The following is a 101027-nucleotide window of genomic DNA, read 5'->3' as shown; positions in this document are numbered from 1 at the left end:
GTCATCCTCAAAAAGAAAGAGCTGAACAAGTTGGTTTTGCTAGATTAATCACGGATTATGCAACATTTGCTTATCTTGCAGATGTATTTATTTTACCTGATTACAGAGGATTGGGCCTAAGTAAACAACTTATGGAGCAGGTCGTGAATTATCCTGGTATCAAAAATATACGTAGAATGGTATTGGCCACCCGTGATGCACATGGCTTATATCGTAAATATGGTTTTAAAGAGGTGGATCCGGAGAGATTTATGGAAAAAAGTAAGCCAAATATTTATGATAAAATTCGAAAATACTAATCTATTTATGGTAAAGAAAAACATCATTCTCCATTATTTGCTAGAATAGAAATAGATAAAGAAAAATTGGGATGGGGAGGCTATTTTGTGCATTTTAGAAAGTTAATGATTGTTGTTGGATTAATTCTTATTTTTCCTATTTTTAATGGGAGTCTACCTTTACAGAATAAGGCTCATGCAGCTACCAAGCTACTCGCCCATGGGACAAGTAGCTTAACAGTTCGAAGTACACCGAATGGAAAGTATGTTGGTAAGTTAGCTAAAAATGAGCCCTTTTATATTTATGGAAATAAGGGATCTTGGTATAAGATCAAGTTTAATAAGAAAGATGCGTATATATATAACACCCATGTGTCCAAAAGCAAGCCGCCTTTGTGGTATAAAGGCTATGCTGGAACAAAGATGAATCTTTACGATATTAGTACAGGAAAGTTAATCGGTACATTTCCAAAAAATGAACCTTTGAACGTCTATGCTAAGCAAGGAAACTGGCTTTCAATCGCTTATAAAACGGGTTATGCTCATGTGAGTTATAAAAGTGTGAAAAAAGGAACACCAAAAGTATGGTATACAGGTTACGCAGCTGATAAATTGTATGCTCGTGACTCATTTAACGATAAAGTGATCGGTACTCAAACATTAGCGTCAAAAGTAAAAGTTTATGCACAGCAAGGAAATTGGTTAACAATCGGGTATAAAGGGAAATATGCTCATACGTATCATACGCACGTCTCTCGGTATGTCAAAAGAGGTATCGATATTGGTCAAACTCAGCACAGATTAAATAGTCCAATTAATTTTAAAAAAGTGAAGGATGCGGGTTTTTGTTTTGTTGTCGTAAAAGCAACAGGTGGACTTAAAGACTATAATTTTTACTTACCTACTGATGTACAACTGGCTAACAATGTAGGACTTAAAACAAGTGTTTATCATATGTTTAATGCCACATCTAAAGGTAAGGCCATTGCCGAAGCCAACAGTTTTGCTGAAAAAACAAAAAGTGTGAGATTTACTGGATATGTCTTTATCGATGTTGAGTATGAAAACTTATTGAAGCAGACAAATAAAGAGAACTTAACCGCCTATGTAAATGCCTTTTACACACGATTAGCGCAATTAGGATATAACAAGATAGGCCTTTATACGAGTAAATCAATCTATGAAAACAAATTGAACGCTGCTAAGTTAAATAAGGGCATGTTACTGTGGCTTGCTCGATATAAAAATGATACACTTGGCCGGTCAGCTAACATGTGGCAATATACGAATACAGGACGTGTACCTGGAATCTATGGAGATGTTGATTTAAATGTTGCTTACACGAGTAAAATTGGTGGATAACCCATTAATTCAAATTAATAATTGTATTCAAAAGACACCTGAACGGATTCAGGTGTCTTTTTACAATATAATTTGGTAAAAGTGAACATCTTGGTAAGCACCATATTTATGACCGACACCTTTAAACATCCAATAAAATTAAAGCCGAATTTTTTATGTAATTGGGTACTTCCTGAAATGACTTTATTGAGCCACTATACAACCATATGATTAAAGGAATTTAGGTCAAAGAAGGACTCCCTTTTACAACAAAGAAAGTCCTGTTTCCAAAAAGATTAATCAAACATATCCCCAAGCATATCCATAACGGATTTTTTCTTTTTTCGTCTTGGGTTTTTTTTATAGTCATGACCATGCTTATATGATTTGGAGTAATGGCGATCATCATCGTCGTCATCATCATCATCATCATCACGATAATTTTTATAGGGTTTACTATTGTATTCATAATCGTCATATCGCTGATTATCAACATAAGAACCTTCAACGTCACTGACTTGTTTAAGGAGCTTGTCTAATTCGCCTCGATCCAGCCAGACACCTTTACAATTAGGGCAGACATCCACGAGAACATGGTTCTTATTGACTTCTTTCATCCGTACGTCATCACATATTGGACAGTAGATAAGAATCACTCCATTCTTTAATTTAGATAGTTTATATACGTTCAAAGTTATAAAACGGTTTCATTATATTTAACTAATGAAGATAAAAATTCGAGTGATAACTTATTTAATGATATTCTAACATTCGCTTTACAGCACCTTTACATCGTTTTGTTAAACTATATGTATAATAAAGTGGAGGTGGATTAAATGATCGATGCTCGTGGTACTTTTGAGGAACTTTCCGAAACGGATATCGTCCAAAAAAAATCATCCCAAGCTAAACAATTGGAAATCATGAACATCAAACTCCGTAAGAAATTATTTATTACCAATGTGGTTCTTGGCATCACCATTACACTTCTCGTCCACTTATGGCTTCAATAGATGCACATCCTCAAAAATGTTAATCCAACAAAATAGAGACAATCTGTAACCGTACGTATGTAGGGTTTTTATTTTTGGTCAAATTTACAAAGTAAAGAATCTAAAATCCCCTGTTTTGGAAATAGACAACGAATGTTATACTATTCACATTGAAAATAAAGTTAGGGAGTTAGTTGCTTATGCGTTTAATTTCAAGTGCCGTTTTATTTATTTTGTTTCTGGCTATTTTTTCAGGATGTTCATTTGGTATCATTCAGTCGTCTCAACCTTCTGAAAAAGCAGTCAAAAAAGTTCAAAAAGAGAATACCCATTCAAACCAAAAATCCGAATCCCAAACTGAAGATACACCAAGCGTTAAAGTGGCATCACAAAAAAATGAGGATGGATTACCTGTTGTTGCTAATCCTGATAGTGTTTCAGTGCTTGTTAATAAACAATATGCCCTGCCAGATAATTATGCGCCTAAAGATTTAGTGTATCCGAATGTTCCGTTTCTATTTCAAAATAAAATAGAGAAAAGACAATTGCGTAAACCAGCTGCTAGAGCACTTGAAAAATTGTTTGCAGGGGCAAAAAAGGATGGCATTAATTTGGCGGGAGTCTCCGGTTACCGCTCACACGTCACACAAACCGTTTTATTTAATAACTATGCAAAAAAAGATGGGAAAGAAAAGGCATTGATGTACTGTGCCTTGCCTGGCACGAGTGAACACGAGACAGGGCTTTCCATTGATGTCTCGGGAAGTGATGGTAAATATGCAGCGACCACCGCTTTTAACCACACAAAAGAAGCAGAATGGCTCAGTAAACATGCGAGTGACTATGGTTTCATTGTTCGTTATCCTGAAGGTAAAGAAAAAATAACGGGTTACGAATTTGAAGCGTGGCATATTCGATATGTTGGTGTAGCTATCTCAAAAGAGTTGGCTAAACATGGTTGGACCCTTGAGGAATATTACCATACCGTGCCAGTATCAAAATAACGGACATCTTCATAATAGAATCATTACCAAAAATTCTCGATCATACTTCCATAAACGAAGGGTAATCTATCTAATGTTCACATGGTGTGAACCAAATAAGATGGCGGTGGTGGTTGTGTTGAATAGAGGAATAGGCTGGTTACCTATTATGGCAAGTATCGGTATTGGCGCTGTTGCTTATAGAATGATGAAGCCAAACAACAAAATGGGTCAAGCTGTAAAAGGTCGTATTAATAAAATGGTGGAACAAAAAGAATTGTTTCCAAATAGCTAATCTAATAAAAAAACGGAACCCTCTTCGGGTTCCGTTTTTTTAAATAAAGGCATTCATTATTTATATCATAAAAAAAAGAAGCTCCTTATAGTTCTTAAATCATGAAATTCTATCTAAATGCATAGGCATGTACTAGGCCTGCCTTTAGGAGGAATAAAGAATGAATGATGATCGGCGCAGAATTATTATATATAATTCCATTGGGCTATTTATTATGTGCATAAATATTATTGTTTTTTTTACGTTTGTCTACATTCTTCTTGATGTTTTTGATTTGGGAATTATTATTGATCATCATGATGCTTATTCTAAAATGCCATTGTGGGCGGACCATGCCTCACGAACGCTTTATTTTAGTGCGATTACCTTGCTTTCGGTGGGCTACGGGGATATCTCGCCATTTGGATTGTCTAGAGGGGTTGCGACAATAGAAGCGATTATCGGGTATATTTTACCTGCCGTCATCACTGTTCAATATATTAGCCTATTTCCTTTTAAAAATAAAAAGTGATTAATCCAATAAAAAATCAGTGGAAATATAACGTAAAATTCGGAATATAAAAGCTTTTAAAGAATGGCTTTACAAGTTGGGACAAACTATATATAATAAGAAAAGTCGATTGGGGAATTAAACGGCCCGTTGGTCAAGCGGTTAAGACACCGCCCTTTCACGGCGGTAACACGGGTTCGAATCCCGTACGGGTCACCAATTATATATGGAGGATTAGCTCAGCTGGGAGAGCATCTGCCTTACAAGCAGAGGGTCGGCGGTTCGAGCCCGTCATCCTCCACCATATGCCGGTCTAGCTCAATTGGTAGAGCAACTGACTTGTAATCAGTAGGTTGGGGGTTCAAGTCCTCTGGCCGGCACCACCACTTTTTATTAGTGGAGGGATAGCGAAGTGGCTAAACGCGGCGGACTGTAAATCCGCTCTCTACGAGTTCGAAGGTTCGAATCCTTCTCCCTCCACCACTTAATTATATATGAGCCATTAGCTCAGTTGGTAGAGCATCTGACTTTTAATCAGAGGGTCGGAGGTTCGAATCCTCCATGGCTCATTTTTTACTTACAAGTGCCTTGGAATGTGGGTGCTATGGAATGACAGACACGTTAAACTTAGGGTTAAGTCTTCATCAACGGATGCGTTAGATTCAAGTCCCTTTACCGTATCACATTTTGATAGGTGCGGAAGTAGTTCAGTGGTAGAACATCACCTTGCCAAGGTGGGGGTCGCGGGTTCGAATCCCGTCTTCCGCTCCAAAATTACATATATAGTATGGGGCCTTAGCTCAGCTGGGAGAGCGCCTGCTTTGCACGCAGGAGGTCAGCGGTTCGATCCCGCTAGGCTCCACCATACATATGAAAAGCCCAAACGTAGACACCAGGTGTTTGCGTTTTTTATTTTGGTTAAATTAATCGTAAATTCTCATCCCCCTTAAGTATAAAGGGTTGAAAAAATGAATGGCAGATGATCGTCATTTATACTGATGAACGGAAAGTATTGACCCCGCCTTAAGGTAGTAAATGAGCATTCCTATGTGGGGGATTCGGCCCACATGAGCCCGATTGTCTCAGGCTATCAATCAGTGGGAGATGAAGAAAACCCCCGACGATTGAAGCGTTACTTTATAAAAGGCTATATCGTAATTTTAGAGGAATGAATCGGTTAAGAATCCTAAAATTGTTTCATTTTTCCCCTTTTATATTAAAAAATTTGATAAAATTATTTTGAAACCTTTTAATAGAGGCATCCGTATACAATATTGTTTCAAAAGAGAGGAACCGATGGAAGAAGATATTAATCGACTTATAAAGAAAATTAAAAAGGGAGACCATTTGGCATTTGCTGAAGTCGTGGATATGTATAAGAATGGTGTATACAACATCTGTTTACGTATGGTAGGAAATAGGCAAGAGGCTGAAGACTTATCCCAAGAAGCCTTTATTCGGGCTTACACTAAAATAGACAAGTATGATGTTGAACGCAAATTTTCAACATGGCTCTATCGCATTGCCACAAACCTCTCTATCGACTATTTACGAAAAAAGAAACCAAACGTTTACCTAGATGCTGATTTGCCCGGTACAGAAGACTTTACATTAAAATCTCAACTAGCAGATGGTGAGCCACTGCCAGAGGAATCGATTGTTAATAGTGAAACTCAAGCACTCATTCAACAAGAGATTAATCAACTTCCTCTAAAATATCGTTCAGCCATCGTTCTAAAATATATTCAAGACATGAATTTAAAAGAGATTAGTGAAATATTAAACATACCTGTGGGAACAGTTAAAACGAGAATACATCGTGGACGAGAAGCACTACGAAAACGTTTGCGTCATGTCAATAAGGGGTGAACATCATTTGGCTTGTTCAAAAATTATCATTCAGCTTATGCATAAGGTCTTGGATGGAGAAGCAACAACCAATGAAGAAGATAAACTGATGAAGCATATTGAGACATGTGAAAGTTGCCGCAAACATTATGAAGAGTTACAAACTTCAACTTCATTGCTAGCCCAATTGCCACATCCGAACCCATCCCTAGGATTTACGGATTCGGTGGGGATGCGTCTTCCTTCAAAACATAAACCATTGGTAGGTGGATGGTTTACCAGGCATCCTATCATTGTGGCTGCTGCCATATTTATGATCTTTATGTCAGGGTATGTTTATTCAACTTGGAATGATAACTCATTTCAAGCGACTGTAGACGGGAAGGGACATATTGCCTATCATGGAAATACGGTCATTGTACCCAAGGATGAAGTGATTAACGGAGATCTTATTGTACAAAATGGCAAAGTGAAAATTGAGGGAAAGGTTAAGGGCGACGTCGTTCTTATCAATAGTCAATCTCTGCAAGCTTCGGCAGGACACGTGACGGGTGATATTGAGAGAATTAACAAACTGGTTTCTTGGGTTTGGTATCATATCAAGCATTTCTTTCAGATTATATTTTAGGTAAAGTAAAACTTCGATCAGTGGTGGGGGCTTTCTCCCCCGTTGAAAGCTGGAATCAATCGAGCACAGTTACCTAGAAACGGTTTGATAACAGAGAATTTATTTGTTCAATATGAATATTGAAGAATTAAATACGTAAAATAAGGGAATATGGGTATAAGCTAAATGGGTTACTCTGAAAGGGTAACTCATTTTTAAGTCATGACCGACATAGTATAATATTAGTCTTTCGAATAATGCTATATAGGTGGTTTTACATAATGGGGAAAAAGGTTTAATTACCATGGTATAAATAAAGTTATATTCAGTATTATGATATAATGGATAGACGAGTTATATGAAACCCCAATTATCCTATTTGCTGCTTTTTAAGAACTCATAAGCAGTTCAAAAAAGTGCCAAATGATAAGCAGCGAATCTCGGATGTTCATAATGATCGATTATCATGATTGATTCATAATGAACATATCCGAAGAGCATGGAAGTCTCCGCATAAGTGGAAACCAGTTCATCGACTGGCGCCATCCCAATCTTCTTGCTCCTCATTCGGCTACTTTCACTTTACATTAGAGAACTAACAGTTTTGAATTTTCGATAGCCTACTTGCATTATGAAAGATATACAAGTAATGAATTTGGAGGACGACAGCCATGTTTTCATGGGCGCATTTTAATATACTTAACTATTTAACTGACATCATTGATATTTTAGTTGTGACTTATGTTGTCTATAAACTGATTATGGTCATACGTGGAACCAAAGCTGTTCAATTAGCAAAGGGGATACTTGTTATCATTGTTGTCTGGTTCTTGAGCAGTTTCTTTGGTCTTAGAACTTTAGAATGGATCACAAACAAAGCCATTACATGGGGATTACTTGCTATTATTATTATTTTCCAACCAGAATTACGCCGCGCACTTGAACAACTTGGCCGTGGGAGATTTTTTTCACGTGGGATCGTTGCTGAGGAAGAAAAGCATCATCATGCGATTGACGGCATTGTTAAAGCCTCATCCTATATGGCGAAGCGTCGTATAGGTGCGCTGATGTCCATTGAAAGAAAAACAGGCTTAAATGATTATATCGAGACAGGCATTCCTTTAAATGCGCATTTAACATCGCAATTATTAATTAATGTTTTTATTCCAAATACGCCGCTTCATGATGGTGCCGTTATCATAAGGGAAGATGAATTGATAGCCGCCGCATGTTATTTACCTCTGTCAGAAAGCCCTTTTATTTCGAAAGAACTAGGGACAAGACACCGCGCCGCTATGGGTGTTAGTGAAGTGACAGATAGTGTAACGGTTGTGGTATCTGAGGAAACTGGAGGAATATCTGTAACAAAAAATGGCGAACTATTTAGAGACATTACGGAAGATCGTCTGAGAGAATTGCTCACACAAGAATTAAGTTTTGGAGTTAATAGTAGTTCCTCACTATGGAATTGGAGAGGTAAGCATAATGGATAAATTATTACGCAGTCCGTGGTTTGTAAGGGCCATTTCGTTATTTACTGCCATCCTATTGTATGCCTTTGTATCATCAACAGAGCAGTCATCTAATGGAAGTCAGGCTAATTTATTAGCAGATAACCAGCAATCCACATCGATGACGGAAAAACTCGATGTAAAATACGATTCCAATCGGTACGTGGTCACAGGTGCTCCGGATTCTGTCAAGCTTGAAATAAAAGGTCCCAGTGATAAAATTTTAAAATCAAAATTACTTAATTCAAAATCAGCTTCAATTAATTTAACAGGCAAAAAAGCGGGAACTTATAACGTTAAAGTGGAGACAGATGGGTTCCCTTCAGGTCTGAAAGTGACCTCTGTACCTGATTCAATAACCGTCACCTTGCAGAAAAAAGTAACCAAATCAATGCCTGCAAGTGTCGATATTCTTAATAAAAACGATGTGGCCAAAGGCTATGACATTGGTGATCCCGTGATTACACCGGATTCTGTTGATGTCACAGGTGGCGAGGACATGATCAATTCCATAGCCTTTATCAAAGGTGTTGTTAGCGTAGAAAATCTAAAACAAACGGTTAACAAAAGTGTGACACTAAATGCCTATGATGCAAATGGCAATCAATTGAATGTGGCGATAGATCCAGCGACCGTCAACGTTCAAATACCTATATTTAGTGTTTCTAAAAGTTTACCTATTAAATTGACAGAACAAGGTCATCCAAAAAGTGGTTACCAAATTGATGGAATGGATCCTGATGTTAATAAAGTCACGATTTTTGCAGATAAAAGTATATTGGATAAGATAGACACCATTACGCCAATAGAAGTCCCTGTTGATGGATTAACGTCAGACAAAACAGTTAAAGTCGATGTTCCTCTACCTGATGGAGCCGAAAGTGTAAGTCCACAAACCATCAGTGTGGATGTTCAAGTTTCAAAAACAGCGGATGATAGTAAAAAGAATTCGAGTAGTACAGAGACAGATTCAAACTCAAAGCCAGACTCAGATTCAAAGGATAAGACCACGTCAACGACAGAAAGTGATTTAAAGTCAGAAAGTGATTTAAATACGAAAGAGTTTGATGCGGTGCCCGTGCAACTAAGTGGAGTCAACTCTGATCAGACAGTGACATTTGAAAAACCTAATAATAAGAAAATAGCTGTAACGGTTACAGGTAAGGAAGACGATTTAAATAAATTAAGTTCATCGGATATTACCGCAAGTATTGATGTTAGTGAGTTAGATAATGGCATTCACGAAGTTCCGATACAATTAACGATGCCAAAAGGATTTGAAGGAAGCGCATCACCAAAATATGCGACCGTCAAGATATCTGATCGTTCGTCTGATACGTCAACGTGATATAGATAGATCATTTTCACATGGATATTTAGGAACATGATATGAAGGAGAGATTGATAATGGTAAAGTATTTTGGAACAGATGGGGTAAGAGGAATAGCGAACAGTGAACTTACCCCTGAGCTTGCCTTTAAATTAGGTCGCTATGGTGGATATATTCTAACAAAAGAAACAGAGCATCCCAAAGTGTTAGTCGGACGTGACACACGTATATCTGGTTATATGCTTGAAGGGGCGTTAGTATCCGGGTTGCTTTCCATCGGAGTGGAGGTCATGCGTCTCGGTGTCATTTCTACACCAGGAGTGGCTTATTTAACAAAGGCGATGGATGCTGATGCCGGTGTCATGATATCGGCTTCACATAATCCTGTTGCCGACAATGGCATTAAATTTTTTGGTAGCGATGGGTTTAAATTAACCGATGAAGAAGAGCATGAAATTGAGACTTTAGTAGATAAAGAAGTCGATGACCTTCCTCGTCCTACCGGAGCTGATTTAGGTACGGTAACAGATTATTTTGAAGGCGGTCAAAAGTACCTTCAATTCTTGAAACAAACGATTCAGGAAGATGACTTTGAGGGCCTTACCATCGCATTGGATTGTGCAAATGGATCTACTTCATCACTTGCTCCGCACCTTTTTGCTGATTTAAATGCAGATATTGTCACGATTGGGGCAGCCCCAAATGGAACAAATATTAATGATGGTGTCGGATCTACACATCCAGAAGGATTAAGTGATTTTGTTAAAGAAAAAGATGCGGATATTGGCTTGGCCTTTGATGGCGATGGAGACCGACTTATTGCCGTGGACGAAGCGGGAAACATCATCGATGGGGATCAAATTATGTTTATTTGTGCCAAATATTTAAAATCACAAGGACAGCTGAATAAAAATACACTTGTGACGACCGTCATGAGTAATATCGGCCTCTATAAAGCTCTTGAGGCAGAAAATATTGAATCAAAACAAACGGCGGTTGGTGATCGTTATGTGATGGAGGAAATGCGTGCAGGCGACTATTCACTTGGTGGGGAGCAATCTGGGCATATTATCTTTCTCGATCATATTACAACAGGTGATGGGATGCTCACAGCCTTGCAAATTGTTAGCATTATGAAAGCCACAGGTAAGAAATTATCTGAACTCGCTTCAATGAAAACTTACCCACAAAAGTTAGTCAATGTACAAGTGAAAGATAAATATCATGTGACGGAAAACGATAAAGTTGCTCATGTCATAAAAGACGTAGAAGAAGAAATGTCAGGGCAAGGACGCATCCTTGTTCGTCCATCTGGAACGGAGCCGTTAGTTCGAATTATGGCTGAAGCACCGAATGAGGAAGACTGCGCTCGCTATGTTGATAAAATTGTGGCCGTTGTTGAAGAGGAACTAGGGATTAAAACAAACTGAATCGATCCATATGACTATGTTATATTAAAATATATGCGTGCAGGTAACGAAACATGCCTTAAGCGCATATATTTTATATTAAGAACAGTCAATAAATGCGTTTAAATAATAAAAATGAATACAAAAAATGTTATATAGCTCATTTTTTATGCCTTTTCAAAACGAATTGTATCGAAAAGGGATAAAGGATGATTTAGAATAGGTCATTTAGGGAAAAAGAAAATAATTGACAAGAATAGCCCCTTTCGAATAGAATTTATCTTGAGTCTAGAATGGAAAGGTAGGGTCGACAAGTTCATATTAAGCGCCAGAACTGTTTCAGATCGGAAAGGAAACAGTTGACGAGGAAGAGGTTTATCGAGCGTTCGGCGGATACCTCTCGGGATACTCACACCCGATAGTCTTATACAAACCAGAAGGGCGACCTTTTGTACAAAGGTAAGACGTGAGATTGATACGAGGATTCAAAAAGGAGAACAATAAGATCAAGTGGATCAATTGTTGACTTTTATTGAATGGCCTTAAAAAACTAAAACAAGTGGGGTAAGAGAATTGCCCCCGGTGGTTTTCTTACCCTACAAGGGGGAAATCCATATGTGCGGAATCGTCGGTTATATTGGAAATAAAGAGGCTAAGCCAATTTTGTTAGAAGGTTTGCGTAAGCTTGAGTACCGCGGGTATGACTCAGCAGGTATTGCGCTTGCCAATGCAGATGGTGTCCATGTCTATAAAGAAAAAGGACGTATTGCGGCTTTAGCTGACCGGATAGATCAAGAAACGTTTGCTACGATGGGTATTGGGCATACTCGTTGGGCAACACATGGTAAACCAAATAGAGAAAATGCGCATCCACATCAAAGTGCATCTGGTCGTTTCTCACTTGTACACAATGGTGTTATTGATAACTACGAAGCGCTCAGAAATGAGTATCTCGCCAATGTGACATTGATAAGTGAAACGGATACTGAAGTGATTGTTCAAATGATTGAACAATTTGTCTATGATGGCATGATGGTCGAGGAAGCCCTTCGCCGCACCCTAAGTCTTGTACATGGATCATATGCCATTGCACTTATTGACAGTAAGGATGCAGAAACCATCTATGTTGGTAAAAACAAGAGTCCTTTGTTAGTGGGGCAAGGTGATGGGTTTAATGTCGTTGCAAGTGACGCTTTGGCCATGCTACAAGTGACGAACCAGTTTTTTGAAATTATGGATGAAGAAATTGTTGTTGTAAAAAAAGAATCCATTACGATCAAAAACTTGCAAGGTGACGTTCAAGTTAGAGCGCCTTTCACAGCAGAACTTGATGCTAGCGACATCGAAAAAGGGACCTACCCACATTATATGTTAAAGGAAATTGATGAACAGCCGGCCGTTATGCGGAACATCATCACAGCTTATCAAGGTGATAGTGGAAAAATCGAACTTGATCAGGACATTCGTGAAGCCGTGAAAAATGCTGATCGATTATATATCATTGCTTGTGGCACAAGTTTTCATGCTGGTCTAGTAGGTAAACAACTGCTTGAGGGAATCGCAAAAGTACCAACGGAAGTTCATATTGCGAGTGAATTCTCATACAATATGCCGCTTCTTTCTGAAAAACCACTTTTCATCTTTATTTCACAAAGTGGTGAAACAGCGGATAGCCGTTCGGTTCTTGTTCAAGTGAAAAAGTTAGGCTACCCAACGATTACGTTGACCAATGTCCAAGGATCGACGCTTTCTCGTGAAGCCGATCATACGCTTCTCTTACATGCAGGTCCTGAAATTGCTGTAGCTTCAACAAAAGCCTACACGGCGCAAATTGCCGTTCTGACGCTACTCGCTGTTGATGTTGCAACAACAAAAGACCTTCATCATGACTTTGATGTCATTCATGAATTAAGTCTCGTAGCCCAAGCAATGGAAGTACTCGTCGATCAAAAAGAGTTAATGGAGCACCTAGCTCATAACTACTTTGAAACCGTACGTAATGCCTTCTATATTGGACGTGGTATCGACTACTATGTATGTATGGAAGCGGCTCTCAAACTTAAAGAAATCTCGTACATCCAAGCAGAAGGCTTCGCCGGCGGAGAACTTAAACATGGTACGATTGCTTTGATCGAAGAAGGAACGCCAGTCATTGCTATAGCTACCCAAAGCCATGTCAATGGTAGCATACGATCAAATCTTAAAGAAGTAGCTGCCCGAGGTGCGAACACATGCATCATCAGCATGGAAAGCACCGCTGAAGACGACGACCAAATCATATTACCAGAGGTACACGAATACCTCACACCACTTGTTGCCGCAGTACCTGTGCAATTGCTTGCCTACTATGCAGCATTGCAAAGAGACTGCGATGTAGATAAACCAAGAAACCTTGCGAAGTCGGTTACGGTTGAGTGAGGGGAAGATTAACGGATTAAATGATCTAGATTTGAAATAAAGTTGTACCGTTTTGAAAAAAGATGTATCTTTTTAAATGAAGTTATACCGTTTCACTCCTTTGGATATGATTATCTAAAGGGGTGTTTTTATGTCGAAAAGAAAAAGAACATGGGTAATTTTGCCCAACACCCGAAAAAGGAAATTAACCGAGAAAGTAATCAGTGTCAAAACATATACAATTATACTTTGTTTTTGTTATAGCAAAAAGAAGTTTTACCCAAGGCAAATAAACTGTTCCCTTGGTTAAATAAGTTGTTCCCTAAAACGAGTGAAAATTGGAGGATAGCCTCCAGTTTTCCTCGTTTTTTTGTGTCCAGAAGCGGAGAAAAAGCCAGTAAAAAGCATGAGAAAGGCATGAATAAAGGCAGGAGGAAACGTCTGATAAAGCCCGATAAATCAACGATTTCAAGATAAAAACCAGAGGAAAAGAGAGAAAAAGGGCAGGAGAAAAAGCAGGAAAAACCCTTAGCCCTGACCCATTTTTATCCCTGTTCCTACGGAACAACTTATTTTCCTAAAAAATCAGGATTCTGACAAAAAATAGGAGAAAAAAGGAGCGAACGGGGGAACAACTCATTTGCCTACAGAAAATGGGAAAATCGGAGAAAGGCAGGAATGACAAGGGTTTGAGAGAAGGGGGGAGAATACACTTTAATTTTGCGACTACATAGAAGGCAGGGATTTTTTGAAATGAAATCTAACGTGATTCTGAACTAAGTAGGAAAAGAGGGTAAAGGGAGGAAATAGCAAAAGATTGGAATTTTGATGAACTTCTATAGTTCTGTGCTATGCTAATTATAAAATCTTAATTTGGAGAGGTTTTATGGGGGAGCAAATTATTTATGACATGACTACACTTCAAGATACAATTGGCTCAATGAGCAAATTATTGGGTGTGGATGAACGACAAATAACGAAATACTGTGCAAGTCATAAGGATGATTATGATATAGAGGGTTTTTTAAGTTTGTTAGGATTAAGTGAACATTCTCTGTTGGATTTTGAGATTTATATAACTTCATTGCACGTAACTACGGATAAGGATAATTGTTCATCCTTAAAGAAGTTTGGACTTTTAAATTTGCAACAAGCCATCATAAAGGATACGCCATTAAGGGCTTATTTAAGGAATTACGGAGTTCGCATTGAAATTGAAAAGAAACAAATTCAATATCAAGATAAGCTCTTTGATATAAGCAAAGATTATAATGGCATAAGTGAACCGATTGATTGGATTATCTACAAATTGTATAAGGACTTCCAACTAAATTCATTCTTTTATTCTGACAATGTGCTTAAATATGGCGGAGGGATTAGAAGGAGACCTGAGTTTCTATATAATTTGGCTGAATTTTTAAGAGTGCCAAATATAGAATATGACTGGATGAATGATATATCTTGTTATGTCATAAAATATAAGGCAACACTCTCACAATTCGCTGATTGGAATTTTGATATTGATAAGAATGAAATCAATTATTTGGATGAAAGTGAAATTAATATAAGGAAAATAAAATGGCTTATAAATCAATCATTAAGAAGAATAAACAATGACCTTTTTTACAATAGTATAGACGATTGTTATTCTTATTTGAAAAATGATGCTTATGTACGAGTTTCTGATATTTTGAGAATTTATACTGAAAATGAGTATTTGGAAGAATACCGAATCAACGAGTGAAAAGCATTTTTAAGAATAGACAATATTAAGTTGAGATAGACACTTTGCCCAGCAGTGGTAAGGTGTCTTTTTGTGTCAACATGCCGAACTATGTGCAACTCCTTTTCTATCAGTTATAAATCAAACTTTCCTATCTATAATATAAGGTTAAGAAAAACAAGGGTTTCTATTTAGAAAACCTATAAAAACAGGATGCTCTAATCAAATGATTAGACAAATTGAATAGAAGGAGAATTGAATATGGGTAAAAATTTGAAAGACAGAGCGGTAAGTAATAATTTAGGGGCTACGCTCAAATACTGGCGTGAGAAAAAAGGTTTGAGTCTACAGGAACTTTTTGAGCGTACAGGAGTATCCAACAGCTACATCTCACGTTTAGAGCGTGGAGATAGGAAAGCTCCTTCCATTCCTATTTTATCTACAATCGCAGATGGTCTGGGTATTCCACTTTCACTACTAATAGACGTGTCAACTGCTGAAATTACGTTGGATGAAACCCCCTTATTAGTAGAGCTAATTCTGTACAATGATTGCAAGAGGGATGCTGACCACATTTTAAGTAAGGGAGAGAAGGAATCTTTAATCCAAATCATCGAGTTTATATTTGAAATGAGCTGGGATGAAGATAGTAAAATTAAGCAGTTATTTGACCTTTCAGAACTGATTGATGACTTTAAAGAGGTAAGTAAATAGAATTCGGAATAAGGGGACTCTCTTGGGTCTCCTATTTTTAATAGAAGGGAATGTGGATAATATGAGCTTCAATGGAAGTGAAAAGGAATTCATGATGACGCTTTTTTTAGGATATCAAAAGAAAATTCTTGAAAAGGAACTTGGTCTTAAATTGGAAGATGTACAGTTCGAGAAACATTATCCAGGTATGAAGATTGATTTATACGCAAGTGACTATCAATTAGGTGTAGAGATATTTGTAGAAAATCTGTTACTTAAGAGCAATAAGACGCATCAGAGAAAAATATTAAATATCATTGATATGATTGGGAATGGAGTTATCGTTTATATTGCTTCTGCCTTTCACGATAAACACGTAAAGGAGCTACAAGATGCAGTCAAGAAGTCTGGAAAACCGATTACTCTTTACTTTGCAGAGTTAAATCCTGAAATATTTGCACCTCTACAAAGATTAAACCATATGCACAAGCTAAAAGTTTACGAAAATCTAAATTTGTTATATATAGAGAATCCTATTCGGCTTTTAAGAAAGGAGAGTATTATTCAACCAATTGTTGCTAAAAGATTGAAACAACCACAAGATGAAAATATTAGCGAATTGGAATTAATAAGGAAAAGGGATAACGAATTTCTACTAAAGGCACTGAGAAGTCGTATTGAATACTTCCTGCCTTTTCATCGAGAGAAGGCACACTTACAGAAATTACGTATTATCAGTTTCGGAGCAGGTCGTAGTGATTGTAATTATTATGTATCGTTGAGTGATAGAAGAAATATCGCTTTTGTAGAGTTAAGATTTAGTGATAACAATAGAAAAATTTACGATTCTATCAAGGAAAAAGAAAATGTTATTCAAGGGAGATTTGATGGAACAGTTCAATTTAAGGATAACTGCATTTCAGTGACGATTAAGCCTTCAGAAAGTATTGAGAAGACAGTTGAAAAATTGGTGGATATTTTTGAGAAAATGATTATTGCTTTCTCGAACTACACTTATTATTTCTATCAGGACAAAAAGGAGATGTGGCAATATCACGAGCAAGGGATATAAAAAAATTGTTAAGGCATTGGGTAATCCAGTGCTTTTTTATATACCCTTAAATTTTTTGATAAATTCCCTGCCAAATTCCCTTGTATTCAACTTAATGCGGTCTTTTGGTTCATATTCAACCCCAAAAGAAAACTCTTCATTTAATCTTTTAAGCTCCCTGTACATGTTTTTCACAAGTGTTTCATTCCCATCGGCTACCTGATAAATGACAAGTTTAGGAAGAGCGTTTCCGTCATTAAAAAGGTAAATTCGATATAATCCATTTACAGATTTGACCTCGATTGTTTCCAGCAACTTGTTCATGCAATAACCCCCGAAAAAACTCCATTAATACCCATATTATATCATGTGTTATCTAATTCTTTCCTCAATTTTTTAGTTTCTAATAGCGTTTGTTACATAAATATATCTGAACATTTACGAAAGAAGTACGAAACAATTTCATAACAGTTCTTATTTCATAACACTTATACCATAACATTTTGGAGGAATTGCAGAAAAAGTATGAAAATGTTCATACCTTTTCTTATCGGGAGGGATTTTTCGGTTTGCCCAAAAATATTATTTTAGTAATTTGTGATGTTATCCGTTCCACAAAACAGGGATACAACAATGTCGGGTGTTATTAAACCATGGCTTTAGAATTGATTACGGTTACAACCATCTATAATATAAGACCAATAACTGAAAGAGAGGGATTCGTAGCATGGACTTAAAGCTAAAAAACAAAGACGTTTTAATTGAAGGCATAGCTCTCCCAATGCCTTTTCAAATCAGTTTAAAAAAGAGAGGAAAGACGGTTGTAAATCATCGCTATGTAGAGGATGTAAAAGAACTCCAAGTGCTTTGTCCTTCATGCAATCAATGGCATCTTGCGTATAAACTTGATAACGATGGGTGGGAAGATATTAACCAAACTTATAAGCTATGTAATAAAGGTAAAACGAATGAGTATTTTGACACCTATTGCCTTCAATGCTATAAAACACAGAACAAAGTGAAAGATGATTCCAGAATAGAAAATAGAGTGGCAGAAAGCAATGAAAAGGATGCTAAATCAAGGGAAGAAGGGCAGTATCTTCCTTGGAGCGAGAAGGCAGGAGGGGTTCAGCAAACGATATTCCTCGCACCAGATTTGGACATGTATTTAAAGCTATACGGTGTCTATCATAGCAAGAAGAAAAACGAACTATTGAACGATATCATTGCAGAATTCAAATCAAAGAACCCTATCAACCTTTAAAAATATCATAAAAGCACCTTTCCAATTTTTGTCCAAAGAACAAAAAACTAATAGTTTCCGTATCAAATTTTACACCAAAACCCTATCATATCCAAAAACAGGAAGGAGGAGAGAACTTTGAAACGAAAAAATGGGGAGCTTCATTACAAGATTAAAGAGGTTGCATTTCTAATCAATCTTTCCCCTGAAAGTTTGTTCAACTATGTAAAGATTGACCGCCAGATGAAAGAGAACGGAGAGGATGGCTTTTTACCCAATCCAACGAAGATAAACAATGTTCAGCATTTTAAGCAATCTGAGGTGAAAGAGATTCGAGCTGGAATTGCCAAGTTAAAAAAGGGAGATTTGAAGCAATATCGAAAAGAAACCACTTATCAAAAGTTAAAGCAGGAAAACGAGAGCCTAAAGAAAAAATTGGCTCAATTAGAAGGGGGAGAGAAAAGGTGAGAATCATTGAAGGGCAAAAATACCTTACCACAGGTGATTTAGGGGTATATGTAAATCGTAGTCCAGCCACAATTGCTCAATGGTGCAAGTATAGCGACAGGTTGGCTGAGAGTGGAAAGGAACGATTGATTCCAGAGCCACTTGTAATTAACGGTCAGCGATTGTTTACAACGGAACAGGCATTATCGGTTAAGGAATTTGCCGAATCAAAAAAATATGGCTTACTTGCTGAATTTAATCGAAAACGTCTTGGCAAACGTGGAAAAGAAATCGAAAAGAGGGTAAAGGCAAGGAAACAAGAGCAGGAGAGAAGACAGGAGGAAAAGAAAGAGAAGGAATTGGAAATGGCTCTGTCTAAGGTTAATCGGAGAGCGGTTGATTATACAAAAAGATTTCAGCATATTAAAAAGAACTTGTAGCAATGATACAGGTTCTTTTGTGATTTTTGCTTGAATAATAGAAGAATTGAGACGAAAATAGGAAAGTGAATTTTTAAGGCGGAAAGGGCAGTTAAACCTTGATACATAAGGGTTTATAGACCTTCATAACTTTCGGAAAACATAAACCTATATACAGCAAAGAAAAAAAGAAAAACTGATTTGAAATGTCGTACTCCTTTATCTAAAGTAGGAATAAAGTTTTTTAGGACTTTACTGTTTTATACATTTTTTCGGCTTTACAGCCTTCTATTCAATTGCATCAATTTTCTCTTGAAAAGTCAAAGTTAATTATAAAAAATCAAGGGCAACTTTTAATCAAAATCTGTTAGAGAGACAAGACACATATATGAAAATTGTCGTAGTTCCCTTTCCATGAATTGATTATATCTGTTGGGATTGCTTCTATTGCAAATAAATCTAAGATGTTTCGACACAATAATAAATAAAAGCCTATACAGGCGATATAATGGATATTACTCATTGACTCCCTACAAACAGCAGTTTTTATCCATAAGTCCCCAGATTACCTATAGAACCATTCTAAGACGTTATAGAACCACTCTAAGCTATTTCTTGATTAAAGCAAAAGATATAATCAAATAGAATTTATTTACGATAAACAAGCAACATGACATCGCTATATTAGATATTTTAAGGAAGGAGTTGAGCCAATTTGTACACTGTAGAAACCATTTTAAACAGAGTTAACGGTACAGGCTATGGAATCAATCCAGCTTACACCCAAGCAATGTTAAAGTATTCGGTAACGGAAAAGGAAAAAATAAAGTTGGACCTTTTCAAATATGCGAATATTGATTTTACAAACAATCGTCATGTAATCGGATTTATTAATAACAGTCTATTAAGAAGAGAAGCTATTCAAGGAAAAACGATATCCAATAAAATCTTGGAAGAACTATTTGAAGAAACAAATAATCCGTTTTTTCAAACACTAATTGCTTTTAGAAAATGTCATGATAGATATAAGAAGGTAGCCTCTCTTATCAAAGCTGTCATTGATTCGGAATTTAACAAAGATAATGATGACAATGTTACCGCATTTTTAAATAGAGAACAATTTGAGGCAGTTTGGATTAGTCCAGAAGCTAAATTAAATTCGATAGGCGGTATCAGTCTCTCCAACCCTTCTTTACCATTTTCCACAGAGGATATTAAGAACATTTTTGTTAGCGACTACATTGCAATTCCTTGTAAAGATATGGATGGAGTTCTGTACATTCTAAATAAGTACGGAGACCTTCTGAATGAGGAGAATTATATTGTAATTGGAACTACCCTTTACTCTGATATAAGGTACAGTGAGTGGAACGGTATCCCATTTCCACCATCAGACGAGGAAGAAATAAAGCATATGGAAGATTTACGTAGGGAAATTGGAATAGATTATTACGGAGATAAGATAGAGGAAGAGCATAAGTAGGGGGAAAAGAGAGGAAAAGCAGGAAGAAAACATATTTGCCAAACAAGTTAATTATGAAAGCATGTAGCAGAAAAATAGAACGCTATGTGTGCAAGAATAAAAGAAAGGAACAACTAAGGGACTGCTTAAGTTGGTCTTTTTTTGTTGGCTTAATCATGCTACCTATTTTTGAATCAGTCACCTAATCACTATAATACAGTGACACTAAATTTAATAAGGGGCCATGGCTACGCTAAAGTCATTTACATGCGATTTGAGCAAGATAAAAGAGAATTATGAGGGTGAAGTCGAGTTTGTAAATTAAAGAGAAAGAGGATAATAATAACGGAAGCCCCTGGGGAGGGGCTTCTATTGCTTTCTTAGAACATTTCTCTTTGCATGTATCGAGCTATTCTACAATGCTTAAACAATAGTAATAATACACATTATTTGAAACAGGTCATTTGGAAAACAGCCTACAATTGCTTAGTATTTCATCTGTACTAAGTAAAGTAGCTTCTCTTATCCCTATATTATTCTCTTTCATAAAGGATTGAACTGCTTGGTATCCTACCGCATAACCTGCAAATGGTGATAAGCCAACAGGTTGATAACCTTGTTCTTTTGCGATGGTATCACCAAACATATAACTGCTGACTTCAGCAAATCCTTTAATATCTAATGAATCCTTTATTACCTCGATTGAGTATTCTAAGTCCTCATTATCGAAAGAAGTAACCCAAGGTCCCAAAACGTCTTCTCCATAAAGTTCTTTTGCAAATGACTCTGCTAAACCCTCTATAATTAAGTAATCACCAACGGTAACGTTCCCATGGTCCCACTCAAAATAAGAAAATCGGATATTATGATGAAATTCATGTGCAATTACCGCAGGAAATCTTGGGATATTATAAGGATTAGGGTAAATAGACACTTGAATAAACCCTGGAATTCCTCCAAAACCGCAATAACCCTTTTGTAATTCCAACTTTTTTGGGTCAGCAATATATAAACCAAATTTCAACTCATTAGCATTAATATTCATATTATTCTCTTGAATAAAATTTAAACAATTACTTAAAGCATTATAAGCTGTTTGAAGGGTTTGATTTTCTTTTAAATTTTCTAACGCTATTTTTCCAGTTTCGGTTTCCATTACATTCAGATAACCAAGCATTTGTGTAGCCATTACTACATCATATCCATTAGGTTGCTTAGCAACTAAGGGGACACTAATTGTATTCCACATTTCTTCAAATTGTTTCATCATTGAGTAACGAAAGTAATTTTCTCTTTCTTCCTCTACCATAGAGAACAATTTGTCATATTGTTCTATTGTATTTTCAATTCTTAATTTCATTGTAACCACCTCTAATATTTTGATATTATCCCTAAGACATAGTAGCAACGCCCAAGAATTTAGATAAACCTTCACTTTTTTATTAGTATTTTATTCTCAATTGCTACTGTAAGGTATTACGCAACGTAAAGGTCAATAGGAATTTTTTTTACTTGAAATACACAAGTCTCTTAAACAGTCTCGATTCAAATGAAATGTAGGTAATCCAGCAAATTTTTAGAATTGATAAATAAGAAACTTTGGAAGAGAAGTATTATGGGTAAATGAATGAAATCGTGTCATATAATGACCTGAAATATTACAGTAAATTGGTCAGTTCAAAGAGAGGAGAAGAAAAAAACCAGAATTTATGGGCTGGTATAGAAAAGAAATGCTCATTAAGCTAAATGGGGAGCTGTATAGGATTACGTTAAAGCCATTTACAGGCGATTTGAGCAAGGTAAAAGAGAAATACGAGTGAAGTGTCGATTTATGTAAATGAAAGAGAAATAGGATAGTAACAGAGGCCCTGTGGAGGGCTTCTATTTCCTTTTTGTTGCATTATCAATGGCGTTTACCGAGCCTTTAACCATGCTTTTGTATCGGCTTGTGTACAGCTCCAACACCTTCAAAATAACTTCTTCTTTTGCTACATAAATGTCATAAGACTTGAGTTGTATAATTTCATCTATTTCCTGTTCTAACTCTTCTGAAAGAATTATCTCCACCTTTTTCATGCTCTGCATCCTTTCCCAATGTAAAATGATTACTCCTGCTGTGTAAAACTATTAGATTATAGATTGGAAGTGGGTATCCTATTACAAAGCCAATAGATTTTGAAAACAATCAACATTTAGGAAAGACGTTGGCAGAACTTATTTCCTTTGATTAAATGGATTTCACATCTTTTTTTTCAGCCATACTTGAATTAGGTAGAAGGCTTCTTTCACACGTTCTGTGTAATTGAAGGGATGATAATAAATGAAAATAGTAAAACGCATGTTGATATCAATAGTTATTATCGTTGCAATATTTATGGGTGGAAAATATGTGTTGGACTTATTATTTGGTAGTATGTGTAGAAATGAAATAATTCAAGGAGTTCCATCGCCAGATGGTGAAATAGTCGCTTATTTATTCAGTCGAGATTGCGGAGCGACTACGAGTGTATCATTCCAATTATCCATTATGGATGAAGGTGACGAACTACCGAATCAATCTGGAAATACGTTTGTGTCAGACGGTAAATTCACAATTGAGTGGGTAAATGAAAAAAATCTGCGGATAAATTATAAGGAGTCATCAAGAACCTTTGAAAAGGATACAAGAGTAAATGGCATTAAGGTAGAATATGTAGGTGAATAAGGCGTTAATCCACTAAGAAAAGGGTTTTTACTTTAAGGCTAAATTTGTAGAGATAATCCTGCAATAATATACTATAAGCCAGTAAAGTTTAGGATGTATAATTGCATGATAATACCTTGAAGGGAGTTTTCATCATGAATATTACATCTTTTTTAATATACTGTTTTATTGTTACGTTTACACCAGGACCTACTAATATCGTCATATTATCCACAGTGCATAATATGGGGACAAAAAAGGCAATGGAATATACGTATGGAGCAACGATTGCTTTTGGTTTATTACTTGTTATTTCTGCTATGTTGAATACGATGCTTATAACGATAATACCTAAAATTTTAATTGTTATGCAGATAATCGGAAGCGTTTATATGTTCTACCTCGCTTTTCAAATTTACAAATCGGATACATCAAAACCAACTGTAAACGAATCTGGCACTTTTATCTCAGGCTTTCTTATGCAGTTTTTAAATCCCAAGGTCGTACTATTTACAATGACTGTAATTCCCAGTTTTGTGATACCCTACTATACCGCAATTCCAGCTTTGACGATAAGTGTTATCGCTGTAACTGTAATTGGATTTTTAGCATTTATTACATGGGTCCTATTCGGTACAATCTTCAAAGAGCTTTTACAAAAACATGATAAGATTGTTAATGTATTAATGGCATTATTTTTAGCTTACTCTGGAATCATGATATGGTTGTAGGAAGCTAAATAAGAGGTGAATTTAATGGATAAATTTATCTATAAAAAGTCGGCAGGGATTACTGCATTATCAGCAAGTATTACTGATTTTTCATATAAAAAGCATTCTCACAAGGAGTATGCAATAGGTGTAACGTTGCGTGGTATTCAACATTACAACTTGGATGGGAGTTTACAATTATCATACCAAAATGGTGTTATGCTTTTTAATCCAGAACAGGCACATGATGGAATGGCACATGACGAAGCAGGACTTGATTATGTGATGCTATATATTGAGCCACAATTGCTTTTAGAGGCTACCCAGAAAAAGGATATAATACGTTTTTCAAACCCAATTGTGTATGATTATAGAATTCAAGAAAAAATATTAAATCTTTCTCATGCAATTCTAAGTGAAAAAGATGAGGCTTTGTGCAACGAATTATTCTTATCCCTAACAGATAGCCTTATTCAAACGAATCTTTCTACAGACAATAAGAAAGATGACATTCTTATTAGAAAAGCAAAGGATATTCTTCATGCCAACTTAGAAACTGTACTTAAACTTGAAGAGATATGTAAGGAGCTTAATTTATCAAAATTTCAGTTTATCCGATTATTCAAGGCTCATACTGGAATTTCACCATATCAATACTTTCTTAACTGCAAGGTAGAACGTGCAAAGCAATTAATAGAAAAAAATAGAGATATTTATACAGCAGTAGCAGAATGTGGTTTTGTTGATTTAACCCATTTAAATAAACACTTTAAAAGCGTATATGGAACAACAGCATTTGAATTTATGTCACATTTAAATTAAGGAGAAGGTGACATAGTAACCAATTATGACTTAAAGAGGGGATAAAGGAATTAAAATAAAGGGGGAATAAAATTGTCTTTAAGAGAAGGCGATATTATTAAATTTGAACGGACTTTCACAATAGAAGATGTTGAAGTGTTTAGGAAGATTTCAAAGGACGAAGCCTCCCATCATACTACGCCTGATGAACAGGGGAGACTTTTCGTACATGGGTTACTAACTGCTACATTACCAACAAAAATAGGAGGCGAACACAACGTACTCGCTCGTACTATGAGTTTGGAGTTTTTAAGACCCGTATTGACTGGTGATACCATAATTTGTGAAGTAGCCATTGACCAATTTGAAAAGCAGGGTAACAGAACATGCATCAAAGCCTCTTTCTTATGTAAAAATCAACACGAGAAAGATGTGCTGATAGGAGATTTTTCAGGAATAATCCTATAGAACCTTCTTATCCTGCGGTACGGATGTCTTCGCATTTTATCACTCGATTAATTAGGCGAAAGAAAGTTTTTATCATAAAAAGAAAGGTGTAGAGTAATCATGGAATTCGATACCAAAATTAAAATTGTTTTAAGGGATGACCTTGAAATGTGGCAAAAATTAAACGTTACAGCTTTCCTTATGAGTGGAATTGCGGGAACTCAAAATATTATTGGACAGCCCTATTTAGATAAGGATAATACTCAATATTTACCCATGTCACAGCAACCAATTATGATTCATTCTTCTACTGGTGAACGTATGAATGAGCTATTACAAAAGGCTCTAACAAAAGAAGTAGTTATTACGATATACACCGAAGAATTGTTTAATACCTATAATGATGAGGATAATCGTGCAATGGTTGGAAAATTCAAAACGCATGAACTAAATCTTGTTGGTATAGGAATACGTGGCAAGAAAAATCATGTAGATAAATTGCTAAAGGGTTTTGATTTGCATAAATAAAGGGGATTATCGGAAATTGTATGTGAATGAGTGTAGTAGCAAGTTATATGGAACATGCGAGTGCTTTTGGAAAGGTAAGTACACTGGCAAGTGAAGTAGCAAAGGGCAGTATGTTAGCAAATGAAGTTGTTAAAAGCGGTCTAATAGCAAGTGAAGTATCTAAAAGTAGTCTAATAAGCAGTTTTTACACAGAGCCATTGTGGTCAAAATTAGGCACGATTAACATTCCACGTCATGATTTTTCTGAATTGACCAGTGCGGTAGCTCGTTTAAGTAATCAGGGAATAGCTTTTTCAAGTGCTTACCAATTTGCTCCCTTATTTAACCATATATCTTCTGCAATCAATAGTTCTTTTGTGGAAAATCTAAGTGAATATATTCATGATACAGATGATGACGTAGAAGAAATAGAAGAACTAAATGAGGAAGATATTCAAGTGAAAATTAAGCGGCCATACTTTTTCGATAGGGCCCTTAAAATCAATATTATCGTTAATGTAACGGATGCCGAAGTTCAAAGTGGAAATTTAAATGAGGAAGAAGTAAGCACTTGGAAAAAGATTCTATTTCCAGTTCTGACGGTTCTTGGTCAACTATTTCTTGCTTGGGCAATGAGTGACACGCCACTACATGAAACAAATGTCTATAAGAGTGTTCGGAGCATCATCGATTACGTTGAAACATTGAATATAGATTTTGATGACCTGGAACAGCCCGATTCAGAAGCTCAATAATCAAAATTGAAGGTATTGGGGCTTTAGCTGTCTATTTCAATTTTGAAAATGAGACGGATGAAGCCTTAAGCCTTTCTAATTTATAAATCTCCTTGAATCAGCTTATTCTCTGAATGGGAATAGCATAATCATAATAACTACACCTTTTTTGTTTCTTAATCAATAAAACCCAACAGCACCACTTTATCTCCTTCCGAATAAAAATCGCTTATATCAATTTTGCTCCATTAATTAAGAAGTATATGGATATTATAGATAGAAAGAGCTTCACAATTGAATGAGTAAGATAAAACGGTATCTTCATTCCGCAAAGGAAAGTAAGAACTCATAATAAATATCAAGTTAATAATAAATTAGAAATTTATTGACTCGGTACAGAAGTTCTTTAAAGGGCTTCTTGTCTCTTATTCATTTTCTCCTCTTGTATATTTGGTTCTAAGCACATACTCTTTTCGTATTATTCGAGGCAGTTTATCATCATGTGGTTTACTTTTTATTCTTTCAACATTGGCTTTTCTCCTTGTTTTTTTGGACATTGATTGGCTTTGTTTTTTACAGATAGAACTCAACAAAATCGGATTAAATTCCTTTAACAAAATGAAAGAAGCCCCATAAGGAGCTTCTGCTAATATCTTATAGCATTTTTTCTTGTAATTATCGAATTCTTTTCTAACGAGGACCGAAAAATCTATCTCCATTTAAATGTATCATGTGGTCTGGATTATCTGCTACCCAAATCTCTGTTTCCCATGCAATTTGGTCAATAAATTTCTTGAATCCATTTTTAGCTGACATATCTAAGAATGTTGTAACATAAACAATTCCGCAATCACAATCATTTAACATAGCTTGGATTTCATTGATTCTCTTCATTGAAATGGGTCCTACAGAAGTGACAGCTTCAACAAAATACAGCCAATTCTTCTCTTCTACGTATAGAACCACATCAGGTAGCTTATCGTGGTCTGTAATGAGAACCCCCAATGATTGCAATTTCTCTCGATTTTTAATCAGGTCTTTCTTCTTTGTATCTCCTACATATAAGACTTCTGCACCTGGGGCAAAGCGTGGTGCAAACTCTTCGATAATGGCTTTTTGAAGCTGGTTATGTTTCCCTGGGCTGAAATGAAGCTCTTGACCATTTGCAACAACAGGAATCATCGCCATTTCCCGAACCTGTGTATATTGTTCAACAAGGGTTTCGTGGTTCTCTAACCATTCCCCTAACTTTTCTTCCCACTCTTCTGTACCGTATGCTTGAATCACTTCTAAGGTTTCATCGGCTAAACGATAGGAATACTTCGGGCTATTAGTAGCCCTTTCGTCATCGTCATCATTGGAAACAGCAATCGCACCGTCTACAAACTGATGGATAGATTCTTTTCTGATTGTTTCTCGGCTATTAGGCTTGTACACTTTATCATAATGTTGAGCCATGAAGTTCATCATATCTACAATTCGTAAGGAATTAATTGAAGCATCAACCCAACTATCCTCTTCTTTTACTCCTGCCAATGCTAATAATACATAGCCACTTCTATCGTTATATTGCTGTTTTGGCATACCTAATTGTTTTAATATGTCTTTTGCATCTTCCAGCTTTCCCATTTCTAAAACTCCCTTTTTATCCTACATTTCGTTCTTGCTTTGAGTTTTGGACTATAAACATCTCTTCAATAATCGTATCACAAGTTTCTGTTGTAATAGAGTTTGTTTCTAATAACCTTTTACCCATTCTTATTATATCGTCTAAGGAAGGGAGGGGAATCGCATTGAATTCCGTAGCGTTGACCTGTGTACTGCCATTCAAGATTCTATAGTAAATATCAATGTAGGAACTATTAAATAGAACAAATAATCCGTACATTTCCTCTTTTGTTATTTCTCCTTTTAGCTTCGTGATATAGTTCAAATGGTTTTCTACTCCGACTTTCTCATTTATAAATTCATCTGCGAAATAGAGGGAACATTGAACCCTTCTTCGCTCTTCTTTGCTTGTAAATCGCTTGACCAATAAATAATTTCTGCTTGGTAATAAGACACTTTTACTATCTTCTGTATCGACTATATATTGTGGATTCTTGGATACAGAAACAGGGAAAGTAATTCTGTTATTTTCAAAGTGATTCGCCCATAGAAGAGGAACGGTATTTTCTTCTGACTCTTCTTTTATCAGGTCTAAGGCTCGAAAATCTACAACAGGACCAGTTTTTAATTTATACCCCAACTCAATCAAGTTATAATCCCATGAGTTCACTATCGTAAGCAATTCTACTTCTTCTACTGATGAAGGAATTAACATAAATAAGTTTTCTGAACTCATATCTACAACAGTGCCATAAGGCACTTCATGGACAAAGCTCTCTCCAGTGTACATATCTTGACTGGCTGAAATAAGAATACTATCAGTTGCTTGTGTGGTTTTAACTGCTCTTAATATAATCGCTTCTTGGAGTACCTTGTCTCCGTCAAACACATCTAATCGTGAATGAAAAAGGTGAATGTTGGTCAATCGAACAGTATTCAAAAAATACTCTCTAAATTTACGAAAATAAAGACCGCTTGTAAAACTACGTGGAGTAATAAAAATCAATTCTCCGTTTGGCTTCAACAATTTTGCGGCCATTGCCATGAATAGAAAATAAATATTCGGTTGCCCATGAACGACACTATCCATTACAACTGATTCAGGTTCAGATTTGGCAATTTTCTTATAAGGGGGATTGCTAATAATTACATCGTATAGTTCGCCCTTTGACTTCTCTTCCCTATCATTCCAAAAGTCGTCATGACTTAGAATAAAATTCTCTTCAAAGACGGTATAGGAGACTATCTTTCCGTTTTGTTCCAATGTAGTACGAACCAATTCCATATTCTCTCTTAGGAGAGAAAGTACATTTTCATCGTTTTCGTATAAGTCGATGTGTACGTGTGTAATGGTGTCATGTTCCAAAAACCTTTCACATAATCCTGCTGTTAGAATTCCTGTTCCTGCCCCTGTATCTAAAATTCGGATAGTTGATTGATTGCATTCCATTAAACTTGCCATATAATTTGCAATGGAAGGTGGAGTAAAGAATTGCCCGATTTTTTTTCGGATGCTTTTTCCTACTCTTTTTCCATATTCAATAGTCGTATCGTAAATCTGATTAACTAACATAATTACACCTCAAAATAAATCATAATGTATCATCTATTCTAACACAGAAGAAAAACACGCAGTAATTAAAATATGTGTGTCCTGATTATACATAAAAAGGAGAATGGTGATGCTATCATTATTGTAATAAGTTAGTAAGACACTATAAAACCATTCGTCTATAGGCAATGATGAAATATGTAGGTAAATTTATATTATAGAAACAATAAATCAAAGAAGGAGGAATTTTGATATGAAATCATTTACTGAAAATGAAAAGAACCTGAGCAATATGGAGAACGGTGAAAAAGATAAAATAAATCGAATGAGAATCGAGCAAATGGCTTCTGCCTACAATCACCAAGAAAGAGTAGCACATGTTGATAAAACAGTTGTACAATTTAATGCTATGTTTGCAAGATTGAAAGCCTCCAAAAATGGTGAGAAGTAATGAAACAAGGAGATTCAAATAAATTAAAACCAAGAATAGTAGATAGTAAGATAAAGAAAGAGCAGTTTAGGAAACAGCAAAGGATTGATAGGCTAAAAGGTAAAATGGAAGCTGAAGGTGCAACTGGAAAAGAAATTAGAGATGCTGTTTTCATGTTAAAACAAAAAGAAGATAAAAAGATAGAAAGTGGGACTCAAACCCACTATATAAAACCTGGAAAAAAAGAAAAAGTCCTTTTGCGAGAAGGACTCTTACAAAATAAAAATTATGAAATTTTAACCACTACCAGTAGTATAACAGAGCATCCTATAAGTATTCCAGCAAGGATTTCCAAGCACAGAGAATTTATGGATTACATGCAAACAATAGATTTTCGCTTATATTTTAAAGGATTTCAGAAATGGAATATCAATGAAACAAGAGCATGTGTATTTATTGAAGGAAATCAAGCGTGGATTAAGCAGGATGGTAAAGGTGTTTACAGGTATTACTCTAAAGATGCAGTAAAGCATACCGTTCATGGATTGAATATCTTTGACTTGATTGAAATACGTGAAGGAGCTGAAATTGGCTCGATATATAGTATTAATAATGCCAGAAGAAGATTGGCTTCCGATTTAGGTATCGTTTATTCAGAGAGACAGTGGGAAATCTTGCGAGAGAAAAAGTATGAAAAAAATATGGATATCATTAAACGTGCAGATATTGAGATACAAAGAGATTTCCCGAATTTGTTTGGTTTCATCAAAAGTTATTTGCCCTTGCTGGAGCATCTCAACGATTGGGGAGTTAAGCATATCTTGGAAAAGGAGCACAGCTTTAAAGGTGAAAGTATCTTTTTTCAGTCCACCACGCATATGGAAAAGATGGTAGGTAAAGACCAAACGATATGTAGCCGAGCGGTCAATATGTTTGCAGTATTAGGATTAATAAAGAAGATTCGGGAAGAAAATGTACCAAGTAGCCTCTTGGGTGTTGCACAAGCAATAAGAGGAAAGAGAAACGAGTTTAAATTGGTCAATTTCTATACTGTTCCTGCTCTTAATCATCAAGTTCTATCGGAAGCAGAAGAACGTGTAAAGCGATTAAATGAAAATGGTATTACAAGTATGTTCCGTATTTCCAAGAAGAAAATTGAACAGTGCTTTGGTGAGGGATTTGCTAAAAAGGTATATGTAAATCCTACGTCTATTCGTGAACAATTATTAGAGAAATCCATAATTGAACATCTGTATTATGATGTTGAACCTGCTGATTGATTGGCAGGTTTTTTGTGTTGGAGGAAAGGGGAATCACTATACTTTTGGTGGAATTTTTAACTGACTGCATAAATAAAACTGCTATTATCGTTTTGAAGAAAATCTCAAAGGTTCTAAAAGAACTACATATTTTACTATAGACAAATATCAAGAAGATATTCAAAAGATTTTATGTCTATGTCATTTGACTTCTTTTCGCCTTTAAGGGCTACTATTCGTCTATTTTAACTTAATCTATGATGATTTAGTATAAGCAAAAGACAAAAGAAAACTTTTAATCAAAACAATTTTATAGGAAAAATCGACCAACTGCTCTATTTCATAGAGCTAAAATAGTTTTACCTCAACTGCTATATTGGCAACAGAGACTATCATAGGGGGATTAGCTCTTTAGAAACATATATTACCATTGAACCCTCAGATAGTTTTATTAGTTTGTTTAAATATTTTTGTAGCTCCTACTAATCCACGTATGTAGACATTTATCAGTGTCTTGTTGGATAACAGTCAAGATGGTTTATAAGTTACAGTTTTTGGTTATAATCTCTTGATTCTTAAGGTTTTGGCAACTACGTTAGATGATTTTGATTAAAGGAGTTCTTTTGTTACCAAAAGAACAATATGTAGCATGAATTGATTAACAAATAGCGGAATTCATTCCAACAAAATAGTAATTAAAACATATTTTTATGAGGGTCAGACCATATAGAACACTTATACTATCGTTTTCGCCTTGTATATTTCTTATAATTAACTTATCAGAAAAAGAATAATAGCAGTAATAATAATTGGGATTTATCATTTTAATGAAAGGAGCTGATGGACTATAGAACAAATTAAAATAGCCATCGACCAACTGGAAAGAACGCTATTTCTCCATTCATTACAACCACTGGAGATAGAAGAGCTGGAGCAAATGCAGGAGAAAGTAAAGGAGTTAAAGGAAGCCTTTTTAGAATTGTGTTTTGAAGACAATAGCGTTGTGGAACTGGAAGAAATCCGATTTAAGTTAGCGGAAATTAGTTACAGCACCATTATCGCTGTAAGAGAGCAGTTTCACCTGAATGTAACGGATGATGTTAGAAATCTTGAAAACTTATACAGAACAGCTTAAAAAACAAAAGGAGGAAGATAATAGTGACAAATAAAATGGATGAAATCAGATATAAAAATCCCAAGAAATTAAAGGTGCTTGAAAAATGTATGGAGTTAAACAAAATGATATATCAGCTTGTAAAGAATTTTCCAGCCGATGAAAGATATAATATAGTGTCGCAAATTAAACGCAGTTGTACCAGTATTGGGGCAAATATTACTGAAGGGAATAGCCAAATGTACAAAAATAGGGAATTTAGCTTCTATAGTATTAGTTTGGGTAGCTTAAATGAGACAATATATTGGCTGGATGTCTCTCTTCAGAATAATTTTCTCAGTATGCAAGAATACGAGAGAATTAATAAACTTATAGAAGAGATAATGAAAATGCTGATAACGATGATGAAAAAGCTACAAAGTGAATCGGCATAGGTATAGTATTATAGTTTCTTAAAAGTGATGACTGCAAGTTTCTTATTAGATTAATTGGTAAGACAATAGCTGATAAAAAAGTTATTGACATATAAAAAATATGGGTGTAAATTATCAGCATAGGCAACGTAAATTAATTTGTTGCTTTAAAAGAAATTTTGAAACTAATTCATACATTTATTTTTAAATGTATTATTATCTGACAACGGTAAGAGGCCGTATTTATTTATTGTATTTCATATAGGTTCTTTGGTTATATCCAGAAAGGTTTTTCCCCTATGGATATTCCCACCTATGTGTTCTTACAATGAATAAATATGGTCTTTTTTGCGTTCCTTGAAAAGTAGAAAGTGGAAACTCTTTTGAAATGTCACTGAAAAACTGAAACAAAACGGGTGGTTTTCCATAATTACCACCAATCAAGTTACGAGAGAATTTGGAAGGAATGAACTAAGAGGAATTAAGGATAGAAAAAGTGCTTTTAACCATAAGAAAACTCTTTGTCAATTGCCAAATAAGAAAATGAAGAAGTAAAGGAGAAATAACAGGTGAATAGTTTGCGAGAAATAAAGAATATGATTGATGATACTGTCAGGGATAGGAACTGGAGATATAACCACACAACACTCAATAGAAATTATAGTATTTGTAAATATTCAGGGTTAGTGTTGGTAAAAAACTGTGATTGTACTGGTTGTAATAATCGTAAACGATGGGAATATATCGTGGGTAATATAATCGGAGGTTTAAATCAAATAAGATTTGACTGGCACTTTGTCCCACAGTTTAAACATCATGAGCTAAGAAGTGGAAAAGGTAGAAATGATTTTCTAAGGTTTGACTTCTCAGGATTTAGAGGAATTAGCTTCTTTGAAAAGAACCCTGAATCACTTATGCAAAATTGTGCAATTGAGGTTAATGAAAAAAATCACTTCATTGAAGAGCAAGATAATCTGATATTCAAAATGAAGACATCTGATTTTTTAAAATGGGAATTTTGCTTAAAAAACAAAATTCCGCTCATCTACATAGATATACCATTATTTACAGATTCCCAAGAAATTAATAAGGAAACATTGGAGGATATATGTTCTTTCATTAAAAATAAATTAATTTTTGTTGAGCAATTTTCCAGAACCACTGATTTTAGTAATGTTTATTTGGAAACTATCGATGATTTTTTCATAGAGCATTTTACTAAGTTACCTGGAGATAAAATTGTATTAGATATGGATGATTTTAAGGAAAATAGTCATCTACAATTAGAGGAAACATGTAGTAATCTAACCGAGTATGTGAATAATGGCAACTTTGAGGATTATGTCAGAAACCACTATTTTAGTGGAATACAAAAAATCACTGGCTCTATTAGATGAAATGGATAAAAACAAGTTTAGTTTATTTGGATGGAAAGGAGAGAAAAAGGTATGAGAGTAAAATCGATATTTACTGGCACATTTAAAATAATTTTGGCATTTGATAATGGAGAGTATCGGCTCTTAGATATCAAGCAATTCTTACAAAATGATAATATGGGGAAGTTAGCAGAGATTCGTGATGAAATAGATATGTTCCGAACAGCATTTATTGATGAAAATTCTGGTACGGTCGCTTGAAAAAATGGTGTAGACTTTGACAATGAAATTTTATTTCAATCCAGTACCTACTTAGGCAAAGTTATAGGGCATGGAGCAGAAGGAACGATTGATAGTGTTGAAAGATATGAAGCGGAAAAGGGTTTACGAGATACTGAAGAATATAAAATGGGCTACTGGGAAGGGCATGAAAATGGCTTATTTCAAGCAATAAAAATTATTGTTGCTGGAGCAAATGATGAAGAGAGAAGGCGATTAGCGGTTAGTTTCATGAGCGATTTACCATTTCCGAAAATTATTGAACATTTTCAACTTAGTTTTACTCAAGCAAAAATTCTGGTACAACAAGTGGACTTTGCTGAATATGAGAAAGATGAATTTGATAGTTACATAGAAGGAGATGGTTTTTTTGACCTCGATGCCATGAAGAGAATGTATCAATATAGATTGAAACATGCAAAGAGAGATATCGAAGACACACCTCCCAAAGAAATAATAAGCAGTTCTAAGATTTTATCAATGGACCTGAAAAAGTTGTTGATTGAATATATAAAGGAACAGGGAGAAGGAAGTAAGGATAGAGGTAAAGGAGAGGGAGAATAATGGGGCAATATCTGCAAATGGGAATTTGTTATAGATTGGAAGTTGATAAAAAAAGATTGGATAAGTTAGAGGTTACATTAGAAGGATTGATAGATGAGTTAAATAAACACTTGGATATTACCTTGTACGAAATAAATGAAACTCATGAAGAAGTCATTTTTGAGATTAAAGAAACGGTAGCCTTAGAACAATTGCAGGAATTTATGCAATATCAATATTCGATGTATCCTCAAGAGCAATGGGACACAGATTGTTTTGAATCGGCTTCGGTAGTGATTGCTGAATTATCATCATTAAAAGAGTTAGTTGAACTGGCAGAAGAGGGGAGATTTCCTTGTTTTCAATCCAATATTATTACTGACGAAGTAAAGGTGTCAGCATGGGATTCGTTAAGAGTGGAATTCTCGATGTTGGTGTTCTTTATTGAGGGCAAAATATATATGGAGGGATATGGTGCATTCTTGAAATATATTGAAAATAACATAAGAGAGTCAAGTATGAAATGGAAAATTGCTGGAGCTTTTAAATGTTTTATTGATTGAGGTGTTGAGAATATATCTGGGTAAATGGTGGTGTTTATAATGTTTGATGATGATTTTGATATTGATGATGGTGTCTATGCTGTTCCATCACATTACAAAGTCAAAGTTCGGGCATTGCTGGAGTATTGTAAATCGAAAAATGTCGATGTAGAAGACTTAACGGAAGAGGAGATAAAGCAATTTGTAGTTTATAAGAAAAATCCCCTATTAGAAGATGATTAATCAGGGCTTAGTAATTCTCCTTCAGTTTCCATTATTTTAGATTATAGATATCTTCGCTAAATCTATAATAAAATACAACGACAAAAAAGGAGGCAGAGAAAGTGCTAAATATGTTACGGTCAGTCCATCGAATAAATAGTAATCTTGAAGATGATAAAAAGAGCATGAGAATATTGAAAAGCCATCGGAGAACAATATTTGCCCTTATCATTCTTATTATGGTAATAAATATTAGCGATTATATTACAAAAGAAATGACATTTTTGATGGGTCTGTTTTCTGGTGTGATTGGTGTGATGTGTATTGGAGGTCTGATTATCAATATAAAACTAAGTAAAAGGATTGGAATAAGAATTAAGAAGAACTTGGGTTAGGACAGTCTTAGAAGAACTGCGAGTTAATTATTGCAGTTCTTTTCTTTTTGCCTGTTATTTGAATAGATTTACTTTCATATTTATTGAGGTATGATGACTTAGGAAGGTGAGGGTCAGTTTAAAGAACAAGGGTCCTGTATAAATGAATCCAGATTTATAAAATATAACATATATAAATAGAAGAAACTCGGAATAAAGGGATTTGGTTTCTTATGGATTTGTATGTTGGAATTTTTCAATCAAATTATGCTTGAGTTTTGTTACCCCTTGAGATAAGATGATGACAAAAGAAAAACATCTAAGGGCGGGGGATAAGATTCAGCCCTTTCGACTTTTATAAAAAAATTAGAATAGCCAGTAGCCTTTCCAAAAAAAACCATTTGGATTGACTACTGGCTATTTTTTATACCCAATGACTATATTCAAGGGGGTGATACCGAAAAGGGCTATGCAACTAACTAATAAATTGACCAATTCATTAACATACGACTTAAAGAGCAACTGGACATTGATAGTCCAATATTTTTTCAGTTTTTAAGTCAGACATTATGAATAATAATTGACTACATATAAGTGGGGGAAGAACAAGTTGGATGTTTTTGGATATATAAGGGTTAGTACAAAAACTCAAATGGATGGGTATGGGTTAAAAACGCAGGAATCAGCAATTATAGACTTTTGCCAAAAGAATGGATACGACTTAATTGAAGTATTTCGAGATGAGGGAATCTCTGGAACGATTGCAAACAGAGACGGATTAAATGATTTAATTAGTTCTTTTGGTGAAGTAAAGAAAGTTGTAGTATTAAACACCTCCCGACTTTGGAGAAGTGATACAGTCAAAGTTTTAGTTCACAGAGAATTTCAGAAGCATTCGGCTGACGTTATCAGCATTGAACAGCCTAATTACAGCGGAATTTACACGAAAAATCCAAATGACTTTTTGGTTAATGGGATGATGGAATTGCTCGACCAATATGAGAGAATGAGTATCGCTATGAAGCTCAACAAAGGCCGTAGAACAAAAATTAAAATGGGCGATAAAGCATGTGGGAATGCTCCTCTTGGCTATAAGTGGAATGATAAAGCAATGATTATTGTTGATGAAGAAACAGCGGCCATTATCGAATTGATTTTCAAAAAGTATTTGGAGTTACGCAGTCTTGGGAAACTTAAAAAGTATTTAGACAACTCTGGGGTAAGAAGCAGTAGGGGGAACAGATTTAGCAAACAGGCCTTGGTTGGGATACTAAAGAATGATTTTTATAAAGGTGTTTTAAGACACAGTGATTTGATTATCGAGGGGAATCATAAACCGTTGATAAATAAGGTCGTATTTGGGAAAGTACAAGCTCTAATTAATAGAAACAGAAAAGCTGGTGTAAGAAATGAGAAGTGAGTGGAACGAGGAAAAATTACAAAGGTATATAAAGGAAGGTAGAGGACAGGGAGAATTTGAATCCTATAAAGGATTTATTCGAGTGCAGGACTTCGGCTCGGTTGGCAGAAGCAGTCGTTTAAGAACTTGGCGATGTAATCGGATTGTCCACCTACTGTCGGATATAGAAACACGATTCTTCTACCTAACTGAGTTTGACGATTCAATTTTACAAGTGAAAGAGCATGTGCCTTTATACGATTTTGAAGAAGTAGTTGGGGAGCAAGAAGATATAGATATAAGGAAATTTAAGGATAAACAATCGGGATTTCCCTACATTTTAACCACGACCTTTCTAATTACAGTTAGGGGAAATGACGGAAATACCTATGATGTTGCAAGGAGTGTTAAAGCAAGTCATGAATTGGAAAGAAAGGCAGTGATTGAACGCTTCGAGTTAATAAGACGTTATTTTTGGAAAAAAGGTATTGATTGGGCGTTATTAACCCAAAAGGAGCTTCCAATAGTTAAGGCGAAAAACATCGAGTGGATACATCCAGCGAGGTTTTTAGAGGAAACAACGGATTTTACTAAAGGTGATATTTCGTATATTTCAGGAATTCTTTTGGAATCACTCTATAAAAATAAAAGACCAGTTCGGGAGATAACAAGTTCAGTTGATTCTCAACTAAATCTTGAAGCTGGTTCAGGGTTGTTGTTATTTAAACATTTATTAACAACAAAACAGATAAAAATAGATATGAATAAGAAGATTGAATTAAACCAATCGGCAGAAGTTTTAGAGATAGTTCCGCAAGAAAGGCAGGGTGAAATAAAAATTGCTATTGACCGTTAATACGTTAATCGGTTATACGGGAGATTCGTTAAAGGATACCGTTGAAAGAATATTGTGGATTAGCAGTGATTATACAGTTGCAGTTTTGATTGATATTTATGCTAACAAGAGCACTCCAATATATAAAAATGTAGAAGACATTGTTAATGATATTGAGATTAAAGGTGCAACCGTTATTAAAGATGACCCTTTCCAAATTTTTAGAAATGATAATGAGATTAATGAAAAAGAGAAGGAGATTCGGAATAAAGCATGGGAGATAATAAAAGCCATTGCGGAGAAAGAAAATGAACCAGAAGTTTTTAATGCAAAGAAACGTGCAGAACTTGTTAAAAAGGCAAGTGGAAAATTTGGAGTAAGTAATAAAACAGTCTACAAGTATTTAAGGCGATATTGGCAAAGGGGAAAACACATGAATGCCCTTTTGCCAGATTACAAGAATATAGGGAGGTCTCAGGAAAAACAAGCAACAGGTAAAAAAAGGGGGAGACCAAAAAAATATAAAGATATTGTGGGTGAAGGTGTAAATGTCAATGAAGAAACGAAACGGATATTTAGGATAGCACTTAATAAATTTTACTATACAAAGTCTGGTAACTCCTTAAACACTGCATACCAGTTAATGAGGAAGGAATTTTATGCAGATGGTTACAGGATAGATGGAGGCATTAGGAAGCCAATATTAAAACCATCCAGTGAAGTTCCAACCTTTGGACAGTTTAAATACTTCTTTTATAAGGAGCGAAACTTGAAGAAGGAAATATACTCAAGGCAGGGGTCGAAAGAGTATTTGCAAAATCATAGAGCATTATTGGGTAACTCTACAGTAGAGGCTTATGGACCAGGTTATTACGAAATTGATGCCACCATTGCTGATGTTTACTTAGTCTCCAGATATAACAGAAATTGGATAATCGGAAGGCCCGTCATCTACCTCTGTGTGGACAAGTTTTCCATGATGATTACAGGACTATATGTGGGCTTAGAAGGACCTTCTTGGAATGGGGCTATGAGTGCTCTTGCTAATTCGGCAAGTAATAAAGTGGATTTTTGCAAAGAGTACGATATTGAGATTATAGAGGAGCAATGGCCATCCCGCCATCTTTGCGATACTTTGATAGCTGACCGAGAGTTGCAGGGTAAGATGGTTGAGACACTTGTTAGTTCCTTACATGTTAAAGTACAGAACACAAGTCCCTATAGAGCCGATATGAAACCTTTTGTAGAAAGAAAATTTCAAATTATTAATGAGAAATCCGTACAACCATTTTTACCTGGAACTGTGAAAACAGATTTCCGTAAGAGAGGAAGCCGAGATTATCGTCTTGATAGCGTTCTCGATTTGTTCCAATTTACCCAAGTTATGATTTATTCGATTCTCGAATATAACCAAAGTTGGCTTTCTAATTATAATCGTGAAGAAATGATGATTAGCGATGATATAGAGCCTATTCCAATAAAGTTATGGAATTGGGGAATGAAAAATCGTGCTGGTTTATTGCGTTCTGTTTCAGAAGATACTGTGAAATTGTGTCTGATGCCAACTGCAAATGCTTATATAACTGGTAAAGGAATTAAATTCAAAGGGTTATTTTACACTTCTTCAAATCTTATTAGAGAAGGTAGTTTTGAACGTGTTCGTATAAGTGGTAGTGGAGAAAAGATTCATATATCCTATGACCCAAGAAATTTAAACTTCATATATATAAAGAAGGAAGACGGAAAAGAATTTGAGAAATGCCACCTTCTGGATTACCAAGAAGTTCACATAAACAAGAGTATTGAAGAGTTTGAATACTTACAGGAATATGAAAAGTTACTGAAAAAGCAAAAAGAGGATGAACAGTTACAATCCAAAATTGATTTAATTTCAGAGATAGAAAATATCGTTCAAGAAGCAGAGAAAATGACGAGGGAACAGCAGGATGAAACTGAGAGCAAGACACAAAAACTAAAGGGAATTCGTAAAAATAGGCAAATAGAAAAGATGATTAACAAAGAAAATGAGGCATTTGAACTTGATAAGAAAGTGACGAACGAAAAGGGAGAAGTTCTTTCATTTAATAGAATGAATAATCAAGAACCTGAAGAGGGACCAGAAGAGTTTGAAAATGAAATGGCCCTATTAAGAAAGAAGCAGAAGGAGAGAACGTATGGAAAAACAGAATAAAGTAATAATTCCAAACGGTGGAGAAGCTGTAATGGCAAAATATAGAGACCAGGAAGTGATGGAATACAGAAACAATCCTTTTATCGAAGCTCTTCCTCCCATTCTTTCAAAGGAGGAGGTAGTTGATAAATTAGCCTATTATCCACCTTTTAATGAAAATGAACGTAACTTGGATAGTCATATAAGACTGCACCTTGTCCAGCGATTATTCCAATATTACCAGCCAATTTTTCAAACGCTTGATTTGGAGTCAAGGGTCTCCAGGATGATTCGTATGGGTTATGTTCATAAAAATCCTTTTAAACCAGAATTCGCTCAAGGATTGCACGAAAACTACAAGTCGATTCTAAACGCAAACATAGATATGTACAATGGCAATTTAAAAAGCACGTCTTCTGCAATGACGATTTTGGGACCATCAGGAATCGGTAAAAGCCGAATGATAAATGTGGTACTATCAGCTCTACCACAACTTATTGTTCATTCTCGCTATAAGAATAATGATTTTAATATGTATCAGTTGGTCTGGCTTAAATTAGATTGTTCATTCGATGGAAATATTAAAGGTGTTTGTATTGATGCATATAGGAGCTTGGATAGTTTATTGGGTACAAGCTATTATAAGCGGTTTGGTTCAGCAAGAATGCCCATAGCCTCCATGCAACCTGCTTTATCTCAAATGCTTAGGGTTCATGGGGTTGGACTACTGGTAATAGACGAGGTGCAGTCGCTGAGCGTTGCCAAATCTGGTGGAGCAGAAAAAATGATGAACTTCTTTCATTACTTATCTAATATGGGAACTCCTATTCTTTTGATAGGAACACCAAAGGCACTTCCTTATTTAAGAGGCGACCTCCGCCAAGCACGAAGAGGCAGTGGTCAGGGGGATATGGTGATAGAACGCATGAAAAAGGATTTTAATTGGGATTTAATTCTCGAAGGAATGTGGGATTATCAGTGGGTGAGAAAGCCAACTGCTCTTACACAAGAGTTTAAAGATATTTTATATGATGAATCTGGCGGAATAACAGATATTGCGATTAAACTTTTTGTCATGGCTCAAGTAAAGGCAATTTCCAGTGGTAAGGAACAAATAACTCCTGCATTAATAAGAAAAGTGGCAAGAGAGAATTTGCAACTAATTCAGCCGATGATTAATGCTATAAGAAGTGGCGACATTAAAGCTATTTCGAGATACGAAGATATCGCACCTATAGATGTAGAAGGGTTTATTAATCAGGAATTTTCTACTGTTTCTATGAACAATAAAATAAAAGAAATTCAAAAAGCGAAGAAAAAGCAGGAGAAAAATTGGAAGGAAAACGTGAGGGAACAGTCTATCTTAAAGTTAATTGAGTTGGATGTTGAACCAGGCAAGGCAAAAAAGTGTATTGATACTGTGATTGAAAAGCAAGGACAAGAATTTGATATAAAGGGGATTGTAAAAGAGGCGTTTAAGCTGTCTATAAATATAGAAGAAAGTAGCCCTATACCGACTAAATTACCAAAGAAAATGGAGTTGCAAAACAAGCAAGATTTAAGATTGATTGTTTCGGAAGGAAAAGCAAATGGTCTATCTGCCCATGAAGCACTTAAAGAAAAAGGAATTATTAAAGTGATAGAAAATGATTTCTTCAGTGTGGGGTGAGAATAATGGTTGGTTTTTTTCCAACACCGTATCCGAATGAGTTGTTATATAGTACATTAGCACGTTTCCATATAAGAAGTGGGAACATCAGCCCCAAGGCAACCATTGAAGAGTTATTTGGCTCTCGTTCTGTCACTACTGTTGTCGATTTACCAGCCAACATAGATAGCTTGATAAGCAATTTACCGATTGGAAGTGCATATACTGTGGAAAATTTGATAATGGAGAACACTTTATATCCATTTTATAGTGCCTTTCTTCCGCCAGAACGTGCCAAAAGCATCTTGCAATCTATGAAGGGTAACAGCGGTGGAAGCATCCATAATCGAATAGGTGTTATGGCAAGTACAATTGCAGAGAATAGATATATTAGGATGTGCAAAGAGTGTGCGACAGAGTCATTAAAGAAATATGGAGAAGTGTATTGGGTGAGAAGTCACCAAATTCCTGGGATTATTATTTGTTCAAAGCATAAGACCTTACTGTACAACAGCAAAGTATTAGTACATCACTTTAACAAAAATGAGTTTGTTCCAGCAACTGTAGACAATTGCAATTTAACCGAAGAACATACAACCTCAAAGAATATAGAAGATGCTATAGAATCTGAATTTATCCCCAATTATATTCAAGTTGTAGATAATGTGGATAAACTATTAAACAATCGTTATTCCAATAAGCCACCTGAATGGTTTTTCTCTCAATATATAGAGAGGTTAAAGTTGATGGGATTAGCAAATATAAATGGAAGTGTAAAGCAAAAAGAACTTCGAGAGCAGTTTCTTGAGTTTTATGGGGAGAATTTATTAACGATAGTCCAATCATCCGTTACTAATAATGAAAGTTGCTGGTTAAGTATGATGGTTAGAAAACCACGTAAAACTGTTCATCCAATTAGACATCTGCTGATGATTCAATTTTTAGGAATTATGTTGGAAGACTTATGGAATGAGGAAAATGAGTATTTACCTTTTGGCAAAAGTCCTTTTCCATGTTTAAATGCGGGAGCAGACCATTATTTACAGCCAGTAATTACTGAAGTGTCTATACGGTATGACAGTAAAATCAAGCGGCCAGTTGGGACATTTAGCTGTTCCTGTGGGTTTGTTTACGCACGAAAGGGACCCGATAGTAGTGAAGATGATAGGTACAAGGTTGGAAGAGTAAAAGAGTTTGGAGAAGTATGGAAATCAAAGCTAAAAGAACTTTTTCAAATGAATTTAAGTATGAGAGAAATCGCAAGAAGATTAAAGGTAGATGTAAATACGGTAAAGAAATATGGTCAGAATTTAGGAGAAACCGAAGTGGAACTCGGTTATAAAAGAAAAGACAATCTTATTAACAAGGATAGTTTTCGTAATGAATGGCTGGATTTGCAGAAGCGATATCCCGAAAAGAGTAAAACGGAACTGCGGAAGGTTAATAGTGGTCTTTATACTTGGCTATATCGCAATGATAGGGAGTGGTTAAATTCAAACTCTCCAAAAAAGAAGCAAATTACTATGGTAAATAATCGGGTGGATTGGGATAAAAGAGATGTGGAAACTCATGAGTCCGTAAAGGAAATTGTAGAAGAAATACTTAATTCCCCTAATAAGCCTGAAAGAGTAACGATAAGCAGAGTTGGGAAGAAAGTAGGCAAATTATCCTTGCTGGAAAAGCATCTATTCAAGTTGCCTCAAACCAATGAATACTTGCTACAACATATTGAATCGGTAAGAGATTTTCAAATTCGCAGAATCAAATGGGCGATTAAAGAATGCCAACGAGAAGGATATGATGTGCAATGGTGGAGAGTAGCGAGGGTAGCTGGTATTCGGGGTGAATGGATAGAGGAATTAGAAGTGGAGTTTGAAAGGATAAGTAGCATTATTTCATAAGATTAGTTTAGCAAGGTTTGGCTTGATATTGGGAAGAGCTGTAGGTATCATAAATTTATAGAAAATAATAATTATTTGAAATGAGGAAACAAAATGGCGACTTTTTATATTAATCGCAAAAGTCCATATTGCATAAATTAACGCTCAGTCATAGGACTGGGCGTTTTTAATTGTGTTTGTTTCCAAACGGTATCGAAAGGAGGAGAGAGAATGTTGTTGGAAAAGTTGAAAGGGTCTTTACAAAATCTTTCTATTGAATTAATTGGAGACGCACTTACTATTGCTGTTTCTTTAGTCATTGGCTACTATGTGAAAGTTTTCTTTCTTATGTAGTTAGCTTTATTAAAGACTGTAATCAAAAGGAGATGACTAATTTGTGAATGAAATGAGTTTCGTGGATGTTATAAACAGGTCAGATTACAACTTAAAGAACGATGATGAATAGGAACAAGGAGGATATAAGAATGAATAAGGGATTTAAGCAGGAAAAGGAAATTGATATTACCGAATTGATGGAGGTGTTATCATTTAATGCTGAATTAGAATTGGATAATGATATTCGAGAATGGTTACAAACACCGCCTGTTAAATTGCAGAATTATGGATATGAGGTGGAAAGGGAAGAGGAGTATTTTGCAACACTAAACGAGATTTCAGAATATCTATTGGAGAGATGATGAAATAAGAATCGCAAATAAAGGAGGGAAGTCTTAATGGAACAAGATTGGATGGAAAAGTTTAGAGCAGAACTTCTGGAGGATATGAAAAAGGAAGCAAGGCAAGAGATAGCGGAAGAAATGGCAAGAATTTATCTGGAGACCACTGATTATGATGATGAACCAATATCTGAAAGGTTTGGAGTGCCTATTTACAAAATAGAGCAATTTAGAGAAGACCATAAAAAGTGGCAGTTCGCAAAACAATTAGAGATAACAGAAGAACCAGCTTTTCTTGAGGACAATGTGATTTCATTGTGCTTACCAAAAGACATGTTTCTAAAGAAGGGAAAACTGGATGGGGCTGAAAATATGCTTTTGCTCGGTTTACATGCCACAGGATTAAAGCGATTTTTAGAACTCATCTCCGATGATACAAGGAAGACATTGCGAAAGATGCTAACTGAACAAGATTTAGACGTTAAAGAGGAGGGGGAAGAGTGAATTACTATCAAATGTTAGAGAATTTGCATGTTGTTTCCAATAATAAAGATAGAGATGATGAGAATTTCTGGTCACAAGAGGTATATAGCCAATCTGATTTTTCCAGTGCGTGTTTAGATGCCCATCTACTGGTAAGGAAAAATATTTGTAAACAAGTTGAGTGGGGAAAAGAACAAAATGAAGAATGAGCAAGAAATACCAAAAGAATATTGTCCGTATTGTGGCAAGAATTTGATAAGAATTCTTTCGGAACAAGAGCAAAAGAAATACAAACTTCGATACGTAAGTGAGAAAATTGGCGTTTCCAATTGGGATTCTATCTTTGCATGGAAATGTCCTTATTGTACTAAAACCTGGAGGAGGTAGTTATGACCTTATGTTAATCCCAAAGATAGAAGCTCAGCTTATTAATTATAAGATTTACGAAGAATATACTCCTACATTAAACAAGTTAGAATTCTTTCAAGGAGTTTTCCTCCCTTTTAACAATGAAAGACAAAAAATGTTGATGTTGTGCTTATTCAATATGGGCATCAGAGAATTTATCAGTATTCTTCCACAGGAATCAAAAGAAGAATTATTGTGTTTGCTTCAACAAGATTTGAAAGAATGATTTAATTTACACAACTTTCCTGCATTTACTTTCTGTTTGTTTAGAGTTTTGGTAAAATATGATAGCGGAGCTTTGGGTTTTCGTGCATCGAAAGGATATTTTTATGAGAACGAGCACCCTTTTTGCTTTACGAAACAACCACCTTTTTTGCGGAGCTTAAAGGTGGTTGTTTTCATTACTGTGTGTATTAATGCAGGAAGGCAAAAATTCCCTTTTTGACATAAAAATAGGGAGAAGTATTTATTTTACCAAATTGAGTAAAGTTGCTAAGGTAACTCTTTTCTTCGATAGTCTTAATTGAAATATGTAAAGAGTACGGTAAATGTCATTGACGAGATTACTAAACCATAATAAGCAGATAAAAGAACTTTTCAAGTCAATTCCAAATATGAAACAGTTTTTTCAGACACTTAATGAAGGTCCTGCCTTTCCTGTGAAAGCACCAATTATTGTGAAATCAGATGGTAGAGCAAACCCCATTGTAGGACACGCATATGATTATTGGTTAAGAGCGTTTATACAACGAATAAATAACCGCTTACAAGAAAATGATAATTTAGTTGCTTATCAGGGTCTATCCTTGCTTTTTACAGAGAAAAAATTTTTCGATAAAGATGCTTACAAATATCACCTTCCATTCATAAAAGAAGAAGAAAAAGAGTTCGGTAATTATTATTATGAGACCTATTTGAAATGAAAGAAGAGAATAAAACAACTGATGAATGGTTTGAAGCAGTCCTTGATTAAATACATGAAAAATACACGGATGAAATCCTTGAAAATATGGAGCTAAAGTTTTTTGGGGACTTTACAATAACTACCCATTATTCTGAAGGGGAAATTATTTATGATAATATTATTGAAAGAAGAAATTCTTACATTTTAGGGGAATCAGTTGATGATACTCAACTGATGGAAGATTGTATGATACTGGGGAATTTGGATGCTTTCTATCGTTCTAATTATATACATGAACAAGGTGTTTTTTATGTGTCAGAAAAGGATATCACAGACTTGTTAAATTTAACAAGAGAGACTCAAAAGTTTTCTTCTCTTTTCATAATGAACCATACTCTTATATGTAATCCTTCATTTGAAAAAGCATCTATTTTAGTAGGAGGAGCAGATGCTGATATTTTAATAGATAGCACGTTGATTGAGATAAAAACTGAGTCCCAGTTTGGATATAAAGCAGACCATATGAGGCAACTTATCGGATATTATATTTTATCTCTCTTTACACCTTCCTTTCCTAAAATAGATAAGTTGGCTATTTATAATTCAAGATTTTGTCGATATGTTTACATCAATATTGATGATATATTTGATTACTTTGATTTGATTGGTTTTGCTAAAGAATTTATTGAGATTCTCCTTGAAAGAAATTCGCTGTTAAACAAAGATAAAGACGTAATTCAGCAGTCTTTTGTAACCAAAACGAAAGATTTCCAGAAGTGAAAATAATATTATTTCATTTAAATATTTTTCAACAGGGATTTCAAAACTTCCTTAAAATAGGAAGTTTCTATAAATATTCAAGTAACTGGGAATGTTAAAAGGTTATTATTCATTAAATTGTTCAAGGGAGTGTTTATATTTGTTTTATACAATCGCATTATTTCTGTTTGCAGGAATTGCTGAGATTGGAGGAGGTTATCTTATTTGGCTGTGGCTAAGGGAAGGTAAGCCGTTTTATTGGGGTATATTTGGAGGTGTTGCATTAGCTTTATACGGTGTTATTGCTACATTTCAAACCTTTCCATCGTTTGGAAGAGTCTATGCGGCCTATGGAGGAGTATTTATAATACTTTCCGTATTATGGGGATGGGGTATTGATAAAAAGACACCAGATTTATATGACTGGGTGGGTGCAGGTATATGTTTAGTTGGTGTTTCAGTGATGTTGTTTGCACCACGCCAATAACAATTCCTTTAATAGAAGGGTATTGCTTTTTTAGTCTTAAGAAAAATGTATAACACTATCCTTGACCGTGTACTATAGTACACGGTTTATACTTTTATATGGGGTGAATAATTTGAGTTATCGTATTAGTGAATTTGCGGATAAGTGTAGGGTTAATAAAGAAACCATTAGATACTACGAACGAAAGAATTTATTACAAGAACCTTCTCGAACAAATTCAGGTTATCGGACATATTCAGAGGATGATGTTAAGCGTGTAGGGTTTATTAAACGAATGCAAGAGCTTGGTTTTTCTTTGAATGAAATTTATAAATTACTTGGGGTTGTAGATAAAGATGAAATTCGATGCCAGGACATGTTTGAATTTGTATCAAAAAAAGAAGAAGAAGTTAAAAAACAAATAGAAGATTTAAAGCGTATTGAACGCATGTTGAAAGATTTAAAGAAAAGATGTCCAGATGAAAAGGAGTTACATGAATGCCCCATTATTGAAGCGTTGATTGAGGACTAATAAGAAGGGAGATTTTTATGAAACATAAAAAGAGCTTTATTGTAGGAATGGTAGGGATATTTGTTGTTCTACTATGTTGTGCTACACCTATATTAGTTATTTTATTAAGTGCTATTGGATTAGGGGCGATAACTGGCTATTTAGATTATATTCTAATTCCAGTTTTAGCAATTTTTCTTGCCTTAACTCTCTACTCTTATAATAAGTTGAATAAATCGAATTCTAAGAATGATTCTTGTTGCTCTTAAGATATAGGTGGTGATAGTGATGAAAGAGAAAGTTTCACAAGTAGCAACACTATTTTCTGGATTTCTGATGGCAGGTTGTTGTTTAGGACCTGTAATTTTGATTCCTCTTGGTTTAACAGGTTTTGCTGGAGGATTAGCAATTTATGCAACGAAATATCAAACGATGCTAATAACGGTTACGTTGGTTTTATTAGCTTACTCATTTTATTTGATTTATGGGCGAAAGTGTAAAAAGAAAAGTTCTATTATTGGATTATGGATTACAACGGTTTTGGTATTTGGGATGTTTGTTTATACGCTAATTTCCAAAGGGTACTTGTAGGAAAGGGGTATTTATTGTGCGGGTTCAACAGGTTTTAGCCATCATTTTATTGTTGTTTTTACTTTTTCTTTCTGCGTGTAGTAATGAAAAAGAGATACAAACTATTACAAGTAATAATAGTAACTCCGTATCGTTTACAGTAACAGATATGTATTGTGCAAGTTGTCCATTTGTCGTAGAAAGTGCGATAAATAAAGTGGATGGGGTAAATAATGTAATTATTGAAACAAAAGGAACAGAGGGAACTGTAACGGTTTCTTATGATGATGTAAAAACAGATATTAAAATCATTCAAGAGTCCGTTTTGGATTTAGGTTACGGTGTAAAATAAAGGAGGATAAAACACATGAAAAAATATCGGATAAAGATTGAGGGAATGACTTGTACAGGGTGTGAAGAGCATGTAGCTGTCGCACTTGAAAATATAGGAGCTAAAAACATAAAAGCTAATTTTAGTCGTGGTGAAGCTGTATTTGAATTACCTGATAATAAAGAGATTGAAACTGCCAAAAGAGCTATCAATGAAGCAAAATATCAACCTGGTGAAATAGAAGATGTGTTATCAAAGGAAGATGTGGATTTAGGTAATGAAGGTGATTATGACCTGCTTATTATCGGTTCTGGTGGAGCGGCCTTTTCGGCCGCCATTAAAGCAATAGAATATGGGGCAAAAGTTGGGATGATTGAGCGTGGAACGGTTGGGGGAACATGCGTAAATATTGGTTGTGTTCCTTCAAAAACCCTTTTACGAGCTGGGGAAATCAATCATTTAGCAAAATCAAATCCATTTATTGGGTTACAAACATCTGCTGGAGAAGTAGAATTAGCACCGTTAGTAAAGCAAAAGAATGAATTGGTTAGTGAACTCCGCAATCAAAAATATGTTAATTTAATTGATAAATATGGATTTGATTTAATTGAGGGTGAAGCTAAATTTGTTGATGAAAGTATAGTTGAGGTAAATGGAAGAAAACTTTCAGCAAAACGCTTTTTAATCGCAACAGGTGCTTCTCCATCTTTACCACCGATTGCAGGACTTGAAGAAGTAGATTATTTAACAAGTACAACGCTACTTGAATTAAAAAAAGTTCCAAAACGCTTAACGGTAATTGGTTCAGGGTATATTGGAATGGAACTTGGGCAACTTTTTCATCATTTAGGTTCGGAAGTTACACTTATGCAAAGAAGTGAGCGTCTATTAAAAGAATATGACCCTGAGATTTCTGAAGCAGTGGAAAGAGCTTTAACAGAACAGGGTATAAACCTAATAAAAGGGGCAACTTTTGAGCGTGTGGAACAAGAAGGAGAAATAAAAAAGGTTTATGTAACGGTTGAAGGAAAACGAAAAATAATTGAATCAGAGCAACTCCTTGTTGCAACAGGTAGAAAACCAAATACAGATTCTCTAAATTTAAGTGTAGCAGGTGTTGAAGTGGGAAACCGCAAAGAAATAAAAATAAATGAATATGCTCAAACAAGTAATGAAAAGATTTATTCTGCTGGGGATGTAACACTTGGACCACAATTTGTGTATGTAGCGGCCTATGAAGGTGGAATTGTCGCTGATAATGCAATTGGTGGGTTAAATAAAAAATTAGATTTATCGGTTGTACCAGGTGTTACATTTACAAATCCTTCGATTGCAACCGTTGGTTTAACAGAAGAACAAGCAAAAGAAAAAGGATATGATGTCAAAACATCTGTATTACCTTTAGAAGCTGTTCCAAGAGCAATTGTGAATCGTGAAACCACAGGTGTATTCAAAATAGTGGCAGATGCGAAAACATTAAAGATATTAGGAGTCCATGTTGTATCTGAAAATGCTGGTGATGTAATTTATGCAGGAACATTAGCTGTGAAATTTGGTCTAACTGTTGAAGACTTAAAGGAAAGCCTTGCACCATACTTAACAATGGCAGAAGGGTTAAAGTTGGCTTCTCTTACGTTTGATAAAGACGTTTCAAAATTATCTTGTTGTGCAGGATAGAAGGTCTGTACATGTTCTTCTTAAACAAATGGTGCTTTACTTCAATAAGGAGTAAAGCATTTTTTATTCAATTAACCTTGAGTATTTAATTCCTTACTTTTTTATCATTTTGGATTTTAATTCCAATAATTTTTCTGTACATACCATTTAGCATAATTGGTGAATCCATTTGTATGGATAATTGCTTAGAAAATGGATTAGCCACTTGTTCAAATCTCAATCCAATATCTGTACCCAACAAGGAGATAAGCGGTCTTATTCCCCTTTTGAAAAGGGATAGTTCTTGGTTCTCAGGAACGAATTTATCAAATATCAATATTCTCCCTTTAGGTTTCGTTACTCTAATCATCTCTTCCATACACTTATGAGGATTTGGGACAACAGAAAGAAGTAAACTTGCTATTACAATGTCAAAAGATTCATCAGGAAATGTTAAATCCTGTGCATCCATTTGCAGGAATGTAATATCTGTATGATGAAACTTTTCTCTTGCTTTATCCAGCATGTCACTGGAAAAATCAATGGCTGTTATGTCGATATCATTATGAGGGACATACTCTAAATCTGCACCTGTACCACAACCTACGAAGAGTACCCTTTCCTCCTGAACCCATTCTATATCCTTAAATACCTCTCTTCTTGCTTTTAAAAAAATTCCTTTATTGAAAAATTGGTCATAAAATGGCGACCATACTTTATAGATAATTTGATTCCATGTGCTATTCATTTTAGAACTCCTCGTTTAAAAACTTTATTGTGTATCTGTATTCTTTGGAATATTAATAAAATCCTTTAATTTGTGGGATTTTCATAAAGATAAGAATAATTTTTCGTTTCATTCAAATATATATTTGAATAACAAAGGGGTTAGAGTTATAATATATTCAAATAAACATTTGAATGAGAAAGGAGAAGTGAATGTGAGTAAAAAAGATACATGTGAAATTTATTGCTACGATGAAGAGAAAGTAAATCGAGTTCAAGAGGAAATCGAGAAGGCAGATATCAGTAATATTTCCAAAGTATTTAAAGTAATAGGTGATGAAAATCGTACTAAGATTGCGTATGCTCTTTGTCAAGAAGATGAACTATGTGTTTGTGATGTTGCCAATATCTTAGGTACATCTGTAGCGACAGCCTCCCATCATCTTCGTACTCTTCATAAACTTTCTATATTAAGGCATCGAAAAGAAGGGAAATTGGCTTTTTATTCATTAGACGATGACCATATTAAACAGTTAATCCTTATTGCATTGGAACATAATCAGGAGGTGAAAGCACATGTCTGAACAACAACAAACGAAAACTTATAGAGTACAAGGTTTTACTTGTGCAAATTGTGCATCAATATTTGAAAACAACGTCAAAGCACTTGAAGGAGTTCAAGATGCGAAAGTAAATTTTGGTGCATCGAAAGTTGATGTTATTGGAAATGCAACTATTGAAGAGTTAGAAAAAGCAGGGGCATTTGAAAATTTAAAGATAAGAAATGAAAGAGAGCAAGTTGTTAAGCAAGAATCTTTTTGGAAACAAAAAGAAAATATAAAAGTATATATATCAGCAGTCTTACTATTGATAAGTTGGATGATGACCAAACAATATGGTGAGGAAAGTCTAATTCCGACTATAGGCTATGCACTTTCTATTTTGATTGGTGGCTATTCCCTATTTATCAAAGGACTTAAAAATTTAGTTCATTTAAAGTTTGATATGAATACCTTGATGACGGTAGCCATATTAGGAGCATCTGCTATTGGAGAATGGGGCGAAGGAGCAACTGTTGTTATCCTGTTTGCAGTTAGCGAAGCATTAGAAAGATACTCAATGGATAAAGCTCGTAATTCTATCCAATCCCTAATGGATATAGCACCAAAAGAAGCTCTTATTCGTAGAGGAAATAAAGAGATTACGGTTCAAGTTGATGACATTCAAATAGACGACATTATGATAGTAAAACCAGGTCAGAAACTTGCAATGGATGGGATTGTTGTAAAAGGAACATCTACTATCAATCAAGCGGCCATTACGGGTGAATCTGTACCAGTAGTAAAAAAAGTCAATGAAGAGGTATATGCTGGTACGTTGAATGAAGAAGGATTATTAGAGGTAAAAGTTACGAAACGTGTTGAGGATACCACTCTTTCCAAAATCATTCATATGGTGGAGGAAGCACAAGCGGAAAAAGCACCATCCCAGGCGTTTGTAGACAAATTTGCAAAGTATTATACACCAGGAATTATTATTATTGCCCTATTACTGGCAGTAGTTCCTCCCCTATTCTTAAACGGAGATTGGCAGGAGTGGATTTATAGAGGTTTGGCAGTTCTTGTTGTAGGTTGTCCTTGTGCGTTGGTCATTTCAACACCAGTATCCATTGTAACTGCCATAGGAAATGGAGCGAAAAATGGTGTTTTGATAAAAGGTGGAATTCACTTAGAAGAAACAGGGGCATTAAAAGTTATTGCATTTGATAAAACTGGAACACTTACAAAAGGTCTTCCTTCTGTTACAGATATTGTCGCTTTTAATGAAGAAGAACAAAAAATAATGACGATTACATCTGCAATTGAAAAGGGGTCACAGCATCCGTTAGCTTCAGCCATTATAAGAAAAGCTGAAGCCGATAATTTACCTTATAAAGATGTGAATATAGAGAACTTCCAGTCGATTACAGGAAAAGGTGTAAAAGCAGATATCGATGGAACGACTTATTATGTAGGTAGTCCAAATTTATTCGAGGAATTATATAGCATAGAAAAGAATATTAAACAACAGATAACTAATATGCAAGAGCAAGGAAAAACAGTGATGGTCTTAGGAACTTCTAAAGAGATTATGTCTCTTATTGCAGTGGCAGATGAAGTAAGGGAGAGTTCTAAAGAGGCAATTCGTAAACTTCATCAAATTGGCATTGAAAAGACGGTCATGCTTACAGGAGATAATGAAGGAACAGCTAAAGCAATCGGTAAAGAAGTTGGTGTCATGGAGATACAAGCTGAACTTTTACCAGAAGATAAGTTAGTCTATATTAAACAGCTTCGTAGTAAATATGATAAAGTAGCAATGGTCGGAGACGGAGTAAACGATGCACCTGCCCTTGCATCTGCAACAGTGGGTATAGCAATGGGCGGAGCTGGAACGGACACAGCATTAGAGACTGCGGATATTGCTTTGATGTCTGATGATTTAAGTAAACTTCCATATACAATCAAACTAAGTCGAAAAGCGTTGGCAATCATTAAGCAAAATATTACTTTTTCATTAGGCATTAAGTTACTTGCCTTGGTACTTATTGTTCCAGGCTGGTTGACATTGTGGTTAGCCATCTTTGCAGATATGGGAGCAACATTGATTGTTACCCTAAACAGTTTAAGATTATTGAAAGTAAAGGAATAATGGAAAAATGTTAGCACTCAATCCCTAATCCCTTTTTTCCTATCACCTGCTTCTATGTTATAGCAAAAAGAAGTTTTACCCAAGGCAAATAAACTGTTCCCTTGGTTAAATAAGTTGTTCCCTAAAACGAGTGAAAATTGGAGGATAGCCTCCAGTTTTCCTCGTTTTTTTGTGTCCAGAAGCGGAGAAAAAGCCAGTAAAAAGCATGAGAAAGGCATGAATAAAGGCAGGAGGAAACGTCTGATAAAGCCCGATAAATCAACGATTTCAAGATAAAAACCAGAGGAAAAGAGAGAAAAAGGGCAGGAGAAAAAGCAGGAAAAACCCTTAGCCCTGACCCATTTTTATCCCTGTTCCTACGGAACAACTTATTTTCCTAAAAAATCAGGATTCTGACAAAAAATAGGAGAAAAAAGGAGCGAACGGGGGAACAACTCATTTGCCTACAGAAAATGGGAAAATCGGAGAAAGGCAGGAATGACAAGGGTTTGAGAGAAGGGGGGAGAATACACTTTAATTTTGCGACTACAGTTTTTAGCATTAAAGTATTAATTTCAGGTAAGTTAATACGTGTCATGTTAAATATCCTCATCAATATATAATACAAGGGAATGATTTCAATGAAAGCACAGGTTATTAAAACATTTGGGGATCCATCTGTTTTTCAAATTGAAGAAATAACAAAGCCAACTGTTAAGCCCGGTTATGTCTTAATTAAAGTTGTAGCTACTAGTATGAATCCTGTAGATGCTTATATTCGTCAAGGAGGAGAAAGTCATGCTGCTCCTGCTTTACCTGCTGTTTTACATGGAGATGTTGCAGGCATTGTTGAAGAAGTAGGAGAAGGTGTAACGGACTTCAAACATGGTGATGAAGTATACGGATGTCCTGGAGGATTTAAAGGAACAGGCGGCGGAGCTTTAGCTGAATATATGCTGGCAGATCAACGTCTCATTGCACATAAACCTAAAAACCTAACAATGGAAGAAGCTGCAGTTTTACCACTTGTTACTCTAACTGCATGGGAAGCTTTATTTGACCGAGGAAATATAAAAAAAGGACAAGATGTTCTTATTCACGCGGCAACCGGTGGTGTGGGTCATGTAGCTATACAATTAGCAAAATGGGCAGGTGCAAACGTTTATACGACAGCTTCTACTGAGAAAAAATTAACTATTGCAACTCAACTAGGTGCTGATGTAGGTATCAACTATAAACAAGAAACTGTTGAAGAATATGTTAAGAAATACACAAATGGAAAAGGATTTGATCTTGTATTTGATACAGTAGGTGGCGATAATTTAGACCTTTCTTTCGAAGCAGCTGCTATAAATGGAACGGTCGTATCTATTCTTACGTATTCAAAACATGATTTATCCAAAATGCATATGAAAGGTTTATCACTTCACGTGACATACATGTTGTTAAAGATTGTAAATGAAGACCAACGTCATCGTCATGGAGAAATGTTAAATGAAATTACAAAAATTGTAGAAGCTGAACAATTAAAACCTTTAATTGATACTAATGTATTTACATTTGATCAAGTAGGGGAAGCTCATAAATTCTTAGAATCAAATAAAGCAATAGGAAAAATCTTAATTAAGAATAACTGGTAATAGGAATTAGTTTAAAAAAAATCTTTACTCTAAGTATAACCATACTTTTTCCAAGGGACGGGGAAAAATTGGATTACAGCGTAAGGGATGTTCCTGTGTCTCTCCGAAGGGGTGCAAACTAAATTGTAACCAATCCAATCATGCCCAAACTCTGTAATGTGTAACACTCACCAAGTAGGTTTCCTCGATAAAAAATAAATATAAAAATAATTAGGCATAGGCCACGTGATAAGTAGGGGAATTGTAGTGTTACAGGCGAAATCGTAAGGTATACTAATGTCTATCTAAAAATTCAGTTTACAACTATCCCATATATTTAATAACTGAACAAAGAAGGGGAGTAGGGAGCCATACTATGTATGAGGCTGATGGATGAGACTATCGAATTGGGAATGTATCTAGGATAATGCGTTTTCTCCCATCATGAAAAATAAATGTTGAGGCTTTCATTAATTTAATTCGTTCTAAATAACCTAATTAGAATGCATTGTTCATAAACATACTTTATGAACCTTTCTAATTAGGAGGAAGTTATGGACCGTTCAAACCACCATAGAGTAAAGCCGTATTTATTGACGCATAGTTTGTTACCGGAAAATCAGGAGACACCCTTTCAATTTATCAAGACTGACATTATGGATAATAAATTATTTTATAGACGGAACCACTTTTCTTATCCAACTCTTTCTTACTCAAACTATTGGCTCCCGATTAATGGGATAGTATCAACACCAATACTGCTTTCCATGCAGGACATTCTTCATTTACCTTCAAAAACAATACAAGTTGTCCTTGAATGTTCAGGAGATAAACGTAACCTTTTCGAGCCTAAAGTATTTGGAGTAAAATGGGGAAAGGGTGCTATTAGCCAAGGCTATTGGAAGGGTGTACCGTTACGGGCTCTACTTGAACTATCTGGAATAAGAGAAGGAGCAAAAGAAATTGTCGTGGAAGGATATGATTTCGGAGAAAGAACCGATCTAAATAAGGTTTTCACCTACGCTAGAAGTTTGCCTATTGAGAAGGCGATCCACCCTGATACCATTATTGCATATGAATACAATAATCAGCCAATTCCGTTTAAACATGGTTATCCACTGAGATTAATTGTTCCACAGTGGTATGCGATGGCATCCGTTAAATGGATTAAGCAGATTAGTGTTATTGATTCTAATTTTACAGGACCCTTTCAGACAATCGATTATGTGTATTACCCAAATGAACAAAATAATAAAGATGCCTTCCCTGTTACTACAATAAATGTAAACTCGACTATTCAAAAGCCCTTAGATATGGAAATTTTAAATACTGGTAAGCATTTGATTAAAGGGATTGCTTGGATAGGTAATGGTTTTATTACAAAGTTAGAAATAAGTGTAGACGGTGGGAGTACTTGGCTAAATGCAAAATTAGAGTCTACTAAAGATTCTAGTTATGGCTGGCAATCTTGGTATTATGAATGGACTATATCAAAGAAAGGTGAATATATGATTATGTCAAAAGCAACAGATTCATATGGCCAAATCCAGCCAACTATACCTTTTTGGAATAAAAAGGGTTATGGGTATAATGCCATTGATAAAATCAAGGTTAAGGTAGAATAGCCGCAAGAGAAGTTCCTATGTCTCTACGAAGGGAGCGTTGGAACCAACCCAATCGAGGGAAGCACACGTCCAGAAACGTGTAACACGTTCAGACGGAAGCACTCGCCAAAGACGCTGTTTATCGTTTTTTGAATCATTCCAAGTTTGCATGACGACGATTTTTACTTTACCTCAGCGCCAGTTCGATAAAAATAGTAAGTGCACTCACGGACCGATGCCGCCCTAAAGTGCTGTAGATGACTCCTCTTTCTATCGCCAGCGTAGTAAAAAGGTTGAACTTCTTGCCTGATGTTTTGATCATGCTTCTCAAAAGATGCGATTTTATAAGGGCTTTCGTATGTTGACTTTGGGCTGGTCGATGGGGCAACATTTATGCCCATCGACTTTTCACTACTCAGTTCAAAGAAAACACAAATTAATGGGATCAGCTCGCATATTGATAAGCAATCTACAGGGTATAAACGACGTGTGGAAGCCCTTCAAACGGCTCCTGAACAAATTCATTCCATGATTGACAGGGCTTTATCCGTTGGTGTAGAAGCAAATGATAAGCTGTGAATCTCGGGCGCTTACTTGTTTTTCCGGTCCTCATGTAGCAAAGACAAGAGGATCTTCAACTAAAATCGCTCACGTCCTGTGGCTGGCGCCTAAAGCTACCACATCCTGTGGAATACCGGTCCTCAGGAACTGCACCGCTCTTATCTTCTTGCTTCTAATTTGTCCCTTTTTGAACACGCACTTATAGCTGACGACAATGCAAATGAATATAGAAAATAATCAGCCTTCAAGCGTTGATGGGAAGTAATTTAAGCAGTTAGTTGTATCTTTTCATTAGAAATATAGTTGACAAAGAGGAATTTATGTAATAAAATTATCTCGAATTAAATATAAATGAATTAGAGATATATTTTTTTAAATAAATATCTCGAATTCGAGATAATTTCTATCGATAGCTAATTTTATACAACAGAATGACAACTTCATGTTAAGGAGGGATTTTTATGAATAAAAAAATGACAGGAATACACCACATTACATCCATTGTTGGAAACCCACAAGAAAATGTTGATTTCTATGCTGGCATATTAGGTTTACGTCTAGTTAAAAAGACGGTAAATTTCGATGATCCAGGGACTTATCATCTTTATTTTGGAAATGAGAGAGGTAAACCAGGTACCATCATAACATTTTTCCCATGGGTAGGTGCCTATCAAGGTAAAGTTGGCGGCGGCCAGGTAGGCGTGACGTCTTATGTTGTTCCTCTTGGCGCATTAAGTTTTTGGGAAAAAAGGCTGTCTAAGTATGATATTTCATTTATTAAAACGGAACGATTTGGTGAGACCTATTTAACATTTGATGATCCACATGGACTTCATTTAGAAATAGTCGAGAGAGAAGGAGGTGAAATAAATAACTGGAGATTCGGAGATGTAACACCAGAAGTCGCCATTAAAGGATTTGGCGGAGCAACATTGTTATCAGTCCAACCAAAAGAAACGGCGTATCTTCTAGAAAACATCTTAGGATTAGAAATAGTAGGAGAAGAAAATGGTATCATGCGTTTTCATTCTAGAAGTAATATTGGAAACATTATCGATTTGAGATTAACCCCAGTAGCAAGCGGGCAAATGGGGGTAGGCACGGTTCATCATATTGCATGGCGAGTTAACGATGACGAAGATCAATTGGCGTGGCAACAATATATAAAAGACGAAGGTTATGGGATTACACCTGTTCAAGATAGAAACTATTTTAATTCGATTTATTTCAGAGAACATGGGGAAATTCTATTTGAGATAGCAACTGATCCACCAGGATTTGCACATGATGAATCACAAGAAACGATGGGAGCAAAATTAATGTTGCCCATGCGTTATGAACAATATAGAGATCAATTAGAGCAAAGATTAATGCCAATCAAAGTCAGGAATCTGGATGGATAGAGGAGGCGAGAACTTTATTTTTAAAGTCTCTCTTTATTTCCGAAAAAAGAAGCAAAATTAAAGTTAGCCATTGCATTGTTAAATTTAGAAGAAGTTATTAATGTATCAAAGCATTAAATAAGAAAGTATAAAATAAAAATTTTGGAGGTATTTTATTATGACAGATTTAGGATTATTTTTGATTCGTATGATTATAGGAATTGTATTTTTATTTTATGGAAGTCAAAAATTGTTCGGATGGTTTGGAGGACATGGGATTAAAGGAACCGGAGGATGGTTTGAATCGATTGGTATTAAACCTGGCATTCTAGTCGCCACACTTAGTGGCTTTGGAGAATTGGTTAGTGGAATATTGTTCATATTAGGCTTCCTTCTACCCCTCGGAGCGATTATAATAACGATAATTATGCTCGGAGCGATCATTAAGGTACATGGATCAAAAGGTTTTTCTAATACTATAGGTGGGTTCGAATATAACTTGGTACTGATTGTTGTTTCAATTGGCTTGGCACTCATTGGTCCTGGGGGCTATTCATTATAGAATGAACAAAAGAAAAGCATTTAAGAGTTGCTGTTGCTTTATGTAAGGGTGACAAAGACTTAAATTTATCAATATACTAATGGTCCCCTTTCTACTCGATAGGGGACTATTTATTATTTAACCTTTATTAGTGGAACTATATATTGCTAATATCGAAGTGCCTGGCACTTCGACATTAAAATCACTGATTTAAATGAAAAGAAAAACATATGCTATCATAGACATAGACCTAACTTTAGATTTAGGTTAGATTTAGATAAATAAGGAGAGTAGAGGATGCGGTATACAATAGGAGAGGTAGCTAAGAAATTTAATTTAAATATCTCAACTCTTAGATATTACGATAAGGAAGGTTTAATTCCTAATCTTGAAAAGAATGAAAGTGGAAATCGAATCTTCGACGAAGAAGCCATTTCAGGATTAATTACAATTGAATGCCTGAAAAAATCAGGAATGTCTATAAAAGACATTAAAACTTTTATTGATTGGTGCCAAGAAGGAAATGAAACATTGAAAGATCGTCTAGAAATGTTTTTAGCCCGTAGAGAGGCACTCCAATCTCAAATCAAAGAATTAGAAAGCACATTAAATTATATTGATTACAAGGTTGAATACTATACTAAAGCCGTGGCGGATGGAACCGAAAAAATTGTTAAAGAGCAAATGTCTAACCCAAGACTCCTTAAAATGCAATAAAATAGTAAAGCCGTCGCCTATCTGATTCATAACGATTCGAATAGGCGACGGTTTTTAAAAAATAAGCGTAAAATTTGTCAAATTTTTTGCATAACATCATTCCTAAAATTTTTTTAAAATCACACTTGACCTAAAGTTAGGTTTAGGGATTATCATAATAGTGCATTCACAAATTAATGTCAAATAGGTAAAAGGAGAGGAGTAAAAGATGAAAGAAGATTTAACTATTACACAAGAATGGGATAAAGTTTTTTCAAAAAGTGAAAAAGTTAATCATCATAAAGTTACTTTCCATAATCGGTATGGAATCACATTGGTTGCTGACTTATATGAACCGAAACAATTTGAAGGAAAACTTCCAGCAATCGCTGTCTGTGGTCCATTTGGAGCAGTTAAGGAACAATCATCAGGTTTATATGCTCAAACGATGGCTGAAAAAGGATTTTTAACAATTGCTTTTGACCCCTCTTTTACAGGTGAAAGTGGAGGAACACCACGCTATGTTGCATCACCAGACATTAATACAGAGGATTTTCAAGCGGCTGTAGACTTCTTGTCTGTTCAAGAGAATGTTAATCCTGACAAAATAGGCATTATTGGCATCTGTGGCTGGGGAGGAATGGCTTTAAATGCTGCGGCGATTGATACAAGAATCAAGGTAACGGTAGCATCTACAATGTACGATATGTCTCGTGTGAACGCTCAAGGATACTTTGATGCAATGGATGAAGATGCACGATATGAAACAAGAAAAAGTTTAAATGCACAAAGAATTATAGATTACAAAAATGGAGAGTATGAAAGAGCAGGTGGCGTAGTAGACCCTCTTCCAGAAGATGCGCCATCTTTCGTAAAAGATTACTTCGATTATTATAAAACAAATCGTGGGTATCATGAGCGCTCATTAAATTCTAATGATGGATGGAACACTACTTCCTCTTTATCATTTATGAATATGCCACTTTTACAATATAGTCATGAAATTCGTAGTGCCGTTCTAATGATACATGGTGAAAAAGCCCATTCCTTATACTTTAGTCAAGACGCATTTAAAAAATTAAAAGGTGATAATAAAAAAATTACGGTGATTCCGAATGCTAGTCATACAGATTTGTATGACAAGACTGATATCATCCCATTTGAGGAAATTACAGATTTCTTTCAAAAAAATATGATTTAATTAGTTATACAAATTGGTCAGAAAGAATTAACCCGTTTTGATCAATCTTTTTTCAAAACGGTTCTTTTAATTTAACTTAAAATATGGGTCTGCGGGTTGTTTTTGACCAAACTTTATTTCAAAGCTACAAATTTGTGACTTTAAAACAAAGTTTGATAATTTGTAAAAAAAGTTTGATTAAAATCCTGTATTGATATAAACAGGATTATTTTTTTGCTTTTGATGATGTAAAACCCCATTCGACTAAAGGGCCATTTAATGGAACAAGAGTTGATAACTTTATTGTAAAATAAACATACAAAAACCATATCTATTTATAGGGAGAAAATGATGGAGATTAGACTTTTAAATTCACTAGATGCTGAGAACTATCTTGATCTAAGGTTAGAGGCTTTACAAAATAGCCCTGAGGCATTTGCTGCTAGCTATGAAGAGGAAAAAGATCAATCCTTTGAAAAATACAAAAGCAGGTTTCAATCTCAAGACTCGTTTACTTTCGGTGCGTTTGAAAATGAAAAACTTATCGGTGTCGTTACTTTGGTTAAAGAAAAGAAGCTTAAACTAAAACATAGAGCGAATATCTTCGCCATGTACGTTTCTCCTGAAAAGCGTGGTATTGGTGCTGGAAAGAGTTTAATGTTAGAAGCAATTAAGAAGGCAAAAGAATTGGAAGGAATTGAGCAGATTTATTTAACTGTGGTGACGACTAATGATCCAGCAAAAAGGCTTTATTCATCTTTGGGGTTTAAGGCTTTCGGAAAAGATAAAAGAGCAATAATGTCGAAGTGCCTGGCACTTCGACATTACAGAAGGATACTTATCTAGACTGATTTCTTCTTTTTTAGCATATACGAAACAACTACATTCAGGTACAATGCAGATTATCTTGTCTATCACTGTTTTTCACCCCTGAAATAATTTCGGGTAGTGACCGTCACCTATTTTTTAAGGACTGATAATTTATAAAAAAATGAATACTTATAATGAAATACACATATTGAATGACATGAAAGAAGGGCGCTCATTAGTGAGGAAAGATCTGCTTCTAATAAACCAATTTAGTAAATTAACGGGTCTTTCAAGAAAGGCTTTATACGTTTACGATCAAAAAAATATCTTGAATCCTTCGTTTATTGATCCCGATAATGACTATCGATACTATAACAAGAATCAATTGTTAACAGCTAAGCGAATAAAGCTATTAAAACAAGCAGGGTTTACCTTAAAAGAAATTGAGCAGATCGTAGATGAAAAATTATCAGCTGCAGAGATAAATAGCTTGATCGAAAGAAAACTTCGATTAGAATCCGATAAAATTATTAAAGCAAACCAAGCAATCCAGCAATTAAATATGCTTACTAGCACAATGACTGAATTCAATGGCGAAGTTAAAATTGGATACTTAGATGCTGTACATGTAGTTGAATCCAGCATATTACCAAATGAAAATATATGCACGGCGCTCAATGACGCAGAAAAATTGTTTAAAAAGAATAACGTCATAAGAACTGAGAAAATGATTAAGTATGAACGAAGTGATAACGATGTTTATCCAGTTGCCATAGCTATTCAAGTGAAAAGTCAGAAACTAGATCCATCCATCTATAAAAAGTATTTTGACTTTGAAGCGCAGCACTTTTTTTGCGAAGTTGATCCTTACCAAGAACAATCAATTTTAAAGATAAAGAACATCATAAAAAACGATAAGATAAAATTATCTGGACCCTATATTTATGAGCGTATATTAAATTCAGATGATTATTTATATTCCTCTAAACGTTTTTCCGAATTTATTTTCCCGCTAAATGTTTAGCGATTGACTTTACCCTAAGGGAAACCTTTATATTCTCTTTTAAGGAGGGTATAACATATGAAAAAATTGAAATATGCTTTGGTAACAGGTGCTTCAAGAGGAATAGGAAAGGCGATTGCCATTCAGCTTGCAAAGGATGGATTTAATTTACTTTTGCATTATAATCAAAATATTGAACAAGCAGTTAAAGTTCAGGAGCAAATTAACTCCATTGGGAAGAAAGCAGAGATCATTCAAGGAGATTTCAATTCCAGTGGGGGCATAGATGTTTTTATTGAACAAGTAAAGAGCCTTCTTATTCAGGACGAGACAATATCCATTCATACAATTGTGCATAATGCTGGCCATGCTACATCTAATGGATTTGGGGATGTAGGCTATGAAGAATTTGATCAATTATTCAATGCTAATGTTAAAGCGCCTTATTTTATAAGTCAGTCTTTAGTTCAGTATATCGAGAACAACGGAAGAATAATAAATATTTCATCAGGAGTGACGCGCATTGCGTTTCCCCATATGATGGTATACAGCATGACTAAAGGGGCTATGAATACAATGACGTTTACGCTGGCAAAAGAATTAGGAAGAACAGGGATCACTGTTAATTCTGTAATGCCAGGAATTATTGATACAGATTCAACGGCTTGCTGGTTACACACCAACGAGGGGCAGGAAAATGCTAAGCAGATGAGTGCTTTAGGAAGAGAAGGACAGCCAGAAGAAATCGCCAATGCTGTCTCCTTCCTTGCTAGTAAAAAAGCGAGTTTTATAACTGGGCATAATATGGATGTTACAGGTGGCAGTCATTTGTAGCGAATAAGTTAAAACAATTCCTCTTGATTGATTATAGTAAAAATATTTCACAGGCGGTAATAACAAATGAACAGGTAGTTATAACGTAAGCATAAAATTGGCCCCTCTGAAAAAACAGGTGGGGTTTTTTATTAAAGTATATGGGCTTGTACGATTTTTCCTTGCTCATATCCCCATGTCGATTTGATGTCGTAGTGCTTGGCACTTCGACATGCGATTTGAAATAAAGTTGTACCGTTTATAAAAAATTTGCAGGTTAGACCTAAAGAGATTGCAGAAAAGGTAACAAACTTGTTTAAGTAAAATATGGAGACAAATTTGCCTTAGAGGAGGATTCTATGAGAACGATTACTCTTTCAAATGGAAAAATGGTGGAAGTAGAATGTTTAAGCTGTGCTTTGACAAGTGGAGTTATCGAACCAGAAGGTGGTGTAGTAATAGAAACAGAATATTTTCATGCACATCAAGATGTTGCATATCCAATAAAAGGTTTAATAATTTTAGCGTCTAAGCGTCATATTAAATGCTTTGATGAATTAACCGAAGAAGAACGAATGGATTACATAAATATCTTGTCTAAGATTAGGAAGGCTCAAAGAAAAGTCTTAGGGATTGAACATGTCTATTATTTTTATAACGAGGATACGACTCACCATTTTCATACTTGGATGGTTCCACGCTATGAATGGATGTACAAGTTTGGAAGGTCAGTAGAATCTGTTAGACCTGTATTACTTCATGCAAGAAATAAACTGAATAATGAAGAAAATATAAAAGAAGTAAAGGAAGCGATTAGAGCATTAGGAGAGGAATTAAATAAATAAGGGATGTGTGTTTAAAATGATTAAAGCTGTTATCTTCGACTTAGATGGTACCTTGCTAAATAGGAATGCCTCTTGGTATACAATGGAATAATGTTGAGGCTGATTTCATTATTGAAGATTTAATAGAATTACCAATAGCAATACTTAATTTACCTTCAGTTACAATTCCAACTAGTTGAACACCACGCCGTTTATTATTTTCGAGCGGATTTGGTAAAAACGCTCCCCCTGTATAAAGAGCGAACGGATCATTTGTCAGTTCAGGGATATCCCTCGGATTGATATTGAAAGTTGCGGTGTTCAAGGTATGATTTGTCAAAAACTTTCCTACATTTGGATTATTAAATACTACAGGTATGCCTGCCTGACGTAAGTCGTCTGAGGGTCCAATTCCAGATAACATTAAAAGTTGTGCACTGTTGATGCCTGCTGAAATAATCACTTTTTTATGCGCAAATATTTTTATTTTTTTGCCCTCTTTTAGTAGTTCCACACCAACCGCTCTTTTTCCGTTAAATAGAATACGAACTACCGTTGATTTATAAAGCACCCTTAACTTTCGTCCGTCCACTCCAATACCTTCGCGATTAATAATATCGGAAGATAAAAAAGCAGTAGAGGAACTTTCTCTTTGTCCATTCCTTTTTTGATATAATTGCCACCTGGTGAACGGACCAAGTGGAGTTCTTGGATTGTTGTAATCTAGAATTCTTTTAATAACTGTAGCACTTTCTATTGCGGAAACCAATTTATTCGTAATTGCAGGAGGGGTGCTGGGGGTTTGTCTGATGCTAAGACGTCCATTATAGCCATGAAATTCAAGACTATTTGTTTTTCCATGAAAACTTTCTAATTGTTTAAAGCTTCTTATCGCTTTCTCAGGCGGCCATAACGAACCTAATAGTTTTTCCCATTCTTTTAAGACTGCCCACGTTGGTCTAACATACTGTTCTCCATTTATGGAAGAACCTCCACCAGATAGGCGTCCTGTTGTCCATTCAAATGACCTGTCATCAACTCCCTCTTGTGGGACGCCTTCTCCTTGCCAAAAATACTCAGGGAAAAAGTGTTCTTCTAGTTCAAGAGCAAATCTTGAATCTCTAATTGGTTGATCACGATCATTATTTTCTCCTGCTTCAATCACTAAAACAGTTGTTTTTTTATCATCTGTTATTGTTTTAGCTATAACTGCACCAGCTGGTCCAGTCCCAACTACAATGTAGTCAAAAAGATTTTTTGACTGGCTATCATGCATTATACATTCCCCTTTCACCATTCTATATATCCTATGAAATAGCAATGGGGGAGAAGTAGGTAAAGACATACTAAAGTTATAATGCAATACCTATTTATTACATAAAAAGTTTAAAAAAGGCTTTGGCCACCTGTTTTTAGTCCATTCTCCTCCAAAATCTCGTAATATACTATTAATAAGATTAGGGACAAGGAGGTGATTTTGATGGAAAGAAGAGATGTTTTTGACAATTGGTTCAGATTTGTTAATCACGATACCAATACAAACTTTTTTGAGAATAATCAGGTAGAAGCAGAATTTAAATCCAGTTCGAAATCAATTAGGCATCATTCAAACAGCACAGGTAATAATGAAATGGACTTTGAATTAGAATCGAGTGGGCATGGTTCAAGGAGAAGAAGGACACATTCTTCTCATGGTGATGTTCGGGATATAAGTACTTCAAAGTGCCAGCGGTTGGCAGATATAATCGGAGGAATGGTTATCTCAGCAACTCCTGTCTGTGTTGTAATGCGTCTTCGAGATATCAATGCAACTATATTAGGACGACGTACGCGCTCTCCGCTTGCTCTCCCCTTTATGTTATCCTTTGAAAACAATGGACTTAATCTAGGTGAAACTGTACTCCTCCAAAAAGAAGTCAATCCGATGATCGATGCCTTACGAAGAAGAGGAATTATCGTGACAGCATTTCACAACCATTGGCTATTTGAAAAACCGCGCTTAATGTATATGCATTGGGAGAATGTGGATATGTCCGCAGAAGAGTTTGCTAGGAATAGTATTGAAGCGGCAAGAGAGGCTGGGCTTTTCTAATCAATTATTAAAGTTTAATGCCTCATTGTAGTGAATAGATTTTAATTTAGACCTTCAATTTGAAGGTCTTTTTTGCTAATACGATTATTTCTCTCTCCTTGTGAACGTTAGCTATTGGAGAAAATTATGTATGGAAAATAAACATGCCGTTAAATTAGAAGCAAAATAAAAAGCCAGGATTATAAGAATCATGGCTTTAAGATTATAACTATTTTAATGTTCTGAGCCTTCGGTAAAGACTGCAATCAAAACTTTGGCAATATCATCTCCAATATTTTTAAAGAAGTGATGGACACTTGCACACCAACTGAACGTATCTCCCTCTTCTAAAATAACGGAGTTTTCTCCTTGTTCTGCGAGAACTTTCCCCTTTAAAACTAATTGTCGAAGTGCCTGGCACTTCGACATTTTTTCGACAAATTTCGGGTGGTTTCGGGTGGTGACAGGCACCAGTAGGAAAACAGGCACCCGTCAAAATATAATATTGTCCTCTAATAGTTCCATGTTAGTAATAAATATTCGATGATCTTTAATAGTTATAATACCATTATTCTTCAATTGTTTTAGAATTCTGCTAACACTACTTGCTGTTGATATACCGCAGAACTTTGCAATTTCTTCATTCGTAACTTGAAAATCAATCATCAACCCGTCAGGTGTTCGAACACCGAAAAGATCATATAAGTCGTAAAGTTGTGTACAAACAGCACCCAATTTACCATTTAACAACATCTGTTGCATTTTCTTCATAACATAAAGCAAACGGTATCTATAGAAATCTTTTACGTAACGTTGGAATTCTGAGCTCTCATTAACATCCTTCCAAAATTCCACACGATTAATTCGATAAAATTCAGCAGTCTCTGATTCAACTCGGATATTGTAAGGAGAATCAATAAATTGTGAATACTCATCCCTTAATATTGAAACAATTTCAAAGTCTGTAATGTATCTAAGATTAAATTCGCGACCATCATTAGAAATGACACTTGCTTTAACAACACCGCTCTTCAAAATATAAGCATAACAATCCTCTACACCTTCAAAGGTTAAATACTTATGATACCCCTTTTGGACAATTGGTGGACGTTTTTTTTTAACATATTCCTTTAACACTCTATTATCCAACAAATGTCCCCCCCAATGAATAGACCTAAAAACATGTCAAAATCAGATCTTTTTTTTAGTTCGTTCATAATTTACAAATGACATTAACATTTGTTATGTACAAAGATATATTACCACTGCGTTTGTAAACATTCTATACATTTATTATACTTCACTAGTAATTTCTCAACTTTCGGCCATAGAAAGACTCAATGAATCCTTGATATAACTCGGCAGAGACTCAAACCATTGCAATTATTGACTATTTATCCCGCCTTAACGGCAAGTAAAGACCCCCACCTCAAGATTCTGAGTACAAAGAAGATAGGTGGGGATCAACTGCCCGTAAAGGTCCGATTGGCTCAGCTAACCATCAGTGGGGGATGAAGAAAACCCCCACTGATGGAAGTTTCACTTTATATTTAATGTTTCTGTGCTCGAGGAAATAGTCCCTTTCGACATTGTTTCAAATAGGTCTAATAACACTTTTGTGAAGCCGTAAACATATCTAAATCTCTAATCATGGAATCATATGATATACCTTTAAATTCTTAAGCTAGCTTAAAAATATTTACTAGTTTTAAAAGTTGATCGTCAAATTGGTAGCGTTTCTTCATTATTTAAACGATTTACAAACAACCTTTTTTTGTTATCGATTCGATCAAAGGTACATGTGTAAACCAAGTATCCATCAAAACATAATCCGCAATCAAGCCTCTATTTAAGATTTTTTGGAAAAGATTAGCTGCAACCACAGGCCTAGATTGGATAGCCTTACGATGTTTAAACTCTGAAGTGTACACAAAAGCTTGATATTAAAGTGGGTTCAATCCAAGTTTCCGTGGGACTCTAGAGTTCAAATTCAACTCCGAAAGTTGAGCAATTTTATATAAAGAAGGCGATCAAACATGAATTACTGGATGAATGCAATTATTGATCGACTAGAAACAGCATACCGAACAAGATTCAATATGAAAGCATCGTTAGTATTTTTGAACGATGCTCACCAAGACTCCATAGAATTGGTAAAACAAATGGGAAGTGAAGCAAATCAAGACTGTAAGGAATTTCTAGACTTATTCATGTCCACACGTGATCTATTTATTCAACAATTAGTAGATCGATACCCCTCAAATTATCATGATGTAGAAGTACAAATCGAAAAATTAAAAACTTATTCAATTTAAGGAGATAAGAAGTTACATGGAAGATAAACTTTTTAACAAACACTTTGTCGGAATTACATTAATTAACTTTTGTGTCTACTTGGTTTATTATCTTTTGATGGTTATCATCGCAGTAATTGCTCAAGATAATTTACACGCTAGTTTAAGTCAGGCCGGATTTGCTTCAGGAATATATATTATTGGAACATTGATAGCTCGCTTATATATGGGTAAACAGTTAGAACTATTGGGGAGAAAATTCGTTTTACGTGGTGGAGCCATTTTTTATCTTATTACAACGATCGCCTATTTATTTGCCCCAAGTATCGGTATTCTATATGTAATTCGGCTTATAAACGGCTTCGGATATGGAACAGTCTCTACGGCAACCAATGCTATCGTAACAGCATATATTCCTAAAAATAAAAAAGGGGAAGGAATAAACTATTATGGATTAAGTACAAGTTTAGCTGCGGCTGCTGGACCTTTCATTGGAATGATTTTGCTTAATTTGACAAACTTCTTATTTATTATTTGGTTTTCCATTATTTTAATTGCTTTAGTGACTATTTCTTGCTTTATATTTCCCGTTAAAAATATTCAGTTATCAGATGCGCAAAAAACTCAATTAAGCTCTTGGAGCATTCATAGCTTTATAGAAAAAAAGGCTCTATTTATAACAGGCATCGCCTTTCTAATGGGACTTGCTTATTCTAGTGTGCTATCATTCTTGTCTTCTTATACTAAAGTGCTTGATCTAGTCGCTGCAGGATCTTTTTTCTTTGTGGTATATGCATTAGTAGTCACATTCACTCGTCCTATGACTGGTCGAATTTTTGATGTAAAGGGTGAACAGTATGTCTTGTACCCTAGTTATATCTTCTTAACAGCGGGTTTATTTTTATTAAGTATAACGACTAATAGTGCGATGTTGTTAATCGCTGGCGCATTAGTCGGATTAGGGTATGGTACCTTTATGTCAAATGGTCAAGCCGTTTGTCTCAAAGTAGTTCCTAACGCAACCAGAATTGGAATTGCCTTATCTACTTACTTTGTTGGTTTAGATTTAGGATTGGGTGTTGGTCCCTATGTTTTGGGTATTTTAAAATCTTTCACTTCTTTTAGGGGTCTATACGTCATCGCGGGAATCATTCCTCTTGTTTGTACGGTTATATACTTTAGTGGCAATAAAATTTCACTGAATAAGACTAAGGAGAAATATGAACGAATTTCTTAATCGGTAAATTTGGCCTATGTCAGTTGAAAAACAATAAATCAATAAATCAAACTTTGTTTTAAACCTCACCAGCTAGATGACTTTTATCAAATGCTGGTGAGTTTTTTTATTTCATTTCTTTAGGAGGAAAAGAAAATGGATAAAAAAATTAACAATTTTTTATTGTCGAAGTGCTTGTCACTTCGAAGTTTTACTTGAATATATAAGTGAATGGCTATATATTTATATGTGCAGAGTAAAAGGAAGGGTTTTATTTTTTGTTCTATATATAAGTACATTCCTATATACTTATTCGATTTGAAAAGGAGAAGTCATATGGAAAAAACTAATATTGAGGTAGAAACTGCGTCTCAGGTATTCAAGCTACTTGGAGATAAAACGAGGCTGACGATTGGTGCTCTTTTGATGAAACGGGAACTTTGCGTTTGTGAGTTGCTTGAAGTTTTTGAGATGAGTCAACCTTCTATTAGTCAACACCTTCGTAAATTAAAGGACGCTGGATTAGTAAAAGAAGCACGAAGAGGCCAGTGGATCTATTATTCTCTCAATACAAACAGCGAATTTTATTCACTGGTTAAGTATGCAACAAGCCTTATTCCAGATCAAGATGAAAAGATTCGTCAAATTGAAATAAGCAATCCAACTCTTCGTTGTGGTTGTTAAAGAAAAAATGGAGGAGAGGAATGCTATGAATCATGCTAAAAAAAAGCGTTTATCATTTCTTGATCGTTACTTAACATTATGGATTTTTCTTGCCATGGCAGTAGGCATCGGGTTAGGCTTTATTTTTCCGGGAATGGTAAATGGCTTAAATAAACTTCAAGTCGGAACAACGTCGATTCCTATAGCCATTGGGTTGATTTTGATGTTGTATCCCCCACTCGCAAAGGTACGTTATGAAGAAATTGGGCGAGTCTTTAAAGATGTGAAAGTGTTAGCACTATCGTTAGTACAAAACTGGGTAATTGGACCAATCCTCATGTTTTTACTCGCTATTATCTTTTTACCGGATAAACCTGAGTATATGGTAGGACTTATCATGATTGGTTTAGCTCGCTGTATCGCCATGGTTATTGTATGGAATGATCTTGCAAAAGGCGATGCAGACTATGCCGCTGGGTTAGTTGCTTTTAATTCCATTTTCCAAGTGCTCTTTTTCTCCGTTTATGCCTATGTTTTTGTAACGGTTATTCCGGAATGGTTTGGATTAGATGGAGTCGCCATCAATATAACCATTGGTGAAGTGGCTAAGTCGGTATTTATCTACCTTGGACTACCGTTTATTGCAGGAATCATTACCCGCTTTATGTTAGTCAAAGTAAAAGGCAGATCTTGGTATGAAAAAGTGTTCATCCCAAAAATAAGCCCACTCACATTAATAGCCCTGCTGTTTACGATCATTGTCATGTTCTCTCTAAAAGGAGACATGATTGTGTCTTTACCACTGGATGTTGTGAGAATTGCTATACCCCTGTTGATTTATTTTATCATCATGTTCTTTGTTTCGTTCTTCCTAGGAAGGAAATTAGGAACAAATTATCCTGTAACCACAACATTAGCATTTACAGCGGGCAGTAATAACTTTGAATTGGCGATTGCCGTAGCTGTAGGTGTTTTCGGTATCCATTCGGGTGTTGCATTTGCAGCGGTAATTGGACCGTTAGTAGAAGTTCCTGTCATGATAGCACTTGTCAATGTCGCATTATGGTTTAAAAAGAAATACTTCAGTGAGCAAACAGTATAAATTCAAAAACAAAGGTGGTAATCAATATGAAAAATAAAAAAACAATCTACTTCTTATGTACAGGGAATTCTTGCAGAAGCCAAATGGCTGAGGGATGGGCTAAAAAGTATTTAAACCAAAACGAATGGAATAGTTGTAGTGCAGGTATTGAGGCACATGGATTGAATCCGAATGCAGTAAAGGCAATGAAGGAAGTTGGAATTGATATTTCGAACCAAACCTCAGATGTTATTGACCTTGAAATTTTAAATAATGCAGATTTAGTGGTCACACTTTGCGGTGACGCTGCTGACAAATGCCCAATGACACCACCACATGTAAAACGAGAACACTGGGGCTTCGATGATCCAGCCAAAGCCGAGGGAACAGATGAAGAAAAATGGGCAGTATTTCAAAAAGTCCGTGATGAAGTAGGGGAAAGGATTAAAAGATTCTCGGAAACAGGCGAGTAAACAGATGATTGGAGGTCGTTTAATGTCGAAGTGCCTGGCACTTCGACATTAACATTTATTATTCAATTTTTCTTTCTCAATTATGTCCTTTACTACATCTTGAATAGTTACATTTTCAAGAGCCTTTTCCAATGCGGTTTGGGCAATTTCAAATATAGGACCAATTGTTTCTTGAATATTTCTACCGACTGGACAATCAGGATTTGGATTTTCATGTATGCTAAATAAATCTTTTTCTTGAACAACATTAACTGCTCTATAAACATCCAGCAATGTAATATCTGCAAAGTCTTTTGCTAATACAGCCCCAGCAATTCCTGGTCTTACTTTTACTAGACCTGCACGTTTAAGCATCCCCATAATCTTCCTTATGACCGCTGGGTTCGTGTTAACACTCCCAGCTAAAAATTCTGAAGTGCTTACTCCACCTTTATTTATTTCAATAAGAGTTAATATATGAATTCCAACAGCAAAACGACTGCTGATAGACATCTTTTTCACCTTCCTTTAATGAATATACATTTATAGTACACCTGTAATTAAAACTATTACAAGGGTATTTTTCTATGATAGATTACAAAAAATGTGAATGTAGACTATTGACAAATATTCTAATTGTAATTAGTATGATTACAGGTAATTGGTTTGGTTACATTAAATTTGTAATAATTACAGGAGGACAGTAAAATGAAAATTGGAATTATTGGTGCAAGCGGTAAAGCAGGAAGTCTTATTCTAAAGGAAGCTGTTGAAAGAGGGCATGAGGTTACTGCAATTGTTAGAGATGCATCTAAAATAGAAAACAAACAAGTTGCTGTAGTGGAAAAAAATATTTTTGATTTGAAATCCCAAGATATTAACAAGTTCGATGTGATTGTAAATGCATTTAATGCTACACCAGGACAAGAAAATCAGCATATTGAAGCTGGTAAAGTCTTAATTGAAGCACTTAAAGGTGCTCCAAGCACAAGATTAGTTGTCGTTGGTGGAGCAGGAAGCCTTTTTGTTGATGAAGCAAAATCAGTGCGAGTAATGGAAACTCCCGATTTTCCTAAAGCATATCTTCCAACTGCTGCAAACATGGCTAAGAATTTGGATGAACTACAAAGTACAAGTGGTATTCAATGGACTTATATAAGTCCAGCCGGGTTCTTTAATCCAGAAGGTAAACGAACTGGTTCATATAAAAAAGGCGGAGATATACTCACTTTAAATTCAAAAGGTGAAAGCTACATCAGCTATGCAGACTATGCAATTGCTGTATTAGACGAAATTGAAATTTCACAGCATAAAAATGAACGATTTTCAGTTGTTGGCGAAGCAGAATAGTTTTTTGCCAAGAGATAATGTCGAAGTGCCTGGCACTTCGACATTTACTATTACTCTAATAGTTGTTTATTATGATAGCTGCCTTTTCGTATTCTCCAAATTACAATTCCTACAGCAATGATCCACAAGGCTCCAAGGATTATATAAGTATATAGGCTTGCTATTTGCGAAACATTTAATGCTCCTAATAAAGTCCTCATATTTGTAATAATAATAATCCCACCAATAAGTGTTCCTAATAGGTTTGTAGGAATAATTTTGACCAACCAAGCTGCAATTGGGGCTGCTATTAGGCCACCAATCATTAATGCAATAACCCATTGTAGATGAATATTTGACCATCCTAATGTTAAAAGAAACCCTAGTGTAGATGAAACAGCTATGGCAAATTCACTTGTATCAACTGATCCAATTACTTTTCTAGGCTCCATTTTATTACCCGTTAATAAAACTGGTGTTGCAATTGGACCCCATCCCCCACCTCCTGTTGCATCAAAAAACCCTGCTATAAATCCAAGTGGGATGAATTGTTTTTTTGACATACTTTTCCTTGTTAGTTTTTTGTATGTGTTAAACTTAAAGAGAAAACGATAAATTACAAAAATACCCAAAATTAATAAGAAAAAGGATACATATGGTTTTATAATATTCCCAGGGATACTACCTAAGAAACAAGCACCTAAAAAAGCACCGATTGATCCTGGTAATATTAATTTATAAACGACTTGTTTATCGACATTTCCAAATCGAATGTGTGATACACCCGAAGCAGCTGTTGTTACAACTTCTGCCATATGGACGGATGCAGATGCAACAGCTGGTGCAATTCCAAACATAAGTAATAATGACGTTGATGTAACTCCATATGCCATCCCCAAAGAACCATCGACTAACTGTGCTGCTAAACCTATAAAGGCAAGAATAATCAATCTTCTCATATTTAATTCTCCTTTTTTTATAAATCCTGAATAGATTAGAAATGGATAGAAATTATTAAATTGTTGACTAATCTAATCAAGTTTCTAACTTAAGATATGATGGACCCTTTGGGTGGGTTCTTTGTCTAATAAAAATGGGCTTAAAAGGAGTGAACGTTGATGAAGGTTTCAAGCAAGGGAGAATATGCATTACGAGCGTTAATCTGCCTGGGTGGAATGCATAGTAAGTTAATAAGTATAGAAAAAATTTCGGAAAAAACACTTGTACCAGTTCACTACCTAGAACAAATTCTCTTGCAATTAAAAAGAAACGGCTACGTTCAAAGTAAAAGAGGTGTCAATGGGGGCTACAAATTAGGCAAAAATCCAAAGGAAATTATTATCGGGGATGTCATTAGAAACTTAGAAGGACCACTTGCACCGATGGGTTGTGTAAGTATTACTTCCTACGAAAGTTGTCCATTAGAAGAAGGTTGTTTGCTAAAACCACTATGGGCACTTGTTAGAGACAAAATTGCAGAATTATTAGATAACACAACACTTTACGATTTGATAGAACGAAAAATATAGTGATAAATTATGATTATTTTCGACAAATTTCGGGTGGTGACAGGCACCCCAAAAAACAGTTATGTTTTGTAAGCGGTTACCATAAACTGAATATAGTATTTTTTTCATTGATTTTACAGCTTAAATCGGAGGAGGGTAATTTCATTATGCATTGGGTTCAAAACTATGATCCATTCGGTAACTTAGCTGTGTCTTTCTTTGTTGCCTGCATACCTATCATCTTTTTTTTCTGGGCGTTAGCTGTGAAAAAGATGAAGGGATATGTTGCAGGGTTGTTAACTGTCCTCGTTGCGGTGTTGGTGGCGATCATCGTCTTTAAGATGCCTGTTTCGCTGGCTGTCAGTGCGACTGTATTCGGCGGATTTCAAGGGTTATGGCCAATTGGGTGGATAATTGTAACCGCTGTCTTTTTATACAAACTTACTGTTGCATCCGGTCATTTTAAGATTATTAGAGATTCTATTGCTTCAATCACAGAAGACAGAAGGTTGCAAGCGCTGTTAATTGCTTTCTCTTTTGGAGCCTTTTTGGAGGGAACAGCCGGTTATGGGACACCTGTTGCGATCGCCGGAGGATTGTTGGTAGGTCTAGGATTTAATCCCTTTTATGCAGCTGGATTGTGCCTGATTGCTAACACGGCACCTGTAGCCTTCGGAGGTGTCGGTATCCCTATTCTGACATCTGCACAAGTTGCTAACATGGATGTTATGGCGATCAGTCAGATGGTTGGCCGTCAAGTGCCTTTATTGTCACTCTTCGTTCCATTCTGGCTGGTTTTTATTATGTCTGGGTGGAAGCGGACAATTGAAGTACTTCCAGCCATTTTGGTTTGCGGTCTTTCCTTTTCGCTGACACAATTTATAACAGCTAACTATCTTGGCCCGGAACTGCCGGATATTACTTCAGCCATTGCCAGCCTGGTTGCTTTGACAATCTTCTTAAAGGTTTGGAAGCCAAAAACAATCTTCCGTTTTAAGAATGAGAAGTCTGAGGATGGTCTGGTTTCTGGATCAGAGGTAACAGAACAAGCAGCCACACAGTCCAGTAATATGCATCATTCACTGAAACAGATTATACAGGCATGGTCACCCTTTATTTTGCTTGTCGGAATCATCTGTATTTGGGGCGGACTGGATAGTGTTAAAAAGGCGTTAAATTCGCTGACCATGATGATATCCGTTCCATTTCTTGATGGTGTAATTGATAAAACACAACCCATTGTTAATGAATCTGTGCCTTATGAAGCGGTGTATAAGTTTGATCTGCTTGCGGCAACAGGAACAGCTATTCTTGTTGCATGCCTCATTAGCAAATATCTTCTTCAACTCAGTTGGAAAAAATGGATTCAAACGTTCCGTAATACGATAAAGGAGCTGACTTTTCCCCTGATTATGGTTGTGTCGGTGCTTGGGTTTGCATACATTGAAAATTACTCGGGCATGAGTGCAACGTTAGGTCTTGGATTGGCTTCCACGGGTGTTGCTTTTCCTTTCGTCGCTCCGATTATTGGTTGGGTGGGCGTATTCTTGACTGGATCGGATACGTCATCAAATGCTTTGTTCTCCAATCTTCAGAAGATAACGGGGAATCAGATAGGTGTAGATTCAACGCTCCTCGTTGCGGCAAATTCAACAGGAGGCGTCACAGCAAAAATGATATCACCTCAATCCATTGCGGTAGCAACAGCGGCGACTGGCTTGGTTGGAAAAGAAGGCAGTTTATTCATGTTCACCATCAAACACAGTCTGTTTTTCCTCGCAATAACAGCGTTGATTACGTTGCTTCAGGCTTATCCGCTGCATTGGATGATTCCCTGATAGTGTCGAAGTGCCTGGCACTTCGACATTAATAGACATCGCATTTATGCTTTAGTAGCAAAAGGATAAAGAAATGTAAGTTTTCAAAATGTCATTGTGATAATATGGATATTAACATAAAATCAGGAGGTGTTTCGTTTTGGTGAAATTAGAAACAGAACGATTATATTTACAACCTTTCAAAAAGTTAGACTCATCTAGAATTCAGGAATTAGCAAATAATAAAGAGGTAGCAAATATTCTTGGCCTTCCTCATCCTTATCTATTAAAATATGCAGAAGATTGGATTGATACTCACCCTGAACTAATTAAAAAAGGCGTTGAGTACCCATTAGCAATAGTATATAAGAATACAAAAGAAATAATAGGTACAATAAACATTAGAGTTGATCATAACAATAATAAAGGTGAACTTGGTTACTGGATAGGCAGAGATTATTGGGGAAATGGTTTTGCAACAGAAGCTGTAAAGCAAATAATAAGTTTTGGATTTAACGAACTTAATTTAAATAAAATTTGGGCAGCTGCTATTTCTAGAAACAAAGCTTCAATAATGGTTTTGGAGAAAGCTGGTTTACAGAAAGAGGGAACACTTAGACAAAATAAACTTCTATTAAATAATTATGAGGACGTTGAAGTATATGGTCTTTTAAAAGTCGAATTTACTAAACAAGATTCATGTAAATGAATTTTATTCATCAACAAACGGGACCCTTCTTAAGAGGATCCTTTTTTTAAAGGATTATTAACGAATTCCATTTTTTAAAACAATTCTTAATCCCAAGGGCGCAACCTAGGGCCACCACCCGGACTTTGTCGAAGAAATAACGATAGTCATCAATACTCCCCATCTATTTTAATGAGAAGTATATGAAGATAACTTTTCTACAATGTGACTATTATTAAAAGAATGCCTATTAATGCTGTAGAATCTGCTTTGTGTAAATAGTAAAGTCATCTAAATGTTTCTCTAAAATTTGCTGCAATATCTCGTGATTGATGGTTTGATAATCATGAACAGCAATATTACGAAATCCAACCATAGCTTTCATGAGATAGGCGGTTTCCTTTGTAATAATAGATTGGGATGCCAACATATCAAATGCTTCCCGACTCGTTTGAGGTAATCCGAGGCGTTCTTCTGAAACAACATGCATAGCCAAATCTATACAGGCTTCACAGGCACGTTGGATATTTAAAACAATAGAGTCTTGTTTGGTATAATCGAGAAGATTTTGTGGGCTCTGATCATACACTTCCAAAATTCGTTTCCTACAGCGTTCTATCACACTGATTTTGTTTAAAATGACATCATTTTTCATAGATAGTCCCGCTTTCGTCTACTTTTTTAAGAATGTCTCTTCTTTCTTCATTGAGCTTTACATACATGCTCAACGTTTTCATTTGTTCCTTCATTCTTAATATTTCATCGTTACAATAAATAATTTTTCCTGTCGTATAAATCTGTGCTTGGAAGACCGTAGAGGCTTCTGTAATATTAACTAAATCGACTTCTTTTTTTAGAAGAGATGCGAGCTCCTGAGCGAGCATAAACGTGTCGTATTTTGTTATGGTGCTATCTTTCCTGTAAAACGCGATATCAATATCACTTTGATCATGCATGGTATTTCTTGCATAAGATCCAAAAAGGATGATAAAGGAGGGGGTTAATTTTTCGATTAAAAAATCAGTGATCAATTTCTCTATGTTAATTGGCATTCGATCACTCCCATAAATAGTTTTAATCATATTATAACAAGTGGTTTGCCATTTAACGACTTATAGAAGTGAACCAAGTATAATTTAAAATTAGAACCCCCCCCTGCCAAGCGAGGCAAGAGAGGCTACTATGGAACTTTAATTGAGACTCACAATAGAGAAAAGTATAAACTAGCAGATTAGTGCCTCTAACTTTCCACTTTCAAGCATAAGAAAATGAAAGAACGAATCGAACAGTCAATGACCGCTATAAAGAGAGACCCCTAAAAATGTATCCTTGAATATAACTTCCAATCTTTAAAATCTGCCATAATTGTGGCTTTCTTCTGCTGCTATTGCATCTGCTTTTGTAGGATGAACGGTTCCAAATGGGTGATTCGGAGGAGCATAAATGGAGTAAAGTTTTAGAAGAGTATTCCCTGTATTGGTTAGATTATGCCACGTTCCTGCAGGTATGACTATTGCAGAATCATCATAGACATTTCTTCTAAAGTTTAAATTATTTTTATTCTTACCCATTTGAACAATCCCTTGACCTTGCTCAATGCGTAAAAATTGATCAACGTCAGGATGCATTTCCAATCCGATATCTTCGCCAACTCCTAGACTCATTAAAGTAACTTGAAAGTGTGTTCCTGTCCATAAAGCAGTTCGAAACGTATTATTTTGCTTTGCTGCTTCATTGATATTAATAACAAACGGTTCCGCTCCAAAATCTTTTAAGTAGAAATTCCCATTGTTGTTTAAATAACGATGATAATCTTTGTTTGACTGTTGTATCTCATTAGGAAAAGTCCTGTAAACAGACTCTCTTTCAAAGCTATGCATTGGTGCATTTACATTATTAGCATATGGATATGGATAGATATAAGGCTCATAGTACATATTCCCCAATCCCTTCACAGATTATAAAATTATCCTATGCACTTGTTACGAAAATGTATTTAGATTCAAGGTGACTTGTAAAAAAACATTAACCTTATTACACTTTTTTGATCCTAGCACAATAAGTTGAATTATCTTTTCCAGACAAAGGACTCCCATCTCAAAGCCCGATGAGTAGGTGGGAGATGATCGTCAGTTACGATAGACAAACTTTTCTTCTTATGATAAAATGGGAACAAACGTTCTTGTTGGGAAGATAAAATTCTTGCTAGTAAAAAAGGGGCCAATAAATAGCGTTTGTCCCTAATAAAAAACAGATCCGAACTTATAACAAAACCGTTGGCTGATCCTCAATTTGTGTTTAAATTTTTTGGAGAAGCAAAAAGAAAAAGAGATTTATTGGCATGTCTATGAAGAAAGGGTCAGCTCCCGATAAACAATTGGGAAGGCAATGCCTAATAGGTGTTAAGCAATAGTGATGAAATTAAAAATTGACTTATAAAAAAGACATGATGAAGTTTAAGGGGTGTTTACCGTGCCTACATTACCCATTGAATCTGATTTTATTAAACTAAAAAAGAGCGATCTCGGTCAACTACTGAATTTGGATGAAAAAGAGATAAGAAAACGAAAAAAGGATGAATTAATACAGAAACTATTCAATGAAATGGGTTCAAATGAAGTGAGGATCAGGGATATTTACAAAAAATACTCATTTGAATTTTCCTTATCACCATATGACGTAGAGAATATATTGGGAATTACAAAAACAGAACGGTTAAGATGGACAAAGGATGAAAAATTAAAAGTTGCTGGCTATAATTCGTTTCGTAAATATGGAAAGACTATCGAATATCCAAAATATGATAGTTTCCAAATTTATCATATTTCTAAAAAACAATTGGAAAAGTGGAGAGAGGAACATAAAAATGAAGTCAACAAAAAGAGAAAGCAAGCCATAAATAAAGCAAAGACCACGAGAAAAAGAAATGTAAACATTCAAAAACAATTTTATGAAAAAGAATGGAAAAAGATATTGGTGGAGTGGTATAAGGTTGACAGTAAGCTCGGTGTTACCATGGAATTAGCTTATTGGACAATGTGGGTAAGTAGATGGGCAAAAGAATCCCAATTAAAATCGCTTAGTGCAAGAACTAAGAAGAAAGAATATGATGAAAATAAAGCGAACTTTTATCAAATGAAAAATGAGGCGATTAAAAGATTGATTCAATCTTCATTTTCAACACTATCCTTTTATAAACCTAGAAACGCAGATAAAACGACATACATTCAGTTTTGCGATGTACATTTTAGCTTATGGGGGATAGAAAGGGAATTTGAGTACGTTTCAAAATGGGATTTTTACGCTTGGCATAAAAAAGAAATCCAAAAATGTGATAGTTGCATGGTTAAAGTTGTAAAGGATTATTATTCATTGTTTTATGTTTCAATTCAACATGAGGAATTAAAGGATTACCATTTTTCTTTTCATATACCTTATCCGATTGGTCAGGTGTTTTTACCGGATAAAGCAAACTTACCAAACGTAGTTCATGAAGAACAAGAAGGACTTTTCCGATTTGGCAGGCCTCTAGTTGGAGATGAAAAGGTGATTTTTACTATAAAAAATACTGTAAAACATTTTCAGGCGGCATTAACAAAATTTGATTTATATTTTTAAATATAAGGGAAAATTTGTATAATACTACTATCTCTAAATTATGAAGGGAATGAACGATGCGCAGATATCAATATCTTGACCCCAAAATACAAATATAATGGAGGTAAATATATTGATTACAGAATTACGTACCAAAAGGTTGCTATTAAGAAAAATGAAACCATCGGACTCAGGTAGTTTGTTTAAAATTTGGTCGGATCCAGAGGTAACCAAATACATGAACATCGACAAATTCACGGAAGAAACGCAAGCAAAAGAAATGATTTCATTACTTGATAAACTTTCTAAGAAAAACAAAGCCATTCGTTACTCCATCATTGAATTAAAATCAAACAAAATTGTTGGCTCTTGTGGTTATAACATTTTAGATTTTGAAAATACCAACACTGAAATAGGTTATGAAATTGATAAAGATTATTGGGGCAAAGGATATGCTCCAGAAGCTATTACGTGCTTAATAAATTATGCTTTTAACGAATTAAAACTTAGTCGAATAGAAGCGAAAGTCGAACCAGAAAATACGAACTCAATTAAGGTTCTTAAAAAATTAAATTTCACCTACGAAGGAACACCAAAAAAGGTCGAAAAATCAAAAGGCCGTTTAATTGATCTCAGTCTATATTCATTGTTAGTAACGGAATAAAAACTTCCACTGATTGAGGTTTACGTTATCTTCAAATAAACCTCAACTTGCACATTCAATGAGCTTTGAAAAAAGCCCGAAAACCTTGTGATAGGTTTTCGGACTCTGTTTTAAGAGAGGATATTTAATTGTTATTGGCGAAGATTTTTGATAATAAAGCGTTTCTAGTTAATTATCTCCAAAGTCTCAACAGTGCTCGAACTCCACCGATTTTCCAAATTGATCGATAATCGACGATTTTTTTCATTAAAGAAGCTGGAAAACCCTTCAGGTTTTTGCCCATTACGGTGGCAATAGCATCTTTAGGTCCTAATGAACAAACCGTTCCTCTGTATTGATATACAAACTTCTTAAGAGGACGACCGTCAAGTAAAGCTTTCAAATTGTAGGCGGCGCAATCACCCTGCTGCAAGGCAATTTGTGCAGTTGCGGGATAGATACCACCGTTTGGGTCAGGCACAGCTGAACAATCACCAATGATGAGGATATTCGGTTCACCTTCTACTGTCAGATCCGGTTGCACAAGAACTCTACTATGCTTTTCTTTAAAGCCAGAATTTTTGATCACCGAACTTCCGCGAATACCTCCGCCCCAGATAAAGGTGTCCGTTTCAATCATCTTAATTTTACCGTTGTTTTCATAATACACACCATTTGGCTCAACTTTCTTGATCCGACCAGTGACAAATGTCACGCCACGTTGTTCCAGCTTGCTGACGGCATAATGAGTCTGAGAGTGGTCGAATGCCGGCATATCATCCGGGGATGGATCAATACAAATGACGTTGACTTTATTTTTAGGAAGTCGATTGTTTTGAATTTCAGATTGCAGCCGTTCGGTCAATTCACCCAAAAACTCTATGCTGGTGAACCCCGCTCCACCTACAACAAGCGTATGGGGTTCCTCTTTATGGCTCTTCTTCCATTCTGCTAGTATTTGGTCTATCTGAGTTCGGATACGCTCGACGGATGAAATATCAGAAATCGTCAAACCATACTCTTTCATTCCTTCAATCCCCAATAATTCGGATTCAAATCCAAGGGCAATTAATAAATAATCAAACGAAACAGGGTCTTTTTGTTTAAGCATAACCTTTTTATTATCTCTATCGATACCGGTTACTGTGTCTTGTATGAATACTGTTTGCTTGCTATCAATAACGCTGTCAACTGGGTAACAGATTTTTTCAGGTTCATTGGTCCCTGCAGCCACTTCATGCAATGATGTCATCTCCCAGTGGTACGGGTCTTTGTTAATCATAATGATATCAGCATTCGGTTGCTGCTCTTGCAATTCTTTTAATGCCCTAAGACCGCCATAACCGGCACCCAGTATTACAATCTTTTTTCGTTCCAGGACGGATCACCCTTCCTAAGTCATTTCTATAAGAAACCGAACCATCATACCACCAATCGGTTCGCATTTTATATGTTTCTGATATAAAGTATTCAAAAAATAAGACGAAGGTCTTTAAAAATAGATATTTTGACCTTTATGGTTATTATGTACCCCCCATGTAAATAATATAAACGATATAAATAACCAATTTGAAATGAGGGTATTACTGGAGGTTTTTGCCAACATGGGTATAAAAAATGCCAATAGCTCTATCCATAAAGAGCTACTGGCATTTGAGTTTAAATACTATTGTCCTAAGTAGGTTTTTGAATCCACAAGTTCTCGGCGATTATTGGTTTGTGGATCGATCACTTTACCTTCAGCATTTTGATCCTTAATGTATTCGACAAAGACGTCTGTATCGAGTCCGTTCAAGGTATCGACCATGTCCCCTTTTTTAAAAGCAGAGAAACCATCACCTCCTCCATAAAGGAAATCATTAATAATCACGCGATACGTTTTATTTAGATCAAATGGCTGTCCATTGTTTGTTGTCATGCTAGTCACTCTGTAATGAAAGGTTGAATCAAAAGGTGATGGAGCATATTGATATTTCAGACCAGCCACTTGAAGGTAATAGGATTCGTTGTCATACTGCTGATTCTGTACATCTAAAATATCCGAACCTTTCAGTTCAACGATTTGAAGGAAGTTTCCGAATGGTTGAACGGCCTGGGCACTTCCCCATGTAATTTCATTTCTCCCGTCAGTTGTCGGATTCGAAATTAAGTCTGAACGGATACCGCCGTTGTTGGTCATCGCAAAATCAACATTTTTCCCTTCTTTATTGGCTTCAAAAAGTTGTCCATCAACAATTAAATTTCCGAGTGCCGTTTCTGGTTTATCACCATCTGTATAACTTGGATAGACAGCCTCTTTTGCATAACCAATGACACTATTTACAATGGGTGTAGAACTTCGAGGGAAACCATGACATACCTTTTTAACGATAAAACTGGGATGATATTCCTATTTTTTAGTGTAAAAAAAGGTTACATAACAGCATATGGTAGATAAAAGAAGGACCAGCACAGAAGGGCGAGAATGCCTTGACGTTTCTATTGGTTAAAATATTTTAAAAATACAAAAAAAGCATTGTATTCAAACTAAATATTCATTATAATGGACTAAAGTAAGACAATGGGACTAGGGATGTGAGGTAAACTAACATGGCACAAATAACATTGGAACAAATTCAGAGTATTATTAAAGAAAAAAGTGTGGAATTATTACATCTTCAATTTGTTGATATTGAAGGAATCTTAAAAAATATCACAATTACAGCAGAACAGTTAGACGATGCTGTAGAAGGTGAAATTATGATTGATGGTTCATCTATTAAAGGTTTTTCACCCATCAATAAGTCAGATTCTTACTTATTACCGGATCTAAATACGTTTGTCGTATTGCCTTGGACTGAAACAGAAGGTTATGCTGAAGCACGCTTCCTTTGCTCTGTTACAAACCCAGATGGAACTTTGTTTGAAGGAGATACACGTAACGTACTTAAGAAAACCGTTGCACGTGCTGCTGAAAAAGGCTATACCATTTCTGTTGGCCCTGAATTGGAATTTTTCTTGTTCGAAACAAATGAAAAAGGCTATCCAACGACAGAACTAGGCGATCAAGGCGGATACTTTGAACCAGCTCCAAAGGATTTAGGAGAAAAAGTCCGTATAGAAATTTTCAAAACTTTAAAAGCCATGGGTCTTACAATTGAAGCCCTTCACCATGAAGTAGCAGAAGGTCAACATGAAATTAACTTTAAATATGCAGATGCTTTAGGTGCAGCAGATTTAGCAACAACTTATAAATGGGTGGTAAAAACGATTGCTTCTCAATTCGGTTTGCATGCAACCTTTATGCCAAAACCAGTTTTCGGAATCAATGGTTCAGGTATGCACGTTAACATGTCATTGTTTAAAAATGGGCAAAATATATTCTTTAACGAATCCGATAAATTACAGCTTTCAACAGAAGCTTATTCATTCATTGCTGGAATTTTAGAAAACATGAAGGGTTTTGTTGCGGTTACAAATCCTCTCGTCAACTCTTACAAACGTTTAGTTCCAGGATACGAAGCTCCTTGCTATCTTGCTTGGTCTGCTTCAAACCGTTCAGCTTTAATCCGTATTCCTGCAAAACGTGGAATGGCAACGCGTGTTGAGTTACGTTGTCCAGATCCATCATCTAACCCTTATTTAACTTTTGCAGTCATTGCTTCTGCAGGTTTAGATGGTATCGAAAAAGGATTAAAAGCACCAGCTCCAATTGACGAGGATATCTTCCATATGACAAATGCCCGTCGTGCTGAGCTTGGAATTGATAGTTTACCAGGTGGATTAGAAGCTGCAATTGCTGAATTAGAAGCTGGTGAAATTGGTCTCAAAACACTTGGAGAGCACGTATTTAATGAATATGTGGCTGCGAAGAAAGCAGAATGGGACGACTACCGTACCACTGTTCATGCTTGGGAAATTGAAAACTATCAATACAAATTCTAATTATCCCAATAAAAAGGTTGTAAGTGACCAAAAAAGGGAATTGAATAATTTAGTCATCTTACAAATTATTAGTTTTTATAAAAAAGCCATCCTTTGTCATATATTTTAAAGACAATTGGATGGTCTTTTTATTGACCCAAATAGGTCCTACACTAATGTAGTAGTCCCCTTCGTTTGAAGTACTACTTTATTGATATCAAACAACATGTGTATCTTTCTAGTAAACAATTGTTCATCTAACGTGGAAAAAGGTTGATTCTTTATCAGAAAAGAGTAATAATAGGTATAAATTTGCGGTAAGTTACAACAGTAGGGGTTGTCAGATATGAAAGTTGTTAAATTTGGTGGAAGTTCGCTGGCTTCGGGTGAACAAGTAAAGAAAGTATATAACATCGTTACGTCAGATCCTGATCGAAAAATCGTTGTCGTTTCTGCTCCTGGAAAACGAAATTCTAGTGACATAAAAGTAACGGATTTATTGATTAGTTGTGCAGATAAATATCTTAAAAATGAGGATGCAAGTGATATTTTTGGGACTATCATTGATCGATATCATAGTATTGCCAAAGAACTTCATCTTTCTAATGATATTATTCAAACGATAACAGATGATCTTTTATCTCTACTTAATGGGGACAAAAGCAATCCAGATTCTTTTATTGAATCAGTAAAAGCAAGTGGTGAGGATAACAATGCAAAACTGATTGCAGCCTTTTTTAAACATCAAGGGTTAGATGCCCATTATGTTTCACCGAAAGATGCAGGACTTTTAGTCAGTAATGACCCAGGGAATGCGCAAGTGTTACCAGAGTCGTATGAGCGTTTATATGAATTACGAAAAAAATCAGGTATTATTGTTTTTCCAGGATTCTTCGGCTATAACGAAACTGGCGAGGTCGTGACTTTCTCACGTAGTGGCTCGGATATAACAGGTTCTATTTTGGCAAATGGTGTTAAAGCAGATATCTATGAGAATTTTACAGATGTCGATGCGGTCTATGCTGTAAATCCTAACATTGTTGATCATCCTAAAGAAATTCGTGAACTGACCTATCGCGAGATGAGAGAGCTTTCTTATGGCGGTTTTTCTGTATTTCATGATGAGGCCCTTATTCCGGCTTTTCGTGCGGGAATTCCAGTCAATGTAAAAAATACGAACAATCCGGAAGCACCCGGCACAAAAATAGTAAATGAGCGAGAAAATACAAATGGACCTGTCGTTGGAATCGCCAGTGATGAAGGATTTTGCAGTATTTATGTTAGTAAATATTTAATGAACAGAGAAATTGGATTTGGCAGAAGACTATTATTAATATTAGAAGAGTTTGGGTTATCTTATGAACATATTCCTTCAGGTATTGATGATATTACGGTTATTTTAAGGCAAAACCAAATCGATGAAAAGTTAGAGGATTACATTGTTAAAAGGATTATCGAAGATCTTCAAGCGGATGAGGTTAAGATTGTACGCAATCTAGCACTCATCATGCTTGTGGGAGAAGGCATGCGCCAAAACGTTGGAACGGCAGCTAGAGCATCAAAGGCATTGGCCGAGGCAAATGTCAATATTGAAATGATTAACCAAGGTTCATCCGAAGTCAGCATGATGTTTGGCGTGAAGGAAGCCGTTGAGAAAAAAGCTGTACAAGCTTTATATGAAGAATTTTTTGTAAGAGTTATGGTTTAAATATAAGAAAATCTTGGACAACATTCCAGTTTAATAGTTATACTGTTTCACTTTTCTTAGAATGTTAAATTGTGTTTTAGTTTTATATAGAAAATGAACATAGGTTTGTTGAGAAGAATCCATTTTGAATATTTTGTTCAAAATGGATTCTTTTTAGTGCGCCCGGCATGGGTGGTAACTTGGTGGTGAAAGTCCACTACAGGCTTGGCAGTAGGAACTGTTAGCAAATCGAAAGGGTGCCCATAAAACAAGTAGAGCAATATTATCAAGAAGGATATAGAATCACAGTAGACTGTGACTTAAAGGTTTACTTTGACACGAAACATCATCAAAGACTAAGAGCATACCTAGAAGATAGACAATTAATCTGGAAACGATGGAAGAGAACACGAACAAAATATAAAATGCTTCGGAAATATATACAGGGCATGATGACGCCATGAAGTTGGCCAATCCTAGGAAAAGCTATTGGCGAATATCTCGTTGCGAAATCCTACATGGAGCAATACCAAAAGATAATCTCACAAAGTGGGGACTCAAAGAGTTATCACAACTTTATGAGAAACGATACTTAAAAGGTTGAACAGCCATGTACGGGACCGAATGCATGGTGGTGTGAGAGGTCGGCTAGTCAAATAATGACTAGCCTCCTACTCGATTTGGTCGTTTGTAGAGGATGGATTGATCACTTTTTATTCAGAGCAACACGATCATTCTCTAATGAATTATATGGAAGAATGTAGAGTTTGAAAAAGTAGATTCTATGTTCTTTTTTTGAATATAGGCACGTATCGGAATAAAAATCGTACAACGTATAAATTAATTTCTAATATTGCACAAAAATCATTGACTAATCCTCACTTCTCAGATAGGATTACATTAACAACTGACTAGTCAGTCAGGGGGGTGGATTATGAAAGAACAGTGTATAAAAGAGTCCAGGAATAGGAAAAATGAACTTTTGACTATTGCTATTAAGTTATTTGCTGAAAAAGGATATCATAAAACAAAAATATCAGACATCGTAAAAGAAGCAGAAGTCTCTCAAGGAACGTTTTATTGGTATTTTAAAAGCAAGGAAGCCATCGCACTTGAAATTATCCAAGAGGGACAACATAAGTTGACCGGTGTGATATCCCAAGGATATAGAAGGGAATTTGCAACCACTCAAGATGCTGTTAAAGCTTCCGAAAAATTATTTTTTGAAATTTTTACTTTTGCAGAAGAAAACAGATTTTTAATGGAATTATTACTTAAAGGGTTGGAAGGCGAATCTTCAATTGTACTGGCTATTAATGAAACAAAATTCAAGTTAGAACGAGCCTTTCAAAAAAATATTGAAAGAGCTATGCAATTACAGATGCTGTCTAATTCAAACAATGCACATATGTCTGCTGCATTGTTAATGAGTATGATTGAAGGGATTATCGCGAGATGGTTGTTTTACCCGAGTTTTTCAGATGAGTTTATATTGCAACAGTCACCAGAGAAACTGGCGAAAGAAGTTGCAACCTTTGAATTTTATGGTTTATTAGGAAATTAAAAACAATTATTGAGTTAAGGAGAATTACATATGAACATATTTAAAGGTAAAACTATTCTGCTCTCATTTATAAGCATATTATCAGTTTCTCTATTATTAAGTGGATGTGGGAAGGAAAATGCGAGAGATAACGACCTCTTAAGTCAGGTTAAAGATTCTGGAACACTTAAAGTAGGGGTTATGGGTACATATGCTCCCTACAACTTTTTAAATGATAAAAAACAAATGGATGGCTTTGATGTAGATATCGCAAAAGAAGTTGCCAAAGGATTAGGTGTAAAAGCCAAATTTGTTTCTCAAGAGTTTTCTGGAATGATACCTGGTCTAAAGTCTAAAAAATTCGATGCTGTTATTTCTCAAATGACAATTACAGATGAGCGTAAAAAACAAATGGATTTCACTCAACCTTACATCACAAATGATGTGAAAATCATTGTAAAACAAAATAATAACACCATAAAATCTTTACAAGATTTCAAGGGTAAAAACGTTGGTGTTGGCCTAGGGACAAACGACGAAACATATCTTCGTACAAAGGTTTTACCGCAAGTAGGACAGTTTAAAATTAAAACGTATGATGATGTCATCACGTCATTAAAGGATTTGGATGCAGGACGGATAGACGCCACAGTTAATAATATTTATGCTTTACAACCGATTGTTGAAAAAAATGGATTTAAGTTGAAAACGGTTGGCGAACCAATTAAATCCGATAAAGCAGCAATTGCGGTACGTAAAGGAAATAAAACGTTTGTTAAAGCATTAGATAAGGCATTAACCGATATGAAGAAGGATGGAACATACGATAAAATATTTAATAAGTGGTTTGGCAATAGTAAATAGAGAGGGTACAAGTATTTATGGATTTAGTTATACAAAATCTCGGATTTCTGGCTAAGGGTGCTTATTACACCCTGTTAATCACTGTTGTTTCAATGTTTTTTGGGTTAGTGATTGGCTTGCTTGTCGCTTTATCTCGCTTAAAGGGAAATCGATTATTTCAATGGATTGCTAAATGCTATGTTTCAATCATTCGAGGTACTCCTGCATTAGTTCAAATCATTATTGTCTATTATGGTCTGGTGGATTTTGGAATAACCATAGGACCTTTAACTGCAGCATTTGTTGCATTAAGTGTGAATGTTGGTGCATTTTTATCGGAGACATTTAGAGGAGCAATCCAATCTATTCCAAAAGGACAAATGGAAGCGGCGTATGCAACTGGAATGACACCGTGGCAGACGATGCGAAGAATTATACTTCCCCAAGCTACAAAAATAGCGATTCCACCTATGGGAAATACCTTTATTGGTATGTTGAAGGAAACATCATTAGTTTCTGTTATTACAGTAAATGAGTTACTGAGATCTGCTCAATTGCTTGTTGCGCAATATTATGTCTATTTGCCATTTTATCTATCCATTGCAGCCATGTACTGGATCATGAGTACTGTCTTTTCTTCCATTTTAAATTCGGTTGAGAAAAGGTTATCAAAATATGATTAGGCAGAGGATGAACCCATGATTAAAATAACGAATTTGAGCAAAGCATTTGGTGAATTAGAAGTATTAAAAGATATCTCGTTACAAATTGCAGATCAAGAAACCGTTGTCATTCTTGGTCCCAGTGGATCTGGAAAAAGTACATTGCTACGTTGTTTAAACGGGTTGGAAGAGCTGACTGAAGGTTCAATAGAAGTTTCGGGTTTGGTAGTGGATGCGAAAGATTCATTAAAAAAACGAAAGAAAATTATTCAGAAGATACGCCGAAATACTGGGATGGTTTTTCAACAATATAATTTATATCCTCATAAAACAGCACTTGAAAATGTTATGGAAGCCTTAATCGTGGTGAAAAAAATGGATAAGCGAGAGGCTCGATTAAAAAGCGAGGAAATGCTGGGGAAAGTGGGGTTATTAGATCGAAAAGACTTCTATCCATCGAAACTATCCGGTGGACAACAACAGCGTGTCGCGATTGCAAGAGCACTCGCAATGGAACCCGATGTGCTGTTCTTTGATGAACCAACCTCTGCTCTTGATCCTGAATTAGTAGGAGAAGTATTACGTGTAATGCGTACGCTTGCTAGAGAAGGAATGACCATGATTGTTGTCACGCACGAAATGAAATTTGCCCAAGATGTAGCGGATAGAGTTATTTTTATGGCTGATGGCTGTATAGAAGAGGATACAAAATCAGAAGTGTTTTTTTCCCAGCCCTCTAGTGAACGGGCAAAGAAATTTATCAAACAGATAACAGAACACGTACATGGGGAATAAGGGAGGAAGATTATACTGAGTAACATGAAGATAGATGCAAAGTGGCTAGGTAAACGAGCTTTTGAAGCGATAGGACCGTCTGGATATACATTGAAAATGGATGCAACGGAGTTGTATGGAGGAGATAATAGCGGGAACACTCCTACAGAAATGTTGCTTGTAAGTCTAGCTGGGTGTATAGGTATAGACGTTACAATGATTCTTAAGCCGCATCTCGATACTATAACTAAACTCGAAATTCATACAGATGGAAAAAGAAACGAAGAATTACCTAAAGAGTTTACAGATATTGAATTGGTCTTTGAAATTGAAGGTAATATTGATGGTAAAAAATTATGGCGTGCTATAAACTTAGGAAAAGAAAAGTATTGTGCCGTTTCGAATTCTTTAAGTGCAAATATCACATACCGTTTAATACTAAATGGTAAGGAATCCATCTCAGGATAAAGTCTATTTTATAAAAAGGATAGATTAAATAGAGACTATTAAAAGACCTCATTTTGATACTTCTATCAAAGTGAAGTCTTTTTAAATGCAGTAGAAATGGTGATTTGTGTTATGTCTTTAATCCAAGTTTATTATTAAGAATTTACCCTTAAAGCTCGTAGACATTTCAGATCTAAATATAGAAAAAAAGGCCACTACCCACGCTTTTAATTATACTAAAATGTATATCTTTTCTAAGTTTTTTTGTTTTTTTACTTTAACGAAGTGTCTACCTCAAATAAACAATTGTTTTTTTCGGAGGAATTTACTATTATAAAGAGGTCGTTTGGTGATAATAATGAAAGGGAAAAATTTCTTTCTAATTGCTGAAATGTGCATATGAAGTGGGATTGATTTAAAGGTAAGCTTTTAAGATAGATTGAAAAAGTGATGCCTACTTCATCATTTCTAAACAACATCGTAAGCCTGAAGTATTTTTAGGCACTTGATCATCTAAGAGGAGGAAATGAAGTGGCGAACAAAGAAATGAAAAGGGGTTTGGGTGCGCGTCACATCCAAATGATTGCTCTAGGTGGTACGATTGGCGTTGGGTTATTTAAGGGTTCGGCCAGCACGATTGGTTGGACAGGTCCATCTGTCTTACTGGCTTATGCCATTGCTGGTATATTTATCTTTTTTATCATGCGTGCCATGGGCGAAATGTTATACTTAGAACCAAGCACAGGTTCTTTTGCAACATTTGGCCATAAGTACATACATCCACTAGCAGGTTACATGACGGCATGGAGTAACTGGTTCCAATGGGTTATTGTTGGGATGTCAGAAGTTATTGTTGTTGGGGAGTATATGAAATATTGGTTCCCGGAGTTACCTGCTTGGATACCAGGCATTATTGTCATGGTCATTCTTGGAACAGCGAATTTAGTTTCTGTTAAATCGTTTGGAGAATTTGAATTTTGGTTTGCGATGATTAAAATCGTGACCATTGTATTGATGATTGTTGCTGGAATAGGTCTTATTTTCTTCGGGTTTGGCAATGGAGGAGACGCCATCGGCTTATCAAATCTTTGGGCGCATGGAGGCTTCTTTACAAATGGCTTTACAGGATTTTTCTTTGCCCTATCCCTTGTCATTGCCGCTTATCAAGGGGTTGAACTCATTGGAATTACAGCTGGTGAAGCGATAGATCCACAAAAAACGTTAACCAATGCGATACAAAGTACAATTTGGCGTATTTTAATCTTTTATATTGGAGCCATTTTTGTTATTGTCACGGTTTATCCTTGGAATGAGCTTGGTTCACTTGGAAGCCCGTTTGTTTCTACTTTTGCAAAAATTGGGATCACGGCAGCAGCTGGGATTATTAACTTTGTCGTCATTACAGCCGCCATGTCAGGTTGTAATAGTGGAATTTTTAGTGCTGGACGGATGCTTTATACATTAGGAGAAAATGGACAAGCACCGAAATTATTTATGAAACTCTCGCGTAATGGTGTGCCATTATACAGTACGATTGCCGTTCTCATCGGGTTAGCCGTTGGTGTTGTCTTAAACTATGTAGCGCCACCAAAGATCTTTGTCTATGTCTATAGTGCAAGTGTTCTCCCGGGTATGATACCTTGGTTTACCATTCTAATAAGTCAAATGCGATTCAGAAAAGTAAAAGGAGCAGAATTGGCAAAACACCCATTCAAAATGCCCTTTGCGCCTTTTTCAAATTATTTAACAATGGCTTTTTTAATCATCGTATTGATCGGTATGTGGTTCAATGATGACACACGTCTATCGCTAATTGTCGGAGTTATTTTCTTAGGGCTTGTTGCCATGAGTTATTACGCTGTTGGTATTGGTAAACGGTCTGTTGAACCTCCTATCGACGAGGGAAAGAAGTAAATATTAAAAAGATGTAGAGCAATAGTCATGTATTCATAAAATAAATAAATGCTTTAATCACACCTGCGTACTTATAAATAAGAACGCAGGTGTTTTTTTAAAAAGTTGTTGAAGGGGGACAGTATACTTTAAAAACTGGGAGCATAGCTATTACTATTCCTTGGACATAGATATTCAATCTCGAACTTACTAAATAACTGGTTCATTTCATTTAATAAAATGATGAAAGAAATCACAAATAAGTTAAGTAAAATGAATGATATGGTTTTCCTAATTTTACAGGTTAGTCGCTCCTCCTGAATGCCAAGTCTGTACTTTTGGGGTGGAAACTTTCACATCTTCCTTATGATCCCATGTATCAACCGTGCTTTCCGTTACATAATTATTATCTAACCCATTGATCAACCATTTTTTCGCTTCTTTGTCGAAAATGAGATGAATTTGTTGACCGCGCTTATAGGATAAATCTTTGAATTGTTGTTTGCCTTTTAGTTTTATTCCATATTTATAAGATACTAAAACATCGAGTGAAGCATTCCAACGATCACCACTATACCAAATGTCGATGCTGTCCATATCAACAACCATACCTAGATAGGCTGATTGTATCTCTGAGATATATTTTTTCACCGTATTAAATTCCGGTTTCCGCAATGATGTCTGATATTCTTGGACATTTGAGGTTGCAGATGTCAGTTTTGCGGGATCATATTCAGATGTTTCCCATAAGGAAACTTCCTGATTGAACTGGTGGACTGTCTGAACAATATTCTTTTGAATGTTCGGGTCATCCTGTATCCAGGTCTTCGAATCAACCGTAACTGAATTTTCTTTGTCCCAAACTGAAATCTTTTCATTTTTTATAAAAATGCCTAGCTCATTTATCACTTTTTTCTTTACCTGATAACTGCCTGGAAAAACAGGACCGTACGTCTGACTTTTGCCTGTCTCAGGAATGACTTGATTATTAATTTCTAATTCTACTTTTTCGTTGTCACGTTTGCCCGAGACAGTAATCATCTGAGGTTGAACTTTGACTTTATATTGGGTGAAAAACAGCATCGTTTTCCCTGACGGTGACAGAGATAATAGTCTGCTTGAGTCATTATTTTCTTTTTCGATGTCCTGTTTTAGTTGATTCTGCACTTTTTTATAAACGGTTTTATTCTCCTTGAAGTGCTTAATGAGTGCCTTTGATGCTTCATCATTTATTTCGACTTTTTTGTCTCCTGATATTAAGATTTCCTGAAGTTGTTTGACATGGCCACCTGTGATAGCTGTGTTAAATTTCTCGAGCGTTCTATTTGGAGATGCCAGACGCTGACCAATAATGATAAATGTCAATACACCAAGACAAAGGAGAATACCCGTGATAATCATCCATTTACTTTTGAATATTTGACTCACAATATCCCCACACCCCTTCCTGTATGGCCTAGTCTATTCATTGTTACTGTAGAACGTGAATATTAAATGCAATTCAAAAACTCATCGTTGTTTACTGACTCCCTCCATCCTTTCTATAATATATAAATTTCCGGCATCAAATGGGTTCTGATCCTTCTCACTAAGACATGATTCGAGTTAATTCTTGTGAAAACGGATTTTTTATAGACTAAGCTAGACTCGTTTTTCTTTTTTTTAGCTTGTATTTAACATAATTGATGATTTAAACAGTATAAATAACTTTAGAATTTCGACACTGGAGTAACTCATTTCTAAATAAAAGTGAACTGAGTGGCAATTAAGTAAAATGCCGTTACCCAGTGAAAAGTAGTAACACCCTTATTTTAACTATGGGAGGTCATTAGATGGTGAAGGTGAAGTGGCTATCTTTGGTGGGGCTTTTACTTGTTTTATTAGTGTCTGGATGCGGTCAAAAGAGTGAAACGAGTAAAGAGGGAGAAGCTACATCAGATATCGCCAAAGTTTCGATCAAAAATGGGACCTATATCACGAGCGATGGAAAGGAAAATACGGATGAAGATGCGCTTCTTGCGTTAAATGTTAGTGTTACAAACGACTCAAAAGATACTTTGTATGTTGATCAAGCAGATTTTGCTTTATATGATTCAAATAATGAAAAAGTTTCAGACGAGAACGTGTATGATGAAACCGATAACTTCAAACGGCTCGATGCCGCAGATCTTCCCAAAGGGAAATCTACAACTGGTTTTATTGTCTTTAGAGTTGCCAAAGATCAAAAATATGAACTGCATTTTAAACCGAAGATGGTTGAAAAAACAAAAGATATTGTTCTTAAAGTGAATGCAAAAGATTACAAAGATAATCAAGAAGAAATCAAGGATGCGCTGAACGCCTATATCCAAACGGTCTTCTTTGATAAAGAAAATCCAAAATATAAATCTTTGGTATCCAATAACGCAAGCCAAGATAAAAAACAGGTTGAATCGGTGTTTAAGGACATCGCAACTAACGAATTTGGAGACATGTCTCAAGAAGAATTGAAGCATGTTTATCATGAGTTTAAATCTGCAAATGCGAACAAAGGAAGTGTTGAGTTGAAAATAGACTCAGCTTTCCCTGAGAATGCAACCGTTAAAGTAACGCCAAAAGTCTTGTTGTTTGATAACATGGACGAAGAGATAAAAAAACTTGGTAAACAATTTGTTGATGACAATAAAGGGAAATACTCGTCAACATATGAAGCCCAAAAAGCCTTTGTCGAATATGCGATCAAACATGCAGGTGATGTCTTCGATAATACAACTCCAGAATCAACAGGAGATGATTACAGCATTAATCTTAAGAAAGAAGGAGATAAATGGAAAATTGATACCGTAAAAAGTTCAGACAACTATGATTATGAATACTTCATGAAGGCTATGTCTGGAAGTAGCTATTAATACAGTAAATGGACCTTATGCCATGCAGCTCAAGACCACTGCATGGTCTTTTTACGTATTAAACATATATTGTTAAACGAATCAAATTCTTGTATGTTCATTCCCTAATAACTACTCTTTTAACTATATATACGATATTCTTTATTGAACACTTTAAAAAATGAATATGAATAGCAGTTTGTTAGACTTAAAGATTCTGGAATGCTAAATTAATAGTAATAAGAAAGGAGAGATCGCTAGTGACTGACATTCCAGAAATAACGCTTAATGACGGTTTAACACTTCCAGCAATCGGTTTTGGTACGTATAAATTGAATGGTACAGCGGGTGCAAACACGATAGTAAGCGCGATCGATGTAGGGTATCGTTTGCTTGATTCAGCCTTTAACTATGAGAATGAAGGGGCGCTGGGTGAGGCGGTAAGGCGCAGTTCAGTCCCGCGTGAGCAATTGCGTATCACATCTAAGTTACCTGGACGTCACCACGCCTACGATGAGGCTATCACAACGATTCAAGAATCTCTTTTACGAGCGGGTCTAGATTATTATGATTTGTATCTCATACACTGGCCAAATCCAAGCAAGGATCTGTATGTTGATGCTTGGAGAGCCTTGATTGATGCTAAGAAATGGGGACTTATTCGTTCGATTGGCGTTTGTAACTTTCTTCCGGAACATTTGGAACGCTTGATTCAAGAAACGGGTATAACCCCAAGTGTGAATCAGGTTGAACTGCATCCTTACTTTTCTCAAGAAAAACAGAGAGCCTTTGATAAGGAACATGGCATTGTGACAGAATCATGGAGTCCACTTGGAAGAGCAAGTGAAGTTTTAAAGGATAGCACGATCCAAAAAATTGCAGATCGTCATCGAAAGTCAATTCCTCAAATTATTCTTCGTTGGCATATTCAGCTTGGCGCATTGCCAATTCCTAAAGCGTCATCTCCAGGGCGACAACTTGAGAATCTGTCGTTGTTTGACTTCTCGTTAACTGATGAAGAAATGCAAACAATTGGTAAGTTGAGTCAGCCAAATGGTCGTTTGCAAAATCAGGATCCGGCAAAATACGAGGAATTTTAATAATAAAAGACTCTATTAGGGCATGTTTTGATCATATTAGTTCAAAACATGCTCTTATTGTTTACTCGTATTACTAATTTAAAGTGATTTTTTAGGATTTTGATTCTTTTTAAGAAGGATTTTTAATATATAGAGACTGACTTGACATCATCACTTTTCTACCACTCTTCACCTAAGTTAAGAATCTTATTTTTGTGAAATTATTTATCCGAGTTTAACCGATTCTTACACTTTGGATGATAGAGCTGCCCCCTTCTATTGCTGTCCACAAGTTTTACTAGATTAGCATTCGTTATCAATTCATTAGATACGGATACTAATCTTATAAATATTGAAACTTTAAGAAATATTCATACTCAGTTAACATTTAGTTTAAATTCCTTCTGTAGAATTGGAAATAGGTAGAAAATCTATTTAACTATTTAAGAGGAGGAAGCAAATTTTGAAGTTTACTATTTTTAAAAGAGTAATAGCCATTGCCGCAGTGTTCGTTTTAGCGTTAGGTATGTTTATTGTCCCTCCTAGTACGCCAGCAGACGCAGCGGAGAGTCCTTCGAATGTTACCCCTGATCCAAATGCTCCAATCGGGAACGTGAAAAAGGTTATTCTTACGTTTACTGGGGATACCAAGACGACAAAAGGTTTCACTTGGTATACAACGCTTGCATCTGGGGCGAGTGATCTGCAAATCATAGAAAAAACAAGTAAAAGCCCTAATTTTAAGAAAGCAAAAAAGTTTAAAGGAATCAGCTATGTATCGACAAATGATAAAGAAGAGGTCGTACATAAAGCGGAAGCAAAAGGTTTAAAAGCCAATACGGAATATCAATATCGAGTTGGCGACGAGAAACTTGGTATATGGAGCGAAGTAGGAACAGTTAAAACAGCTCCTAAATCAGGTGCGTTCACGTTTATGAACCTCACCGATCCACAGGCGAAAACAGAGGAAGAAGCCAAATTAGCAGCCCAAACCTTTAATAAAGCAGCGGAGACGATAAAAGATTATGACTTTATGGCAGTGACCGGTGATTTCGTTGATAAAGGAAGCATGGAAGATCAGTGGGACTGGTTAATCGACAATAGTAAACAAACTTGGGGAAATACTACGGTTGCACCTGCTGCTGGAAACCATGAAAAGCAGCCAAATGCTTTTATTGATCACTTTAACATACAAGAGGTACCAAACAGTGACACAACGACAGGTGCTTATTACTCCTATGATTACAGCAATACGCATTTTGTCGTATTAAATAACAACGAATCATCCGAAAAGTATAGAGATTTCACACCTGCACAAATGGAATGGATGAAGTCAGATATTCAAGCAGCGAAGGCCAATGGCGCAAGATGGGTTGTTGTTTTAATGCATAAAGGACCCTATACAACCTCAAATCATGCGACAGACGAGGATATTATTGGCGAAAACGGTGTTAGAAACAAAATTGCACCCGTCATTGCTGAATTAGGCGTCGATTTTGTATTCCAAGGACACGATCATATTTATGCCCGCTCTAAACCGATTAATGAAGATAACGAAGCAACAGAACCAACAAAAATTAAAGAAATAAAAAATGGACAGACCATTGAATATTCGGTAAATCCGGATGGGTCGATCTATTTTATTCCGGCTACATCTGGTCCGAAAGTCTATTACAAAAATCAAGATCCAATACTGGGAGAAGCATATTACAACAAGTTTGAACTTGCGGAAGAAAACCATGCAGCAAAATACGGTTCCGATCCAGAAGATTCATCGAGACCAGTTCGTGGAGCAATTCAAAACTTCGCCAGTGTAACGATTGATGAAAATCGATTAACAGTAGTTTCGTATGAAATCGATCGGAATAAAGGGATGGAACCATACATCATCGATCAGTTTGGGATTGAGAAAAAAGACGTAACAGCACCGGAAAAGCCAGTGGTTGACGGTTTAACCGACGTGAATAAAGTTGTCAAAGGAACAGCAGAAGCGAACACTAAAGTCATTGTTAAAGCTGGAGATACCGAACTAGGTAGTGCTACAGCTAATAAAAAAGGTAAATTCAATGTCAAGATTGAAAAACAAAAACTCGGCACAGAAGTAAGTGTATATGCAGAAGACGCCGCCGGAAATATTAGTCAAGAAGTGCAGTTGACAGTTAGTGATAAAACCGCTCGTGGAAAACAGTAAGTATTTGTGATTATGACGGTTTGTCGTTTTCGGAGCTAATTTGAAAATAGGTATATTGAATGGTGGGAATTCAATAAAGAACGGATAGCAGAGCAGGAGACTATTTCCTGCTCTGTTTAATGCCTTTATTAGTCCATTAAAACAATATTTTTAAGTTGAATAGCTATACTTTCAAGTTCGCCTTCTTTTTCTAAATCTAAGATATAAACGCGTTGACAAGACAGTACTATTCCTCATTATCTAATTCAAACAACTCAATAAACCGCCTGGCACTTTTTGAAAGATAGCGGTTCTTCAGCCATACAATCCCCACTTCCGATTGGACTGTAATATCAGGTAAGTCAAATAACTCTATATCAGAGATTGAAAAGGAAGAAAGAACTGATTTTGGAAGAATGGTCACACCTATGCCAGCGATAACTAAGGCAATGGTGATAGAAACACTTGAACATTCACATATAATATTTGGTTCAAAACCTAGTCGTCGACATTCGTTGACGATTTTTTCATTCAGTTGAATGGTTCGGTCACTTTTTAAGG

General features: G+C 35.6%; 107 protein-coding genes, 7 tRNA genes and 2 pseudogenes (1 of these 116 only partly in view). 96 read left to right on the top strand and 20 right to left on the bottom strand.

Features of this window, described 5'->3' with window-relative positions; translation table 11 throughout:
* Nucleotides 1–299: GNAT family N-acetyltransferase (locus tag GMB86_RS05675; protein ID WP_155217637.1), on the top strand; the 299-nt coding region annotated here is incomplete at its 5' end.
* 87 nt (nt 300–386) lie between these two features.
* A complete protein-coding gene (locus GMB86_RS05670; protein ID WP_155217635.1) occupies nt 387–1640 on the top strand; it encodes a GH25 family lysozyme in 1254 nt (417 codons plus the stop codon).
* 275 nt (nt 1641–1915) lie between these two features.
* On the opposite strand, the gene GMB86_RS05665 is transcribed toward GMB86_RS05670, so the two are convergent.
* Nucleotides 1916–2311, bottom strand: coding sequence for a TFIIB-type zinc ribbon-containing protein (locus tag GMB86_RS05665; RefSeq protein ID WP_230459007.1), 396 nt, complete (start codon nt 2309–2311; stop codon nt 1916–1918).
* A gap of 144 nt (nt 2312–2455) precedes the next feature.
* Here GMB86_RS05665 and GMB86_RS05660 point away from each other — a divergent pair, with 144 nt between their 5' ends.
* The 13 genes from GMB86_RS05660 (at nt 2456) to GMB86_RS05600 (ending at nt 6855) form a co-directional block, all read left to right on the top strand.
* Nucleotides 2456–2632, top strand: a complete 177-nt coding sequence (locus GMB86_RS05660) for a hypothetical protein (RefSeq protein ID WP_155217631.1) — start codon at nt 2456–2458, stop codon at nt 2630–2632.
* 179 nt (nt 2633–2811) lie between these two features.
* Complete coding sequence (locus GMB86_RS05655; protein WP_155217629.1) at nt 2812–3615, top strand: M15 family metallopeptidase; 804 nt, start codon at nt 2812–2814, stop codon at nt 3613–3615.
* 73 nt (nt 3616–3688) lie between these two features.
* Complete coding sequence (locus tag GMB86_RS05650) at nt 3689–3889, top strand: hypothetical protein (protein WP_155217628.1); 201 nt, start codon at nt 3689–3691, stop codon at nt 3887–3889.
* A gap of 160 nt (nt 3890–4049) precedes the next feature.
* Complete coding sequence (locus GMB86_RS05645; protein ID WP_155217626.1) at nt 4050–4400, top strand: ion channel; 351 nt, start codon at nt 4050–4052, stop codon at nt 4398–4400.
* A gap of 123 nt (nt 4401–4523) precedes the next feature.
* A tRNA-Glu gene (locus GMB86_RS05640) sits at nt 4524–4598 on the top strand.
* A 9-nt stretch (nt 4599–4607) separates the two neighbouring features.
* Nucleotides 4608–4683: transfer RNA gene (locus GMB86_RS05635), tRNA-Val, on the top strand.
* 3 nt (nt 4684–4686) lie between these two features.
* Nucleotides 4687–4762 (top strand) — tRNA-Thr (locus GMB86_RS05630).
* Nucleotides 4763–4777: 15 nt separating this feature from the next.
* Nucleotides 4778–4862, top strand: a tRNA-Tyr gene (locus GMB86_RS05625).
* Nucleotides 4863–4875: 13 nt separating this feature from the next.
* Nucleotides 4876–4948: transfer RNA gene (locus GMB86_RS05620), tRNA-Lys, on the top strand.
* 127 nt (nt 4949–5075) lie between these two features.
* Nucleotides 5076–5150 (top strand) — tRNA-Gly (locus GMB86_RS05615).
* A gap of 18 nt (nt 5151–5168) precedes the next feature.
* Nucleotides 5169–5244 (top strand) — tRNA-Ala (locus GMB86_RS05610).
* 431 nt (nt 5245–5675) lie between these two features.
* Entirely contained in the window at nt 5676–6248 is a 573-nt protein-coding gene (gene sigW / locus GMB86_RS05605; RefSeq protein ID WP_155217624.1) for an RNA polymerase sigma factor SigW, read from the top strand.
* A gap of 7 nt (nt 6249–6255) precedes the next feature.
* A complete protein-coding gene (locus GMB86_RS05600) occupies nt 6256–6855 on the top strand; it encodes a zf-HC2 domain-containing protein (protein ID WP_196220132.1) in 600 nt (199 codons plus the stop codon).
* Nucleotides 6856–7242: 387 nt separating this feature from the next.
* Here the strand turns inward: GMB86_RS05600 and GMB86_RS05595 are convergent, their stop codons facing one another.
* Nucleotides 7243–7380 (bottom strand): hypothetical protein, encoded by a 138-nt coding sequence (locus GMB86_RS05595; protein WP_230459006.1) that lies wholly within the window; start codon nt 7378–7380, stop codon nt 7243–7245.
* A 125-nt stretch (nt 7381–7505) separates the two neighbouring features.
* Between GMB86_RS05595 and cdaA the strand changes: the two genes are divergently transcribed.
* The 7 genes from cdaA to GMB86_RS05560 all read left to right on the top strand — a co-directional run bounded on the left by cdaA (nt 7506) and on the right by GMB86_RS05560 (nt 16969).
* On the top strand, nt 7506–8327 hold the full coding sequence (cdaA, locus tag GMB86_RS05590; protein ID WP_155217618.1) for a diadenylate cyclase CdaA: 822 nt from the start codon (nt 7506–7508) through the stop codon (nt 8325–8327).
* Nucleotides 8320–9693 carry a CdaR family protein gene (locus tag GMB86_RS05585; protein WP_155217616.1) on the top strand — a complete coding sequence of 458 codons (1374 nt, stop codon included), beginning with the start codon at nt 8320–8322 and terminating at the stop codon, nt 9691–9693. The genes cdaA and GMB86_RS05585 overlap by 8 nt, the downstream gene beginning before the upstream one ends.
* Nucleotides 9694–9752: 59 nt before the next feature.
* A complete protein-coding gene (gene glmM / locus GMB86_RS05580; RefSeq protein ID WP_155217614.1) occupies nt 9753–11105 on the top strand; it encodes a phosphoglucosamine mutase in 1353 nt (450 codons plus the stop codon).
* A gap of 594 nt (nt 11106–11699) precedes the next feature.
* Nucleotides 11700–13502, top strand: coding sequence for a glutamine--fructose-6-phosphate transaminase (isomerizing) (gene glmS, locus GMB86_RS05575; protein ID WP_155217612.1), 1803 nt, complete (start codon nt 11700–11702; stop codon nt 13500–13502).
* An 865-nt stretch (nt 13503–14367) separates the two neighbouring features.
* Entirely contained in the window at nt 14368–15225 is an 858-nt protein-coding gene (locus GMB86_RS05570) for a hypothetical protein (RefSeq protein ID WP_155217610.1), read from the top strand.
* 240 nt (nt 15226–15465) lie between these two features.
* Nucleotides 15466–15918: a helix-turn-helix domain-containing protein gene (locus tag GMB86_RS05565; protein WP_155217608.1), complete on the top strand. Its 453-nt coding sequence runs from the start codon at nt 15466–15468 to the stop codon at nt 15916–15918.
* A gap of 22 nt (nt 15919–15940) precedes the next feature.
* Nucleotides 15941–16969: a hypothetical protein gene (locus tag GMB86_RS05560; protein ID WP_155217606.1), complete on the top strand. Its 1029-nt coding sequence runs from the start codon at nt 15941–15943 to the stop codon at nt 16967–16969.
* Between the two features lie 36 nt (nt 16970–17005).
* Here the strand turns inward: GMB86_RS05560 and GMB86_RS05555 are convergent, their stop codons facing one another.
* Entirely contained in the window at nt 17006–17272 is a 267-nt protein-coding gene (locus GMB86_RS05555) for a hypothetical protein (RefSeq protein ID WP_155217604.1), read from the bottom strand.
* A gap of 403 nt (nt 17273–17675) precedes the next feature.
* On the opposite strand from GMB86_RS05555, the gene GMB86_RS05550 reads away from it, so the two are divergent.
* The 4 genes from GMB86_RS05550 to GMB86_RS05535 all read left to right on the top strand — a co-directional run bounded on the left by GMB86_RS05550 (nt 17676) and on the right by GMB86_RS05535 (nt 20540).
* Nucleotides 17676–18212, top strand: a complete 537-nt coding sequence (locus GMB86_RS05550; protein WP_155217602.1) for a hypothetical protein — start codon at nt 17676–17678, stop codon at nt 18210–18212.
* Between the two features lie 117 nt (nt 18213–18329).
* Complete coding sequence (locus GMB86_RS05545) at nt 18330–18659, top strand: hypothetical protein (RefSeq protein ID WP_155217600.1); 330 nt, start codon at nt 18330–18332, stop codon at nt 18657–18659.
* Entirely contained in the window at nt 18656–19078 is a 423-nt protein-coding gene (locus GMB86_RS05540; RefSeq protein ID WP_155217598.1) for a hypothetical protein, read from the top strand. The genes GMB86_RS05545 and GMB86_RS05540 overlap by 4 nt, the downstream gene beginning before the upstream one ends.
* A gap of 694 nt (nt 19079–19772) precedes the next feature.
* Entirely contained in the window at nt 19773–20540 is a 768-nt protein-coding gene (locus GMB86_RS05535; protein ID WP_155217596.1) for a hypothetical protein, read from the top strand.
* Between the two features lie 439 nt (nt 20541–20979).
* On the opposite strand, the gene GMB86_RS05530 is transcribed toward GMB86_RS05535, so the two are convergent.
* Together GMB86_RS05530 and GMB86_RS05525 are read right to left on the bottom strand one after the other, a co-directional pair.
* Nucleotides 20980–21879, bottom strand: coding sequence for a DUF2268 domain-containing protein (locus GMB86_RS05530; RefSeq protein ID WP_155217594.1), 900 nt, complete (start codon nt 21877–21879; stop codon nt 20980–20982).
* A 521-nt stretch (nt 21880–22400) separates the two neighbouring features.
* Complete coding sequence (locus GMB86_RS05525; RefSeq protein ID WP_155217592.1) at nt 22401–22595, bottom strand: hypothetical protein; 195 nt, start codon at nt 22593–22595, stop codon at nt 22401–22403.
* A gap of 244 nt (nt 22596–22839) precedes the next feature.
* On the opposite strand from GMB86_RS05525, the gene GMB86_RS05520 reads away from it, so the two are divergent.
* The 6 genes from GMB86_RS05520 to GMB86_RS05495 all read left to right on the top strand — a co-directional run bounded on the left by GMB86_RS05520 (nt 22840) and on the right by GMB86_RS05495 (nt 26422).
* Entirely contained in the window at nt 22840–23223 is a 384-nt protein-coding gene (locus GMB86_RS05520; protein ID WP_155217590.1) for a DUF5412 family protein, read from the top strand.
* Nucleotides 23224–23357: 134 nt separating this feature from the next.
* Nucleotides 23358–23933 (top strand): LysE family translocator, encoded by a 576-nt coding sequence (locus tag GMB86_RS05515; RefSeq protein ID WP_155217588.1) that lies wholly within the window; start codon nt 23358–23360, stop codon nt 23931–23933.
* A gap of 24 nt (nt 23934–23957) precedes the next feature.
* Entirely contained in the window at nt 23958–24734 is a 777-nt protein-coding gene (locus tag GMB86_RS05510) for an AraC family transcriptional regulator (RefSeq protein ID WP_155217586.1), read from the top strand.
* Between the two features lie 72 nt (nt 24735–24806).
* Nucleotides 24807–25181 carry a hotdog family protein gene (locus GMB86_RS05505; RefSeq protein ID WP_155217584.1) on the top strand — a complete coding sequence of 125 codons (375 nt, stop codon included), beginning with the start codon at nt 24807–24809 and terminating at the stop codon, nt 25179–25181.
* Between the two features lie 99 nt (nt 25182–25280).
* Complete coding sequence (locus GMB86_RS05500; RefSeq protein ID WP_155217582.1) at nt 25281–25688, top strand: DUF2000 domain-containing protein; 408 nt, start codon at nt 25281–25283, stop codon at nt 25686–25688.
* Nucleotides 25689–25714: 26 nt separating this feature from the next.
* The gene (locus tag GMB86_RS05495; protein ID WP_155217580.1) at nt 25715–26422 is read left to right on the top strand and encodes a hypothetical protein; all 708 of its coding nucleotides are present in this window, start codon (nt 25715–25717) and stop codon (nt 26420–26422) included.
* A 669-nt stretch (nt 26423–27091) separates the two neighbouring features.
* Here the strand turns inward: GMB86_RS05495 and GMB86_RS05490 are convergent.
* Together GMB86_RS05490 and GMB86_RS05485 are read right to left on the bottom strand one after the other, a co-directional pair.
* Nucleotides 27092–28030: a BsuBI/PstI family type II restriction endonuclease gene (locus tag GMB86_RS05490; RefSeq protein ID WP_155217578.1), complete on the bottom strand. Its 939-nt coding sequence runs from the start codon at nt 28028–28030 to the stop codon at nt 27092–27094.
* Nucleotides 28031–28046: 16 nt separating this feature from the next.
* Nucleotides 28047–29582: an Eco57I restriction-modification methylase domain-containing protein gene (locus tag GMB86_RS05485; RefSeq protein ID WP_155217576.1), complete on the bottom strand. Its 1536-nt coding sequence runs from the start codon at nt 29580–29582 to the stop codon at nt 28047–28049.
* 232 nt (nt 29583–29814) lie between these two features.
* Between GMB86_RS05485 and GMB86_RS05480 the strand changes: the two genes are divergently transcribed.
* The 28 genes from GMB86_RS05480 to merA all read left to right on the top strand — a co-directional run bounded on the left by GMB86_RS05480 (nt 29815) and on the right by merA (nt 50831).
* Entirely contained in the window at nt 29815–30012 is a 198-nt protein-coding gene (locus tag GMB86_RS05480; protein WP_155217574.1) for a hypothetical protein, read from the top strand.
* On the top strand, nt 30012–31271 hold the full coding sequence (locus GMB86_RS05475) for a hypothetical protein (protein ID WP_155217572.1): 1260 nt from the start codon (nt 30012–30014) through the stop codon (nt 31269–31271). The genes GMB86_RS05480 and GMB86_RS05475 overlap by 1 nt, the downstream gene beginning before the upstream one ends.
* Before the next feature lie 916 nt (nt 31272–32187).
* Nucleotides 32188–32385, top strand: a complete 198-nt coding sequence (locus GMB86_RS05470) for a hypothetical protein (RefSeq protein ID WP_155217570.1) — start codon at nt 32188–32190, stop codon at nt 32383–32385.
* 23 nt (nt 32386–32408) lie between these two features.
* Nucleotides 32409–32798, top strand: coding sequence for a four helix bundle protein (locus tag GMB86_RS05465; RefSeq protein WP_155217568.1), 390 nt, complete (start codon nt 32409–32411; stop codon nt 32796–32798).
* Between the two features lie 548 nt (nt 32799–33346).
* Entirely contained in the window at nt 33347–34174 is an 828-nt protein-coding gene (locus GMB86_RS05460) for a hypothetical protein (RefSeq protein WP_155217565.1), read from the top strand.
* A 51-nt stretch (nt 34175–34225) separates the two neighbouring features.
* Nucleotides 34226–34414, top strand: a complete 189-nt coding sequence (locus GMB86_RS05455; protein WP_196220130.1) for a DUF2442 domain-containing protein — start codon at nt 34226–34228, stop codon at nt 34412–34414.
* A 147-nt stretch (nt 34415–34561) separates the two neighbouring features.
* Entirely contained in the window at nt 34562–34996 is a 435-nt protein-coding gene (locus tag GMB86_RS05450; RefSeq protein WP_155217561.1) for a hypothetical protein, read from the top strand.
* Nucleotides 34996–35538 carry a hypothetical protein gene (locus GMB86_RS05445; RefSeq protein WP_155217560.1) on the top strand — a complete coding sequence of 181 codons (543 nt, stop codon included), beginning with the start codon at nt 34996–34998 and terminating at the stop codon, nt 35536–35538. Before GMB86_RS05450 ends, GMB86_RS05445 begins: the two co-directional genes overlap by 1 nt.
* 39 nt (nt 35539–35577) lie before the next feature.
* Entirely contained in the window at nt 35578–35760 is a 183-nt protein-coding gene (locus tag GMB86_RS05440) for a hypothetical protein (RefSeq protein ID WP_052807041.1), read from the top strand.
* A gap of 101 nt (nt 35761–35861) precedes the next feature.
* Nucleotides 35862–36134: a hypothetical protein gene (locus tag GMB86_RS05435; RefSeq protein WP_155217556.1), complete on the top strand. Its 273-nt coding sequence runs from the start codon at nt 35862–35864 to the stop codon at nt 36132–36134.
* Nucleotides 36135–36723: 589 nt separating this feature from the next.
* Nucleotides 36724–37533, top strand: coding sequence for a recombinase family protein (locus tag GMB86_RS05430; RefSeq protein ID WP_155217554.1), 810 nt, complete (start codon nt 36724–36726; stop codon nt 37531–37533).
* The gene (locus GMB86_RS05425) at nt 37523–38368 is read left to right on the top strand and encodes a heteromeric transposase endonuclease subunit TnsA (RefSeq protein WP_036178215.1); all 846 of its coding nucleotides are present in this window, start codon (nt 37523–37525) and stop codon (nt 38366–38368) included. The genes GMB86_RS05430 and GMB86_RS05425 overlap by 11 nt, the downstream gene beginning before the upstream one ends.
* The gene (locus GMB86_RS05420) at nt 38358–40538 is read left to right on the top strand and encodes a Mu transposase C-terminal domain-containing protein (RefSeq protein ID WP_197414230.1); all 2181 of its coding nucleotides are present in this window, start codon (nt 38358–38360) and stop codon (nt 40536–40538) included. Before GMB86_RS05425 ends, GMB86_RS05420 begins: the two co-directional genes overlap by 11 nt.
* Nucleotides 40522–42186, top strand: coding sequence for an ATP-binding protein (locus tag GMB86_RS05415; protein WP_101552512.1), 1665 nt, complete (start codon nt 40522–40524; stop codon nt 42184–42186). The genes GMB86_RS05420 and GMB86_RS05415 overlap by 17 nt, the downstream gene beginning before the upstream one ends.
* A 5-nt stretch (nt 42187–42191) precedes the next feature.
* Nucleotides 42192–44066: a TnsD family Tn7-like transposition protein gene (locus GMB86_RS05410; RefSeq protein WP_062686386.1), complete on the top strand. Its 1875-nt coding sequence runs from the start codon at nt 42192–42194 to the stop codon at nt 44064–44066.
* 210 nt (nt 44067–44276) lie between these two features.
* A complete protein-coding gene (locus GMB86_RS15940) occupies nt 44277–44399 on the top strand; it encodes a hypothetical protein (protein ID WP_255475359.1) in 123 nt (40 codons plus the stop codon).
* Nucleotides 44400–44530: 131 nt separating this feature from the next.
* Entirely contained in the window at nt 44531–44743 is a 213-nt protein-coding gene (locus GMB86_RS05405; protein ID WP_036178223.1) for a hypothetical protein, read from the top strand.
* A 36-nt stretch (nt 44744–44779) separates the two neighbouring features.
* A complete protein-coding gene (locus tag GMB86_RS05400; protein ID WP_062686384.1) occupies nt 44780–45226 on the top strand; it encodes a hypothetical protein in 447 nt (148 codons plus the stop codon).
* A complete protein-coding gene (locus tag GMB86_RS05395; protein ID WP_036178230.1) occupies nt 45223–45414 on the top strand; it encodes a hypothetical protein in 192 nt (63 codons plus the stop codon). The genes GMB86_RS05400 and GMB86_RS05395 overlap by 4 nt, the downstream gene beginning before the upstream one ends.
* 98 nt (nt 45415–45512) lie before the next feature.
* Entirely contained in the window at nt 45513–45839 is a 327-nt protein-coding gene (locus GMB86_RS05390; RefSeq protein WP_169187617.1) for a hypothetical protein, read from the top strand.
* 388 nt (nt 45840–46227) lie between these two features.
* Nucleotides 46228–46536 (top strand): hypothetical protein, encoded by a 309-nt coding sequence (locus GMB86_RS05385; protein ID WP_139109147.1) that lies wholly within the window; start codon nt 46228–46230, stop codon nt 46534–46536.
* 86 nt (nt 46537–46622) lie between these two features.
* Entirely contained in the window at nt 46623–47297 is a 675-nt protein-coding gene (locus GMB86_RS05380; RefSeq protein ID WP_062686381.1) for a hypothetical protein, read from the top strand.
* Between the two features lie 139 nt (nt 47298–47436).
* Nucleotides 47437–47763 carry a YnfA family protein gene (locus GMB86_RS05375; RefSeq protein ID WP_062686379.1) on the top strand — a complete coding sequence of 109 codons (327 nt, stop codon included), beginning with the start codon at nt 47437–47439 and terminating at the stop codon, nt 47761–47763.
* A gap of 112 nt (nt 47764–47875) precedes the next feature.
* Nucleotides 47876–48274 carry an Hg(II)-responsive transcriptional regulator gene (gene merR / locus GMB86_RS05370; protein ID WP_062686376.1) on the top strand — a complete coding sequence of 133 codons (399 nt, stop codon included), beginning with the start codon at nt 47876–47878 and terminating at the stop codon, nt 48272–48274.
* Nucleotides 48275–48291: 17 nt separating this feature from the next.
* Nucleotides 48292–48522 (top strand): mercury resistance system transport protein MerF, encoded by a 231-nt coding sequence (gene merF, locus GMB86_RS05365; protein WP_036178241.1) that lies wholly within the window; start codon nt 48292–48294, stop codon nt 48520–48522.
* A gap of 19 nt (nt 48523–48541) precedes the next feature.
* Nucleotides 48542–48844, top strand: a complete 303-nt coding sequence (merT, locus tag GMB86_RS05360) for a mercuric transport protein MerT (protein ID WP_062686373.1) — start codon at nt 48542–48544, stop codon at nt 48842–48844.
* A 16-nt stretch (nt 48845–48860) separates the two neighbouring features.
* Nucleotides 48861–49175 (top strand): heavy-metal-associated domain-containing protein, encoded by a 315-nt coding sequence (locus tag GMB86_RS15710; protein WP_062686372.1) that lies wholly within the window; start codon nt 48861–48863, stop codon nt 49173–49175.
* A gap of 15 nt (nt 49176–49190) precedes the next feature.
* Nucleotides 49191–50831, top strand: a complete 1641-nt coding sequence (merA, locus tag GMB86_RS05350; RefSeq protein ID WP_062686370.1) for a mercury(II) reductase — start codon at nt 49191–49193, stop codon at nt 50829–50831.
* 85 nt (nt 50832–50916) lie between these two features.
* Here merA and GMB86_RS05345 read toward each other — a convergent pair whose 3' ends face one another.
* Nucleotides 50917–51558: a class I SAM-dependent methyltransferase gene (locus tag GMB86_RS05345; RefSeq protein WP_044394568.1), complete on the bottom strand. Its 642-nt coding sequence runs from the start codon at nt 51556–51558 to the stop codon at nt 50917–50919.
* Nucleotides 51559–51751: 193 nt separating this feature from the next.
* Here GMB86_RS05345 and GMB86_RS05340 point away from each other — a divergent pair, with 193 nt between their 5' ends.
* From GMB86_RS05340 to GMB86_RS05280, 13 genes and pseudogenes are all read left to right on the top strand, one after another.
* Complete coding sequence (locus GMB86_RS05340) at nt 51752–52120, top strand: ArsR/SmtB family transcription factor (protein ID WP_044394569.1); 369 nt, start codon at nt 51752–51754, stop codon at nt 52118–52120.
* Nucleotides 52113–54227, top strand: coding sequence for a heavy metal translocating P-type ATPase (locus tag GMB86_RS05335; RefSeq protein ID WP_044394570.1), 2115 nt, complete (start codon nt 52113–52115; stop codon nt 54225–54227). Before GMB86_RS05340 ends, GMB86_RS05335 begins: the two co-directional genes overlap by 8 nt.
* Before the next feature lie 620 nt (nt 54228–54847).
* Nucleotides 54848–55846 (top strand): zinc-dependent alcohol dehydrogenase family protein, encoded by a 999-nt coding sequence (locus GMB86_RS05330; protein WP_155217548.1) that lies wholly within the window; start codon nt 54848–54850, stop codon nt 55844–55846.
* Between the two features lie 533 nt (nt 55847–56379).
* The gene (locus tag GMB86_RS05325) at nt 56380–57450 is read left to right on the top strand and encodes a sulfite oxidase (RefSeq protein ID WP_155217546.1); all 1071 of its coding nucleotides are present in this window, start codon (nt 56380–56382) and stop codon (nt 57448–57450) included.
* 104 nt (nt 57451–57554) lie between these two features.
* Nucleotides 57555–57996, top strand: a pseudogene (locus tag GMB86_RS16140) (transposase); the annotation flags it as partial.
* Nucleotides 57997–58451: 455 nt separating this feature from the next.
* Nucleotides 58452–59393 (top strand): ring-cleaving dioxygenase, encoded by a 942-nt coding sequence (locus GMB86_RS05315; RefSeq protein WP_155217544.1) that lies wholly within the window; start codon nt 58452–58454, stop codon nt 59391–59393.
* A gap of 157 nt (nt 59394–59550) precedes the next feature.
* Nucleotides 59551–59934, top strand: coding sequence for a DoxX family protein (locus GMB86_RS05310; protein WP_155217542.1), 384 nt, complete (start codon nt 59551–59553; stop codon nt 59932–59934).
* A 276-nt stretch (nt 59935–60210) separates the two neighbouring features.
* Complete coding sequence (locus GMB86_RS05305; protein WP_155217540.1) at nt 60211–60630, top strand: MerR family transcriptional regulator; 420 nt, start codon at nt 60211–60213, stop codon at nt 60628–60630.
* A gap of 208 nt (nt 60631–60838) precedes the next feature.
* Nucleotides 60839–61810 (top strand): alpha/beta hydrolase, encoded by a 972-nt coding sequence (locus GMB86_RS05300; protein WP_155217538.1) that lies wholly within the window; start codon nt 60839–60841, stop codon nt 61808–61810.
* A gap of 330 nt (nt 61811–62140) precedes the next feature.
* Nucleotides 62141–62635 (top strand): GNAT family N-acetyltransferase, encoded by a 495-nt coding sequence (locus GMB86_RS05295; protein ID WP_155217536.1) that lies wholly within the window; start codon nt 62141–62143, stop codon nt 62633–62635.
* 202 nt (nt 62636–62837) lie between these two features.
* Nucleotides 62838–63623 carry a MerR family transcriptional regulator gene (locus GMB86_RS05290; RefSeq protein ID WP_329602766.1) on the top strand — a complete coding sequence of 262 codons (786 nt, stop codon included), beginning with the start codon at nt 62838–62840 and terminating at the stop codon, nt 63621–63623.
* 57 nt (nt 63624–63680) lie between these two features.
* Nucleotides 63681–64436, top strand: a complete 756-nt coding sequence (locus GMB86_RS05285) for an SDR family NAD(P)-dependent oxidoreductase (RefSeq protein ID WP_155217534.1) — start codon at nt 63681–63683, stop codon at nt 64434–64436.
* A 338-nt stretch (nt 64437–64774) separates the two neighbouring features.
* Nucleotides 64775–65260 carry an HIT family protein gene (locus GMB86_RS05280; RefSeq protein WP_155217532.1) on the top strand — a complete coding sequence of 162 codons (486 nt, stop codon included), beginning with the start codon at nt 64775–64777 and terminating at the stop codon, nt 65258–65260.
* 133 nt (nt 65261–65393) lie between these two features.
* On the opposite strand, the pseudogene GMB86_RS05275 reads toward GMB86_RS05280, so the two are convergent.
* Nucleotides 65394–66515, bottom strand: a pseudogene (locus GMB86_RS05275) (GMC family oxidoreductase); the annotation flags it as partial.
* Between the two features lie 204 nt (nt 66516–66719).
* Here GMB86_RS05275 and GMB86_RS16065 point away from each other — a divergent pair.
* Entirely contained in the window at nt 66720–67331 is a 612-nt protein-coding gene (locus GMB86_RS16065) for a DUF1259 domain-containing protein (protein ID WP_155217649.1), read from the top strand.
* Nucleotides 67332–67544: 213 nt separating this feature from the next.
* Here the strand turns inward: GMB86_RS16065 and GMB86_RS05265 are convergent, their stop codons facing one another.
* Both GMB86_RS05265 and GMB86_RS05260 read right to left on the bottom strand, forming a co-directional pair.
* Nucleotides 67545–67739: a cupin domain-containing protein gene (locus GMB86_RS05265; protein WP_329602765.1), complete on the bottom strand. Its 195-nt coding sequence runs from the start codon at nt 67737–67739 to the stop codon at nt 67545–67547.
* 63 nt (nt 67740–67802) lie between these two features.
* Nucleotides 67803–68459, bottom strand: a complete 657-nt coding sequence (locus tag GMB86_RS05260) for a Crp/Fnr family transcriptional regulator (RefSeq protein WP_155217528.1) — start codon at nt 68457–68459, stop codon at nt 67803–67805.
* 887 nt (nt 68460–69346) lie between these two features.
* Between GMB86_RS05260 and GMB86_RS05255 the strand changes: the two genes are divergently transcribed.
* The 5 genes from GMB86_RS05255 (at nt 69347) to arsC (ending at nt 73037) form a co-directional block, all read left to right on the top strand.
* Entirely contained in the window at nt 69347–69625 is a 279-nt protein-coding gene (locus GMB86_RS05255; RefSeq protein WP_155217526.1) for a hypothetical protein, read from the top strand.
* Between the two features lie 16 nt (nt 69626–69641).
* A complete protein-coding gene (locus tag GMB86_RS05250) occupies nt 69642–70841 on the top strand; it encodes an MFS transporter (protein WP_155217524.1) in 1200 nt (399 codons plus the stop codon).
* Nucleotides 70842–71156: 315 nt separating this feature from the next.
* Nucleotides 71157–71504 carry an ArsR/SmtB family transcription factor gene (locus tag GMB86_RS05245; protein WP_155217522.1) on the top strand — a complete coding sequence of 116 codons (348 nt, stop codon included), beginning with the start codon at nt 71157–71159 and terminating at the stop codon, nt 71502–71504.
* 25 nt (nt 71505–71529) lie between these two features.
* Nucleotides 71530–72585 carry an ACR3 family arsenite efflux transporter gene (gene arsB, locus GMB86_RS05240; RefSeq protein WP_155217520.1) on the top strand — a complete coding sequence of 352 codons (1056 nt, stop codon included), beginning with the start codon at nt 71530–71532 and terminating at the stop codon, nt 72583–72585.
* 26 nt (nt 72586–72611) lie between these two features.
* Nucleotides 72612–73037 carry an arsenate reductase (thioredoxin) gene (arsC, locus tag GMB86_RS05235; RefSeq protein ID WP_155217518.1) on the top strand — a complete coding sequence of 142 codons (426 nt, stop codon included), beginning with the start codon at nt 72612–72614 and terminating at the stop codon, nt 73035–73037.
* A gap of 48 nt (nt 73038–73085) precedes the next feature.
* Here arsC and GMB86_RS05230 read toward each other — a convergent pair whose 3' ends face one another.
* Nucleotides 73086–73529 carry an Rrf2 family transcriptional regulator gene (locus tag GMB86_RS05230; RefSeq protein ID WP_155217516.1) on the bottom strand — a complete coding sequence of 148 codons (444 nt, stop codon included), beginning with the start codon at nt 73527–73529 and terminating at the stop codon, nt 73086–73088.
* A 195-nt stretch (nt 73530–73724) separates the two neighbouring features.
* On the opposite strand from GMB86_RS05230, the gene GMB86_RS05225 reads away from it, so the two are divergent.
* A complete protein-coding gene (locus tag GMB86_RS05225) occupies nt 73725–74366 on the top strand; it encodes an NAD(P)-dependent oxidoreductase (RefSeq protein WP_155217514.1) in 642 nt (213 codons plus the stop codon).
* A gap of 50 nt (nt 74367–74416) precedes the next feature.
* Here the strand turns inward: GMB86_RS05225 and GMB86_RS05220 are convergent, their stop codons facing one another.
* The gene (locus GMB86_RS05220; protein WP_155217512.1) at nt 74417–75304 is read right to left on the bottom strand and encodes a sulfite exporter TauE/SafE family protein; all 888 of its coding nucleotides are present in this window, start codon (nt 75302–75304) and stop codon (nt 74417–74419) included.
* 159 nt (nt 75305–75463) lie between these two features.
* On the opposite strand from GMB86_RS05220, the gene GMB86_RS05215 reads away from it, so the two are divergent.
* The 3 genes from GMB86_RS05215 to GMB86_RS05205 all read left to right on the top strand — a co-directional run bounded on the left by GMB86_RS05215 (nt 75464) and on the right by GMB86_RS05205 (nt 78379).
* Nucleotides 75464–75874: an RrF2 family transcriptional regulator gene (locus GMB86_RS05215; protein ID WP_155217510.1), complete on the top strand. Its 411-nt coding sequence runs from the start codon at nt 75464–75466 to the stop codon at nt 75872–75874.
* Between the two features lie 146 nt (nt 75875–76020).
* Nucleotides 76021–77691: an L-lactate permease gene (locus tag GMB86_RS05210; protein ID WP_155217508.1), complete on the top strand. Its 1671-nt coding sequence runs from the start codon at nt 76021–76023 to the stop codon at nt 77689–77691.
* 139 nt (nt 77692–77830) lie between these two features.
* Nucleotides 77831–78379, top strand: a complete 549-nt coding sequence (locus GMB86_RS05205) for a GNAT family N-acetyltransferase (protein ID WP_155217506.1) — start codon at nt 77831–77833, stop codon at nt 78377–78379.
* Nucleotides 78380–78608: 229 nt separating this feature from the next.
* On the opposite strand, the gene hepT is transcribed toward GMB86_RS05205, so the two are convergent.
* From hepT to GMB86_RS05190, 3 genes are all read right to left on the bottom strand, one after another.
* Nucleotides 78609–79013 (bottom strand): type VII toxin-antitoxin system HepT family RNase toxin, encoded by a 405-nt coding sequence (gene hepT, locus GMB86_RS05200; RefSeq protein WP_155217504.1) that lies wholly within the window; start codon nt 79011–79013, stop codon nt 78609–78611.
* Entirely contained in the window at nt 79003–79410 is a 408-nt protein-coding gene (gene mntA / locus GMB86_RS05195; RefSeq protein ID WP_155217502.1) for a type VII toxin-antitoxin system MntA family adenylyltransferase antitoxin, read from the bottom strand. Before mntA ends, hepT begins: the two co-directional genes overlap by 11 nt.
* Nucleotides 79411–79707: 297 nt before the next feature.
* Complete coding sequence (locus tag GMB86_RS05190; RefSeq protein WP_155217500.1) at nt 79708–80295, bottom strand: cupin domain-containing protein; 588 nt, start codon at nt 80293–80295, stop codon at nt 79708–79710.
* Between the two features lie 604 nt (nt 80296–80899).
* On the opposite strand from GMB86_RS05190, the gene GMB86_RS05185 reads away from it, so the two are divergent.
* Together GMB86_RS05185 and GMB86_RS05180 are read left to right on the top strand one after the other, a co-directional pair.
* Nucleotides 80900–81976, top strand: a complete 1077-nt coding sequence (locus tag GMB86_RS05185) for a hypothetical protein (RefSeq protein WP_155217498.1) — start codon at nt 80900–80902, stop codon at nt 81974–81976.
* Nucleotides 81977–82088: 112 nt separating this feature from the next.
* A complete protein-coding gene (locus GMB86_RS05180; protein ID WP_155217496.1) occupies nt 82089–82619 on the top strand; it encodes a GNAT family N-acetyltransferase in 531 nt (176 codons plus the stop codon).
* A gap of 172 nt (nt 82620–82791) precedes the next feature.
* On the opposite strand, the gene GMB86_RS05175 is transcribed toward GMB86_RS05180, so the two are convergent.
* Nucleotides 82792–83952 carry an NAD(P)/FAD-dependent oxidoreductase gene (locus GMB86_RS05175; protein ID WP_329602773.1) on the bottom strand — a complete coding sequence of 387 codons (1161 nt, stop codon included), beginning with the start codon at nt 83950–83952 and terminating at the stop codon, nt 82792–82794.
* Between the two features lie 312 nt (nt 83953–84264).
* Nucleotides 84265–84909: a 5'-nucleotidase gene (locus tag GMB86_RS05170; RefSeq protein WP_329602772.1), complete on the bottom strand. Its 645-nt coding sequence runs from the start codon at nt 84907–84909 to the stop codon at nt 84265–84267.
* Nucleotides 84910–85187: 278 nt separating this feature from the next.
* Between GMB86_RS05170 and glnA the strand changes: the two genes are divergently transcribed.
* From glnA to GMB86_RS05130, 8 genes are all read left to right on the top strand, one after another.
* A complete protein-coding gene (gene glnA / locus GMB86_RS05165; protein WP_155217492.1) occupies nt 85188–86522 on the top strand; it encodes a type I glutamate--ammonia ligase in 1335 nt (444 codons plus the stop codon).
* Between the two features lie 325 nt (nt 86523–86847).
* Nucleotides 86848–88209, top strand: a complete 1362-nt coding sequence (locus GMB86_RS05160; protein ID WP_155217490.1) for an aspartate kinase — start codon at nt 86848–86850, stop codon at nt 88207–88209.
* 913 nt (nt 88210–89122) lie between these two features.
* Nucleotides 89123–89752 (top strand): TetR/AcrR family transcriptional regulator, encoded by a 630-nt coding sequence (locus GMB86_RS05155; protein ID WP_155217488.1) that lies wholly within the window; start codon nt 89123–89125, stop codon nt 89750–89752.
* Between the two features lie 30 nt (nt 89753–89782).
* Nucleotides 89783–90595 (top strand): substrate-binding periplasmic protein, encoded by an 813-nt coding sequence (locus GMB86_RS05150; protein ID WP_155217486.1) that lies wholly within the window; start codon nt 89783–89785, stop codon nt 90593–90595.
* Between the two features lie 17 nt (nt 90596–90612).
* The gene (locus GMB86_RS05145) at nt 90613–91257 is read left to right on the top strand and encodes an amino acid ABC transporter permease (RefSeq protein ID WP_155217484.1); all 645 of its coding nucleotides are present in this window, start codon (nt 90613–90615) and stop codon (nt 91255–91257) included.
* A 15-nt stretch (nt 91258–91272) separates the two neighbouring features.
* Complete coding sequence (locus tag GMB86_RS05140) at nt 91273–92031, top strand: amino acid ABC transporter ATP-binding protein (protein ID WP_155217482.1); 759 nt, start codon at nt 91273–91275, stop codon at nt 92029–92031.
* Nucleotides 92032–92055: 24 nt separating this feature from the next.
* Nucleotides 92056–92478: an OsmC family protein gene (locus GMB86_RS05135; RefSeq protein ID WP_155217479.1), complete on the top strand. Its 423-nt coding sequence runs from the start codon at nt 92056–92058 to the stop codon at nt 92476–92478.
* A gap of 510 nt (nt 92479–92988) precedes the next feature.
* Nucleotides 92989–94371, top strand: coding sequence for an amino acid permease (locus tag GMB86_RS05130; protein WP_329602762.1), 1383 nt, complete (start codon nt 92989–92991; stop codon nt 94369–94371).
* Between the two features lie 276 nt (nt 94372–94647).
* Here the strand turns inward: GMB86_RS05130 and GMB86_RS05125 are convergent, their stop codons facing one another.
* Nucleotides 94648–95778 carry a TcaA second domain-containing protein gene (locus tag GMB86_RS05125; protein ID WP_155217477.1) on the bottom strand — a complete coding sequence of 377 codons (1131 nt, stop codon included), beginning with the start codon at nt 95776–95778 and terminating at the stop codon, nt 94648–94650.
* A 404-nt stretch (nt 95779–96182) separates the two neighbouring features.
* Here GMB86_RS05125 and GMB86_RS05120 point away from each other — a divergent pair, with 404 nt between their 5' ends.
* The 3 genes from GMB86_RS05120 (at nt 96183) to GMB86_RS05110 (ending at nt 100487) form a co-directional block, all read left to right on the top strand.
* On the top strand, nt 96183–97238 hold the full coding sequence (locus GMB86_RS05120; RefSeq protein ID WP_155217475.1) for a DUF5105 domain-containing protein: 1056 nt from the start codon (nt 96183–96185) through the stop codon (nt 97236–97238).
* 239 nt (nt 97239–97477) lie between these two features.
* On the top strand, nt 97478–98317 hold the full coding sequence (locus GMB86_RS05115) for an aldo/keto reductase (RefSeq protein WP_329602761.1): 840 nt from the start codon (nt 97478–97480) through the stop codon (nt 98315–98317).
* A 442-nt stretch (nt 98318–98759) separates the two neighbouring features.
* Nucleotides 98760–100487: an Ig-like domain-containing protein gene (locus GMB86_RS05110; protein WP_196220129.1), complete on the top strand. Its 1728-nt coding sequence runs from the start codon at nt 98760–98762 to the stop codon at nt 100485–100487.
* A gap of 226 nt (nt 100488–100713) precedes the next feature.
* Here GMB86_RS05110 and GMB86_RS05105 read toward each other — a convergent pair whose 3' ends face one another.
* Nucleotides 100714–101027 carry the final stretch of a LysR family transcriptional regulator gene (locus GMB86_RS05105; protein WP_155217473.1) on the bottom strand. 589 nt of this gene lie beyond the right edge of the window, so the window shows 314 of its 903 coding nt (coding positions 590–903); the start codon falls outside the window, past its right edge — the gene reads right to left on this strand; it ends in the stop codon at nt 100714–100716.

It is taken from the genome of Terrilactibacillus tamarindi (assembly GCF_009718825.1).
GTDB lineage: Bacteria > Bacillota > Bacilli > Bacillales > Sporolactobacillaceae > Terrilactibacillus > Terrilactibacillus tamarindi.
This window is presented reverse-complemented; position numbering and strand designations above follow the sequence as displayed.

Bases quoted from the DNA above. Each gene is read 5' to 3' on its own strand.
- GMB86_RS05155 (WP_155217488.1), top strand. From the start codon at position 89,123: ATGAAAGAACAGTGTATAAAAGAGTCCAGGAATAGGAAAAATGAACTT.
- GMB86_RS05660 (WP_155217631.1), top strand. From the start codon at position 2,456: ATGATCGATGCTCGTGGTACTTTTGAGGAACTTTCCGAAACGGATATC.
- GMB86_RS05140 (WP_155217482.1), top strand. From the start codon at position 91,273: ATGATTAAAATAACGAATTTGAGCAAAGCATTTGGTGAATTAGAAGTA.
- GMB86_RS05405 (WP_036178223.1), top strand. From the start codon at position 44,531: ATGAATAAGGGATTTAAGCAGGAAAAGGAAATTGATATTACCGAATTG.
- GMB86_RS05265 (WP_329602765.1), bottom strand. From the start codon at position 67,739: ATGTCGAAGTGCCAGGCACTTCGACAATTAGTTTTAAAGGGGAAAGTT.
- GMB86_RS05655 (WP_155217629.1), top strand. From the start codon at position 2,812: ATGCGTTTAATTTCAAGTGCCGTTTTATTTATTTTGTTTCTGGCTATT.
- GMB86_RS05485 (WP_155217576.1), bottom strand. From the start codon at position 29,582: ATGTTAGTTAATCAGATTTACGATACGACTATTGAATATGGAAAAAGA.
- GMB86_RS05225 (WP_155217514.1), top strand. From the start codon at position 73,725: ATGAAAATTGGAATTATTGGTGCAAGCGGTAAAGCAGGAAGTCTTATT.
- GMB86_RS05310 (WP_155217542.1), top strand. From the start codon at position 59,551: ATGACAGATTTAGGATTATTTTTGATTCGTATGATTATAGGAATTGTA.
- GMB86_RS05245 (WP_155217522.1), top strand. From the start codon at position 71,157: ATGGAAAAAACTAATATTGAGGTAGAAACTGCGTCTCAGGTATTCAAG.
- GMB86_RS05255 (WP_155217526.1), top strand. From the start codon at position 69,347: ATGAATTACTGGATGAATGCAATTATTGATCGACTAGAAACAGCATAC.
- GMB86_RS05380 (WP_062686381.1), top strand. From the start codon at position 46,623: ATGGAGCTAAAGTTTTTTGGGGACTTTACAATAACTACCCATTATTCT.
- GMB86_RS05645 (WP_155217626.1), top strand. From the start codon at position 4,050: ATGAATGATGATCGGCGCAGAATTATTATATATAATTCCATTGGGCTA.
- GMB86_RS05450 (WP_155217561.1), top strand. From the start codon at position 34,562: ATGGGCTACTGGGAAGGGCATGAAAATGGCTTATTTCAAGCAATAAAA.
- GMB86_RS05500 (WP_155217582.1), top strand. From the start codon at position 25,281: ATGGAATTCGATACCAAAATTAAAATTGTTTTAAGGGATGACCTTGAA.
- glnA (WP_155217492.1), top strand. From the start codon at position 85,188: ATGGCACAAATAACATTGGAACAAATTCAGAGTATTATTAAAGAAAAA.
- GMB86_RS05330 (WP_155217548.1), top strand. From the start codon at position 54,848: ATGAAAGCACAGGTTATTAAAACATTTGGGGATCCATCTGTTTTTCAA.
- GMB86_RS05150 (WP_155217486.1), top strand. From the start codon at position 89,783: ATGAACATATTTAAAGGTAAAACTATTCTGCTCTCATTTATAAGCATA.
- GMB86_RS05325 (WP_155217546.1), top strand. From the start codon at position 56,380: ATGGACCGTTCAAACCACCATAGAGTAAAGCCGTATTTATTGACGCAT.
- sigW (WP_155217624.1), top strand. From the start codon at position 5,676: ATGGAAGAAGATATTAATCGACTTATAAAGAAAATTAAAAAGGGAGAC.
- GMB86_RS05335 (WP_044394570.1), top strand. From the start codon at position 52,113: ATGTCTGAACAACAACAAACGAAAACTTATAGAGTACAAGGTTTTACT.
- GMB86_RS05510 (WP_155217586.1), top strand. From the start codon at position 23,958: ATGGATAAATTTATCTATAAAAAGTCGGCAGGGATTACTGCATTATCA.
- GMB86_RS05490 (WP_155217578.1), bottom strand. From the start codon at position 28,030: ATGGGAAAGCTGGAAGATGCAAAAGACATATTAAAACAATTAGGTATG.
- GMB86_RS05400 (WP_062686384.1), top strand. From the start codon at position 44,780: ATGGAACAAGATTGGATGGAAAAGTTTAGAGCAGAACTTCTGGAGGAT.
- GMB86_RS05530 (WP_155217594.1), bottom strand. From the start codon at position 21,879: ATGAAATTAAGAATTGAAAATACAATAGAACAATATGACAAATTGTTC.
- GMB86_RS05445 (WP_155217560.1), top strand. From the start codon at position 34,996: ATGGGGCAATATCTGCAAATGGGAATTTGTTATAGATTGGAAGTTGAT.
- GMB86_RS15940 (WP_255475359.1), top strand. From the start codon at position 44,277: ATGTTGTTGGAAAAGTTGAAAGGGTCTTTACAAAATCTTTCTATTGAA.
- merT (WP_062686373.1), top strand. From the start codon at position 48,542: ATGAAAGAGAAAGTTTCACAAGTAGCAACACTATTTTCTGGATTTCTG.
- GMB86_RS05495 (WP_155217580.1), top strand. From the start codon at position 25,715: ATGAGTGTAGTAGCAAGTTATATGGAACATGCGAGTGCTTTTGGAAAG.
- GMB86_RS05650 (WP_155217628.1), top strand. From the start codon at position 3,689: ATGTTCACATGGTGTGAACCAAATAAGATGGCGGTGGTGGTTGTGTTG.
- GMB86_RS05550 (WP_155217602.1), top strand. From the start codon at position 17,676: ATGGACTTAAAGCTAAAAAACAAAGACGTTTTAATTGAAGGCATAGCT.
- glmM (WP_155217614.1), top strand. From the start codon at position 9,753: ATGGTAAAGTATTTTGGAACAGATGGGGTAAGAGGAATAGCGAACAGT.
- GMB86_RS05120 (WP_155217475.1), top strand. From the start codon at position 96,183: ATGGTGAAGGTGAAGTGGCTATCTTTGGTGGGGCTTTTACTTGTTTTA.
- GMB86_RS05520 (WP_155217590.1), top strand. From the start codon at position 22,840: ATGAAAATAGTAAAACGCATGTTGATATCAATAGTTATTATCGTTGCA.
- GMB86_RS05410 (WP_062686386.1), top strand. From the start codon at position 42,192: ATGGTTGGTTTTTTTCCAACACCGTATCCGAATGAGTTGTTATATAGT.
- GMB86_RS05280 (WP_155217532.1), top strand. From the start codon at position 64,775: ATGAGAACGATTACTCTTTCAAATGGAAAAATGGTGGAAGTAGAATGT.
- GMB86_RS05555 (WP_155217604.1), bottom strand. From the start codon at position 17,272: ATGAACAAGTTGCTGGAAACAATCGAGGTCAAATCTGTAAATGGATTA.
- GMB86_RS05570 (WP_155217610.1), top strand. From the start codon at position 14,368: ATGGGGGAGCAAATTATTTATGACATGACTACACTTCAAGATACAATT.
- GMB86_RS05250 (WP_155217524.1), top strand. From the start codon at position 69,642: ATGGAAGATAAACTTTTTAACAAACACTTTGTCGGAATTACATTAATT.
- GMB86_RS05525 (WP_155217592.1), bottom strand. From the start codon at position 22,595: ATGAAAAAGGTGGAGATAATTCTTTCAGAAGAGTTAGAACAGGAAATA.
- glmS (WP_155217612.1), top strand. From the start codon at position 11,700: ATGTGCGGAATCGTCGGTTATATTGGAAATAAAGAGGCTAAGCCAATT.
- GMB86_RS05220 (WP_155217512.1), bottom strand. From the start codon at position 75,304: ATGAGAAGATTGATTATTCTTGCCTTTATAGGTTTAGCAGCACAGTTA.
- mntA (WP_155217502.1), bottom strand. From the start codon at position 79,410: ATGCCAATTAACATAGAGAAATTGATCACTGATTTTTTAATCGAAAAA.
- GMB86_RS05455 (WP_196220130.1), top strand. From the start codon at position 34,226: ATGAGAGTAAAATCGATATTTACTGGCACATTTAAAATAATTTTGGCA.
- cdaA (WP_155217618.1), top strand. From the start codon at position 7,506: ATGTTTTCATGGGCGCATTTTAATATACTTAACTATTTAACTGACATC.
- GMB86_RS05145 (WP_155217484.1), top strand. From the start codon at position 90,613: ATGGATTTAGTTATACAAAATCTCGGATTTCTGGCTAAGGGTGCTTAT.
- GMB86_RS05425 (WP_036178215.1), top strand. From the start codon at position 37,523: ATGAGAAGTGAGTGGAACGAGGAAAAATTACAAAGGTATATAAAGGAA.
- GMB86_RS05585 (WP_155217616.1), top strand. From the start codon at position 8,320: ATGGATAAATTATTACGCAGTCCGTGGTTTGTAAGGGCCATTTCGTTA.
- GMB86_RS05285 (WP_155217534.1), top strand. From the start codon at position 63,681: ATGAAAAAATTGAAATATGCTTTGGTAACAGGTGCTTCAAGAGGAATA.
- GMB86_RS05160 (WP_155217490.1), top strand. From the start codon at position 86,848: ATGAAAGTTGTTAAATTTGGTGGAAGTTCGCTGGCTTCGGGTGAACAA.
- merA (WP_062686370.1), top strand. From the start codon at position 49,191: ATGAAAAAATATCGGATAAAGATTGAGGGAATGACTTGTACAGGGTGT.
- GMB86_RS05475 (WP_155217572.1), top strand. From the start codon at position 30,012: ATGAAACAAGGAGATTCAAATAAATTAAAACCAAGAATAGTAGATAGT.
- merF (WP_036178241.1), top strand. From the start codon at position 48,292: ATGAAACATAAAAAGAGCTTTATTGTAGGAATGGTAGGGATATTTGTT.
- GMB86_RS05480 (WP_155217574.1), top strand. From the start codon at position 29,815: ATGAAATCATTTACTGAAAATGAAAAGAACCTGAGCAATATGGAGAAC.
- GMB86_RS05515 (WP_155217588.1), top strand. From the start codon at position 23,358: ATGAATATTACATCTTTTTTAATATACTGTTTTATTGTTACGTTTACA.
- GMB86_RS05470 (WP_155217570.1), top strand. From the start codon at position 32,188: ATGCAGGAGAAAGTAAAGGAGTTAAAGGAAGCCTTTTTAGAATTGTGT.
- hepT (WP_155217504.1), bottom strand. From the start codon at position 79,013: ATGAAAAATGATGTCATTTTAAACAAAATCAGTGTGATAGAACGCTGT.
- GMB86_RS05300 (WP_155217538.1), top strand. From the start codon at position 60,839: ATGAAAGAAGATTTAACTATTACACAAGAATGGGATAAAGTTTTTTCA.
- GMB86_RS05440 (WP_052807041.1), top strand. From the start codon at position 35,578: ATGTTTGATGATGATTTTGATATTGATGATGGTGTCTATGCTGTTCCA.
- GMB86_RS05295 (WP_155217536.1), top strand. From the start codon at position 62,141: ATGGAGATTAGACTTTTAAATTCACTAGATGCTGAGAACTATCTTGAT.
- GMB86_RS05210 (WP_155217508.1), top strand. From the start codon at position 76,021: ATGCATTGGGTTCAAAACTATGATCCATTCGGTAACTTAGCTGTGTCT.
- GMB86_RS05315 (WP_155217544.1), top strand. From the start codon at position 58,452: ATGAATAAAAAAATGACAGGAATACACCACATTACATCCATTGTTGGA.
- GMB86_RS05215 (WP_155217510.1), top strand. From the start codon at position 75,464: ATGAAGGTTTCAAGCAAGGGAGAATATGCATTACGAGCGTTAATCTGC.
- GMB86_RS05230 (WP_155217516.1), bottom strand. From the start codon at position 73,529: ATGTCTATCAGCAGTCGTTTTGCTGTTGGAATTCATATATTAACTCTT.
- GMB86_RS05595 (WP_230459006.1), bottom strand. From the start codon at position 7,380: ATGGCGCCAGTCGATGAACTGGTTTCCACTTATGCGGAGACTTCCATG.
- arsC (WP_155217518.1), top strand. From the start codon at position 72,612: ATGAAAAATAAAAAAACAATCTACTTCTTATGTACAGGGAATTCTTGC.
- GMB86_RS05135 (WP_155217479.1), top strand. From the start codon at position 92,056: ATGAAGATAGATGCAAAGTGGCTAGGTAAACGAGCTTTTGAAGCGATA.
- arsB (WP_155217520.1), top strand. From the start codon at position 71,530: ATGAATCATGCTAAAAAAAAGCGTTTATCATTTCTTGATCGTTACTTA.
- GMB86_RS05190 (WP_155217500.1), bottom strand. From the start codon at position 80,295: ATGTACTATGAGCCTTATATCTATCCATATCCATATGCTAATAATGTA.
- GMB86_RS05415 (WP_101552512.1), top strand. From the start codon at position 40,522: ATGGAAAAACAGAATAAAGTAATAATTCCAAACGGTGGAGAAGCTGTA.
- GMB86_RS05305 (WP_155217540.1), top strand. From the start codon at position 60,211: ATGCGGTATACAATAGGAGAGGTAGCTAAGAAATTTAATTTAAATATC.
- GMB86_RS05385 (WP_139109147.1), top strand. From the start codon at position 46,228: ATGAAACAGTTTTTTCAGACACTTAATGAAGGTCCTGCCTTTCCTGTG.
- GMB86_RS05345 (WP_044394568.1), bottom strand. From the start codon at position 51,558: ATGAATAGCACATGGAATCAAATTATCTATAAAGTATGGTCGCCATTT.
- GMB86_RS05565 (WP_155217608.1), top strand. From the start codon at position 15,466: ATGGGTAAAAATTTGAAAGACAGAGCGGTAAGTAATAATTTAGGGGCT.
- GMB86_RS16065 (WP_155217649.1), top strand. From the start codon at position 66,720: ATGGAAAGAAGAGATGTTTTTGACAATTGGTTCAGATTTGTTAATCAC.